The organism is Pseudaquabacterium rugosum (assembly GCF_038066575.1).
Taxonomy (GTDB): Bacteria; Pseudomonadota; Gammaproteobacteria; order Burkholderiales; family Burkholderiaceae_C; genus Pseudaquabacterium; species Pseudaquabacterium rugosum.
Window position 1 is genome coordinate 169,478 of sequence record NZ_JBBUTF010000002.1, and the last position, 112,122, is coordinate 281,599.

The following is a 112,122-nucleotide window of genomic DNA, read 5'->3' on the forward strand; positions in this document are numbered from 1 at the left end:
GAGGGCGGCGGCAACAGTCTGGCCGAGCAGATCGCCTCGGGCGCCCTGCGCAGCGACGACCTGGTCACGGTGTGGATCGGCACCCACGACGTGATCGAGGTCTACCGTCAGTTCAACAAGGGCCAGCTCAGCGAGGCCGGCGCGCTGGCCGAGATCGAGCGCCGTGGCGCGGCGGCGGCCGCACAGATCAACGGCGTGCTGGCCACCGGCGCACGGGCCCTGGTCTTCACCGTGCCCGATCTGGGTCTGAGCCCCTATGCGCGCGCGATGGTCAGCGCCGCCGATCCGGATGACGCCACGATCGGCGCCGACAGCGCGGCCATGAGCCGCCTGACCGCGTTGAGCAAGGGCTTCAACGCCTACCTGCGCACCGCCATCGACTCGACGCGCTACGACGGCCGCAATTTCGGCCTGATCTTCCCCGACGAGGTGGTGCAGGCGCTGACCAGCAAGCCCACCAGCTACCTGACCTATCTGGTGTCGCCCTACAACGTGAGCAGCGCGGTCTGCGCCGCGGCCCAGCCGGCCTGCGACAACGAGACGGCGGATCTGGTCAGTTCGGGCGTGTACAACGGCTATCTGTGGGCATCGCCGCTGTGGTTCAGCTACCCGGCCCACCATCTGCTGGCGGTGCAGGTCAACACCCGCCTGTCCGCCTTGCCGTTCTGAGGGCCCGCGGGGCCGGGCTCAGGCGTCGCGCGGCACGGCCGGCGCCGCCGCCGCCCGGCGTGCCCGCACCGTGCGGGCCAGAATGGTGGCCGCCAGCGCGAAGGTGATCAGGTTGGCGATGACGATCGGCCATTCACCGATCGCCAGGCCGTAGACCAGCCACAACGCGACACCGATGGTGAAGGCGCCGTACATGCCCACCGAGATGCCCTCCAGGTTGTCCGAGCGGAAGGTCTGCCAGGCCTGGGGCACGAAGGAGCCGGTGGTCAGCGAGGCGGCGACGTAGCCCAGCCATTCGGGAGGAAGGTTCATGGGGGTTCTCAGGGTGAACCCGGATATTGGACCACCCAATCCTGTGCCGCATCAAGAACAGCACGGAATCTCCCGGCCTGCTCGTGGCGTATCACCGCGACCAGCACCCGCCGCCGGCCGTCGAGGCCGTGCACGATGCCGGCCACGCCGGCGACATCGGCCAGTGAGCCGGTCTTCAGATGGGCGCGGCCGGTCGCGCCCTGGCTGCGTGCGGCGGTGCCGTCGATGCCGGCCAGTGGCAGGGCCGCGAGCCACTCGGGCATCAGTGGGCTCTGCCAGCCCTGCTGCAGCAGGCGGCCGAGCTGGGCGGCGCTGATGCGTGTCTGGCGCGACAGACCGGAGCCGTTGTCGACCACGATGCGTGCGGCTTCTGCGGTGCCCAGGCGCTCGGCCAGCCAGTCCTGCAGCACGCGGCGGGCCGTCGGCGCGTCGCCGCGGCCGCCCTGTTCCAGGCCGAGGGTCAGGAACAGCTGCTGGGCCAGCGTGTTGTTGCTCCATTTCTGGATGTCGCGCAGCACCTCGGCCAGCGGCGGCGATTCGAGCACGAAGGACGGCGCGCGGTCCGGTGCCGTGCCGTCGCGGACCCGGCCGTCCAGCTGGCCGCCGGCCTCGGCCCACAGCGCGCGCCACAGACGGGCGTCGAAGCTGGCGGCCTCGGGCCAGGCCAGGGGCCAGGCGCGTTCGCCGCAGGCCGACGGATAGCGGCCGTCGAAGCGCATCTGCCGCGTGTCCTGCGGGGTGGCGCGCAGCCCGCCGCGCCAGTCGCCGCAGGGGCCGTCGGTCAGCGGCACCGTGGGCTGCACCCCGTGGTCGGCCAGCCGCGGCTGGACGGTGACCCGGGCCAGCCCGGCGCCCACGTCCGGCGTGAACGTGTAGACCACGCTGCGCTGCGCCAGCAGCAGCGCGTCGGGTGCGACGTTGTAGGGCCGCAGCGGCTCGCCGTCGAAGGCGCCGGGATCGGTGGCCTCGACGGTGAACGCCTGGCGGTCGAGGACCAGATCGCCGGCGATCCTCTGCAGCCCGCTCTGGCGCAGGCGGCTGACCAGCAGCCACAGCCGTTCGGGCGTCCAGCGTGGATCTCCCCGGCCCTGGATCACCAGCGCGCCCTGCAGCACGCCCTCGCGCAGGGGGCCGTCCAGCCACACCGGGGTCCGCCAGCGGAACTGCGGCCCCAGGCGGTCGAGCGCCGCCCAGGCCGTCACCAGCTTGAACAGCGAGGCCGGATTCAGCGCCTGTTCGGCCTGCCAGGCGCGCAGGGTCCGGCCGCTGTCGGCGTCCTGCACCCACAGGTGCAGCGCCTGTGGCGGCAGGCCCTGGGCCTGCAGGGCTCGGCGCAGCGGCTCCGGCAGCCCGGCGGGGGCCGCCGGGGTGGACCCCGGGGCGTCGGCGGCCGCAGCCGTGCCGGGCCGCATCAGGGTGGCGATCAGGGCGGACGCCAGACCGAGCAGCCGTCGGCGGGCCGGCCGCAGGCCGTGCGCCATGGGCGTGCCCGGCCGGCGGGGGCAGGGGGTGGACATGGCCCTGATGATGGCACGGCTACACTGCCGGGCCGTCCGCGGCACGGGCGCGCGCGGTGCATCCCCGATGACCGCCGGGCGCACTGCCGCCGATTTCCCGCGATCCGTTTCCCCTGCTGCGACCATGGCCCGACTGCTTGCGATCGACACCGCCACCGAGGTGCTGGCGCTGGCCCTGTGCGGCCCGGACGGCGAGCACCTGGCCGTCGAGGCCGGCGGGCCGGCCGCCTCGGCGCGGCTGCTGCCGCGGGTGCAGGCGCTGTGGCAGCAGGCCGGTTGGACGGCGGCCGACCTGAGCGCCATCGCCTTTGGCCAGGGCCCGGGCGCCTTCACGGGCCTGCGCACCGCCTGTGCGGTCGCCCAGGGCCTGGCCTGGGCGCTGCAGCGCCCGGTGCTGCCGATCGACAGCCTGCTGCTGGTGGCTGACGATGCCCAGGCCCAGTGCGAGGCGCGGGGCGAGCCCGGCGCCGACCACTGGTGGGTGGCGATGGATGCCCGGATGGACGAGGTCTATGCCGCGGCCTACCGGCGCGAGGCCGGCGGCTGGGTCCGCGAGGTCATGCCCGCCCTCTGGACGCTGCCGGCCCTGCACGCGCACTGGTTGCAGGCGCCGCCGCGGGCGGTGGCGGGTACCGCGCTCGACGTCCATGCGCGCCATCTGCCGCTGGCGTCCGTCGCGCTGCAGGTGCCGCGCGAGGCGTCGCGCGCCGCCGCGCTGGCCCGCCTGGCCCGCGCGGCCTGGGCCGCCGGCGCGGCCCGTCCGGCCGAGCAGGCGCTGCCCCTCTACCTGCGCGACAAGGTCGCGCTGACCACGGCCGAGCGCGAGGCGGCGCGTGCGGCACCGGTGCTTCCGGCCGCCAGTCGCCCGGAGCCGCGGGCATGAATCCGGTGGCCGGGCCGGGCGCGGCCGAGACCGGTCACGGCCAGCCCCTCGCCGGGGGGCGGGCACAGCATCTGCCGATGCTGGTGGCCGATGTCGAGCGGGTGATGGCCGTCGAGGTCACCGCCTACAGCCATCCCTGGACACGGGGCAATTTCGTCGATTCGCTGGCCGCCGGCCATGAGGCCGAGCTGCGACTGGGGCCCGATGGCCGCCTGCAGGCCTACCAGGTCACGATGCCGGGCGTCGAGGAGTGCCATCTGCTGAACCTGACCGTGGCGCCGGCCTGGCAGCGCCGCGGCCTCGGCGGCCTGATGCTGGGGCGTCTGGCGGCCCGGGCCGTGGCCCGCGGGGACCATGCCGTCTGGCTGGAGGTGCGCGAGGGCAATGCGCCCGCGCGGGCGCTCTACCGCCGCTGCGGCTTCATCGAGCATGGCCTGCGCAAGCACTACTACCCGGCCGCGGGTGGCCGCGAACACGCGGTGGTGATGGGACTGGTGCTGGATGACGCGCCGGCCCGGACCCTGATCGCCCGCGCACGGGAGGATGACGATGGTCTGGTCTGAGCGCCAGCAGGCGATGCTGCAGGCCATGGGCCTGCGGCTGTGGGGGCCGACCGCGACCGCCGGCCCTGCCGCCGATGAACGGGCCGATGCACCGGCCGATGCCGGCCCTGCGGCCGTGGCCGTCCCGTCCGGCTCCGGCATGCCTGCATCCGGCCAGACGGAGGCGCCGCTGCGGGCCCCGCGCGCCGTGCCGGATGCCGGTGTGAGCCCGCCCGCGGCCCGGGCCGGCCGTGTGTCGGTCGTGTCGCCGGCCGTGCCGCCTGCGGCCCGCCCGTCGCTCGACGGCATCGCGCCCGACTGGGCCGGCCTCGAAGCCCAGGTCGCCGCCTGCACCGCCTGCGGGCTGTGCGAGGGCCGGCGCCAGACCGTCTTCGGCGTCGGCGATCGCCAGGCCCGCGTGATGGTCATCGGCGAGGCCCCGGGCGAGCACGAGGACCGCCAGGGCGAGCCCTTCGTCGGCGCCGCCGGGCAGTTGCTCGACCGCATGCTGGCCGCCGTCGGCCATCGCCGTGGCGAGGGAGATCTGCCGCGTGTCTACATCGCCAACACGCTCAAGTGCCGGCCGCCGGGCAACCGCAATCCGACGCCCGACGAGCTCGCGCGGTGCATGCCCTACCTGCTGCGCCAGATCGAGCTGGTGCGCCCGCGCTTGATCCTGGCGCTGGGCGCCTTCGCCGTGCGCGCGGTGCTGCGCCAGGAGGCGCCGATCGGGCGTCTGCGGGGCAGCGTGCACACCGCGCCCTGGCCGGGTGAGCCGGGGCCGGGTGTCCCCGCGGGGCTGCCGGTGGTCGTCAGCTACCACCCGTCCTATCTGCTGCGCCAGCCGACCGAGAAGGCCAAGGCCTGGGCGGACCTGTGTCTGGCGATGGACACGCTGCAGAAGCTGGCGCCGGCCGACCCGACCGGCCCCTGAGCGCCGGCGCGCGGGGGGGCCGCCCCCGGGCGGTGGCCGGCGCGGTTCAGCCCTTCGGCGCCTTGGCCGGACGCGTCCAGCCCGCCAGCGACACCTGCTTGGCGCGCGAGACCGTCAGCTGGCCTTCCGGCGTGTCCTTGCTGACGGTGCTGCCGCCGCCGATGGTGCCGCCAGCGCCGATCGTCACCGGCGCGATCAGCACGCAGTTGCTGCCCACGTGCACGTCGTCGCCGATCGTCGTGCGGTGCTTGTTGGCGCCGTCGTAGTTGGCGGTGATGCTGCCGGCGCCGTAGTTCACGCGCGCGCCGACCGTGGCGTCGCCCAGATAGGCCAGGTGGTTGGCCTTGGCGCCCTTGGCCATCGTCGAGTTCTTGACCTCGACGAAGTTGCCGATGTGGACCTCCTCGGCGAGTTCGGCGCCTGGGCGCAGCCGCGCATACGGGCCGATCAGCGAGCCGGCACCGACCGTGGCGCCGTCGATGTGGGTGTAGGGGTGGATGACCACGCCGTCACCGATCTCGGCGTCGCGGATCACGCAGTGGGCGCCGATGCTCACGCCTTCGCCCAGCACCACGCGGCCCTCGAACACGCAGCCGACGTCGACCTCGCAGTCCTGGCCGTGGGCCAGGCTGCCGCGCAGGTCGAAGCGGGCCGGATCGGCCAGGCGCAGGCCGGACTCCAGCAGCGCCTCGGCCTGGCGGCGCTGGAAGCGGCGCTCCAGGTCGGCCAGCTGCAGCGGGCTGTTGACGCCCAGCACCTCGGTCTCCTCGCGCGCCTGGTGGGCGACCACCGGCACGCCGTCGGCCACCGCCATCGCGACGATGTCGGTCAGGTAGTACTCCTGCTGGGCGTTGTCGTTCTTCAGCGCGGCCAGCCAGCGCTTGAGCGCCGCGGTGGGCGCGGCCATCATGCCGGTGTAGACCTCGCGGATCCCGCGCTGGGCCGGGCTGGCGTCCTTGTGCTCGACGATGCCCAGCACCGGCGCCGTCGCCGAGCCGTCACCGCCGCGCACGATGCGGCCGTAGCCGGTGGCGTCGTCCAGCGTGATCGTCAGCAGGGCCAGCTGCCGGCCACCACAGGCCTCGGCCAGCGCCTGGGCGGTGGCCGGTGCGATCAGCGGCACGTCGCCGTTGAGGATCAGCGTCGTGCCCTCGGCCGCCAGGTGCGGTGCTACCTGCTGCACCGCATGACCGGTGCCGAGCTGGGGTTGCTGGCGCACCGCGGTCGCGCCGGAGCCGGCGATGGCAGACTCGACCTCGTCCGCCCCATGACCGGTGATGACCCAGCAGCGGCGCGGGCCGTCGGCCGACGCCAGCGCATCCGCGGTCTGCAGCACGTGCGCCAGCAGCGAACGGCCGGCCAGACGGTGCAGCACCTTGGGGCGCCGGGATTTCATGCGGGTGCCCTTGCCCGCGGCCATGATGACGATGTCCAGTGCCATGAAGATCTGTCTGCATCGGCCCGCCCCGGGGGCCGGTCGCGCCACCGCGGCGGCCCGGTCGGTGATGCCTGCGGCATCGTCGGTGTGCCGGGGCGGGGCGGACCTCAGAGGCCCCGGCATACGGGCGCGGATTATCGGCGCGCTCGCTGTCCTGGCGATGACCCTGCTCGGGGGCTGCAGTGCGCTGCGCGTGAGCTACGACCGTGCCGACACCCTGGCCGGGTGGTGGCTGGACCGGCGCCTGGACTTCACGGACGCGCAGGAGGGGGCCGTGCGGCAGTCGCTGCGCGACTGGCTGGCCTGGCATCGGGCCACTCAGCTGACGGATTATGCGAAGGGCCTGGCGGCGCTGCGTCCGCGTCTGGCCGGGCCGTTGTCGTCCGACGAGATCTGCGCCGTCGCCGAGGCATGGCAGCAGCGCCTGCAGCGCGCGGCCGAGGCGGCGGTACCGGCCGCCGCCCGTCATGCCCGCAGCCTGGGCCCGGCCCAGCTCGACCGGCTCGAACGCCGCTTGCACGAGGACCTGGCGGACGACGAGCAGGAGCTCGCGCCCGCCGATGCCCGCCGGCGCCACGAGCAGGCCGTCACCCGCTGGGTCGAGCGTGCCGAGCGGCTCTATGGTCGGCTCGACGCCCGTCAGCGTGCGCTGCTGGCCGAGGTGATCGAACGCGGCCCCTGGGATGCCCGGCGCTGGATCGCCGAGCGCCGTGCCCGCCAGCAGGATCTGCTGCGCGATTGGCGGGCCTGGCAGCAGGCCGGCGCGGACGAGGCCGTCTGGCGCGAGGGCCTGCGGCAGCAGATGGCCGCGCTGTGGGTCTCGCCCCGCCCGGCCTACCGGGCCCATGCCGCCCAGCTGCGCCAGGCCGATTGCGCGCTGATGGCACGCCTGCACGACAGCACCAGCGCCGCCCAGCGTGACCGCGCCCGCGAGCGCCTGCAGGGCTGGGAGGACGATCTGCGCCAGCTGGCCGCCGGGCCGGCCGATGGCGAGCCGGCGCCCTTGTCCGGTGGGCGATGAGCGCGGGCGGGCCGGGGGCCTCGGCTGCCGGCCGGGGCGGAGGGCCGGGCTGCGGTGTCCTGCCGCGGCGCCGACCGGCGTGACGGGTCAGCGCGTGGCCGGGCCGGCGCCGCGCTGGCCCAGCGGGGCGCCGCCGTCCGCCGCGCCGTCGGCGACCTCCAGCACGAACTCGCGCCGCCCGGTGCGCTGGCGGCTGTCGCTGATCTCGACCTGCAGGCGGTGCAGCCCGGCCGGCAGGACCTGGGCCGGCGCGTTCAGCCCGCGCGGATCGACCCGGGTGCCGGCGGCCAGCAGGCGGCCGGTCAGGTCCAGCCGGCTGCGGCCGTAGAGCACGCGCAGCGAGGCCGGATCGAGCGCGCTGCCGTCCGGGCTGCTCCAGCGCAGGCGGATCTCGAACGGCGGGCGCAACAGCGCGCCGGACTCCGGGTCGAGCAGCTCGATGCGCGGTGCGCCCGGCTCAGGCATGGCCCGTGTCAGCGGCGCCTCGTCGGGCAGCGCCTGCTCGCGTGCGGCTTCCTCCGGGCTGACCAGCCAGGCCGTGGCCGCGGTCGCCGCCACCGCCGTCTCTGCCCGGGGGTGGGGCGAGCCCGTCGCCGCCAGCGGCCTCGTCCGGGCCTCGCGGTCCGCGGCACGGGCAGCCGTGACCGTCAGGCCGGCGACGGCCAGCACGGCCACCCACGCGGCCACCCGCACGGCCGACGCCGCAGCCGGGCCGCCCCGCCGGGCTCGTCGCGTCTGCCGAGCGGCGGTCATCCCTTCGCGCTTCGGGCCGGCGGCGGGCATCGGCATCAGCTGCCCGTCAGACGGTCGCGCGCCTTGTCCCAGAAGCCGGTGCCGAAGTTCACCTTCACGATGTCGCCGCGGCGGATCTGCGCGCCGGCCTTGGCATCGTCGACGGTGATCCAGGCATCGCTGTCGCTGATCTGCTCGGAGATCCGGCCCTTGACGATCAGCACCTCCTCGACCGACGGCTTCTTCGTGCGCAGATCGACCTCGCCCGCGCGCAGCGTGTAGATCTCGACCGGGTTGCCCGGCTTGACCCCGGCGCGCTTGCCCATCGTGATCTTGAAGATCGATTCCTTGCCATTGCTCCGGGCGGCCGTGATGTAGCCGCGTGGCGTGAACTCGTTGCGCAGCTCCTCGCTCTTGGCCTCGACCGCCTTCTGGGTCGCGGCCTGGGTCAGGCCCGGGGCGGCCTGCTGGCGCAGGTCGTAGGGCTGCTCGCTGAGCTGTGCATTGCCCTCCAGCTCGATGGACTCGACCAGGCGCAGGCTGGGGATCTCGTAGACGCGCACCGTCATCTTCGAGCGGCCCTGGTAGGTCCAGCCCGGGCGGCTGGTGATCATCGTGCGGCCGGTCTTCTTGTCGACGTAGCTGGAGCCCTGCGAGTAGGCCGCGCCCCAGCTGGCCACGCCCATGACCAGCTTGACGGCGAAGTCGGCCACGTCGGGGCCGAGATAGCCCTTGCTGGTGCTCATCTCGGCCAGCTTCAGCTCCTTGTCCAGCGCGTTGGCCAGCGAGCGGTCGACGATCTCGCAGGTGCGGCCGAGCTGCGATTCGAGCTCGCGCACCGCGATCTGCGGCAGGTTGTGGCCGCGCGCCGACGCGTTGTCGTCCGGCTGGAATACCACCACCCGCACGCGGCGGTCGCCCATTTCCAGCTGCTTGGTCGTCGGCATGATGGCCGCGTCGGGCAGCTGGACCGGGCTGTTGAAGGTGGCGACCTTGACCTTGTCGAGCGTGCCGCCGCAGGCCGTCAGCAGGGTGCCCAGGGGCAGCGACGCACAGCCGCCGAGCAGCGTGCGGCGGCGTGCATCGACAGGCGAGGGGAGCGGGCGGGGCAGGGTCATCAGCGGTCTCCGTCAGGGTGGGGTCTGCGGGGGCCGGTCGTCGCGCCACCGCCGGAGCGGCCGGTGCGCGCCGTACGCCGGCCTGAGGTGTCAGGGGGCCAGGCCCAGGGCCTCCAGCGAGCCGACCTCGGTCAGCTGTTCGGACCAGCGGGTGAGCGCGTTGCGGCGGGCGCCGGCCAGGTCGTAGCGCGAGCCACCGGCCACGTCCCACAGCCGGCGCGCGACGGTGCGGCCCTGGGCATCGAGCAGCGTCAGCTGGATGCCGAGCTTGAGCATCTGGTTGCCGTAGAGCGTGTCGCTGCGGCTGCTGGTCTGGATCTGCACCACCGGCTGGCCCGGCAGCCCGGGCCCCAGGCTGCTGCGCATGCCCAGGTCGCCGAGGAAGCGGCCGAGGGTGTCGGCGATGTCGCCGTCATCGGGGCGGGCGCGCAGCTCGAAGGCCAGTTCGCCGGCGATCTGGCGGCTGCGCTGGGCCAGCCGGCCCCAGCGCTGCACGCCGGCCAGCCCGTCCTGTTCGAGCCCGGCGCCGAGCAGCAGCTGCGACAGCAGCACGGCACGGTCGATCTGCGCCCGGTTGCGCTGCAGGGCCAGGTACTGTTCCAGCACCGGGCCGCCGGCCAGCGTGGCCTCGACCTGGGCCAGCGGGCCTTCGATCAGCGCCAGCCGGCCCTGGGTGTCGCGGATGAAGGCCGGCCGGTCGACCTTGACCAGGGCGAAGACCTCGCCGCCGGAGCGGTCACTGCGCGCCAGCTCGTAGCGGCTGAACTCGGTGTCGAGCACCGCTTCGGAGACGGTGCTGCTGGCCTTGGCGTCGACGCGGCCGTTCTGCTCGGTCAGCGTGCGGCTGAGGCTGCCGCTGATGGTCGATCGCAGGTGGGCGGCGACCTGCCGCAGCGCCGCGCGCCGGGCCTCGTCCAGGCCGGGGCCGGAGCCCACGCCCCACAGCCATTGGGCATCGTCGCGCGGGGGATCGACGGTCCAGCCCGGCGGCGCCGCGCAGCCCAGCAGTGGCAGCCCGGCCAAGGCGGCGCCCAGCAGGACGCGGCGGGAGGTCTCGGCGGACGGACGGACGAGGCGACGGGGCATGGCGGAACGCGGCAGCAGGGCGGACGATGTCGCCCGGGTCATGGGGCGGAGCCGGGCGGGAGGCCGTCCGGCCACGGGGCGCGGACAGCGATCTCACGGATTTGTAGCAGAGCCCGTCCTCGAACTTGCTGACGTCGCGCAGACCGGTTCGTCAAGCGTGGGGATGTGCGCGGGGGCCTTCCGCCCTCGGTGGCCGGTCGTGATGGCCGCTCAGGCGACCGGGGCCAGGCGCACGGTGTGGGGTTCGGGCCGCGACCGGGGCGCGTCGCTCAGTGCGGCGCTGAACAGCGTGCGCCAGAGCGATTCGGTCGCCGGGCTGGCATAGCCTTCGAGCCGGGCCCGCGCCTCGTACAGCGGTTGGGCGTCGGCGAGCTGGCGCAGCAGCACCGCCACCTCCCAGCTCTCGCGGGTGGGTTCGGGCGGCCAGGGCCAGCGGCCGGAGACGCCCCAGCCGGGTCGCGGGCCACCTCCCCGCTGCACGCCCACGCCCACACCCACGCGCCAGGCCGGCGCCGGCCAGAAGCGCGGATCCTCCCAGGCCGCCGGGCCGATCAGCGCGCGGTGCACGGCCAGTTGCACGCCGAGCGTCGGCGGGGCGCCGTCGTCAGCCCGCTCCAGGCCCACGCGCTGCAGGGCAGGCAGCGCGGCGGCTTCGACCTGGGCGCTGCGGGCCGCGTCATCCTGTTGCGAGGGCAGCCGGTCCCAGCGGAAACGCTGCAGCGCGGCATCGTCCGGCCAGCGGCCGTGGCTGGCCACCAGGATGCTGAGCTGGCCCAGCGTCGCGCAGCCGCCGAGGGCGGCCAGCAGCGGCGCGGCGCCCAGCGGCAGCAGGCTGCCGGCGCGCAGCAGACCTCGGCGTCCGGCGTCGGCCGGGGCGTGTGCTGGCGGTGCGGGAAGGCGGGTGGGGTCGAGGGCAGCGGTCATGGCCACATCAGCATACGCCGCCTGCGGCCCGGTGGGCTCAGCCGGCAGCCGCGTCGTCGGTGTCCGTGCCGGCGTCGGCGTCGGGCCAGGCCCGGGCCGTCGCCGCGGGGCTGCGGCGCAGCGTGTCGACCGACACCCGCACCTCGGCTGCCGGTACCGCGGCCGGTGCCGCCGGCGTCGCGCAGCTGTCATCGCCCTCGTCCTCGTCGAAGGCCTTGTCACCGGTCGGATCGGGCTTGCCGGTGGGCTTGATGGACGTGAACGGGTAGAGCGAGCGGTCCATCATGTGCGAGAGCGTGATGTTGCCCATCGCGGTGAACATGTTGTCGATGCGCCCCGGGTACTGCCTGTCCCAGTCGCGGATCATCTTCTTGGTCAGCACGCGCTGCAGGTTCTCCTGGCTGCCGCACAGGCTGCAGGGGATGATCGGGAACTGTCGGTGCTCGGCCCAGCGTTCGAGATCCGTCTCGGCCACGTAGGCCAGCGGGCGGATCACCGTGTGTTCGCCGTTGTCGCTGACCAGCTTCGGCGGCATGCCCTTCATGCGGCTGCCGAAGAACATGTTCATCAGCAGGGTGACGACCATGTCGTCGCGGTGGTGGCCGAGCGCGATCTTGGTCGCGCCCAGCTCGCGCGCCACCCGGTAGAGGATGCCCCGCCGCAGCCGCGAGCACAGGCTGCACATCGTCTGGCCTTCCGGGATGTGCTTCTTGACGATCGAGTAGGTGTCCTGGTTCTCGATGTGGAAGTCCACGCCGAGGCCTTCCAGGTAGCGCGGCAGCACGTCGGCCGGGAAGCCGGGCTGCTTCTGGTCGAGGTTGACGGCGACGATCGAGAACTTGATCGGCGCGCGCTTCTGCAGGTTCAACAGGATGTCGAGCAGGCTGTAGCTGTCCTTGCCGCCGGACAGGCAGACCATGACCTTGTCGCCGTCCTCGATCATGTTGAAGTCGCCGATGGCCTGGCCGACCTGGCGGTGCAGGCGCTTGCTCAGCTTGTTCATCTCGAAGGCGTGCTTCTTCGCCTTCGCGTCGGCGGCGGAGGAGGCCGTGGCGTCGGGCGTCGGCTCGGTCGCGGCGGCGGGGCGGTGTTCGGCGAGGTTCATGGCGGGCAGGCTGCGGGCAAGCCCGCGATTGTCCCCGATGACGGCCGACCGGCGCCCGTGCAGGGTTCGCGCCGGGGCCCGGGCCGTGCTCGCCGGTGGATCCGCCGCTCAGCGCAGCCAGACCGAGCGGCCGCCGTCCATGCGCAACACCTGGCCGGTGATGTAGCCGGCGTCCAGCGCGAGCCAGCCGACGGTGCGCGCCAGCTCGTCGAAGGCCCCGACGCGGCCCTGCGGGATGCTCTCCAGGATGGCCTGGCGCAGCGGCTCGTCCGACCAGTCGGCCGGCCACTCCAGCGCACCCGGAGCGACGATGTTGCAGCGCACGTCGGGCGCCCATTCGACGGCGAGCGCGCGCACCAGCGTCTCCAGGCCGGCCTTGGCCACCAGATACCAGACATGGTGGCGCTGCGGCTGCTGGACCTGGATGTCGCCGACGGCCACGACGGCGCCGCGCAGCCGGCGCAGCGAGGGCTCCAGGCTGGCCAGGATCGCGGCATGGCCGCTGACGTGGATGCGGAAATCGGACTCGGCGCGGTCCAGCTCGGCCAGTGCGCTGGTGTGCCAGCGGCTGGCGTTGCAGACGACGACCTGCACCGGCAGCTCGGGCCGCGGGAAGACCGGCAGGTCCTCCAGCGCCGCCTGCCAGCGCAGCGCGCTGCCCGGGCGCTCGGCGTTGAAGGCCTCGACCAGCTGCTGCGCCCGCGCCGCACTGCCGGCGTGTCCGTGGTGGACGACGATGCCCAGGCCCTGGGCGTGCAGATGGCGGCTGATCGCCAGCCCGCCGCGCACCGAGCCGCCGGTCACCAGCGCCCAGCGGCCGGCCAGATGCCGCTCGTCCAGCACCACGGGCAGGCCGTCGGTGCCGGCCGCGGGGCGGGGTGTGGCCATCGTTCCGGCCGGCGCGGCGGACTTTCTAGAATCCATGGATGAACGATGCGTTGAAGAGCGGAGCGGACGAGGCCGGCGTCGAGGGCGACAGCGGTGCGGTGGCCGGCGGTGGGCCGGGCGCGGGCCGCAGTGTAGCCAGCGCCCCGATGTCCCCCCCGGGCGCGGGTGGGTTCGACGGCAGCGCCGGGTCAGCGTCCGCGGCCGGCCGTGGCGACCCGGCCGCGCAGGCGCTGCGCGCCGAGATCGACCGTCAGATCGTGGCGGCCGGCGGCTGGCTGTCCTTCGACCGCTACATGGCCTGTGTGCTCTACACGCCGGGGCTGGGCTACTACGCCGGCGGCCGGCGCAAGTTCGGCCACATGCCGGCCTCGGGCAGCGATTTCGTCACCGCGCCCGAGCTCTCGCCGGCCTTCGGCCGCGCACTGGCGGTGCAGGTGGCCCAGGGCCTGGCGCTGACCGGCCACCGGGTGGTGACCGAGTTCGGCGCCGGTTCGGGGGCGCTGGCGCAGCAGGTGCTGTCGGCGCTCGACGCGGCGCAGCCGGCGGACGAGCCGGTGCGCTACCGCATCGTCGAGCTGTCGGCCGAGCTGCGCGAGCGCCAGCGCGAGCGCCTGGCCGCCTTCGGCGACCGCGTGCAGTGGCTGGACGCGCTGCCCGAGCGCATCGACGGCGTGGTGCTGGGCAACGAGGTGCTGGACGCGATGCCGGTGCAGCTGATCACCAGCCCCGACGGCCGGCAGTGGCTGGAGCGCGGCGTGGTGCGCACGCCCGAGGGCGCGCTGGCCTGGGACGACCGGCCGACCGCGCTGCGCCCGCCGGACGACGTCGCCGACCAGGCCTGGGTGCCGGGCACCGTGACCGAGCTGCACGGCCCGGCCGAGGCCTTCGTGCGCACGCTGGCCGGCGTGGCCGGGCGGCTGCTGGCGCTGTTCATCGACTACGGCTTTCCGGAGGCGGAGTTCTATCTGCCGCAGCGCCACGGTGGCACGCTGATGTGCCACCAGGCGCACCGGGCGGACCCGGATCCGCTGGACCAGCCCGGCGCCAAGGACATCACCGCCCACGTGAACTTCACCGGCATCGCGCTGGCGGCACAGGAGGCGGGGCTGCAGGTCGCGGGCTACACCAGCCAGGCGCGCTTCCTGTTGAACTGCGGGCTGCTCGACCTGTTGCAGGAGGCGGACATCCCGGCGCGCGCGGCGGCGCAGAAGCTGATCACCGAGCACGAGATGGGCGAGCTGTTCAAGGTCATCGCGCTGTGCCGGGCGCTGCCGGACGAGGTCGTGCCGTGCGGTTTCGTCGCGGGCGACCGCACGCACCGGCTGTGAAGCGACGGCGATGCGCTGGCTGATCCTGCTGCTGATCTTCGCCCTGGTCTTCAAGGGCCTGCGCAGCTGGCTGCGCGTGCTGGGCCTGGGCAATCTGCCGGGCGATTTCACGATCCGCCTGTTCGGCCGCGAGCTCTACCTGCCGCTGGCCAGCCTCGTGGTGCTGAGCTTCGTCATCATGCTGCTGGGTTCGCTGGTCTGAGTGCGGGTCGTTCGGACGGCGTGGGGTGGATTGCGCGTGCGGCGTGCCGGACCCTTGCCTGAGGACGCTGCCCTGGGTGGCCGGCCCGACGATTTCGGGACGCATGAGGCGGGCCGGCCACCCAGGGCAGCGGCCGAGCGCTCCGCGCTCTCCTCCCGCCGCCCCTCCCGCCAGGCGTCATCCCCCCGACAACGCCACCTCGATCGCCGCCTCCCGCGCACGACCGATCGCCGCCCCGACCGCCGGCCCACGGGCCCCCGAGGCCGCCGCCTCGGCCGCCACCGCCGCCGTGTCGACCGCCCGCGCCGCATCGAAGGCCGCCAGCAGCCGCGCCCGTTGCGGGTACGGCCGATCCTCGAAACCGGTGCGCCCACGCGCATCGCACTCGCAGGCCAGCAGCGCCTCGGCGAAGCGCTCCGGACGCCGCCAGGCGTCGCAACGGTCCAGCAGCCGCAGCACCGCCGCCGCGCCGAAGGACAGCGACTGGTGGATGTTGCCGTGCTCGCGCGCCACCAGCTCGGCCAGCGCCCGACAGTCGTTGGGCACCCGCCAGCGCTCGCTCACGATGCGCGTCAGCTTCTCGCTGCGCGCCTCGTGGCCGATGTGGCGCGGCAGCACGTCGGCCGGCGTCGTGCCCTTGCCCAGGTCATGGCACAGGCAGGCATAACGCACGGCCAGCGGGGCATCCAGACGGGCCGCCTGCTGCAGCACCAGCAGCAGGTGCAGGCCGGTGTCGACCTCGGGATGGAAGTCCGCGCGCTGCGGCACGCCCCACAGCCGATCCACCTCGGGCAGCAGGCGCGCCAGCGCACCGGTCTCGCGCAACACGCTCAGCATGCGCTCCGGCGCCGCGCCCATCAGCCCGCGCGAGAGCTCCTGCCAGACCCGCTCGGGCACCAGCGCATCGACCTCGCCGGCCGCCACCAGGTCCTGGCACAGCACCAGAGTGTCCGGATGGACCGTGAAGCCGGTGAAGCGCGCGGCAAAGCGCGCCAGCCGCAGCAGCCGCACCGGATCCTCGGCGAAGGCCGGCGAGACATGGCGCAGCACCCGCGCCTGCAGATCGGCGATGCCGCCCCAGGGGTCGATGCGCTCGCCCGTCAGCGGGTCCTCGGCGATCGCGTTGACCGTCAGGTCGCGGCGCATCAGGTCGTCTTCCAGGCGCACGTCCGGCGCGGCATGGAAGGTGAAGCCGTGGTAGCCGCGGCCCGACTTGCGCTCGGTGCGTGCCAGCGCGTATTCCTCGTGCGTCAGCGGGTGCAGGAAGACCGGGAAGTCCTGGCCGACCGGCGTGAAGCCGGCGGCGCGCATGGCCTCGGGCGTGGTGCCGGTGACGACCCAGTCGCGGTCGCCGGCCGGCAGGCCCAGCAGCGCGTCGCGCACCGCCCCGCCGACGATCCAGGCGCGACCGGGGACGGTCACGGTGCGGCTGTCGGCGTGTGCGTCATCCTGTGCCCGCCGCGGTGGCGTGGCGGGCGCCGAGGGCGCGGGTCCGGTCGGGTTCATCGTCGTCAGGAAGCAGGGCCGCGCAGGGGCGGCAGGTCCACCATCGCTCAGCTGCGCGGCGTCGCGCCATGGCCGCGCGGGGCGAAGTGCCCGGCCAGGCTGTCCAGTCCGGCGGCGGTGATGCCCAGGCTGTCCAGGCCCGGATGCCGCCCGCTGGCGACGTTGGGCACCCGCATCGACAGCAGGTTGTCGACCGACATCAGCGGCTCGCCCGGCAGCAGGCCGAGGGCGCTGGCCTGCAGGCGGCCGGCGGCCTCGGGCAGGCCGATCACCGGCCGGGCGCAGCCGGCCAGCGTGCCCACCCGCTGCACGATCTGGCGCAGCGTCAGCACCTCGGGGCCGGCGCATTCGACGACCGGATCGGCGGCCGGCGGCGCGGCCAGCGTGCGCACCACGGCCTCGGCCACGTCGCCGACGGCCACCGGCTGGAAGCGGGCGTCGGCGCCGGCCAGCGGCAGCACCGGTGCCAGCCGCTGCAGCCGCGCGAACAGGTTGGTGAAGCGGTCCTCGGTGCCGAAGATCACCGAGGGCCGCAGCAGCGCCAGCGCCGGCGGCTGCCCGCTGGCGGTGAGCGTCTCGCGCCAGATCCGCTCGCCGGCGGCCTTGCTGCGCAGGTAGAGCGAGGGGCCGTCGGGCGACACGCCCAGCGCGCTGACATGGACCACCCGGCGCAGCACGGGCCGCTGCGCGGCGGCCTGCGCCCAGTGGCGCACCAGCGTCACATGGGTGCGCTCGAAGGCCGTCGCATCGCCGTGCAGGATGGCCACCAGGTGCACCAGCGCGTCGGCGCCGTCCAGCAGCCGCAGGGCCTGGGCCGGGTCGTGCACGTCGGCGGCCACCAGCTCGACCCCGGGCAGCGCGGCCAGCGCACGGGCGGCGGCCGGCCGCCGCGTGGGCACGCGCAGCCGCACCCCCGGCCAGCGCGCGGCCAGGCGGGCGCAGACGGTGCGGCCGACGAAGCCGGTGCCGCCGGTCAGCACGATCAGACGCGGCGTGTGGGGAGGGCTCATGGGCACGTGGCGCTTCAGGGCAGCGCGGTGTTGGACGGGGCGGCCGTGGCGGCGCGCGGCGCGATCTGGCGGCCCAGGCGTGCGCGCAGGTCGGGCGCCGGGCGGCCTGGATCGGCCAGCGCGGCGTAGACGGCGGCGTTGCTCAGCACCTTCTTCACGTAGTCGCGCGTCTCGGCCAGCGGGATGGCCTCGGTCCAGGCCTCGGCGTCGACCGTGGCCGCCTCGCGCCAGCGGCGTGGCCGGCCGGGGCCGGCGTTGTAGGCGGCCGCCCCCATCGCGGCCGAGCCGTCGAGGTCGTCCATCACCAGGCGCAGATAGGTGGTGCCCAGGCGCAGGTTGAGCGCCGGGTCGCTCAGCTGCTCGGGGCTGTAGCCGGCGATGCCCAGCTTGCGCGCGGTCCAGCGCCCGGTCTCGGGCATCAGCTGCATCAGGCCGGTGGCGCCGACCGACGAGCGCAGGCTCATCATGAAACGCGTTTCCTGACGGATCAGGCCGGCCACCAGCGCCGGGTCCAGGCCGGCCTGGCGTGCGGCGCTGCGGATGTCGTCGCGCCAGGCCGCCGGATAGCGCAGCGCCAGATCGACCTGGCTGCGCGTGCGCTCGGCGGTGTTGATGCACAGCTGCCAGTCGGCCTGTTCGCAGGCCCAGCGGGCGGCGGCCAGCAGGCCGCGCTCGTCGAGGTCGCGCAGGCTGAAGTTCCACTCGCGCACGCCCTCGCTGCGCAGCCCGATCTGGGTCGCGAGCAGGCCGCGCTGCAGACCCGGATGCTGGCGCACGCGCTGTCGCTCGTCCGCGGTGAGCGGCGGCGGATCGGCGGGCAGCGTCGGGCGCAGGCCCAGGGCCTCGGCGGCCAGCAGCGGGTAGAAGGCGACGGCGGCCCCGGCGCCCGCACCGTCGACGATGCCTTGCCAGAGGCTGCGGGCACGGGCCTGCATCGGATCGCGCGCGCTGGCGTCCAGGCCACTGTCCGCGGCGCGCAGCTGCCAGGCCCGGGCGGCCCAGTAGGGCCAGGCGGCATCGGCCTGGCGGGCCTCCGGGCTCATGGCCTGGATCACGCGCAGCAGGCTGTCGGCGGCGAAGGTGTCCAGCGGGGCGCGCAGCAGGCCGCGCACGGTCCAGCCCAGGGTCTCGTCACCGAGATCCTCGGTGCTGGCGGCGATCTGGGGCTGGCCGGCGTCCGGTCGCACCGACGGCAGCAGCGCGGCGGCCCGCTGGGCCAGCCGCGGGGCGTCCGGATGGCTGCGGAAGACGGCCTGGCGTGCCGCGTAGGCCAGTGCCTGGGCCTGGGCGGCACGCGGCAGGGCCAGGCGGTCGGCCTGCAGGTGGTCGAGCGCGGCGGGCAGGTCCTGCGAGGCCAGGCGCATGAAGGCCAGCAGCCGCAGCTCGTGCGCGTTCTGGGTGAAGCCGATGCTGCGGGCCAGCACCTTGGCCGGGCGGTCCAGCACGTCGTCGGCCGCAGCGGCCATGCGCGGCCCCAGCAGCCGCAGGGCGGCGCGCACGCCGCCAGCGCTCTGGGCCTCCATCGCCAGCACGGCCTTGCGCCAGATGTCGTGGCTGTCCAGGCGCTCGGCGCCCACCAGGGCCTCGGCCAGGCTCTGGCAGCCTTCGTCGGGACTGCGCTGGCCCCACCAGGCGCGGCGTCCGGCATCGGTCACGTCCCGGCCGGCGCGGTGCTCGCCCAACAGCCACCAGCAGCGCACCTCGCGGTCGTCGTTCATGCGAAAGCGCGGGTACTCGCGGGCGATGCCGTCGAAGTCGCGCCGGCGGCCCAGCTCCAGCAGCCAGTCGTTGCGCAACCGGTCCTCGACATAGGTGCCGGGCCAGCGGGCGTAGAAGGCCGCGATCTCGTCCGCGCTGGCGTCGCGCAGGCGTGCGCTGAGGTCCCAGTAGTCGACCCAGGGGCGCAGGGCGTGCTGGTCGAGCAGCGCGCGCGTGGCGCTCAGCCGGCCGGCGTCGCGCTTGCGGGCGGCGTCGCGGGCCTCGATCAGCAGCGGCGCGGCGCTGTCCTGCACCGTGACGCTCGGCTGGGCCGAGGTGCGCAGCGGCAGCAGCAGGGCCAGCGCCAGCAGACGCCAGCCGTGGCCGTGCGCGGACCGGCGGCGACCCGGGGCCGGGCCTGGGGCTGAGGGCGCCGGTCGGGCGGCGGGGCCCGTGGCATCGGCGGACGGGACGGCGCGGCGGGGGGGCGAAAGGCGGATCACGTCCGCACTGTACCCCGCAGTCCGGCGGTCATGCCGATGCGGTGCACAGCCCCTGTCGCGCGTCGGGGCGAGCCGCGACGCGCGGGTGTCGGCCCCGGGGACACCCGCGAGCGACGTCGGCCCGGCCTCAGTCCCGCTGGCGGCGGTAGATCTCCTCGCCGGCCAGGAAGTCGTGCTCGGCCAGCGCCTCGGCGACCCAGTCCTGCACCGCCGGATGGGCCCAGACCCGCGCTGCATAGTCGGCTGCCGGCGCCGACAGCGGCAGGCCGTAGCTGCGCACGCGGCTGACGACCGGGGCGTAGAAGGCGTCGGCGATGCTCCAGTCACCGAACAGGAAGGGGCCGCCCGAGCGGGTCAGCGCATCGCACCACATGGCGTCGATGCGCTGCAGGTCGCGCGCCAGCGCCGGATGGGCGGCCAGCAGCTCCGGCCCCATCTCCGGCCGCACGAACTCGATGTTCATCGTGCAGTGCTGGCGCAGCGCGCCGAAGCCGGCGTGCATCTCGGCGCACAGGCTGCGGGCGCGCGCCCGGGCGTGGGCGTCCTGCGGCCACAGGCCGGGATGGCCGGGATGGCCGGGATGGCGCTCGGCCACGGTCTCGGCGATGGCCAGCGTGTCCCACACCGCCTGGCCCGCGTCGTCGACCAGCACCGGCACCCGTCCGGCCGGGCTGAGGCCGGCCATGCGGCGGGCGAAGGCGGAATCCGTTGCCGCGGCGCCCGGGTCCCCGGCGAACTGGTCCATGCGCAGGCGGATCTCCTCGAAGGCGATGCCGGCGGCACGCAGCAGGAGCCAGGCCCGCATGGACCAGGACGAGTAGTTCTTGTTGCCGATCACCAGTTGCATGGGGCCTTCCTCGCGTCGATGGGGGCCCGCGTGGCGGGGGGCGGGCCTGGGACGCCGATTCTGGCGGCGCGGGCCCGGGCGGCGCATGCGCAAAGTGCAGCGCAGCATGCGTGCCGCGCATGAATGACGGCCGCGTGACCGGGCGCGGGTCGCCGCGGCCGCTGGCCGGCCGGGCTCAGTCCGCGGTCTGGCCGAGGGCGCCGCGCGTCAGTGCGCCCTGGTCGCGCACCCAGTCGATGAAGGCCTGCAGCTCGGGCCGCAGGCGCACGCCCGGCAGCGGGATCAGCCAGTAGCTGCCACCGCCGGGCAGGCGGCCGGCCGGACCGAAGGGCTCGACCAGCTCACCGCGTGCCAGCAGGTCGTGCACCAGCGGCAGCCGGGCCAGCGCCACGCCCTGGCCGGCCAGCGCGCCCTGCACCTGCTGGTGCGTGTAGTTGAGGAAGATCCAGCGCCGCGGCTCGACCTGGGCCGCCCCGTGCTGCTGCAGCCAGTGGCGCCAGCTCAGCCAGGCGCTGCTCGGGCGGTGGTCGTCCTCCTCCAGCAGCGCGTGGGCCGCCAGGTCCTCGGCGCGGCGCAGCGGTGGCTGGCTGCCGCTCTGCGTCTGCCAGTGCAGGCCGGGGCTGATCACCGGGGCCAGCACTTCCTCGAACAGCCGCTCGGCATGGGCCGGCACCGACTGCGGGCGGTCATAGCGCAGCAGCAGGTCGACATCGGGGTCGTCCATGTCGGCCAGCTGGTCGTTGGCGCTGATGCGGATGTCGATGTCCGGATGGCGCTGCTGGAAGCCCTGCAGCCGCGGCAGCAGCCACAGCGAGGCGAAGCTGGCGAAGGTGCTGACGTTGACGTGGCGGCGGCCGCGCGCCACGCGGATCTGGCGCACCGAGCGGTCGATGCGGTCGAGGGCCGGCACCACGGCCTGGCGCAGCGCGTCGCCGGCGGCCGTCAGCTCGACGCGGCGCGTGCCGCGGTTGAACAGCGTGGCCCCGAGCTCGGTTTCCAGCGACTTGATCTGGCGGCTGATCGCCGATTGGGTGAGGAACAGCTCCTCGGCCGCGGCGCTGAACGACAGGCGGCGGGCGACGGCCTCGAAGGCCCGCAGACCATCGAGCGAGAGCGGGCGGCGTTGGGCGAGCGGGGCATTCATGCGTGCGGCGCATCAACGAGGGGATGCGTCGTCATTGGACCACAGCGGCCCGCGCCGCGACGATGCCGTCCATGCCGGTCCGGTACCGGCCCGCTCCCCCTGCAACCTCCGCTGGAGACCGCCATGCGTTCCTCGACCCTCCGCCCCTCGACCGCCGGTTCCGCCGCGGCTGCCTCGCGGTCGCTGTCGGTGCCGATCCCGACCGTGCCGTCCGTGCGTGAGCGGATCTGGCGTGATCTGCTGCAGCCGGTGCTGCGCGGCCTCGACCGCGGCGCGGAGCGCCTGGCCTGTGTCGGCGCGGCGGTGCTGGCGGCTGTCGGCGCCCAGGTCCGCGGGGCCACGGTCGATGACCGGCGCGCCTGGGCCGGGCTGCGGGCCGGGCCCGCCCGTGCCGCCGCGTCGGCCCACGGCGGCCTGCAGATGCTCGACGCCGTGCCGCGCGAGCTGTGGCTCGATGGCGCCGTCTCGCTGCAGCCGCGCTGCGATGGCTGGTTGGTGGTGCGCCAGGGCACGGTCTGGCTGACCCGCGGCGACGGGCCGGATGGCGATCTGGTGCTGGACGGCGAGGGCGCGGCCTGGCTGCCCCGCGGCGCCCGGGTGGTGGTCGAGCCCTGGCACCGCGGTGAGCCGGTGCGCCTGGGCTGGGGCCAGCGGGCCGAGGAACCGGGGCAGCCGTCGGCCTGAGGCCTCCGTCCGCTTCAGCGCGGCCAGGCCCGGCCCGGCCCGGAGCCGGCCCCGTCACCGCGCGCCCGCCACGAACCCGGACGCACCGGGCGACGGCCCGGTGCAACAGTCCAGCCCCGTGCTGGACTACCGCCCCCGCCGGGCCCGCGGCGCCGCACAATCGGCGCCATGAGCGACGCCTTCAAGTTCAAGCTCGACCCCCCCCGCGACAAGCCCAGCCTGCGCAAGCAGCTGCAGGCCGAACGCCAGGCGATGGTCGACCGCGCGGTCCGCAGTGACCAGCTCGCGCACGTGTTGCGGGTCTTCCTGGTCACGCGCAAGGAGAGTTGCATCGGCGCCTACTGGCCGATCAAGGGCGAGTTCGACGCCTTGCCCGCGCTCTACCGCTGGACCGAGGGCGAGGCCTTCCGCTCGATCGGCCTGCCGGTGATGAACCGCCAGACCCGGCACCTGAGCTTCCACGTCTGGTACCCGGGCTGTCCGATGGAGGAGGATGCCTACGGCATTCCCAAGCCCAAGGACACCGCCCAGTTCGAGCCCGAGATGCTGCTGGTGCCCTGCGTGGGCTTCGGCCCCGGCGGTGTGCGCCTGGGCTACGGCGGCGGCTTCTATGACCGCACGCTGGCCTCGCTGCAGCCACGGCCCTACACGGTGGGCGTCGGCTATGCGCACGGCTACATCCCCTGGCTGGACGCCGAACCGCACGACATCCCGCTGGACGCGATGCTGACCGAGGATGGCGTGGCCTGGTTGCGCCCCGAGACGGCCGGCTGATCCACCGTCCGGCCGATCCTCGGCCGGACGAAAAAAAGGGCGTCGCCCCGGTCCAGGACCGGGAGGGACGCCCATGCAAGCCGGCGGCTCTCGCCTGCCGCCGGTGTTCTCGTCGCCCGCGACGACGCGGACCGGGCCGCGCGCGGCCCTGTTCAGCTCCGTGGATCAGAAGCGCTTGCCGACGCCGATCGAGAACAGCACCGGGTCGACCTTGAACTTGCCCACGCTCACCTCGTTGGCCAGCACCTTGGTGCCGATCTGCACCTTCTTCACGTCGACGTTGAGCAGATAGCCGTCGAACAGCGGCACGTCCACGCCGGCCTGGATCGCGAAGCCGACGCTGTCACGCTTGAGGTTGACGTCGGCGCTCAGGGCCGTCGAGGCGGCATCCAGATGCACGTCGGAGATGTTGGTGTAGTTGATGCCGGCGCCCACGTACGGACGGAAGCCCGGCAGGCCGGTCACGTGGTACTGGCCCAGCAGGGTCGGCGGCAGGTGCTTGAAGGTGCCGGCGTCGGCGTTCAGGGCGCCCGAGTGCACGGTCTGCTTCTGCGGCACCGTCAGGATCAGCTCGGCGGCGAAGTTGGGCGTCACGAAATAGGTCAGGTCGACCTCGGGCAGCCACTTGTTGTTGATCGTCAGACCCAGGCCGGTGCCGTCCTTGTCGGCCGAGTTCAGGTGGGTGGCGCGCACACGCACGAGGAAGTTGCCGCTGTCCTGGGCGGCGGCGGGGGCGGCGGCCAGAACGGTGGTGGCGGCCAGGGCCAGGGCGGTGAGCAGGCGGGCGGTCATGTCGTTAACTCCGAAGATGAGGCGTGCGGCCGCAGGGGCCGTGGACGTGATTGCACGCCGCGCGGCCTCATCCGGACTTGGTCCCGATCAAGTCGGGCCGGCGATCGGCGCCCTCGTGCGTCCCGGCTTTGACCGGGCGCAAGCCGGCGCGACCGGCCGTGGCGGAGTCGCCACACCGGCGGTGACGTTGGCGCGCCCCTCACGCCCCTCACAATGGCCGGACCTCGGGCCCGCCGCTGTCTGCCGTGCCCGGGTCGTCCTTCCCGCGGGGCCGTGAGCCCTGCCTGCCACCCCGTGCCGATCCCGATGACCGACGTCCCGTCCTCTTCTTCCGCCGTGCCCGACCTCCCTGCCGCGGCCCGTCTGGATCCGCCGCGCCCGGCGGACGGCTTCGAACGCGTGCGCGCGGTGCTGCGTGCCGCCGCACATCCCCATCCGCCACTGTGGCTGGACACGCCGGCGCGCACCTGCGCCGAGGCGGCCGCCGCACTCGGCGTGCGCGAAGGCCAGATCGCCAAGAGCGTGGTGTTCCGCCACCTGGAGCAGCCGCGGGCGGTGCTGGTCATCGCCAGCGGGGATCGCCGGGTCGACGTGGCCAAGGTCGCCGCCCTGGTCGGTCCGGTCGGGCGGGCGGATGCCGCCTACGTGAAGGCGCACACCGGCTTCTCGATCGGCGGCGTCTCGCCGGTCGGCCATGCTGAGCCGCCGCTGCTGCTGCTCGATGCCGATCTGGCCCGCTTCGATGCGATCTGGGCCGCCGCCGGGCACCCGAATGGCGTCTTCCGCGCCAGCATCGACGAGTTGCAGGCGCTCACCGGCTGCCCGCTGTCGGACGTCTGCGAGGACGCGGGTGGCTGAGCCGGAGGGCCGTGGGACGGCGGTCATGTCCGGACCGGCCCCGGCCCTCGCGTCGCCCTGTGTGCGCCGCTGCGGCATCGACGCGCGAGACGGCCTGTGCACCGGGTGTGGCCGCAGCCTGGACGAGATCACCCGCTGGCGCACGATGAGCGATGCCGAGCGCGCGGCGGTCATGTCCGGCCTGGCGGCCCGCCGTCGCGCACGGCCGGTGGAAGGCTGACGCAGACACCCTGCGCCGCGCCCTGGGCCTGCGCTGGGACTTACCCGGCGTGCGGGCTGATTTTCCGCATGGCGGGAAGCGGGCTCCGGGTTGGCCCTGGATCTGTAAGCTTCTGTTGGCTTGGCGTCAGAAATCGGTCAGAGCCCCTGCGAATAGTCGCTTCTGCGTGATGTCCTCTTGCCGGACATCAACATCCCTCGTTGGAACAGGAGACAAAGGCATGGCCACACTTGCGCAGAACGGCGCCCGGGCGACCGCGGCCCCGATGACCAAGGAAGAGAAGAAGGTCATCTTCGCGTCCTCACTCGGCACCGTGTTCGAGTGGTACGACTTCTATCTGTACGGCTCGCTGGCCGTGTTCATCGGCAAGCAGTTCTTCGCCGCACTGGACCCGACGGCGCAGTTCATCGCCTCGCTGCTGGCGTTTGCCGCCGGCTTCATCGTGCGGCCGTTCGGGGCGCTGGTCTTCGGTCGCCTGGGCGACATGATCGGGCGCAAGTACACCTTCCTGGTCACGATCCTGATCATGGGTCTGGCCACCTTCATCGTCGGCATCCTGCCCGGCTATGCCACGATCGGCGTGGCCGCGCCGATCATCCTGGTCGGCCTGCGCATCCTGCAGGGCCTGGCCCTCGGCGGTGAGTACGGCGGTGCCGCGACCTATGTCGCCGCAGGGCCGCCGCGGCGCCTACACGGCCTGGATCCAGACCACGGCGACGCTCGGCCTGTTCCTGTCGCTGATGGTCATCCTCGGCACCCGCACGCTGCTCGGCGAGGAAGCCTTCGCCGCCTGGGGCTGGCGCGTGCCGTTCATCGTCTCGATCCTGCTGCTGGGCATCAGCGTCTGGATCCGCCTGTCGATGAACGAGTCGCCGGCCTTCAAGAAGATGAAGGAAGAGGGCAAGGTCTCCAAGGCGCCGCTGTCGGAATCCTTCGGCCAGTGGAAGAACCTGAAGATCGTGCTGCTGGCGCTGTTCGGCCTGGTCATGGGCCAGGGCGTGGTCTGGTACACGGGCCAGTTCTACGCGCTGTTCTTCCTCGCCAACGTGCTCAAGGTCGACAGCGCGACGGCCAACGTGCTGGTCGCGGTCTCGCTGATCATCGGCACGCCGTTCTTCGTCATCTTCGGCTCGCTGTCCGACCGCATCGGCCGCAAGCCCATCATCCTGGCGGGCATGCTGCTGGCGGTGCTGACCTACTTCCCGCTGTTCAACGCGCTGACCAAGGCCGCCAACCCCGAGCTGGCGGCGGCCCAGGCTGCCGCCCAGATCAGCGTGAAGGCCGATCCGTCGAGCTGCTCGTTCCAGGGCAGCCCGATCGCCCGGGAGGTCGACTTCACCTCGCCCTGCGACATCGCCAAGCGCGCGCTGACCCAGAACTCGGCCAGCTACTCGAACGAGGTCCTGCCGGCCGGTTCGCCGACCGTCATCAAGATCGGTGACAAGGAACTGATCCCGCCGACGGCCACGACCACCGCCGGTGGCCACAAGTTCGACGAAGCCTCGGACAAGGCGATCAAGGCCTTCAAGAAGGAACTGACCGAGACGCTGAAGGCCGCCGGCTATCCGCCCAAGGCCAAGCCGATCCCCTTCATGAGCGGCCAGTGGTGGACCATCGTCGCCATCCTCGCGGTGCTGGTGATCTACGTGACCATGGTCTACGGCCCGATCGCCGCGATGCTGGTCGAGCTGTTCCCGACCCGCATCCGCTACACCTCGATGAGCCTGCCGTACCACATCGGCAACGGCTGGTTCGGTGGCCTGCTGCCGTCGATCACCTTCGCGATGGTGGCCTCCAACGGCAACATGTTCCACGGCCTGTGGTACCCGATCGTGATCGCCAGCGTCTGCTTCGTGATCGGTCTGCTGTTCGTCAAGGAGACCAAGGACGTGGACATCTACGCCCACGACTGAGGCCTGCCGGCGTCACCGGACGGGTGCCACCCGCGCACGTCCGGCCGATGCCTCCCGATCGTGAGGGACGCCGGCGCTCAGGCCGGCGTTCCCGTTCGTGCGCCGCGATGGCGCGTGTTCCATCCCCTGCTGACCCTCGATCCGATCATGTGGAAAATCCTGCTCGCCTTCATCGTCTTCGCCGGTGCGGCCCTGTTCATCCTGAAGCAAGCCGGTGGCGACATCGACATGACGGGCGAGAAGCACGGCGTCGAGACCTCGTCGGAGCATGCCGCTCCGGCCTCTGATGCGGCTTCGCACTGAGACCCTGCACGCATCGGTGTGCGGCCACGGGCCGGACTTGCGCCCGGTCAAGTCCGGTCAGGCCGGCGTCAGCCACAGTGGGGTCCATCGGGGCGCGAGGCGCTCCGCAACCCCCACAGGAGGCTCACGCATGTTCCGTCATCTCTTCGTGCCGGTCGACGGCAGCGAACTCAGTGAACGCGCGATGCGCACGGCCATCGGTCTGGCCGCCAAGCTCGGAGCCCAGGTCACGGCCTTCATCGCCGAGCCTGACACGCCGCTGCCGCAGATCGGCATGGAACTGCGCCGCTACGAGCGTGACACCGAGGCCCACATCGAGCGCACCGACACCCACGCGCGCACGCTGCTGACGCGTTATGAGGTGATGGCCGGCGAATCCGGCGTGCCCTTCAGCGGCGTGCACGACCGCGACAACGGCATCGACCAGGCCATCGTCGAGCAGGCCGAGCGGGCCGGCGCCGACCTGATCGTCATGGGCACGCACACCCGTGGCCGCCTGGGTGAGCTGCTGCACGGCTCGCACACCAAGGCCGTGATCTCGGCCACCCGCATCCCGCTGCTGGCCGTGCACTGAGATCCGGCGCGGCCGCCGCCCGGGCGTCCAGGCGCCCGGTGGCGCGCCGGTCGGCCTCAGGCCGCGGCCAGCAGGGCCGGATCGATGCGGTGGTTCTGGCCCCCGCGCTGGGCGATCTTCAGCGCGCCGATGCGGTTGCCCAGCGCCACGCAGCGCACCAGATCCCAGCCCTGGGACAGCCCGTGCAGCAGCGCGCCGCGGAACGCGTCGCCACAACCGGTCGGATCGACCACCGCCTCGGCCGCCACGCCGGCCACCTTGTGGCACTGGCCGCCTTGCCAGACCTCGCAGCCGTCGGCGCCCAGCGTGACGATCACGCCGCGCAGGTTCGGCCGGCGCGAGAGGTCCTCGATCGTCGTGCCCATGCGCTCGACCAGCATCGCCGCCTCGTAGTCGTTGACGGCGACCCAGCTCGCCTGCTCGACGAAGCGCGTCAGCTCGGCGCCGTCGAACAGCGGCAGGCCCTGGCCCGGATCGAAGATGAAGGGGACGCCGGCGGCGGCCAGCGCCTGCGCGTTGGCGATCATCGCGTCACGGCCGTCCGGCGCCACGATGGCGAGCGTGAAGTCGCCGTGGCGGCTGTCCGGCAGCGGCTGCTCATGGGCCCGCGACATCGCGCCCGGATGGAAGGACGCGATCTGGTTGTTGTCGGCGTCGGTGATGATGTGGCACTGGGCCGTGTACTCGTCGGCCGTGCGCAGCAGCAGCGAGGTGTCGACGCCCCAGCCCTCGATGCGCGCGACGTAGTCGGCGCCGTCATTGCCGATGGCCGCCTTGATCGCGCCGCGGCTGCCCAGCTGGGCCAGCGTGTAGGCGATGTTGCCGGCACAGCCGCCGAACTCGCGGCGCATCGTCGGCACGAAGAAGGACACGTTCAGGATGTGCACCTTGTCGGCCATGATCTGCTGCGCGAAGCGGCCATGGAAGTTGGTGATGGTGTCGAACGCGAGCGAACCGCAGATCAGGACGGACATGGGCGGGAGGCCGCGCGCGGGCGCGGCTGGGGCGAGGGCAGGGGCCGCCCGCGGTGGCGAGGCGGCGGCGATCGGCGGCAGGGCCGGCGGACAGCGAGGGCGCGATTGTCGGGCCGCGTGCGGCCCGCCGCGCGGCCCGGCTCAGGGGTAGAACAGGTCGAGCGCGTAACCGTCGACGTTATGCCCACCGGTCGACAGCAGACCGCGCAGGCGCAGCTCGCCGCCGGCCGGCACGGCCGCGTCGGCTGCCTGTTCGAAGGCGTCGGGCGGCAGCACCTTGCGGGCGATCAGCCGACCCTGGGCGTCGGTGAGGTTCAGCTCGATGGCGGGCAGGCGGGCGGCCGTGTCGCCACGGTTGTGCACGGCCAGCTCCAGGCGGTGCAGGCTGCTGTACTCGATGCGGGTCAAGGCGGAATGCTCGATGCCCAGGGCGCTGATGTGGCGCAGCGGGTCGACCCGACAGCCGTCGAGCGCGCACAGCTGTTGCAGCGCCGGGCGCAGCACCGGCCATTGCGTGGCCAGCGGATCACGCCACAGCAGGGCGGCCTGGCCGACGGCCGCCGCACCCAGCACGCCGACGCCGACCGCACCCAAGGTCCGCCACAGCGGATGGCGGCGCGGCGGCGGCGGCCGCATCGCCTCGCGCAGGAAGGCCGGCGAGGGCTCATCCAGCGACAGGTCGAGCTCGACGGCGGGGCGCGGCAGGGGTTCCGGGGCCGATGCGGTGTCGTCGGGCCATGGCGCGGCCCGGTTCTCGCCATCCGGTGCGGCCGGCGGCTCGTCGCGCAGCCGCACGCTGGCCGCCGCCTGGCGCCAGGATGGCGTGTCGTCCTCGGGGGCCGCCGTGTCCGCCCAGTCGCGCGGCGGGGCACTGGTGGCGTCGTCCAGGACATCGGCGGCGGCCGTGGGGTCTGCCGTCGTGGCCAGGGCCGCCGCGGGGGCGGGCGGCGCCGTGGTGGCGTCATCGGCATCGGGCTCGGGCTCGGGCTCGATGCCCGTGGCCGGCAGCGGATCGTCCGTGCCGTCGGGCGCGTGATCCGGCGTGGTCCGGGCGCCGGCCTCGATCGCCCCGGTCGCGGGGGATGCGGCGGGGGGGGATGATGCGTCCGGGGCGTCCGGGGCGTCCGGGGCGTCCGCGAGGTATGGCGTGACCTGCGCCGGCACGGCGGATGCCCGCGCGGCGGCCGTCGCGTCCACCGGGTCATCGACGATCTGATCCGGCGCTCGGTCCGCGTCGGCGTCCGGCTCCGGCTCCGGCTCCGGCTCCGGTGCTGTTCTCGCGGCCTGCTCCGGCTCCGGCCCGCGTGCGTCGGCGAGCGGCTGGGCGAGCCCGTGCGCGATCGACCCGGCCGTGGTGACCGGCTCGGGCAAGGCGTCGGCCCCGGCGCCCGGCCGTGCGCTGGTGAAGCCTTCGGTGATGTCGGCGACCGCGCCAGGACCGTCGGCGCCCGGGACCAGCGCCGACGGGGGCGCCTGCAGCAGCTCGCTCCAGTCGGGCAGATCGGACAGCGACATCAGCTCGGGGGCGGGCGCCGCGGGCTCATCGGCCGCCGCCGGTGGGCCGACCGGAGGGGTGTCGGTGGGCGCGGCAGCGCCGGCATCGGTGGCGGGCGGGGGCCGATCGGCCGTGCCGCCCGGGGCTGGCGACCCGGCGATGGGCGTGGGGGCGTCGGCCGGTTCCGCGGGCGGGATGTCCGCGGTGGGGGCGAGCCACGATGGCAGGGCGGCCGGCAGATCCTGCGGCCCTGCGGCGTCCGGCGTGTCTGGCCTGGCGTCCGGCGTGTGGTCCGGCGTGTGGTCCGGCGTGTCCGATGGGGGCGTCGGATCGGTGGCCGCGGCGGGCGCTCCGGCCGGCTCGGGTTCCGGCGGCAGCGTCGGTGCGCCGTGCTCACGCAGCAGGCGCACGTCGGGGGCGTCCAGCGTCGGTTCCAGCACGGCGCGGGCGGCCGGTGAGGGCAGCGGTCGCTGGCGCCGCCAGGGCGCGATCAGGCGGCTGACGAGGCCGGTCGGGCGCGGCGTCGTCAGGGGCGTCGTGGGCTCCGGCAGTTCGTCGAGCGTGTCGCTGGCGGGGCGGGTGTCCTCGTCGACGGCCGCCGCCTGGCGCAGCAGGCGGGCGATCTCCGGATCGTGGGCGGTCGCCGCCGTGCCGTAGAACTCGGGCCCGGGCCGCTCCATCGTGCTGTCGACGCCGAAATCGGCGGCGGCGGCGCGGCGTTGGCGTTCGCGCAGATGGGCGTTCCAGTCGATGTCCGGCGCCGGTTCGGGCGAGGCCGGGGCGGCTGCCGCAGCGGTTCCGGCCACCGTGGGCGATGCCGCGGGACGCGCGACGTCCGGCGTCGGAGCGTCGGGCCGGGCGGACGCGCTGTCCGGCGTGGCGAGGTCCTGCTGGCCGGGGGCCGGCCCGGGCGTCTCGGGGGCTTCGGGCGGCGGCGCTGCCGCGACCGGCGGTGCAGATGGGGCAGGTGGTGCCGGTGGGCGCGGGTCGGTGCTGCGCCGGTACATCGGCGGGGCGGCGGACGGATCGGCCGGCGCCTGTCCGGCCGCCGGCGTGGCGCGGTCGTCCGTCTCCGGCGCGGGCAGACCCGACCGGGCCGGTGGGGCCGTGCGTGATGCGGGCGAGGCGATCGAGGCGGTCGAGGTGGTCGAGGTGGTCGAGGTGGTCGGGGCGGCCCCCGCGGCGGCAGCGGCCGTGTCACCGGCCAGGCGAGGATCGCCCGGCCCGACCGGCACGGCCTGTTCGAGCCAGGTCGGCGACAGCTCGTCGAGGACGACCGGGTGGCCGCGTTCGATGTCGAACAGCGTGGCCGTGGCATCGAAGACGGCGTCGCAGCGGCCACAGCGCACGAGGCCGTTGGACACGCGCAGCTGATCGGGGACGACGCGGAAGACGGTCGCGCAGTGGCTGCAGCGGGTGGCGAGCATCATGGCGCGACGATCCCTGCGGCCGGGTGGGCCGTCCGTGCGCCGGTGCCCGGGCGGGCGCCGATGGCGGAGGCGATGTTGGCGGATGCACGGCCGCGACGCGGCGACGGCAGAGGCGGCCGCGCCGCGGATGGGCGGCGTGCGGCACGACAGCAGAAGACCCTCGACATGGGCGTGATGATGGCATGAGCCGGCCCACGCACCATCGCGGTCGTCTCCTCAGGCTGCCGGTGTGGCGCTGCCGTGCGGGCGTTGCGCCGTCATCAGGATCCAGCCGTCCTCCTGGTCGCTCACGTCGAGCGTCAGCCAGGGGGCGTAGGCGGCCTTGAGCTCGTCGGCCTGGCGCTCCAGGATGCCCGCCAGCACGAGGTGTCCGCCGGCGGCCACATGGCCGGCCAGCAGCGGGGCCAGCAGCTTCAGCGGCGTGGCCAGGATGTTGGCCAGCACCAGCGGGTACTCGCCGTGGGCCAGTGCGCCCTGGGCATCGCGGGCATCGGGCAGGCCGGCGCGCAGCTGCACGCCATTGGCCTGGGCGTTGTCGTTCGTCGCGGTGACGGCGGACGGGTCGATGTCGACCGCCTCGATGCCGCGTGCGCCATGCAGGGCCGCACCGATGGCCAGGATGCCCGAGCCGCAGCCGTAGTCCAGCACGCGGTCCCAGCCGGCGGCCAGCGCCGGAGCCTGGCGGGCGGTCCAGCGCAGGCACATGCGGGTCGTCGGATGGGTGCCGGTGCCGAAGGCCAGGCCCGGATCCAGACGGATCACCTGACGCGCCTGTTCAGGGGCCTCGTGCCAGCTCGGCACGATCCAGAACTCGGGCGTGATCTCGACCGGGGCGAACTGGCTCTGCGTCAGCCGCACCCAGTCGGCATCGGCGACCTCGCGCAGCGCGAGGATCTCGAGCTGGTCGGCGAAGTCCTGTGCCATCAGCAGGGCCGCGGCCTCGGTGGCCTGGGCCTCCTGCTCGAACAGCGCCGTCAGCTCGCTGCGCTGCCAGCCGTCCTTGGGCGCCGGCATGCCGGGCTCACCGAACATCGCCTGCTCGTCGGTCGTGCCGGCGTCGGCATCGGCCACCGACACGCTGAGCGCATCGCACTCACCCGTCAGGGCCTCGCTCAGGGGCTCGACCAGCGCCTCGGGCAGGCGCAGCACCAGTTCATGCATCGTCGCGGTCTCCGGCCGTCACGTCAGCGCTTCTTGCGCTCTTCCATCCAGCCTTCGAGGTAGTGGATGCTGGTGCCGCCATCGATGAACTTGGCGTCGGCCATCAGTTCACGGTGCAGCGGGATGTTGGTCGAAATGCCCTCGACCACGGTTTCCGACAGGGCGGTGCGCATGCGGGCCAGGGCCTGCTCGCGGGTGTCGCCGTGCACGATGATCTTGCCGATCATCGAGTCGTAGTTCGGCGGCACCATGTAGTTGGTGTAGGCGTGGGAGTCCACGCGCACACCCGGGCCACCCGGCGGATGCCACATCGTGATGCGGCCCGGCGACGGGGTGAACTTCCACGGATCCTCGGCGTTGACCCGGCACTCGATGGCATGGCCACGCATCTGGATCTGGCGCTGCGTGAACGGCAGCTTCTCGCCGTGGGCGATGCGGATCTGCATCTGCACGATGTCGATGCCGGTGACCAGCTCGGTCACCGGGTGTTCGACCTGCACGCGCGTGTTCATCTCGATGAAGTAGAACTCGCCGTTCTCGTACAGGAACTCGAAGGTGCCGGCACCGCGGTAGCCGATCTTCTTGCACGCGGCCGCGCAGCGGTCACCGATCTTCTCGATCACGCGGCGCGGGATGCCCGGTGCCGGCGCCTCCTCGATCACCTTCTGGTGGCGGCGCTGCATCGAGCAGTCGCGCTCGCCCAGCCACACCGCGGTGCGGTGGGTGTCGGCCAGGATCTGGATCTCGACGTGGCGCGGGTTCTGGAGAAACTTCTCCATGTAGACGGCCGGATTGCCGAAGGCCGAGCCGGCCTCCGACTTGGTCATCGTCACCGCGTTGAGCAGGGCGGCCTCGGTGTGGACCACCCGCATGCCGCGGCCGCCACCGCCACCGGCGGCCTTGATGATGACCGGGTAGCCGATCTGGCGCGCGATCTGGACGATGGCCTTCGGGTCATCGGGCAGCTCGCCGTCGGAGCCCGGCACGCAGGGCACGCCCGACTTGATCATGGCCTGCTTGGCCGCGACCTTGTCGCCCATGATGCGGATCGACTCGGGCGTCGGGCCGATGAAGGTGAAGCCGCTCTTCTCGACGCGCTCGGCGAAGTCGGCGTTCTCGCTCAGGAAGCCGTAGCCGGGGTGGATGGCCTCGGCATCGGTGACCTCGGCCGTCGAGATGATCGCCGGCATGTTGAGGTAGCTCTGGCCGGACGGGGCCGGGCCGATGCACACCGCCTCGTCGGCGAGCTTGACGTACTTGGCCTCGCGGTCGGCTTCGGAGTAGACGACGACGGACTTGATGCCCATCTCGCGGCAGGCGCGCTGGATGCGCAGCGCGATCTCGCCGCGGTTGGCGATCAGGATCTTCTTGAACATGCTGTGCGTGGCAGGAAGCCGTGCGTCACTCGATGATGAACAGGGGCTGGCCGTACTCGACCGCCAGACCGTTCTCGACCAGCACCTTGGTGATCGTGCCGGACTTGTCGGCCTCGATCTCGTTCATGATCTTCATCGCCTCGATGATGCAGATCGCCTGGCCTTCCTTGACCTGCTGGCCGACCTCGCCCAGCGGCTTGGCGCCCGGGCTGGAGGCGCGGTAGAAGGTGCCGACCATCGGGCTCTTGACGGCGTGACCGGTCGGGGCGGCTTCGGCGGCAGGGGCGGCGGCCGGTGCGGCCACGGCGGCCGGCGCGGCGACCACGGTGGTGGCCTGCGGCGCGGCCATCATCACCGGCATCGCGGTCTGGGCGCCTGCCTTGACGATGCGCACCTTGCCCTCGGCTTCGGTGATCTCGAGTTCGGAAATGCTCGATTCGGACACCAGGTCGATCAGGGTCTTGAGCTTGCGCAGGTCCATGGGGCAGGTACTCCTCACGTGGGGCCGCGGTGGATCGTGGGGCGGCCGGCGCGGCCACCCCGTTCCGGATGCCGGTCCGGCGGCGTGCTCGCGGCACGCATCACCGGCCGTGCGGACCGCGGCATGTGTTGGTCAAGGTCGCTCCGGGACACCGGGCCCGTGACCGCATGCCCCGCGGCGCAGGGCCGTGAAGACGGTCCTGCAGGGGCATCGGCGACGGAGCGACGCGCGAAGGCCGGCCATTGTGTCACAGCCTGTCGCGCTTTCCGCGGCTGTGGAACCCGTGCGACATCAACGCAGCTTGGCTGCGGATCGGCTATAGATCGGCGGCAGATCGGCGCAGATCGCCCAAAGTGGGTGGAACGCCGCGTGCCACCCGCCTGCGCTCAGGCCGCGCCGACGGCGCGCGCCCAGGCCTGCAGGTCGGCCGCCGAGGTCTCACCCAGGCGCCGTTCGACGACGCGCCCGTCCCCGTCGAGCAGCACGCTGTAGGGCAGCGCACCCTGGGCGTTGCCGAGCGCGCGCATCAGCTCGCTGCCGTCCAGCCCGGCCAGGCCGACCGGCAGGCGCACCGGATGGCGGCCGATGAATTCGCGGACCGGCCCGGGGCCGTCGATGGCCAGCGCGATCACGCCGACGGCGCGTTCGGACCGCGCGGCGCGCGCCTGCTGCTGCAGGTGGAACTGGTCGAAGGCCGGCAGCTCGCGCACACAGGGCGGACACCAGGTCGCCCAGAAGTTCAGCAGCAGCGGCTGGCCGCGCCAGTCGGCCAGCGCCAGTTCGCGGCCGTCCGGGCGGGCCACGCGCAGGGCCCACAGGCTGTCGGGCGCGCGGTCGCCGCCGCTGTCACCGGCGGGCGGGGCCGCGGTGTGCCAGACCAGGCCGCCGGCCAGCGCGGCCACGCCCGCGGCACCGGCGTACAGAAGGTGACGGCGGCGGTGAGGGCGACCGTGGGGGGCGGTGGGCGGTGCGTGCGGAGCGTCGGACATGGCGGGGCGTCGTCGAGCGATGCGTGGCGGCGGAACAGGAGGGTCTGAGCGGCGCGGGGCGGGCGAGTTCACGGTGCGGGCGGGCCGGCAGGCGCCACCGGCCCGCCATCGGCTCCGGCCGTGGCCGGTGTCACGTCGGTGTCATGCCTGGGCCCCCGGGGCTTCAGGCGTCGGCGCTGTCCGGCGTGTCCTGCAGCAGGCGGTGGAGCGCGGCCAGATCGCCGCGCCAGGTCCGTCCCCGGACGTCGGGCTTGAGCGCGCCGCGCAGATCGTCGAGGTCGAGCACGCTCAGGTGCAGCGGGATGTGTTCGCCCAGCGTCGTGCAGCGCACCGCCATCGTCAGCACGTCCACCGGCTCCGGGCCGCCGCGCGGATGCGGTCGCTGGCCGACGTCGAAGTCCACGCCACGGTTGATCAGCGCGATCTCGGCCGACTTCGGGTCGTCGCAGTAGAGCTCGATGTGCAGCGCGCTCAGCCGCGTCGCGGTGCCGCGCCAGACAGCGCCGGCCAGGTGCGGGCGGAACTCCTGCAGCCGCTCCATCCAGCGCACGGCCAGCTCGCGCAGCGCCAGCAGTTCGGCCGGCTGGGTGTCGGCATGGAACAGCGCCAGCAGCTCGCGCACGGCCTCCTCGACCTGCTCGTTGGGCGGCAGCTCGCCGTGACGGGCGCCCTGGCGGCCGAGCTGGCGCTGGGCCTTGCGCTTGGCCGCCGCGTATTCCAGCCCCTCGTCGACGACGAGTTGCGCGGCGGCGGCGGCGAGTTCGGCGGTGTGGTGGTTCATCGGCCGATGATGGCGCAGGACGCGGCGGCGTGCCGGCTCAGGGCAGCTCGACCGCGCCCATGCGGGCGGTGATGGTCGCCGCGCGGCTGGCCAGATAGCCGGAGCCGAAGCGTTTCTGGAAGCGGCGCGGGGCCGGCAGCAGCACCGCCAGCCGGGCCGCCTGGCCGGGCCCCAGGCGGCCGACGTCGCTGCGGAAGTACAGCTGGGCGGCGGCCTGGGCGCCGAAGACGCCCTCGCCGAATTCCACGCTGTTGAGGTAGATCGTCAGGATGCGGCGCTTGTCCAGCAGCGCCTCCAGCGCGAAGGTCAGCAGGAACTCCTGGGCCTTGCGCAGGGCGGTGCGCTCGGGCGACAGGAACAGGTTCTTGGCCAGCTGTTGGGTGATGGTCGAGCCGCCGACGACCTTGGCCACCTTGACCGGCGCCGGAGCGGACGGGGCGCTCTGGCCGCGCCGGGCGGCGCGCTCGGCCCGCTGTTCGGCCAGGGCCTGGGCGCGCGCGTTGGCCCGTGCCGCGACCTCGGCCGCGCGCTGGTTGCGTTCCCAGGCCGATTCCAGCGCGTCCCATTCGACGCCGCTGTGGTCGGCGAAGCCGGCATCCTCGCTGGCGATGACCGCGCGCTGGATGGGCTTGCCCAGGGCGTCCGCGTCGACCCATTCCTGGCGCCAGGGCGGGCTGTCGGCGGTGCTCAGCAGGCGCCAGCCCTCGCTGCGCTGGAAGGTCGTCGACTGCGGATCGATCCAGGCCATCAGCGCGATGCGCAGCACGAACCACAGCTGCAGCGCGACCAGCGCCAGCAGCAGCAGCGCCAGCAGGCGCAGCAGCTGGCTGCGCCAGGACAGGGGCGGGGCGGTGGCCATCGGCGGCGGGGGCGTGGACGCGTGGGCGGTGGACGGCCCGGCTTCAGGCCTGGGCGGCGAGCCGCTCGCGCAGCGCCTGCAGCACCGGCAGTGGATCCGGGCGCACACCGCGCCACAGCGCGAAGGCCTCGGCAGCCTGGAACACCAGCATGCCCAGGCCGTCGCGGCCACGTGCGCCATGGGCCTGGGCCCAGTCCAGGAAGGGGCGGGCGGCGGCGCCGTACATCATGTCGATGGCCAGGGCCCCGGCGCCCAGCACCTGCGGGCCGACCGGCACGCCGGCGCCGCCCAGGCTGCTGGCGCTGCCGTTGATGACGATGTCGTAGCCCTCGCCGGCGGCGTCCAGCGCGGTCGCGCGCAGCGTGCAGCGGTGGGCCTCGGCCAGCGCCGCGTGGCGTGCGACCAGGGCGTCGGCCTTGTCCACCGTGCGGTTGGCCAGCGTCAGCTCGGCCGCGCCGGCCTCCAGCAGCGGGCCCAGCACGCCGGCGGCCGCACCACCGGCGCCGATCAGCAGCACGCGCCGGCCCGTCACCGGCGTGCCGGCGGCCTCGGTGATGTCGCGCAGCAGGCCGATGCCGTCGCTGTTGTCGGCCAGCCAGCCGTCGGCGTCGAAGCGCAGCACGTTGGCGGCCTGGGCCAGCGCGGCGCGTGGCGTGGCGCGCGCGGCCAGCGCCAGCACCTCGAACTTGAACGGCACGGTGATGTTGCAGCCGCGCGCCGGGCCGGCGCCGGCCGGTGCGCCGCGGCCGGCGGCGAAGTCGCGCACCGTGGCGGCGAAGGCGTCCAGCGGGCTGTCGAGCCGGTCATAGACCAGGCGCTGGCCGCAGGCGCGTGCGAACTCGGCGTGGATGAACGGCGACTGGCTGTGGGTGACCGGATGGCCGATCACCACGTAGCGGTCGGCGCCATCGGCAGGGTGGGCGGCGGAGGTCGGGGCGGACGATGCAGGGCTCACGGCGGAGAGGGCGCCCGGCGGCGGGCGGTGCGCGAAGGAGAGGACAAGGGGGGCGGCGGCCGTCAGGGGCGTGCCGCCGGCGTCGGTGCGTTCTGGCGGCCGGCCGCGGCGGTCGGGGCGGCGGCTTCGGCGCCGGTGCTCAGCGTGGTTTCCAGCCCGTCGTCGCGGGTGAAGCGGAAGCGCGAGGTGACGACGATCTGGTCGGCATCGCGCAGCATGGCGGCGGTGAACGGGCCGAAGGGCGCGGCCGCGCGCACGATGGCCAGCGCGCGCTGGTCGAGCAGGCGCTGGCCGGAGCTGCGCAGCACCTCGGCCTCCAGCACCTGGCCGAGGGCGTCGATGGTCAGGTTCATCGTCAGCTCGCCGTAGAGCTTGCGGCCCTGGTGGACGGGGAAGTCGCGGGTGCCGCGCTCCTCGATGCGGCGGCGCAGGCCGTCGTAGTAGACGGCGTAGGCGGCCTCGCGCGTGGCCGGGCCGACGTAGCGGCGCCGCGGCTGCTCGCTGTGCTCGTTGATGCGCTTCTCGATCTCGGCCAGGCGGTCGAGCAGCTGGCGCCGGTGCTCTTCCTGGTCGGCCTGGCGCGGGTCGCCGGCCAGGCGCTGCGGATCGGGCGGCGGCAGCAGCGCGATCTCGCGCCGGATCATCGCCAGCATCTGCTGCTGCTGGGCCTGCAGCGAGTCCACCCGGCGGTGGGCATCCTCGGGCGCGTCGCCGACCTGGGCGGTCGGCGAGGCCACCAGCGGGGAGGTCGCCCGGCCCTCGCGGGCCTCCCCGCCGCCGTCCAGATCGGCCTGGGCGATGGCCCGGGCCTGGGCCGGCGCCTGCGGGCTGCGGGCATTGACCAGGATGACGGCCAGCGCCGGGTCCTTGAACGCGCGCTCGAAGCCCTGCGGGTCGATCGTGTGCCAGCCGAGCAGGGCCGCGTGCACCACGGCCGAGGCCAGCAGCGCGCCCTGCAGCACGCTCGGCCGCCAGCGCCGCAGCGCGGCCCATCGGCCGCTGGATCCGCCGCCAGCCCCACCCGCGCCGCCAGCCCCGCCCGCGCCGCGGGCCCCGGGCGGGCCGCCGGCCGGAGCGGCCTGCAGCCAGGCGATGCGGGACGGGTCGATCGAGGGGCTCATCTCGGTGCGCGGGGCGGGGTACGGCGCGGGTGCCGTGGGGGGCTCGGAGGGTGTGCCGGCTGTGGCAGGGGGCGGCCTCAGGCCGCGGGTGCGGCCGGGGCGGCCGGCGCCGTCGGCGCATCGGCCGGTGGGGCCTCGGCATCGCCGAGGTCGATCGCCAGCGCCAGCGGGCTGGCCGCGGCGGCGTCGATCTCCTCGTCGTCACCAGCGTCGGCCGGTGCGTCGATCTCGTCGTCGAGCAGGGTCTGCAGGCTGGCGTGCAGGTCCAGCGTCAGCAGGTCGACGCCGGTCACGCGCACCCGCACCCGGGTGCCGCGCGCCAGCGGCTCACAGCCGAGCGCGCGGAAGACCAGCGGCAGCGTGTCGGCACGCACCAGACCGTCCTTGAGCACCGCGGCATCCAGCTCGGTGATCGCCTGCTGCTGCAGCCAGCGCAGCGTCCAGAAGCGTTCGATGTCGCGCTGGAAGTCGTTGTAGGCGCCGTAGGCCCCGTCGAACGACGAGATGATGGCGAACAGCGAGGCGTCCTTGGGCTTGAACGGCGCGGCCAGCGCGGCGGTCTTGCCATGGCGGGCCACGGCGATGATCTGCCACTGGTTGACCATGTCGACATAGCGCCGCAGCGGCGAGGTGGCCCAGGTGTACTGCGCGACGCCCATGCCGGCGTGCGGCGCGGCCTTGGTGCCCATGCGCACCTTGATGCCGGGCGCCAGGCTGGCCTGGCTGCGGTAGATGCCGGGCACGCCGTGCTCGGCCAGCCAGCCGCCCCAGTGGCTGTTGGCCAGGATCATCGCCTCGCTGACGATCAGGTCCAGCGGCGCGCCGCGGCGGCGTTCGCTGATCTGCACCTGTTCGGCGCCGGTGGGCTCGGTGCCGAGGGCGGCGGCGCCGTCGGCATCGACCAGACGGAAGGTGTAGTCCGGCCGGTTGAAGGTCTCGGGCTTGCCGCGCACCACCTCGCGCTGGGCCTTCAGATGCCGGGCCAGCCGGAAGCAGAAGGCCAGTTCGGGCGCGAAACGGTAGTCGGCCACCGCCTCGCCGGTCAGCGAGGCCTCGGTGACGTCGGCGTCGAGCTGGTCGTGGCGCAGGTTGGCGGCGATCGGCACGCGTTCGATCACGGTGCGCGCGCTCTTGAGCGCCAGCGTCGCCTCGTCGAAGGTGAAGTAGACGCTGACGGCCGGGCAGTCGCGGCCCTCGTCCAGCGTGTAGGCCTGCACCACCTCGTCGGGCAGCATGGTGATCTTCCAGCCCGGCATGTAGACGGTCGACAGCCGGTCGCGCGCGACCTTGTCGACCGGCGAATCCGGCGCGATGGCCAGGGCCGGTGCGGCGATGTGCACGCCGTAGACGACCTCACCCGAGCCGAGCCCGGTGACCGACAGCGCGTCGTCGATCTCGGTGGTCAGCGAGTCGTCGATCGAGAAGGCCTGCACCGCGGCCAGCGGCAGCTCGTCGGCGATGGCCGGCGCGGCCAGCGGCGGGAAGCCCGGGCCCTTGGGGAAGACCTCGAACAGGAAGCGCCGCCAGTGGAACTGGTAGGGGCTGTCGATCGCCCCGGCGCCCTGCAGCAGCGCCAGCGGCGCCTGCTGGGTGCGGCGTGCGGCCTCGACCACGGCCTTGTACTCGGCGCCGTTCTTGTCGGGCTTGAACAGGATGCGGTAGAGCTCCTGGCGCACCGGCGCCGGGCAGGTGCCGGTGGCCAGTTCGGCGGCCCAGGCCTCGATCTGGGCGGCGACCTGTGCCTTGCGCTCGATGGCGGCCAGCGCGGCCTTGACCGTCTCCTCGGGCGCCTTCTTGTAGAGGCCCTTGCCGGCGCGGCGGAAATAGTGCGGCGCCTCGTGCAGCTTCAGCAGCATGGCGGCCTGCTGCTCGGCGCCGGCGCTGGCCGAGAAGTAGTCGCGGGCCAGATCGGCCGGGCCGAACTCGCCCTCGGGCGCGAACTCCCAGGCCAGGTCGAGGTCGATCTCGGTGGCCAGCGTGGCCGCCGACGCCAGCAGCGCCGAGGGCTCGGGCTTGGCGAAGCGCAGCAGCACATGGGCGGCCTTGACCTTGACCCGTTTGCCGGATTCAAGCTCGACCTGCAGCGAGGCATCGGCTTCGGACATCACACGGCCGGCGAGGAATTTGCCGGCGTCGTCAAACAGAACGTACATGGTCGAGCGGATCGGAACGACCTGCGATTGTCACCGCAACGCGCGCCGTGGTGCGCCGCGACAATCGGGGTCATGCAGGTCACCTCCTATCTGAAGCTGTCGGTGGCGGTCGCGTGCGCGACGATCGCGCTCAAGGCCGGCGCCTGGTGGCTGACCGGTTCGGTCGGCCTGCTGTCCGACGCGCTGGAGTCGGTGGTCAACCTGGCCGGGGCGATGTTCGCGCTGGCCATGGTCACCGTCGCGCAGGCGCCACCCGACGACGACCACCCCTTCGGCCACGAGAAGGCCGAGTACTTCTCCAGTGGCTTCGAGGGCGTGCTGATCATCGTCGCGGCGCTCGGCATCGGCTGGGCGGCGGTCGACCGCTGGCGGCATCCGCAGCCGCTGGAGGCGCTGGGCTGGGGCGTGGCGCTGTCGGTCATCAGCTCGGCGCTGAACGGCGGCCTGGCCTGGGCCATGCTGCGCAAGGCCCGCCAGCACCAGTCCATCGCGCTGGAGGGCGATGCCCGCCACCTGATCACCGATGTCTGGACCTCGGCCGGCGTGCTGGCCGGTCTCGGCCTGGTCACGCTGACCGGCTGGGTCTGGCTCGATCCGCTGCTGGCGCTGGCGCTGGCGGCCAACATCGCGCGCGAGGGCCTGCACTTGGTGCGCATCAGCGCCGACGGCCTGATGGACCGCGCACTCGAACCGGCCGAACTGGCCGCGGTGCGGGCGGTGCTCGACGGCTTCGGCCACCAGGCGGTCACCTTCGACCACCTGGTGACCCGGCGCTCGGGCGCCCGGCGCGATCTCGACGTCCACATGCACGTGCCGCCGGACTGGACGATGGCCCATGCTGCGCGCATGCGCGCCGATGTCGAGCACGCGCTGATGGAGGCGGTGCCCCGCCTGCGCGCCAGCATCCAGCTGCTGCCGCAGGGCAGCGAGGCGCAGTTCGTGCTGCGCCAGGAGGCCGCCCGATGATCGGCCTGCTGCAACGCGTGCGCTCGGCCCGGGTCACGGTGGGCGACGAGACCGTGGGCGAGATCGGCCCGGGTCTGCTGTTGCTGGTGTGCGCCGAGCCGGCCGACACCGAGGCCAGCGGACGCCGCCTGCTCGACAAGCTGCTGAAGCTGCGCATCTTCAGCGACGCGCAGGGCCGGATGAACCGCAGCGTGGTCGATGTCGGCGGCGGGCTGCTGATCGTCAGCCAGTTCACGCTGGCGGCCGATGTCTCGGGCGGCAACCGGCCGAGCTTCAGCGGCGCGGCGCCGGCGGCCCTCGGCCAGCGGCTCTACGACGCGCTGGTGGCCGAGGCGCGGGCGCGCCATCCGCAGGTGGCCACCGGCCGCTTCGGTGCCGACATGCAGGTGGCCCTGGTCAACGACGGGCCGGTGACGATCCCGCTGCGCATCGTCTGAGCCGGCGGCCGCACAAGCGACGACGGGCACCCTCGCGGGTGCCCGTCGTGCGTCAGGCGCGGCCCTGGGCGGGCGCTGCGCGGGGCCGGGGCCTCATTCGGCCCCGTTCCAGAGGAGTCAGTCGGCGTACTGGCCGGCGGCCTTGATGACCGGACCCCACTTGGCGATCTCGGCCTCGACGAACTTCTTGTGCTCGGCCGGGCCGGTGCGGCTGTCCTCGATGATGTCGGCGCCCAGCGCTTCCTGGCGCTTGATGAAGTCGGCGTCCTTGATCGCGCTCTTCAGCGCCGCGTTCAGCTTGTCGAGCACCGGCTTGGGCGTGCCCTTGGGCGCGTACAGGCCGTGCCAGATCGTCACGTTGAAGCCCTTGAGGCCCGACTCGTCGAGCGTCGGCAGCTTGGACAGCGCCGGGGTGGTCAGGCGCTTGGGCGTGGTCACCGCGAAGGCCTTGACCTTGCCGCTCTCGATCTGCTGCGTGGTGTTGGTGGTCTGGTCGCACATGATGTCGACCTGGCCGCCGAGCAGGTCGGTCATCGCCGGCGCGGTGCCCTTGTACGGCACGGTGGTCATGTCCACGCCCATGCTCTGCTGGAACAGCAGGCCGCACAGGTGCGAGGCGGCGCCCAGGCCGGCGTTGGCCAGGTTGATCTTGCCCTTGTTGGCGTCGATCCACTTGCGCAGCTCGGCCCAGTTCGAGGCCGGCAGCGTCGAGCGGCCGACCAGCGTCATCGGCACCTCGTTGATCAGGCCCAGGTACTCGAAGTCGGCCTTGGTGTCGTAGGCCATCTTGCGGTAGAGCGCCGGCGAGGTGGCCATGCCGATGTGGTGCAGCAGCAGCGTGTAGCCGTCCGGTGCGCTCTTGGCGACCTTGGCCGCGCCCAGCGTGCCGCCGGCACCGCCGACGTTCTCGATCACCACGCTCTGGCCGCCCAGCTGCTTGCGCAGCACCTCGGCGAAGTCACGCGCGACCTTGTCGGTCGGGCCGCCGGCGGTGAACGGCACCACGATCGTCACCGGCTTGTCCGGATAGGCCCAGGCGGTGCCGGTCAGGGCGGTCAGGCTTGCGGCGGCGGCCAGGGTCCAGTGCTTCATCGTCATCGATCTTCTCCAGGGGCAGTTGGCTCCGCGTCCAGGTCATTGCGATCCCGCGGGCCGCCATGCGGACCGGCGCAGACCGACTCTGCAGACGCGCCGCGATTGTCCGTGCCTCCCCGGGCGGGCGGGCGTGGGAAATACGTAGCTTGTGCCGGGCAGTGCGCAGGATTCGCGGGTTGTGCCGTCGCGGGCGTCAGTCGTCGGCGTCGCGGGCGCCGGCCAGCAGGCGGCGCAACTCGTCGAGAAAGTGGCGCAGGTCGGCATCGTGGCGCAGCGTGTGCGACCGCCAGTCGGTGCTGCCACGCCGCAGCCGGGTGGCGCGCGCGACGTCCAGCGTCGTGGCCTGGGCCGTGGGCGGGCTCACCCGTGCCACGGCCAGGCCGCCGCGGGCTTCCCACACGCCGGCGCGCTCGCTCAGACCGGCTTCGCGCAGGCCGCGGCGCAGGCGGTCGAGGGCCGCCGTCGGGTTGAAGGCCGGCGGGGCGAAACCCCAGGCCGCGTCGGCGGGCGGATCGTCGCGCGGGTCGGTGTCGGTGGGGTGGTCGTCGTGCATGGGCGGATTGTGGGCCGTCGTGGCCCGCGCAGGCTGCGCGGTGGCGCCGCGGCGCTGCCGCGATGGGACCTCAAGTCCGGACGTGCGCGGCCGACAACAGGCGCACATCCGTCCAGGCGAGGATCCGGGCCCCACGTCGCGCCCCGGCCCTCGGCGAGGTGCCTGTTTTGTTCCGCGCGGCGACCCGGGTCGAACATCCGCATGCCTGTCCTGTCGCGTCCGTCGCGCGGTCATCGCCTGCTCCGGCACGCGCTCATCCTCTCCCTCGTCCTCCTGTGGTGGGGGCTGCTGGCGTCGGCGCACGCGCAGGTGCCGCCACCGGCCGCCCGGGCGGCCACGGTGCGGCTGCCGGTGGCCGTGCCGGCCCTCGCCCTGCCGGCCGACGAGGATGCGGACACCGCGCGGCTGTGGCCCCATGTGCGGCTGCTGGCCGAGCCGGCGGGCTCGCCGCCGCGGGACCTGTCCTGGGCCCTGGCCCGTGCGGGCCAGTTCCGGCCGGCCGGTGCCCCGGTCGGCAATCTGGGTGCGCAGCGCCAGGCCTGGTGGGTGATGGTGCCGCTGCGGCCGCAGGGGGCCGACGGCCCGCGCATCTTCCACCTCGACTACGCCCCGCTGCAGGCCATCGATCTGGTGCAGCTGCGCGACGGCGTGCCGGTCGCCCAGCATCGGCTGGGCGGTGCACAGGCGCATGCGGCTCGACCGCTGCCCAGCCGGGCCCACGCGGTGTCGCTGCACCTGCGGGCCGACCATGACGAGGTGCTGCTGCTGCGCGTGCAGACCGACAGCGCGATGCTGCTGCCGATGGCCCTGCTGCGGCCGGCCGCCTTCCTGGCCGAGGAGTCGGCGATGCAGGCGCTGCACGGGCTGCTGGCCGGCATTTCGGTGGCGCTGCTGCTGTACGCGCTGGCCTACTGGGTCAGCCTGGGCGAGGCCATGTTCGGCCTCTATGCCGGGCTGCTGGTCGGCGTCGGCGGCTTCTTCGCCGTCTACTTCGGCCTGGCGCAGCAGTATCTGTGGCCCGGCCTGACACCGGGGCCGCTGCTGCACAAGCTGGCGCCGCTGAGCGTGCTCTTCGCGCTGTGCGCCGGCGCGCAGTTCATCATCTGCGCGCTGCAGCTGCCGGCCACGCTGCGCCTGACCCGCTGGCTGCACGCCATCACCGGGCTGACGCTGCTGACCCTGGCGCTGTCGGTGGCCGGGGTGCTGGACTACCGGATGACGCAGCTGGCGGCCACGGTGATGGGGCCGCTGCCGATGCTGCTGGCGATGCCGCACGGCATCCGCATGGCCCGGACCGGCCATGCGATCGCCACCCAGCTGGTGGCCGGCTGGAGCGCCTACACCACCGGCGCGTTGATCATCGCCGGCCTGCTGTGGGGCGGGTTGCCGGCCGACTTCTGGCTGCAGCACGCCTTCCAGTTCGCCTCCATGCTGGAGATGCTGCTGTGGATGCGGGTGCTGGGCCTGCGCATCGAGGCCGTGCGCCGCGACGGCGATCGCGCGCGGCTGGAGCAGCAGAACCTGCTGACGCTGGCCCACACCGATGCGCTGACCGGCCTGCCCAACCGACGCGGCCTGCAGCAGGCGCTGGAGCAGGCGCTGGCGCCGGCCCTGTTGCACGGGGTGAGCGCGCGCGGCCCGGTCGTGGCCTTGGCGGTGTTCCTGCTGGACCTCGACGGCTTCAAGCCGGTCAACGACCGCCATGGCCATGATGCGGGCGATGCCCTGCTGGTGCAGGTCGGCCAGCGGCTGCGCGCGCAGCTGCGTGCCGGCGATCTGGTCGCGCGGCTGGGCGGCGACGAGTTCGTCATCATGGCCCGGGGCCTGGGCGGTGATGCGGACGCCCGTCGGCTGGGCGAGAAGCTGTTGCGCGCCTTCGACGAGCCTTTCGTGCTGGGCGCCGACCTGAGGTGCCGGGTGGGGCTGACGGTCGGCTATGCGCTGGCCCCTCAGGATGGGGATCAGGCCGGCGATCTGCTCAAGCGCGCCGATGCGGCGATGTACGCGGGCAAGCAGGCCGGGCGGCACTGCGTGCGGCGCGGTGCGGCCTCGCCGGGGCTGGCCGGCACGGCCGCGTCCGCCGCGCGCGAGGCCTCGTCGCTCACTGCATGAAGCCCATCGCCGTGCGCCGGCCGCCGGCGCCCGGCAGGTCGCGCGGTGCGACGTGGTCGCGGCCGTCGAGCTTGGCATTGCCGAAGGCGGTCATCCAGGCGCGGCGCATCTCGCGCGGGGCGATCTCGGCCAGGCGTTCGAGCACCTCGTCGGACGGCTCGGCCGCGAAGCGCTGGCCCCAGTCGTGGCTGCCGCGGATGCGCTGGTACAGGCGCAGCGCGATGGTGCGCGCTGCGTCGCGGTCCGGGGCCTGGACCTCGAACACGTTCATGCGGTTGAGGATGGGCTCGGGGATGGACCGTTCGTCGTTGGCGGTGGCGACCCAGATCACCTGGCTGGCATCGACCGGCACCTCGGCGAACTCGTCGATGAAGGCGCCGGCGGTGTCGTGTTCGAGCAGGCTGTAGAGGGCGCCGAGCGGGTCGTAGGCATGTTCGCCGCGGGCCTTGTCGATCTCGTCGACGACCATGACGGGGTTGGCGTACTGGCCGTCGACCAGGGTCTCGAACACCTTGCCGGGGCGTGCGCCCTTCCATTGGGCGTTGGCGCCGGAGAGCACCCAGCCGGCGGTCAGCGCGCTCATCGAGACGAAGCCCATGCCGGTGCCCAGCAGCTGGGCGACCTCGCGGGCGAAGTGGGTCTTGCCGACGCCGGGTGGGCCGAGCAGCAGCATCGGCGTGATCTCGAGGGCGTCGCGGCTGTCACTACACAGGGCGAGCTGGCGGCGGATGTCGTCGAGCACGTCCTGGAAGTTGGGCAGCTCGTCGTAGAGGTGCTCCATGGCGGGCAGGCCGGCGGGTTTGACCTGGAAGCGCTCGGGGCCTTTTTCGAGCATGCGCTCGTAGGTGGTGCGCAGGCTTTCGTGCTCCTTGGGCGGCAGTCGGGCGAGTTTCTGCTCGACTTCGCCGTAGTGGTAGAGCGGGCGCATGCGGGCGATCGGGATGCGGCCACGGGTGGGTGTGGCGGGCACGAGTTCGGTGGATGGGCTGGGCATGGGCACCTCCTGCGGACCGGTCGACAAGGCTCATCTCAGCATGGTCGTGCCGGGGGTGCCACGCGCAGTCGCGGGGCATCGGCGGTCCTTTTCGGGGCTTGGTCCGCCGCGTCCGCATCCTGCGCCGGCCCGCCGTCGCGGCCTGCCGGGTTCTGCGGAAGATTAGCAAGGGTCAGGCCATGCGGGGTGGGGGCGGGGTGATCGTCCTGGCGTCCTGACGGGGCTTGTCGGGGTGGGGCGGCGTCGTTGTTGTTGTTGTTGGCTGTGCTGGTGCGTTGCTTGTTGCTTGTTCCGGTTGCGGTTGCGGGGAGATCGGGCTTGCGGTGGGTTCGCGGTGGGGCGGGGACCGCGGGGTGGGCGGCCCTCCTCAACGGAAATTCGTCGGGCCGCCCACCCCGCGATCCCCGCCCCCAGCCACCACCCTGGCAGCGCGGAGGGCGCGCGCGCGGCTTGGCGGGTCAGGCCAGTGCCAGGCAGGGCAGGGCGGGCGAGGAGCGTAGCCGTGCCATGCCGTAACCCGTCCCAGGCCGCGGTGATTCGGTCCCGGGGTGGTCGGGCGGGCGGCCCGACGAATTTCCGTTGAGGAGGTCCGCCCGCCCGGCCGCCCCGGGACACGCTCCGCCCGCAACCCGCAACCCGCAACCCGCAACCCGCAACCCGCAACCCGCAACCCGCAGAAACGCCGCAAGGAGCCCCAAGCCGAAAGCCGAAAGCCCAGAGCTCCGCGCCCGCAGCCCCGATCGCAGAGCGATGAACCCCGGCCCCTCAGCCCCTCACTTCACCCAGCTGTTGAGCTGGATGATGGGCAGCATCACCGCCAGCACGATCAGCATCACGATCAGGCCCATGGCCACGATCAGCAGCGGCTCCAGCAGCGTGGCCAGCGCCATCGCCCGGCGCTGCACCTCACCTGACAGCTGGCGCGCCGCGCGCTCCAGCATCTGCGGCAGCTGGCCGGTCTGCTCACCCAGCCGCGCGAACATCGCCAGCAGACCCGGCAGCCGCTTCTTGGCCGCCAGCGCACTGCCCAGCGGCGCCCCCTCACGCACCTGCGCCAGCGCATCCAGCGCATCGACCCGCAAGGCCCGGTTGCCCAGCGTCTCCGCCGCCGCCTGCAGCGCCTTGAGGATCGGCACCCCCGCATTGGCCAGCAGCGCCAGCGTGCCCGCGAAACGCGCCGCGTTGTAGCCGCGCGCCAGCCGGCCGACCAGCGGCACCCGCAGCCAGCCCGCATCGAAACGCTGACGGAAATCCTCCTGCCGCAGCGCCAGCGCCAGCGTCACCCCGCCGCCGACGGCCGCCAGCGCCACCAGCCAGCCCCAATGCCGCACGAAGTCGCTGAGGGCCAGCATCATGACCGTCAGCCCCGGCAGCGCCCGCTTGCTGCTGGTGAACACGCCCGCCACCTGCGGCACCACATAGGTCACCAGGAAGATCACGATCACCAGCGCCACCAGCGAGACGATGGCCGGATACAGCGCCGCGCCCAGCAGCTTGGCCGCCAGCGCGCGCCGCTCCTCCAGATCGTCGGCCAGCCGCTCCAGCACCTGGCCGAGTGCGCCGCTCTGCTCGCCGGCGGCGATCACCGCGCGGTAGACCTCGTCGAACTCGCGCGGATAGGCCGCCAGCGCGCGGGCGAAGGGGTGGCCGGCGTTGACCTCGGAGCGCAGGTGGGCGATCAGCTGGCGGGCCCGCTCGTCCTCGGCCTCGTCGGACAGGGCGGTCAGTGCCCGCTCCAGCGGCAGACCGGCACCGACCAGGCCGGCGAGCTGGCGCGTCCACACCGCCAGACCGGTGCCGCCGAAGACCCGGCCCTGCCACAGCACCATCGAGCCACCGCGGCCGGCCGCGCCGTCCTGGCCGGGGGCCACGGCCGCGACGGCCAGCGGCACCAGGCCCTGCTGGCGCAGCTGGGCGCGGGCGGCCTTGCCGTTCTCGGCATCGAGCACGCCCTTGCGGGTCTTGCCCTTCTCGTCCAGGGCTTCGTAGGTGTAGGCAGGCATGGTCGGGGGCGCTTTCAGGCCGGCGGCGGGGCGGCGCGGGCGGCGCGCGCCCGCACAATGCCGGCATGTCGAATCATGATCCTCAGGTGCCGGGGCAGGCCGCGGCTGCGGGCCCCGGCGCGGTGGCCGCGCCCGGCTGGCGTCCGGCGCTGCTGGCGCGCTACGCGCACGCGCTGATGGGCGTGCAGCCGCCCGCGCCGCGTGCCGCACTGGCGCTGCACACGGTCGGGCCGGTCGGGGGCGCGCAGCAGGCGGTGTGGCCGGCCTTGCTCGCCTGGTGTGCGGACGGCGCGCGCACCGGCGCGGTGGTCCTGCCCTGGCAGCGTCCGTCCATCGCCCGGCCGCTGGCCGTGGCCCGGCTCGACGGCCCGCGCGGCAGCGGTCGCCACCCTCTGGCCCAGGCGCTGGGCGAGCATCTGAGCCGCGACGCGGCGCTGGCCGCGCTGCCCGGCCGGGGCGCGCAACTGGCCCTGCGCCTGCGCGTCAAGGCGGCCGAGCTGTGCTGGTGGCGTGCGGCGCCTGATGATGCGGTGTGGGATGCCGGCTGGCTGCGCACGGACCTGCCGGATCTGGCGGCACGCCTGGCCGCCTGGTCGCCGCGCCGGCCGACGCTGCTGCTGGCCGATGCGCCCGCGCCCCAGGTGCTGGCCGGCTGGATCGACGGCCTGCGTGCGTTGGCCGCACACACCCGGCAGCCGGTGCGCCTGCTGTTGCTGCCCCAGGGCGCACCCGGCCCGCTGGAGGCGCCGGACGCACCGATCACCCTGCAGCACCTGCCCGACGACCTGCGCGGCTGAGTCCGCACGCGCTGTGCCGCGCGCGGCCGGCGCCGTGGCGGCCCGCCGGCGCGCGCAGCCCCGTGCCACGACGGGCGCCCGCCGCTGCCGGTGCGCACCACCGGCGCGGTCCGCCGGCTCAGCAGGCCAGCGTCTCATGCCAGACGGTGCGCGCACCGGCGCGCAGCTGCAGGGCGGCCGCGTCCAGGCTCAGGGCCCGGCCATCGACCAGGGTCAGCTGCAGCGTCAGCGGGCCGGCGAGCGTGAACGGCGCGGGCAGGGTCAGCGGCCAGGGGCCGGTCGAGGCCGCCGCGCCCGGGCGCTGCACGGCCAGCCGGCGCAGCCGGCCCGGCGTCGGGTCGGGGCCGGCCGGCCAGGCCGCCTGATCCAGCACCAGCCGCACATGCCGCACCCAGCCGTCCTGCGGCCGCAGCGGATGGTCCGGGTCCGGTCGCCGCGCCGCGATCACCGACAGCTGCAGCACCAGACCGCCGCCGACGGCCTCGACCGAGGCCAGCTCGGCGTCGGCCGGCAGCAGCATCAGGTCGGACGGCGGGGGCGTGGCGGGGGAGGACATCGTGCGGCCGGTCTTCAGTCCCGCGTCACGCGGATGACTTCCTCGGGCGAGGTCAGGCCCTCGGCCACCAGGCGTTCGCCGTCCTCGCGCATCGGCACATAACCGTTGGCCCGGGCGGCCTCGGCCAGCTCGGCCTCGGCGGCGCGGTTGTGGATCAGCCCGCGCAGCGCGTCGTCGACGACCATCAGCTCGTAGACGCCGGTGCGGCCCTTGTAGCCGCTGTGGTTGCACACCGGGCAGCCCACCGCGTGCCAGTGGCCGAGCTCGTCCTGGCGCCGGCAGTGGGTGCACAGCTTGCGCACCAGGCGCTGGGCCTGCGCACCCAGCAGGCTGGACGACAGCAGGTAGGGCTCGACGCCCATGTCGATCAGCCGCGTCACCGCACTCGGCGCGTCATTGGTGTGCAGCGTGGCCAGCACCAGGTGGCCGGTCAGCGAGGCCTGGATCGCGATCTGCGCGGTCTCGAAGTCGCGGATCTCGCCGATCATGATGACGTCCGGGTCCTGGCGCAGGATGGCGCGCAGGGCCTTGGCGAAGGTCAGGTCGATCTTGGCGTTGACCTGGGTCTGGCCGATGCCGGGCAGCTCGTACTCGATCGGGTCCTCGACCGTCAGCACATTGGTGGTGGCGGTTTCCAGCCGGCCCAGCGACGCATAGAGCGTGGTCGTCTTGCCCGAGCCGGTCGGGCCGGTCACCAGCACGATGCCGTGTGGCTGGTGCACCAGGCGGTCGAAGTCGTGCAGCACGCGGCCGTTCATGCCGAGCGCCTCCAGCGTGAACTTGCTCTCGCTCTTGTCGAGCAGGCGCAGCACCGCGCGCTCGCCGTGGGCGCTCGGCAGCGTGGAGACCCGCACGTCGATCGCGCGGCCGCCGATGCGCAGCGAGATGCGGCCGTCCTGCGGCAGCCGCTTCTCGGCGATGTCGAGCTCGGCCATGATCTTCAGGCGCGAGATCAGCGCGGCATGCAGCGCCCGGTTGGGCGCCACCACCTCGCGCAGCGTGCCGTCGACGCGGAAGCGCACGGCCGAGGCGCGCTCGTAGGGCTCGATGTGGATGTCGGAGGCGCCATCCTTGGCGGCCTGCGTCAGCAGCGCGTTGAGCATGCGGATGATCGGCGCGTCGTCGGCCGTCTCCAGCAGGTCCTCGACGGCCGGCAGGTCCTGCAGCATGCGCGACAGGTCGACCGCGCTCTCGACCTCGCCGACCACGGCGGCCGCGCTCGACTCGCCGCCGGCATAGGCCGCGGCGATGCGCTGGGCCAGCGTGTCGGCGGCCTCCAGCTCGACGCGCTGCACCGCGTGCAGGCGCATCGCCTCGGCCAGTGCGGCGCTGCGGGCGCCGTCGGCGGCCCACAGCACGGCCTCGTGGCCGTCGTCCTCGATCAGCAGGTTCTGGGCCTTGGCCCAGGCGTAGGGCAGGGGGTGGCGGGCGGCCATCGTCGCTCCGGCAGCCGTCAGCGCGTGGCCGACGGGTCGACGACCGGCGGCTCGGTGACCACGCCGCCGGTGCGCGGCGTGCCGGTGGCCGAGGTGCGGGCGGCGGCGGCAGCGTCCGTGGCCGTGGCCGGCGTGGTACCGGCCGGCGGCGTGACCGGCCGGACCGGCGCGGTCGCCGGGGCGACGGCCGGTGCGCCCGTGCGGCGTGACGGGTCCTCGCGCTCGGGCAGCATCGGCGACTCGTTGATGCCCATCACGCGGCTGCGCTCGGGCTGGGCGGCCTGCTGCTGGGCGCGGATGGCCTCGTAGCGGTCGGTCGACAGCGCGGCCGCCGCCGCGGCGTCCCGCAGCACCGTCGGCCGCAGGAAGACCAGCATGATCTTCTTGGTGCGGGTGCGGGCGTCGCTGCGGAACAGGTTGCCCACCAGCGGCAGGTCCCCCAGCAGCGGCACCTTGCTGACGGCATCGTCGTACTGCTCGCGCAGCTGGCCGCCGAGCACCATGATCTGGCCGTCATCGGCCACCACCGTGGTCTCGACCGAGTTCTTGTTGGTCGTCGGGCCGTTGGTGTTGCTGCTGGTGGTGGCGACGACGCTGGAGTTCTCCTGGTAGACCGTCATCCTCACCACGCCGCCTTCGCCGATCTGCGGCTTGATCTTCAGCGTCAGGCCGACGTCCTTGCGTTCGACGGTCTGGAAGGGGTTGACCGTCGACGTCGACGAGCCGGTGCTGGTGAAGCTGCCGGTGACGAAGGGCACGTTCTGGCCGACGACGATCTTGGCCTCCTCGTTGTCGAGGGCGACCAGATTCGGGGTCGACAGGATGTTGGTGCCGGACACCGTTTCCAGCAGCCGCGCCAGCGCGCCCAGCGTGTAGACGCCGTTGACCCGCTGCAGCAGGCCGATGTTCAGGCCGTTGATGGCGGTGGACGCCGTCACCGAGCCACTCGTGGCCGCGGCGGTCACGTTGAGGATGTTGCTGGCGCTGGTGCCGTAGTTGGTGCCCAGCACGACGCCGTACTTGTCGCCCGACTGGCCCAGCAGACCCTGCCACTGGACGCCGAGCTCGGCCGCCTTGGCGGCGTCCATCTCGACGATCATCGATTCGACATACACCTGGGCGCGGCGGCCGTCGAGCTGGTCGATGACCTGGCGGATCTGGCGGAACAGCGGCTCGGGTGCGGTGATGACCAGCGAGTTGGTGGCCGGATCGGCCTGGATGAAGCCGCCGGTCGAGGGCTGGGCCGAGGCCGAGATCGGGCTGGTGGCGGCCGAGGTGCCGCCGCTGGCGCCCGTCGCCCCGCCGGCGCTGGTGGCCGAGCCCCCGGCCGCGCCGCTGCTGCCGGCCGTCGGCAGGGCCGAGGCCGAACCCGCCGAGCCTCCCGCCCCCGCGCCGCCGCCGCTGCCGCCCCCGAAGGCCGCGCGCAGCACCGAGGCCAGCTTGGTCGCATCCGCATTGCGCAGATAGACGACGCGGATCGTGCCTGCCGGGCCGGCGCCGGGCCGGTCGAGCTGGCGGATCAGCGTGCGCAGCTGGGCCAGGCGCACCGGGTTCGGGCCGCGGATGATCAGCGCGTTGGCGCGCGCGTCGGCCATCACCGTCACGCCGCTGCCCGAGGCGCCGGGCACCGCCGCGGCGGCCGCCGCCGCGCCGCCGCCTTCGGCCAGGCGCTGCACGGTGGTGGCCAGGTCGGCGGCCACCGCGTGCTCCAGCGGGATCACCTCGACATCGGTGGCCGCCGGCTGGTCGAGCGCGCTGATGATCTTGGCCAGCCGCGCCAGGTTGTCGGCGTAGTCGGTGATCACCAGCGAGCTGTTGGCCGGGTTGGCGTTGATCGTGTTGTTCGGGCTGATCAGCGGCCGCAGCACGGCCACGAGGTTGTTCGGGTTCTCGTGGTTGAGGCGGAAGATCTGGGTGATCACCTGCTCGCCGCGCTGCTGTACCGGGCCGACCTGCACGGTGGCGGCCTGCAGCTTGGCATCGGCCTCGGGCAGCACCTTGAGCAGGCCGCCGGACTCGACCACCGAGAAGCCCAGCCCGCGCAGCGCGGCCTGGTAGTTCTGGTAGGCCCGGGCGACCGGGATCGGCTGCTCGGCATAGAGCGTGATGTTGCCCTTGACGCGCGGGTCGACCAGGATCTGGCGGTCCATCATCGCGCCCATCGCGCGGCTGACGGCGTCGATGTCGGCATTGACGAAGTTCAGCGTCACCGGGGCGGCGGCGCGGCTGGCCGGCTTGCGCGTGGCCGTGCCGGCGGCCTGGGCCACCGGGGAGAGCAGCGGCAGCAGCAGCGCCGCGCAGCAGGCTCCGACGGTGGCGGACCGCAGCGCGGCGCGATGCGCCGGGCGGCGGGAGCGGGGCGGTCGGGGCGAGGTCATGGTCATCCGATCGAAATGAGCGCCGACGATCCCTGTCGGCGGCCGATGAGGCTGAGCAGGTTGGCGAGGGCCGATTCCTGGCCGGCGGCGGGGCTGGCCTGGCCGCGCAGGCGCAGGCGGCCGCCGCTCCACTGGCCGTCGGCCTCGACGCGCAGCGGCGCGTCGCCGAGGGTGCGCACCTGCAGCAAGGCGGTGTCGCCGCCGCCGGGCGCACCCTGCAGCGTGAACTGGTAGTTGCCGAGCGTCGGCAGCAGCGCGGCGCGGGCCCGCGTCTCGCGCAGCTCGGCCAGCAGCCGGCCCTCGATGCGCAGCCGGCCCTGCACCCACTGCAGGCGCACGTCCTGCGCCGAGAGGCCGAGCTGGCCGTCGAGGCCCAGCGTGTTGAAGGGCGCGCCCAGGCCGCCGAGTGCGGCCACCGGCCAGGTCCCCAGCGGGGTCGGGGCGGTGCCGCGGGTCTCGATGGTGAGGCTGGCGCCGCCCCAGCCGGGGCTCAGGCGCAGCGGCAGCTCGCCGGGCGTGCAGCAGTCCTGGCGCAGCGCCAGGCGCAGGCCCTGCCAGTCCGGGCGCAGCGTCCAGTGCAGGCGGCCGGGCAGGGCGGCGGCGTCGCGGCTGCCGCTGCCGCCGGTCAGCACCAGCACGGCGTCGCCGTTCCAGACCGTGCCGCGGGCCTCGGCCAGCAGCAGGCGGCCACCGCTGGCCTGGGCGAGCTGGCCGGCGATCCAGCTCGCCGGCAGGCCGGCCAGCACACCGCCGAGCCCGCCGACCAGCAGGCCGGCCAGCATCCAGCGCCGGCCGGTGCGGTGCTGGGCGACGGCCAGCTCCAGCGTCGACAGCACGCTGTGGACGTAGCGTGGCCGGCCCATCAGAGCGGGCTCCCGTATTGCACGACCAGCTGGCCGTCGTAGCGGCCCGGCGCCGATTGCGTCAGCGTCGCCTCGGTCACGTGGCCGCGTGCGCCGGCGCGCAGCTCGGCCAGCCAGGTCACCAGATCGGCGCCGCTGCACGCGCTGCAGGCCAGCACCGCGCGGTCCTGGCCCTGCAGCGTCAGCTTGCCGCGGGCGCCCAGCCGGCCGGTGGCCGCGTTCAGGGCCTGTTGCGCCTGGGCGGTCGGCACCGGCGGGACGGCGCGGTATTGCGCGACCTCGGTCGCCCGCTCGCGCATCTGCTGCAGTGCGCGCTCCTGCTGTGCGATCTCGGCCGGCACGCGCTGCAGCGTGCGCCAGGCCGGGGCCAGCGCCACGCTCCACAGCAGACCGCCGGCCAGCACCGTGCCGCCGATGGCCAGCAGCAGGCGTTCGCGCGGCGCCAGGGCCTGCCAGCGGCCCTGCAGCGCGCCGGCCGGGCCGCTGTCGAGCCGGCTGTCGTCCAGCCGGCTGAGCAGGCTGGAGCCGCCCGTGCCGGGGGATTCCAGGCGCGAGTCCATCGAGGGATCGACCCGCGTGTCCAGGCGCGAGTCCTGCAGGCTGTCCGGGGCGTCGGCGGCCGCGCGGTCGCGGCGCCAGGGCAGGCTCGGGCGGGGCAGGCGCCAGCTCATCGGGGCACTCCGTTCGGCGGCGTGGTCGGCGGCAGGGTGCCGGGGGATGGGCCGGCCGGGGGCATCGCCGCGGGCTGGACGGTGTCGGACGGGGCGGGCGCGAGGCCGGACGGGCCGGGTGCGGCGGTGGCTGCGGCCGCGGCCGCGTCGGTCGGTGCGGCGTCCGGGCCCTGGCGCTGCAGCGTCAGCTGCGTGCCTTCGGTGGCCAGCTTCCAGCCACGCGCCTGCAGGCGCTGGCGCAGCGTCTCGATCGCCTCGGGCGGCATGGCCGGGGTGTTCAGGGTCAGGCTCTGGCCGTCATAGCGCAGCTGGGCGGCCGGCGCCTGGCCTTCGGGCCAGGCCTGGCTGGCGGCGGCCAGCAGCGTCTCCAGATCCTGCTCGCCGGGCACGCCGGCCTGGTCGCGCAGCGTGGCGGTCTCGCGGTGCATCTGCAAGGCGGCGTCGCGCACCACGCGCACCTGCGGATGGGTGGCGCGCAGCAAGGCCTCCTGGCCGTCGCGCAGCTGCTGCAGCGTCTGCCGCTGGTGCCAGGCCCAGACGTTCAGGCCCAGCAGCTGCACCACCACCAGCACGCCCAGGCCCAGGCGCACCGGGCGCCAGACGGGGCTGCGCCAGCGCTTCCACAGCGCGGCCAGGCGGCGCAGGCCGCGGTGGCTGGGGGCGAGGTCGAACTGCAGCAGGTTCCAGTCGCCGGCGGCCGCGGCCAGGGCCAGCTCGGCCTCGGTCTCGACGGCCACCGGCTGGCCCAGCCAGCGTTCGGCGATCGTGGCGGCGGCTGGCGAGGCGCTGATGCGGCAGCCGTCCTGTTGCCAGTGCGTCAGCCGCGCGCGGGCCAGGCTGCCGGCCAGCGGCAGCAGGCTCACGCCCTCGGTCTCGCTGGCCACCAGCCAGGCCGCGCCGGGGGCATCGCCTTCGCGGGCATGCAGGTGGACGACCGTCGGCGCATCGGCCAGGCCGGCGCCGCGCGGGGCCCAGGCCGGCACCACGCGGTCGACGTGGATGCCGGACTGCGCCAGCACCGCCAGCTGGCGCTGCAGCCAGCGGCGGGCCGTCACCGCGACCCACACCGTCTGGCCGGCCTGGGCGCGGGGTGGCAGGGCCAGGTGCACGGCCTCGGCCTCGTCGAGCAGCTGCTCTTCCAGCAGGCCCAGCAGGGCCTCGCGCAGGCGGGCGGCCGGCGCCTTGGGCAGCGTCAGCGCGTGCCAGCTCAGGCGTTCGGGGGGCAGCACGGCGACCACCTGGTCGCAGCGCGGCAGATGGGCGGCCTCGAGCCGGCCGTGGTGCAGCGCCGTGCGGCCGTCCTCGCTGTGGACATGGGTCCACGCCGCCGGCGGCTCGTCGGCCTGCGCCGCATCGGCGAGCGGCGGCCGCGTGGGCAGCGTGATCACGAGCAGGGACATGGTGCGGCAGTGGGCGGTTCAGGCCGTTCGGACAGGGGGGCGGATGACATCGGGGCAGGCTCCCAGGGCCTGCCACGCGACGGCGTGCCGGACGATTGTCGGCCAGCGGTGTGCCGGCTTCATTGCGGATGAGCGGCACCCCGTCCGCCCATCTTCCGTCGTGGGCGGATGGACGCGCGGCGGCGGGGTGCGCAGGCGCAGGGCGGTGGACGTGGCGACGGCGGACATCGGTGCGGTCCCGGTGCTCAGCGCGCCGGGGTGTCGGCCACGCGCACCTGGCGCTGGCGCTGGATGGCCACCAGGCGGCTGCCGCCGGTGGCCTCCAGCAGGTAGCGTTCGACCAGCGTGTAGGGGCCCGAGCGGATCTGGCCGTCGGCGAAGAAGAAGGCGGTGCGCACGTCGACCCGTCCGGCGTCGGGCGCCTGCTGCAGGCCGAGCGCGGCGCGCAGGTCCTCCAGCGTGTCGAAGCCCTGCTGGCCGATGCGCGAGGGCTGCAGGCGCTGGCGGATCAGGCGGTCGGCGCCGCCCAGACCGAGTTCGGGCAGCACCGCGGCCAGCACCTCGCGCGAGGCGGTGTTGACATTGACCCGGGTGGCCACCGGCAGCAGCACCACGTAGGGCGCGAGCTGGCGCAGCGTGGCCTGGCCGAGGCCGGCCCATTGCAGGTCCTCGACCTGCTGCGGCGGCAGCGGTGCATCCTCGCTCTCGTTGAGCGGGGCGCGCAGCGCGCGGCGCAACTGTTCGGCGATCTGCGCGGCCAGGTCCGAGGACACGCCGGCCAGCGTGCACAGCCGCTGCAGGATCTGCAACTGGGCCGGCACCACCTGGTCGTCGACGATCAGGTTGCGCAGGTTGTAGCGGGCCTGGGCGTCCTCCAGCCGGCCGCTGATGAAGACGTCGATCTCGGCATCGGCCGACTGGTTGCGGTCGGCGGCCAGCAGCGAGGACAGGCGGGTCTCGGCCAGCGGCTGGGCCAGCAGCAGCGGCAGCTGGGTGTGGCCGTCGGAGCGGCGCAGCTTCTCGCGCAGGATCTCGCGCGCCCAGTCCATCGCGCCGGGTACCAGCACGGCCGACTGCGCGCGCATGCGCTCGGCGGTCTCGACCTCGACCGCCCGCCACTGCTGCCAGACCATGCCGGCCGCCAGCGTGGCGACCACGCCCATCAGCACCATCGCCACCAGCAGCGCGGCGCCGCGCCGTGGCGCGGGGGGGCGCCGGCGATGGCCGGTCCTGCGTGCGGTCGCGCCACGGGCCTGATGGCGGGCCGGGCGCAGGGCCGGACCGGCCGCCGGACGGGCGCCGACGGTCGCGGTGGCCTCGGGGCAGGGCGGGTGGCGGCTCATGAGCGGCGTTGGGGCGGCAGCATCACGTCGCGCGTGAGCCGGCCCTCGGGCAGGTCGAGCTGCAGACGCACGCCTTCGGGCAGCAGGCGGCGACTGCTGCGGGCGGTGGCCGTGGCCGTGGTGGTGCCGGACGTGCTGCCGGTGGACGATCCGGAGGTGGTGGTGGTCGTGCCGCCCTCGGTCGTGCCGGTGCCGGCTGCCGTGCCGCTGCCCGTGCCCGTCGTGCCGGACGCCGTCGCGGTGCTGAAGTCGTCGGCCGACTGCGCGTTGGTCCAGCCGCCCTGGCGCCAGTAGTACAGCTGCCAGCCCTGGACGCCATCGAGCAGGCGCATCTGCATCGCCTCCTGGCCCTGCAACTGGGCGGCCACCTGCAGATGCCGCAGCAGCTCGGTGGACCGGGTGACGGCCGGTCCGGCCCAGCGCTGCCAGTGCCCATCCTGCAGCGACCAGACGACGATCTGGACGCCCCCGTCGCCGCGGCGCAGCAGACGCAGCTGCCGGCCGTCGAAGGCCAGACCCGGCACGCCCGGGTGGTCGTAGACCGCCTGCAGATCCTGCTCCCACTGGCTGATCAGGGCCGACAGGCGCAGCGTGCGGTCACTGGCTTCCTGCGTCGCGTCGCGGGTCCGCACCATCGTGGCCACGCCCTGCCAGCCCATGGCCGCCATGACGGCCATGATCACCAGCGCCACCAGCACCTCGACCAGCGTGAAGCCGGCGCGTGCCCGGCCCGCGTGGCGGCGCGGGGCCGGGCGCAGGGCGGTGGGGCGGTGGCGGGGGGGATGGGTCATGCGGAACGGGGCGGTGGTGCGAGGCGGTGGTGTGCGGTCGTGCGGGCCGGGCTGCGGATGGCGGGTGGCAGGTCGCGGAGGGCGGCGGACCGTGCCTCAGTTGCGGCCGACGATGGTCGACAGCCGCAGCAGCTGGCGGCCGTCCTCGTCGAACACGGTGGCGTCGACGGTGCTGAAGTTGGCCTGCAGCGGATGGGTCTGTGCGCTGAGCTTGCCGCTGTAGCGCCGGCCCAGCTGCTCGCAGCTGAACTCGCTCTCGCTGGTGCCGGGAAACTGGCGTGACAGGCGCAGGCCCGTCAGCTGGTTGTCGGCACACCACTGGGCCAGCATGACCGCCTGCAGCCGGCTGGCGTTGTCGGTCAGCGCGCCGGCCGCGCGCAGGCCGGCGCCCAGGCACAGCGCGGTGATCGCCAGCGCCACCAGCACCTCGACCAGCGTGAAGCCGCGGCCCGGCCCGGGGGGGCGGGGCGCGGCCAGCGGGCGGCGGCGTGCAGGGTGCGCGGACGGGACGGGCATCGGTGGTGGAAGGGGGGATGTGTCGGCGGCGCCTCAGCGCTGCGGTGGCGGGCCGATCAGCCCCTGGCCGGCCGCCAGGGCCGCGGCCTCGGCCTCGTCATGGGCGGCGATGAAGGGGCCGAGGCCGTCGGTGATCAGGATCAGGTGGGCTTCGCCATGGCTGAGCTGGATGCGCTGGCGGCCGATCAGCGGCTCGGGCCCCAGCAGCAGGCTGCGGGCGCCCAGGATCTGGCCGCGCGTGCCGCTCTGCAGCCAGCGGCCCGGAGGCAGCGCACCATCGGGCAGGCCGACGAAGCGGAAGGCCAAGCTGTCGGCACCCGCGTCATCGCGGGCGGCCTCGCCGGTGAACTCGAAGTGCACGACCAGGCCGCTGGCCCGCGCCTGTGCCCGTGCGGCCTCGATCAACGCCGACAGCCGCTGGGCTTCGCGCTCCAGCCGCACGCCATCGTCGTCGCGCAGCGACAGGCCGATCAGGCCGGTGGTCATCGCCACCAGCAGCAGCACCATCAGCAGCTCGATCAGCGTGAAGCCGGCCGACGGCCGGGCCGGTGTCACTGCCAGGAGCCGATGTCGGCGTCCTTGCCCTCGCCACCCGAGCGACCGTCGGCGCCGAAGCTGAAGACGTCGATCGGGCCCTGCACGCCCGGGTTCATGTACTGGTAGGGCTGGCCCCAGGGGTCGGTGGGCAGCTTCTCCAGGTAGGGGCGCCAGTTGGCGGGCGCCGGGTTGACGGTGGGCTTCTTGACGAGCGCGTCCAGGCCCTGTTCGTTGCTCGGGTAGCGCTGGTTGTCCAGCTTGTAGAGCTTGAGCGCCTGCATCAGGTTGTTGACGTCGGTGCGCGCCCCGGTCGCCCGCGCGTCATCCGTGCGGTCCAGCACGTTGGGCACGATCAGCGCGGCCAGCACGCCGATGATGACCAGCACCACCATCAGCTCGATCAGCGTGAAGCCCGAGCGTCGGCGGCGCGGCGAGGGGGGCAACGAAAGGTTCATGAAGCTGCAAGAAAACGGAAAAAACGGGCGTGTATCAATGGCTTGCGTCCAGCGGACGCGGCCGGTCGAACACGGGCGCTCCATCATAATCGGCACATGACGGCCAGACTTTCATCCTTCGTGGTCTGGGCCCTGGTGGCCGCCAGTGTGGCGGTCTGGGGCCTGAGGCTCGCCGCGCGCGGGCAGGCGGTGCCTGCGCAGGCCGTGGTCACCGCGACCACGGGCCTGCCGGTGCTCGGTGATCTCTCCCGCCTGCTCGGTGCGGTGGCCGCGGAGGCGCTGCCCCAGGCCGATGCGGCCGCGCCTGCGCCGGCCTGGGCGGCGCGGCTGAAGCTGCTGGGCATCGTCGCCCCCCGTGGGGGTGGCGCGGCCGGCGGCCTGGCGCTGGTGTCGATCGACGGCAAGCCGCCGCAGGTGCTGCGCGTCGGGGCCGAGCTGGAGCCGGGTCTGCGGCTGCAGGCCCTCGAATGGCGTGTCGCCCGTTTCGGCGGTGAGGGGCAGGCCGGCTTCACGCTGGAGCTGCCGCCGCTGCCCGAGGCGGCCCGCGGCGTGCCCGGGCCCTCGACCGGGATGCCGGCCTTGGCCCAGACCGGCTTCCCGGGCGGTGTGACGGCCGGCGCCCTCGGTCCGGGTCCGGTCGGCGGTGGTGCGCCGGGCGCGGTGCCCGGTGCGAACGCGGCACGGCCGATCGGCGCTGCGGTGCCGCAGGCCATGACGCGCCAGGACGCGGTGGCCGACACGCCCGACGGCCCGCCACCGACCCTGCCGCCGACCGCCCGCTGACCGTCCGCCGACCGCCTCCGGCACCCGGCCCGGTGCTGGCCGGCGCTGCCCGCCGAGGTCCTCAGATCAGTTCGTCGAGGTCCGAATGGCCGCTGCTGCGGATGCGCGGACCCGGGCCCTGGGCATGGACGCTGAGGCCGGCGACCTGGTCGACGGTGACCGGCCGCGACAGGTCGAGCCCGCCACTGCGCGACGGAGTGCCGACCTCGCGCCGCGGCTCGTGGGCCGCCCGGATCGGCGGCGGTGTGGCGGCGGCGGGCTCCAGCGGCGGCAGCGCGCGTTCACCGACGTGGTCGTCACCCAGCAGCGCGCAGGCGGCACGCAGCATCGGCCAGGTCAGGCAGGCGCCGGCACCATCGTGTGTCGCCAGGCCGACGTCGAGCATGGCCGTGGCCTCGAACAGCGCCATCGCCTGGTCCAGGCCGTGGTGCGGCGTGCTGCGGCAGAACACGCAGTAGTCGGTGATCGCCGGCTCCATCATGCGGGCGATCAGCAGCGCCGCACAGGCGGACATGCCGTCGATCAGCAGCAGATGGCGCCGGTTGGCGGCCTCCAGCAGCAGGCCGGTGAGCAGGCCGATCTCGAAGCCGCCGAAGCAGGCCAGCACCTCGATCGGGTCCACGCAATCGCGGTGGCGGCCGTGCACCGATTGCCCGATCAGCAGCAGGGCCGACAGCTGGTCCGGGTGCATGTCGGGCCCGGCGTAGAGCAGATCGCGCAGCGGGACCTCGCCCAGGCGCGAGAGCACCAGCGCGGCCGCCTCGTGCGCCCCACTGCCGAGCGCGCCGCAGGCCACCACATTGCCGCTCAGGCCCTGCGCCGTCTCGATGCCGGCGCGCACCGAGGCCTGGGCCTGTTCGATCGTCATCGCCATGCCCATGCGCGCATTGCGCGTCCCGTGGGCCAGCTTGCGCGGCAGCAGGCGTTCGAGCGGCGGCATCTGGCGCGCGATGCCGCCGTCGACCACCGTCAGCGCCAGGCCCATCTGGTGGGCGAGCCGTGCCACCGGCACCCGCCCGCCCAGCACCTCGGCGACCTGCTCCTCGGTGGGCTGTGACTCGGTCAGCGGCAGGCCGTCGACCGCCAGCCCATGATCGGAGGCCACCAGCACCAGCTGCGGATCGTGCAGGCGTGGCCGCAGCGAGTTCTGCAGCAGGCCCAGCCGGATGGCCACCGGGGCCAGATGCCCGAGCTGGCCCACCGGCCGGCCGCCGGCCTGCAGACGGGCGAGCAGGGCCTGCTCCAGCAGCGGGTTCGAGGTCTCGGCGATCGGCGTCATGACCCGCAGTGTAGAAGCCCGGCTCAGCGCAGGAACAGGCGGTAGACCGGGTTGTCGGTCTCCTCGACGCAGGGATAGGCCAGCGCGTCGAGAAAGGCCTTGAAGGCCTTGCGGTCGGCCTTGGGCACCTGGATGCCGACCAGGATGCGGCCGTAGTCCGCGCCCTGGTTGCGGTAGTGGAACAGGCTGATGTTCCAGCCCGGGTGCATGCTGGAGAGGAACTTCATCAGCGCGCCCGGCCGCTCCGGGAAGATGAAGCGGAACAGGCGCTCATCGGCCGCCAGCGGGCTGCGGCCGCCGACCATGTGGCGCACGTGCTGCTTGGCCAGCTCGTCGCCGGTCAGGTTGACGGTCGGGAAGCCCTGGCGCGCGAACTGGCGCGCGATCCTGTCGGCCTCGTCGGGCTTCTGGATCGCCACGCCGACGAAGATGTGGGCCTGGGCGCTGTCCGAGATCCGGTAGTTGAACTCGGTGACCGCGCGCGGGCCGAGCTGCTCGCAGAAGCGCTTGAACGAGCCACGCTCCTCGGGAATGGTGACCGCGAACAGCGCCTCGCGCTGCTCGCCGAACTCGGCCCGCTCGGCGACGAAGCGCAGGCGGTCGAAGTTCATGTTGGCGCCGCAGGTGATGGCGATCAGCGCGGGCTGGGCCGCCTGCGCGGCCGCCGCCGCCTTGCCGCGCCCGCGCGGCGCCGGCTTGCCGCTGGCCGCGGCCTTGGCCGCCGCGTACTTCTTGGCCGCCGCCACGCCGAGCGCGCCGGCCGGCTCGACGATCGAGCGCGTGTCCTGGTAGATGTCCTTGATCGCCGCACAGACCTCGTCGGTGTCGACGATGATGAAGTCGTCGACCAGCTGGCGGGCGATGCGGAAGGTTTCCTCGCCGACCAGCTTGACCGCCGTGCCGTCGGAGAACAGACCGACATCGGCCAGCGTCACGCGCTTGCCGGCGGCCACCGAGCGGGCCATCGCGTCGGAGTCGCGGGTCTGCACGCCGATGACCTTGATCTCGGGCCGCACGGCCTTGATGTAGCTGGCCACGCCCGAGATCAGGCCGCCGCCGCCGATCGCGCAGAAGATGGCCTCGATCGGCCCCTGGTGCTGGCGCAGCAGCTCCATCGCGATCGTGCCCTGGCCGGCGATCACGTCCGGATCGTCGAAGGGGTGGACGAAGGTCAGGCCTTCGCTCTGCTGCAGCTGCAGCGCGTGGCCGTAGGCGTCGGTGTAGCTCTCGCCGTGCAGCACCACCTCGCCGCCGAGCGCGGCGACCGCGTCGATCTTGACCTGCGGCGTGGTCACCGGCATCACGATGACGGCGCGGCAGCCCAGGCGGCGGGCGCTCAGCGAGACGCCCTGCGCATGGTTGCCGGCCGAGGCGCAGATCACGCCGCGCTGCAGGGCCGCCGCATCCAGATGCGCCATCTTGTTGTACGCGCCGCGCAGCTTGAAGCTGAAGACCGGCTGCGTGTCCTCGCGCTTGAGCAGCACCGGCTGGCCCAGGCGGCGCGCCAGGCTGCGCGCCGGATCGAGTGCGGACTCGATCGCCACGTCGTAGACCCGCGCGTTGAGGATCTTCTGCAGGTAGTCGGGGTGCGGACGGGCGGGGGCGCGGGCCATCGGGCGGTCTCTTGCGGTGAGGCGGTGGAGCCGCGGGTCGCCGGCCTGGCGTGCCGTCCGAGCGGCCACCAGGCCCGCGGCAGCGGCGGGGAAACGGGGCCGGGGATCATAGCCCCGGTGTCGTCAGGGCAAAAAAAAGCCCGAGGCCAGAGCCTCGGGCTCAATCCACCAATGGAGGAGGTGGAGGAGACAACCGGTCGGAGATCAGCAAGTTGCTTGCCAGGGGCCGGGGAGCCGGGTGTCGCGCACGATCGGGAGGTCGCGTCCGCGTGGGGGCTCCGGGGCTGCCTGAGGGCTCACCCGATGAGGGCAAACCAGCTTGCATATCCGTTGGTCCAGACTGTAGCGGATCGTCTGCTGCGCCGCAACACGCCTGCAGCAAACTTTTCCGCAGCCTGGAGCGGGCACGGTGCGCAGGCGTCGGGCCGGCCAAAGCGTGGCAGCATCGGCGCCCCGCGCACCACCGGGCTGCGCCGCGCCCTCGGCGGGCTCCGCCGCAGTGCGTCGGCACGCCGGTGGTGCGTTCCGCGCTGCGGCGCCCTGAACACGGATGACGACGAACATGGAGTGCACGATTCATTGGCTGCCGGGCAGCGGCATGGGCATGGTGGCCGAGACCGGCAGCGGCCACCTGCTGACGATGGATGGCGCGCCCGACGGCGGCGGTCGCAACCTGGCCCCGCGGCCGATGGAGACGCTGCTGGCCGGCGCCGGCGGCTGCACCGCCTATGACGTGGTGCTGATCCTCAAGCGCGGCCGCCACGCGGTCAGCGGCTGCGAGCTCAAGATGAGCGCCGAGCGGGCCGAGACCGATCCCAAGGTGTTCACCAAGATCCACCTGCACTTCGTCGTCAAGGGCAAGGCGCTGCCCGAGACCGCCGTCGCGCGGGCCATCGCGCTGTCGCACGAGAAGTACTGCTCGGCCACCATCATGCTCGGCAAGACGGCCGAGGTGACGACCAGCCACGAGATCGTCGAGGGCTGAGCGTCGTCGCGGCTGCCCTGACGGCGGTCCGGGCACCGGTCGCGATCAGGCCCCGCCGCCGGGGCGAGGTCTCAGATCCAGTGCGCGGTCGAGGTCATCACGCGGGCCGCGCCGCGCATCGCCCAGCGCAACGGCGCGGGCAGGGCCTGCGCGCCTGCGGCCTGGGCCTCCTCGGCATGGCGGGCCTCGTCCTCCTTCATCTGCGCGACGATGGCCCGTGAGGCGGCATCGTCCTCGGGCAGGCGCTGCAGATGGCCGGCCAGGTGCCGTTCGACCTGACGCTCGGTCTCGACCACGAAGCCCAGGCTCCAGGCGTCGCCGGCGCGGCCGGCGGCCAGGCCGATGGCGAAGGCCCCGGCGTACCACAGCGGGTTGAGCAGGCTGGGCCGGTCGCCGAGCTCGCGCAGTCGCTGCTCGGTCCAGGCCAGGTGATCCGTTTCTTCCCGGCCGGCCTCGGCCATCTGCTGGCGCAGCCCGGGAGAGCGTGCGGTGAGCGCCTGGGCCGCATAGAGCGCCTGCGCGCAGACCTCGCCGACGTGGTTGACCCGCATCAGCGCGCCGGACAGGCGCCGCTGTGCGGCATCCAGCACGGGGGGCTCGGCCGGGGGCGGGGCGTCGGCGATGGCGGCAGACGGGGCCGGTGGCCGTGCGGCCGTCGGGGTGGGGCGGGCCGGGCGTGCGCCGCGGCCCAGGGTGCGCAGTGCCAGATCGGCGCTGGCCACCAGATCATCCAGGGAAGGCATGGGGCGAGCATATCCGGCCCCGCGTGACGGTCGACAGGGGCGTCGGCGGGGTGGATCGGGACAGGCGGGGGCGGCCGTGGCGGCGCCTCGTTCGCCGTTGTTGTCAGGCAACACGCGCCGGACATTTTGGCGGCCGCGCTTGGCAACTGGCGCGGCGCTCTGGTGCAATTGCTGCAACTTCCGCTGTGGAGGTTGGCCTGACCGGCCCTTCCCGACCCGTGTGCCGATCCGGCGCCGTGTGCGGGACCTCTTGTTCAACCAAGGAGATAGTTGCAATGAAGAAGACTCTGCTGGCGCTGGCCGTGCTGGGCTCGTTTGTCGGTGCCGCTTCCGCGCAGTCGTCGGTGACCCTGTCGGGCTCGGTGGATCTGGGCTTCAAGAAGGCCAACGGCGTCAAGGGCATCGATTCCCCGGGCAGCGGCCGCAACGCCTTCACGCTGTCGGGCGTGGAAGACCTGGGCAACGGCACCTCGGCCATCTTCCTGCTGAACCACCGCTTCAGCACCGACACCGGCGCGATCAACGTCGCTGGCAACACCACCGGCACCTCGCCCCAGTACTTCTGGCGCAACGCCTGGGTCGGCCTGCGCAACAGCGCTGCCGGCGAAGTCCGTCTGGGCCGCATCCTGATGCCGCTGCAGGACATGAACGGTGGCTACGAGTCGTTCAACGGTGGTGACACCGTCGGTAACGTCCACACCGGCGGCGGCAAGGCCACCGTCCGTGCCACCAACGCCGTGTACTACAAGTCGCCGTCGCTGGGCGGTCTGGTGGTGCATCTGGCCACGGCCGAGGCCGACGGCCAGATCACCCAGGAGTGCGGCACCTGCGCTCCGGGCGCTGAGCGCCCGGTCGGTGCGGCCGTCGCCTACGGCGCCGGCCCCCTGTCGGTCGGCTTGGCCTACGACAAGAACGGCGCCGAGCACAAGACCGTCGGTCTGTACGCCAAGTACAACTTCGGTGTCGCGCTGGTCAACGTCCAGTACGAAAAGGGTGACGTGAGCGCCACGGCCGAGCAGAAGCGCGCGTCGATCAGCGCGGGCATCCCGGTCGGTGCCGCCACCGTCAAGGTCGGCTACCGCAAGCAGGGCGCCGACGGCACGAACAAGTCCGACAACAAGCTGGGCCTGGGTGTCGACTACGCGCTGTCCAAGCGCACCACCGTCTACGCCGACATGGGCAAGAGCTCTGGCGACAGCCTGAGCGCCGCTGCCGAGAAGACCCAGTACGACCTGGGCATCTGGCACAAGTTCTGATGACCGTCGCCCGTGCGCGGCCCTGACGGGCTGACGCACGGTGCGTGGCGAGCCGTCCCTCGGGGCGGCTTTTTTTTTGGCGCGCAGGCCCCTCGTCACCGTCGTTCTCAGGGAAAGCCCCGGGCGGCTTGGCCCCTGATCCGGGTGTTAGGTCTTGACGCGATCGGGGATGATCGGGGCTGCGCTCCTGTCTCCACAACTTGAAGGACAACCCATGCTCAACTGCTCCATGATCCGTCTGGCGGCGGCCGCCCTGTGCGCCGGTCTGTCGGGTGTCGCGCTGGCCCAGGTGCAGGCGCCGACCGTCACGCTCTACGGCACGGCCGATGGCGGCTTCACCCGCACCACGGGCCTGGCCGGTGGCAAGAATGCGGTGGTCAGCGGGATCATGGACGGCTCGCGTTTCGGCCTGAAGGGCGACGAGTCGCTGGGTGGTGGCTACCGCGCGCTGTTCACGCTCGAGAACCGGATCGAGCTGGATACCGGTGCGATGGGCAACCGCGCGCAGTCCGGTACCCAGACGCCCGACCGGTTCAGCCAGGTCGCGCTCCTCAACCAGGCGGGCAGCTCGGCGTTGCCCACCAGCGGTGTCGCCGGTCAGTTCGTGCAGTCCGCCGTCACCTCGGTGGCTGCGGCCGTCGGCAGCACCATCGGCGTCAACCTCGACAACCGGTCCTTCGACCGTCAGGCCTGGGTCGGTCTGGTGACGCCGGTCGGTGGCTTCATGCTCGGTCGCCAGTACACGCCGGCCTACGAGACCGGTGCCACCTTCGACATCCTGGGGACGTCGTCGGCGCTGTCGGCCGCTCAGGTCGCGACCTTGCCGGCCGGCTTCGACATCCGGGTCGACAACGCGCTGCAGTACCGCGTGGTCCAGGGCGGCTTCACCGGTTCGCTGATGGTGGCGCCGGGCGAGGTCAGCACGAACGCCAAGGCCCGTGACTTCGCCGGCGCGATGCTGCGCTACCAGAACGAGTCCTTCGGCGTCGGTCTGGCCTACAACGAGCGCCACAACGACGTCGGCCAGAAGTCGCTGCGCAATGTGGTGCTGGGGGCGTCGAAGTCGATCGGCGCGACCACGCTCAACGCGATGATGGTGACGATCCGCGACGACAACCCGTCGGGTGTCTCGACCATCGCCACCCAGACGGCGGCTCTGTCGGCCGTCAATGCGGCCTTGCCGGCCGCCGTCCAGTCGGCCTTCACCAACGCGCTCAAGCAGGACGCCCGGCTCTACCACCTGGGCTACAAGCTGAGCAAGGGCGCGCACACGGTCTACACCGCCTACAACGTCTACGACGACCGCCGGCCGGCGAACGCCGATGTGCGCAGTTATGGCGCGGTCTATCTGTACGCGCTGTCCAAGCGCACGGACATCAGCGGCCAGGTGGTGCGCTTCGTCAACGGTGATCTGGCGCAGGCTGCGCCCGGCCAGATCGGCTACCTCGGTGGCGTGACGCGCAGCGCCGGCACCGATTCCACCGTGATCGCCGCCGGCATCCGTCACCGCTTCTGAGGCACGCGGTACCGCCGGGCCTTCGGTGGCCCGGCCCGCCGCAACCGACCGTCGCCGTGGGCGGCGATCAGTTCGCGGTGCGGCTGTCCTGCGTCGCGCCCGGTGCGGTGGACGCGGTGCCGGGTGTCGCCGGCTGCGACGCGGTCACCGGTGCCGAAGCCGCGTCGGCCGGTCGCAGCCGCAGCGGTCCCTTCTGGCCGCAGCCGCCCAGCAGGCCCAGCGCCAGTGCGCTGCCGATCAGGCAGGCGAGCGCGGCGCGGGGTGGTGTCGCCCGGGGTCTGCGGCGTGGGCAGGTGCTCGCTACACTCGAAAGCCGTGTCATGCCGCGGATTCTAGAGACCATGAGCGCAGCCCCTCCCGCCACCCCGCTGTCCGACAGCGACTTCCACCGCCTGTCGCACGCCGTGCTGCAGCACATCGAGACCACCGCCGACCGCTGGCTCGAGGACGATGTCATCGACATCGACGTCCACCGCACCGGCGGTCTGCTCGAACTGAGCTTTCCGGGGGGCAGCAAGATCGTGATCAACACCCAGCCGCCGTTGCACGAGCTGTGGCTGGCCTCGAAGGCCGCGGGGCAGCATTTCCGTCATGTCGAGGGGCGCTGGATCGACACCCGCGATGGCCATGAGTTCTTCGCCGTGCTCAGCACCCAGGCCAGTGCGCAGGGCGGCAAGGCGCTGCGCTTCGATCCGCCGGTCTGAGCGGCCACCGCCCGCCGCCACGTCCTGGTCCGACGGCCCGGGACGGTGCCCTCAGGTGGCCTTCCAGAAGCGTGGTCAGCGGAACAGGTCCAGGATGCCGCTGCGCTCGCTGGCGCTGACCGGCGGTGGCACGGCGGCCGCCGAGGCCGCGTCCTCCGGTGTCTCCAGCCGGTCGATCTCGCCGCCCTGGTCGCCGCCGAGCTGCTCGTAGACCCACTCGTTGCCGCGCTGCACGACCCCGGTGGGCGGCTGCAGTTCGACCACCGGCAGTCGCGGCAGCATGCGGCCCATGAAGTTCATCCAGACCGGCAGCGCCAGGCCGCCGCCGGTCTCCTTGTCGCCGAGCTTGCGCGGCGTGTCGTAGCCGATCCAGACCACCGCCACCAGCTGCGGGTGATAACCGGCGAACCAGGCGTCCATCGAGTCGTTGGTGGTGCCGGTCTTGCCGTAGAGGTCCGTGCGCTGGAACTGCTGCTGCACCTTGGCGGCGGTGCCGGCGCGCGTCACCTCGCCGAGCAGGCGCGTCATCACGAAGGCGTTGCGGGCATCGATCACGCGCCGGCTGTCATCGACGGCCGGCGGGGGTGCACGCATCAGCGACCGGCCGCGGCTGTCGTGGATCGCGGTGACGAGCAGCGGTGCCGTCGCCAGGCCGCCGTTGGCGAACACGCTGTAGGCGCTGGCCATCTGCATCGGGGTGACCGAGCCGGCGCCCAGCGCCATCGTCAGATAGGCCGGATGCTGTGCGGCCTCGAAGCCGAAGCGGGTGATCCAGTTCTGCGTGAAGCGCACGCCGCTGGCCCGCAGCACGCGGATCGACACCATGTTCTTGGACTTGGCCAGGGCGGTCTTCAGCGGCATCGGGCCGTCGAACTTGCCGTCGTAGTTCTTGGGTTCCCAGGGCTGGCCGCCCGTGGTGCCGGCATCGAAGAACAGCGGCGCGTCGTCGACCATCGTCAGCGGCGTGAAGCCCCGCTCCAGCGCTGCCGAGTAGATGAAGGGCTTGAAGCTTGATCCGGGCTGGCGCCAGGCCTGGGTCACGTGGTTGAACTTGGTGTTGCTGAAGTCGAAGCCGCCGACCAGGGCACGGATCGCGCCGCTGCGCGGATCCATCGCCACCAGTGCGCCTTCGACTTCGGGGACCTGGGTCAGTGTCCAGCTGCCGTCGGCCTCGTGCACCATCCGCACGACGGCGCCGCGCCGGATCTGCCGGCGGGCTTCGGCGGTATCGGCCAGGCCGCTGGCCGCCGGCTTCAGGCCGTTGCCGCGCACGGTCACCACCTCGCCCGATTCAAGTGCGGCGCGCACTTCACGCGGGCTGGCCTGCAGCACCACCGCGGCCTTCAGCTCATCGTTGTCCGGATGCTCGGCCAGTGTCTCGGCGATGCGGGTATCGGCTTCGGCGCCATCGGCCGGCAGGTCCACATGGCCCTCGGGCCCCCGGTAGGCCTGGCGCCGCTCGTAGTCGAGCAGACCGCGGCGCAGCGCCCGGTAGGCCGCCATCTGCGGTCCTGATTCGACCGTGACCTGGACGTTCAGGCCCCGCGTGGTGGCTTCTGCCCCGTACTGGGTCTGGACGATCTGGCGGACCGACTCGGCCACGTATTCGGCATGCACGGGTGGCGTGCTGGCCGGCCGCAGCCGCAGTGGCTCCTTGCGCGCCGCCGCGGCCTGCTCGGCGGTGATGAAGCCCTGCGACTCCATGCGGTCGATGATGTACTGCTGGCGACGCACGGCGCGCTGCGGGTTGCGCAGGGGGTTGTAGGCCGACGGAGCCTGCGGCAGTCCGGCCAGCAGGGCGGACTCGGCCACCGTCAGCGCGCTGAGCGGCTTGCCGAAATAGATGTCGGCTGCGGCCGCGAAACCGTAGGCCCGTTGGCCGAGGAAGATCTGGTTCATGTAGACCTCCAGGATCTGCGGCTTGCTCAGCAGGCTCTCGATCTTGTAGGCCAGCAGGATCTCGTAGATCTTGCGGGTGAAGGTCTTCTCGGTGCTCAGGTAGAAGTTGCGCGCGACCTGCATCGTGATCGTGCTCGCGCCCTGGCTCTTGGCCTTCTGGAACTGCGCCACCGCCGCGCGCAGCACGCCGATGGTGTCGACGCCGCCGTGCTGATAGAAGCGCGCATCCTCGATCGCCAGCACCGCATTGCGCATCACCGGCGGAATCTGGTCGATCGGCGTGTAGATGCGGCGTTCCTCGCCGAACTCGCCGAGCAGCACGCCGTCGGACGACCACACGCGCAGCGGCAGCTTGGGACGGTAGTCGGTCAGTCCGCCGATGTCGGGCAGGTTCGGGTAGGCGATGGCCAGGCCGATGCCGACCAGCAGTGCGCCGGCCAGCACCGCGCTGGCCAGCAGGCCGGCCAGCCAGGCCAGCGTCAGCCCGATCCAGCCGGCCGCAGTGCGGCGGCGGGCGTGGGCTCGGGGGGCGGGAGGGGCGCCGGTCTCGTCGTGATCGCTCATCTGGGGTGGGTCAGCCTGTGGGGCCCAGTGTATAAAAGCCGCGGCCCGTCGCCCGGCTGCCGGTCTGCGGTGGCTGGCGCGGGGATGTCCGCCTTGGGTCGCGGCGCGTCGCTGCCCTGTTGCGTACGGGTCAACAGCGGGGCATTAGGGGGCAGCTTTGCCATGGGCAGCAAGGGCTTTGCTGCTAGCATTGAAGTCGATTCTTAAGATGTGCCCTCTCTCCAACCCGATCGCCTTGCGCGTTGGGGGTCCCCACCTGTGAGCTTTCTCGACCTGCTGCTCGGCCGCAAGCACCCGGCGATGTTCGGTCTCGACATCAGCACGTCGAGCGCCAAGCTCGTCGAGCTGGGCATGACACCGTCCGGCGAATACACCCTCGAACGCATGGTCTCCGAGCCCTTCGGCAAGGGCTGGATCACCGATGGCCAGGTCGAGAACTTCGATGACGTGGCCGAGGCCGTGCGCCGTCTGGTGCAGAAGAGCGGCACCCGCACACGCCAGGTCGTGATGGCGATGCCGCAATCGGCCGTCATCACCAAGCGCATCGTGCTGCCGTCCGGTCTGCGCGAGGAGGAGATGGAGCTGCAGGTCGAAAGCGAGGCCAACCAGTACATCCCGTTCTCGCTGGATGAGGTCAGCCTGGATTTCTGCGTCGTGGGCCAGAGCCCGACCTCCGGCGGCGACGTCGAGGTGATGATCGCCGCCTCGCGCAAGGAGCGGGTGCAGGACCGCCAAGGCATCGCCGAGGCCGCAGGCCTCAAGCCGGTGGTGCTCGACATCGAGTCCCATGCGGCCCAGCTGGCGATGCGCCGGCTGGTGCGCGAGCTGCCGCAAGGCGGCGAGAACCTGCTGGTCGCGCTGTTCGAGATCGGCGCCGATTCCACCAGTCTCAAGGTGCTCAAGGATGGCGAGCTGCTCTATGAGCGCGACCAGGCCTTCGGCGGTGCGCAGCTGACCCACCTGATCAGCCGCCACTACGGCATGCAGTTCGAGGAAGCGGAGACGCGCAAGCTGGCCCTGGCGGGCGGCGGTGATCCGCTCGAGGGCTACGAGACCATGGTGCTCGGCCCCTTCATCGACAGCCTGGCCCAGGAGATCGGGCGTGCGCTGCAGTATTTCTTCACCAGCACGCCGCACCACAAGGTCGACTACGTGATGCTGTCGGGCGGCACCGCCACCTTGCCCAGCCTGAAGGAGCGCGTCACCGCGCTGACCGGCTTTGCCTCCAATGTGGTCAACCCGTTCTCGGGCATGCGCATGAGCGGTGGTCTGCGTGAGTCCCGCGTGCACCGTGAGGCCGCGTCCTACCTGACGGCCTGCGGACTGGCGATGCGGAGGTTCGTGCAGTGATCCTGATCAACCTGCTGCCGCACCGTGCCGAGAAGCGGCGCCAGCGCAAGCGTGCGTTCTATCTGGCCCTCGGCGCCTCGGCGCTGGCCGGTGCCGTGGTCGTCGGCCTGTGGTCGATGTGGCTGCAGCACCTGACGGGCGAGCAGATGGCCCGCAACGACTTCCTGCGCCAGGAAACGGCCAAGCTCGAGGCGCAGATCAAGGACATCGCCTCGCTGCGTGCCGAGATCGAGAACCTGAAGGCCCGCCAGGACGCCGTCGAGGACCTGCAGATCAACCGCAACGTGCCGGTCTATCTGCTCGACGAACTGGTGCGCCAGACCCCCGAGGGCATCTACCTCAAGAGCATCCGTCAAGCCGACCAGGTGGTCACGGTCAGTGGTGTCGCCCAGAGCAACGAGCGTGTGTCGGAGTTGCTGCGCAACGTGCAGAACGCGTCGCGGTGGCTGCAGCAGCCGGAGCTGATCGAGATCCGTGCGGTGGCCCCGCCGGTGCAGCGCGCGGGTGCGCGGGTCGACACGCGTCGGCTCTACGAGTTCTCGATGAAGGTGCAGGTGAAGCTGCCCGGGGCCGCGGCCTCGGCGCCCGTGGCGGCCGGCAGTGCCGCGGTCCGCAAGTCCACCTGAGCGCGCGATGGCCACCAGTTACAACACACAGTCGGGCCTGCTGAGCCTGCTCAACACCACGCGCCCGGGCAACCTCGACGTCGGCCTGATGTTCGAGCGGGCGCAACAGCAGTTCCGCAGCCTGGATCCCAACGAGCCCGGTCAGTGGCCGCTGCTGCCCAAGGCCTGTGCCTGGGGCGCGGCCGCGCTGGCGGTGCTGGCCGGCGGCTGGATGCTGGTCGTCTCGCCGGCCGTCGATGAGCTCGAAGTCGCCCGCAACCAGGAAGCGCCGCTGCGCGCCGAGTACCGCGCCAAGCTGGGCCAGGCGGTCAACCTGTCCGAGCTGCGCAAGCAGAAGCAGCAGGTCCAAGAGTACGTGAACCAGCTCGAACGGCAGCTGCCCGGCAAGGCCGAGATGGACGCGCTGCTGTCGGACATCAACCAGGCCGGCATCGGCCGGGGCCTGCAGTTCGAGCTGTTCCGCCCGGGGCAGGTCGAGCGCAAGGAATTCCACGCCGTGCTGCCGATCACCGTGCGCGTGACCGGCCGCTTCCACGACATCGGGGCCTTCACGGCCGACGTGGCCAACCTCTCGCGCATCGTCACGCTGCACAACCTGGTGATCGCCGCGCCGCAGGACGGCAGCGGCACGCTGACGATGGACACCATCGCGCGCACCTACCGCTACCTCGATCCTGAGGAGCTGGCCGAGGCCAGAAAGGTCAAGGCCGACGAGGAGAAGGCCCGGCGCAAGGGGGGCAAGCCATGAGGCGCGCGCGCAAGGCGTGGGTCGATGGCCGTCCGGCCGCCGGGCTGCTGGTCGTGCTGGCCTGCGCGGCCCTGGCCGGCTGCGGTGCGGACCAGGAGGAGTTGCAGGCCTGGATGGACCAGCAGCGCCGCGAGGTCAAGCCCAGCGTCGAGCCGCTGGAGCCGCCCAAGAAATTCAGCCCGGAGCCCTATGACGGGGCGCTGTCGGTCGACCCCTTCAATCCGCAGAAGATGGAAGTGGCGCTCAAGCAGGAGACGCGGCAGACCAGCGCGCTGCTGGCCGCCGAACAGCGTCGCCGGCGCGAGCCGCTCGAGGCCTTCCCGCTCGACGGCATGTCGATGGTCGGCAGCCTGCGCAGCCGGGGCGGTCCGGTGGCGCTGCTGCGGGTCGAGGGCCTGCTCTATCAGGTCAAGCCGGGCGACTACATCGGTCAGAACTTTGGCAAGGTGGTACGCGTGGGAGAGACCGAGCTCGAACTGCGGGAGGTCGTCCAGGACGCCGCCGGCGAATGGGTCGAACGCAGGAGCACCTTGCAACTGCAGGAACAGGGGCAGGAGAAGGTGCGATGAACAGCCCTCAGGAGAATTCGACGATGGCGCGATGCGCAGTGCGTCTGCTGGCACTGGTCGTGGTCTGTGCCGCGCCGGCGCTGGCCCAGGCGCAGAACATGATCCGCGCGATCACCAGCAGCCAGCAGGGCGGTGCCGATGTCGTGCGCATCGAGCTCGACCAGCCGCTGGCCGCGGTGCCGGCCGGCTTCGCCGTGCAGTCGCCACCCCGCGTGGCGCTCGACCTGCCGTCCACCGAGAGCGCGCTGGGTCGCAACGTCGTCGACATCAACCAGGGCAATCTGCGCTCGGTGGCCGTCGCCCAGGGCGGTGATCGCACCCGGCTGGTGATGAACCTGCGCCAGGCGGCCAGCTACCGGGCCGAGGTCCAGGGCAAGGCGCTGGTGATCGTGCTGGAGTCGGCCGCTGCGCCGGCGATGGCCGCCGCGCCGGCCGTGGCTCCCGCCGCCACGGCAGCCGCCGGCAAGGCCCCGGCCAAGGCCGACGGCACCGTGCACTTCGCCGATTCGCAGAACGCCCAGACGCTGCCGCTGCGCGACATCGAATTCCGCCGTGGCACCGATGGTGCCGGTCGGGTGATGGTCTCGCTGGCCAATCCCCAGGTCGGCGTCGACATCCGCCAGCAGGGCCAGTCGCTGGTCGTCGAGTTCCTGCGCTCCTCGCTGCCCGAGACGCTGCGCCGGCGCCTGGACGTGACCGACTTCGGCACGCCGGTGCAGTCGGTGGCCAGCTTCCAGAGCGGTGACCGCGTGCGGCTGGTCGTCGAGCCCAAGGGCAACTGGCAGCACAGCGCCTACCAGACCGACAACCAGTTCGTGCTCGAGGTGCGGCCGGTCGTCAGCGATCCCAACAAGCTGACCCAGGGTCCGGGCTACAGCGGCGAGAAGCTGTCGCTGAACTTCCAGAGCATCGAGGTGCGGGCGCTGCTGCAGGTCATCGCCGACTTCACCAACTTCAACGTCGTCACCAGCGACACCGTCACCGGCAACGTGACGCTGCGCCTGAAGGACGTGCCCTGGGACCAGGCGCTCGACATCATCATGCAGAGCAAGGGCCTGGGCGTGCGCAAGTCCGGCAACGTGCTGTGGATCGCGCCCAAGGAGGAGCTGACCGCCAAGGAGCAGCTCGACCTCGAAGCCAAGAAGAAGATCGCCGAACTGGAGCCGGTGCGCACCCAGGCCTTCCAGCTGAACTACACCAAGGCCGAGGAGGTCGCCCGCGGCCTGAGCGGCCAGGCCTTCAGCGGTGGCAGCAGTTCGGGCGCCAGCTCCGGCGGCAACACACAGGCCCAGCGCATCCTGTCGCCGCGCGGCAGCGTGATCTTCGAGAGCCGCACCAACCAGCTCTTCGTCACCGACATCCCGAGCAAGCTCGAGGAGATCCAGGTCCTGATCGGCAAGATCGACATCCCGGTGCGTCAGGTGCAGATCGAGGCCCGCATCGTCGAGGCCGACGACACCTTCGGCCGCACCTTGGGCGTCAAGCTGGGCGCGACCGACCTGCGCAGCATCCAGGGCGGCACATCGGGCTACAGCGTGGGCGGGGGCAACTACGTCAGCATCGGCGGCTCCACCACCGGCGTGGCCGCGCAGACGCTGCAGAGCGGTCTGACCGGCACGTCGGCCATCACGTCGGCCTACAACAACAGCAACTTCGTCAACCTGGGTGCCAACGTCAGTTCGTCGGTGTTCTCGGGGGTGTCGGCGGCACCGAGCGTCGCGCTGTCCTTGTTCAGTCCGTCGGCCAACCGCTTCCTGAACCTGGAACTGTCGGCGCTGGAAGCGGACGGCAAGGGCAAGATCGTCTCCAGCCCGCGCGTGATCACCGCCGACCAGACCAAGGCGCTGATCGAGCAGGGCACCGAGCTGCCCTACCAGCAGGCGACCTCCAGCGGCGCCACGTCCGTCGCGTTCAAGAAGGCCAACCTCAAGCTCGAGGTGACGCCGCAGATCACGCCCGAAGGCGCCGTGATCATGAGCCTGGACATCAACAAGGACAGCGTCGGCCAGAGCACCACGCAGGGCTTCGCCATCGACACCAAGCACGTGCAGACGCAGGTGCTGGTCGAGAACGGTGGCACGGTCGTCATCGGCGGCATCTTCACGCAGACCGAGGCGCAGAACACCAACAAGGTGCCGCTGCTGGGCGACATCCCGGTCGTCGGCGCGCTGTTCCGCAACACCACGCGGACCGTGGCCAAGACCGAACTGCTGATCTTCATCACGCCGAAGATCGTGTCGGAGCGGGCGGCGATGCGGTGATCGGTTCCGGGTCGTCGCGGAGGGGTCAAGGGGCCCTTCGCGTGATCCGTCACGCCAGATCGATGGGGATCGCCTCCGGTCCTGCCGCTTGCCGGCACGGATCTGCGGTGGCGCTTCAGCCTAGGGGGGAAATTGACATGAAGTTCTACGAACGTTGGTTGCGACGCGCCGCGGCAGCCTTGATGGCTGTCTCTCTGGCCGCTTGCGGTGGTGGTGGAAGCGGCGGTACGCCTCTGAGCGGTGGAGGCTCGGATGACTCGGGCACGACGACCACGGCGACATTGACCGTCTCCTTGTCGAGCACGACGGTGACGGCCGCCACGCCTGCCACCGTCACCGCCACGGTGCTGACCGCTGCCGGCGCACCCGTCGCCGGTCAGGTGGTTTCCTTCGCTGCGTCCGGGTCGGCAGGGACGTTCTCGCCATCCTCGGCCCTGACCGACAGCCAGGGGCGTGCGGTGACGTCACTGTCGCCGGCGTCGGCGACATCGTCGGGCGCGGATACCGTCGTCGCGACGGCGGTACTCGGTTCGACCACCCTGACCGCACGCACGGGCTTCCAGCTGACCGCCACGAACGTGGCCATTGCCAGCTTCACCTCGGATCTCACCACGTTGAGCGCCTATGGTCAGACCACGCTGACGGCCGTGTTGAGCGGCACGACATCGGGCACGCCGGTCACGCTCAATCTCACGTCGACCTGTGCGACCGAGGGCAAGGCCTCCATCACGCCGGCCTCGCAGGCCACCACGACGGGTACGGCGACCTTCACCTATCGTGATCTGGGCTGCGCCGGTTCGATCAGCAGCGTCGACCAGCTGACCCTGAGCGTGGCGGGCAGCGCGCTGACGGCTGCGCGGTCTCTGAGCCTGACCTCGCCGGAGGTTGCCAGCATCCGGTTCATTTCCGCGTCACCTGAAACCATCTATCTGGCCGGCACGGGCTTGACGGAGAACTCGACCGTGACCTTCCGCGTCGTCGATGCGGCGGGCCAGGGTCTGCGCGAGCAGAACGTGCAGCTCGAGCTCACCACGTTGACCGGAGGGGTCAAACTCGACGACGCCCAGGTGGTGGTGACGAAGAAGACCGATTCCAATGGCGACGTGACCGTACGGATCAATGCGGGCACCGTGCCTACGCCGGTGCGGGTCAAGGCCACGCTGGCCGGATCCTCGATCTCCACGGTCTCCAGCAATCTGGCTGTTGCCGTCGGCCTGCCGTCGCAGCTGAACTTCTCGCTGTCCCAGCAGACGATCAACATCGAGGCCGGCTCCATCGACGGTACGTCCAACAACTACACGATCATCGCGTCCGATCGCATGGGCAATCCGGTTCCGGCGGGTACGACGATCAACTTCGTCAGCACGTCCGGCCAGATCCGACAGTCGGCGCAGACGACGATCAATGGCTCAGGACTGGCTTCGGCCACGGTGGCCTTCCAGTCGGCGGAGCCGCGCATGGCCAACGGACGCTTCGTCGTCGCGGCCTACGCATTGGGCGAAGAATCGTTCCTTGATCTGAACGGGGACAACGCCTATTCCTCCGGCGAGCCTTTCCTGGATCTCGGTGACATCTACTTTGACCGCTATGCCAATGGCGTGTTCAATGTGTCGACCGATCAGTACATCTCGCTTGGCTTGAGCGGGACGTCCGTCTGTGCGACCCCGTCGTCCAGCCTGCTCCAGGTCAGTGCCTTCGCGGTGCCGTCGCGTCCGTCGACCTGTGATGCGGTCTGGGGCAAGAACTATGTCCGGCGCCAGGCCCTGACCATCGCCTCGATGTCGTCGGCTTTCCCGGTTTATGGCACGTCGCTTCCGGCCGGCGCCTTCGTCGTTGGTGCCAGCACTTCTGTCGCTTCGGATGTCTGCCCGTCGTCGATCCGCCGGGTCATTCCGGCTGACGGTGCGGCCTATGATGCGAACGAGCAGGCGGTGACCGCGGCCTACTTCCCGTTCGGAACGGTGCGGATCGCGGGGCTGGGCCAGCGCGGTACCATCGCGTTCGTGAATGCGGACGCGAACCCGGTCGCGCTGAATCCGATGGCGGCAGGCACGACCATTTCGGTCGCCGGGACCACCGGCCTGACGGTCTCGGTGGTAGGTGGATCGCCCGTGCCGAGCACCTCGGCACCCACCACCGGTGTGTTCAGCTATGCCTTCGCTGATGATGCGTCGGTCGGCACGGCGACGGTGACGCTGACGTCGCCATCCGGCCTGCGGACCAGTTTCCAGCAGATCCTCTACCGTAACGAGCTCAGTACGCTGACCGTGCCCGCCGGGCAGCAGATCTTCTCTTGTCCCTGACCCCCGCCATCACCGTCTCCCTCGTCGGCATGCCCGGCAGTGGCAAATCCACTGTCGGCAAGCAGCTGGCGCGTGCACTCGGCTGGCGGTTTCATGACAGTGACCACGAGATCGAGGCGCGCATCGGCACCTCGATCCGCGCCTTCTTCGAGCAGCAGGGGGAGCAGGCCTTCCGCGATCTGGAGCAGCAGGTGGTCGGCGAGCTGGCTGCGGCCGGGGGCTGCGTGCTCGCGACCGGTGGTGGCACGGTGCTGCGTGAGGCCAACCGCCAGGCGCTGCGGGCCTGCGGGCCGGTGATCTACCTGCGCTCTTCGCCCGAAGAGCTCTACCGCCGCCTGCGGCATGACACGGTGCGGCCGCTGCTGCAGGTGGCCGATCCGCTGCGCAAGCTGCGCGAGCTCTACGCGCAGCGCGATGCCCACTACCGCGATGCGGCCACCTACACCCTCGAGACCGGCCGGCCCTCGGTGCCGACGCTGGTCAACATGATCGTCATGCAGCTGGAGCTGGCCGGGCTGGTCGACGCCGATGCGGTGCGTGGCCGTCATGCCCGCAGCGAGCCGCCGGCTGAAGAGGGCTCGCCGGCCGGGGATGCGCCGCCGCTCTGAGCCGGCGTCCGGCGGCCCGCGCCGCGAGGCTCGCGGCATACTGCGGCCATGACTTCCGCCTCTCTGCGTCGCGTCACCACCGGCCTCGGTGATCGCAGCTACGACATCCTGATCGGCAGCGGCCTGCTGGACGCCGCGGCCACCTGGGACGGCCTTCCGGCCTCGGCCGATGCGCTGATCGTCAGCAACACCACCGTCGCGCCGCTGTATGCACAGCGCCTGCAGGCCGTGCTGGCCGCGCGCCACCGCCGCGTGCTGACGCTGTCGCTGCCCGATGGTGAGGCGCACAAGACGGCCGCCGTCCTCGAGCGCATCTACGACACGCTGCTGGAGCACGGCTGCGACCGCAAGACCGTGCTGTACGCGCTGGGCGGCGGCGTGGTCGGCGACATGACCGGCTTCGCGGCGGCCTGCTACATGCGTGGCGTGCCCTTCGTCCAGGTGCCGACCACGCTGCTGGCCCAGGTCGATTCCTCGGTCGGCGGCAAGACGGCGATCAACCATCCGCGCGGCAAGAACATGATCGGCGCGTTCTACCAGCCGCAGCGCGTGGTCTGCGATCTGGATCTGCTGCGCAGCCTGCCCGAGCGCGAGCTGTCGGCCGGTCTGGCCGAGGTGATCAAGTACGGTCCGATCGCCGATCCGGTCTTCCTCGACTGGATCGAGGCGAACATCGAGGCGCTGCGTGCGCGCGACGTCGAGGCGCTGGCCCATGCGGTGCAGCGTTCGTGCGAGATCAAGTCCGAGGTGGTCGGTGCCGACGAGCGCGAGAGCGGCCTGCGCGCGATCCTGAACTTCGGCCACACCTTCGGCCATGCGATCGAGGCGGGTCAGGGTTACGGCGTCTGGCTGCATGGCGAGGCCGTGGGTTGCGGCATGGTGCTGGCCGCCGAGCTGTCGGCCCGGCTCGGCCTGTGCGAGGCGGCGCTGGTGCCGCGTCTGGTGCGCCTGTGCGAGGCCGCCGGCCTGCCGGTGCGGGCGCCGGTCATGCCGACCGAGCGCTGGCTGCAGCTGATGCGCGTGGACAAGAAGGCCGAGGCCGGCGAGATCCGCTTCGTCCTGATCGACGGCCTGGGCCGCGCGGTGATGCGGTCGGCGCCGGATGCGCTGGTGGCCGAGGTCATCGCCGCGCACAGCGCGCCGGCGGTCGCCTGAGCCGGCGCCTGCGCGCGATGCCCGCAGACGCCGTGCCGGATCCGCTGGGCGCGGACGCTCCGCTCGCCCCGCAAGCCGCCCACCGGCCGGCTGCCGCGCCGGCCCGTCCTGCCGGGCAGGGCGGCCCTGGGTCTGGCGCCGTCTGGGCCCCCGCCGACCGCGTGCTCGCCCCCTGGGCCTGCGACGCGCGTCGCAGCCGCGGCCGCCGCCACCCGGAGCCGACGGCCTGGGATCGGGACGAGCACCAGCGCGACCGCGACCGCATCGTCCACTCCACCGCTTTCCGGCGCCTGGTCTACAAGACCCAGGTCTTCCTCAACCACGAGGGCGACCTGTTCCGCACCCGCTTGACGCATTCGCTGGAGGTGGCCCAGCTGGCGCGCACCATGGCCCGCAGCCTGGGCCTGAACGAGGACCTGACCGAGGCCATCGCCCTCGGCCACGACCTCGGCCATACCCCGTTCGGCCATGCCGGACAGGATGCGCTGCATGCCTGCATGGCCGACCACGGCGGCTTCGAGCACAACCTGCAGAGCCTGCGCGTGGTCGATCGGCTGGAGCAGCGCTATGCGTCCTTCGATGGCCTGAACCTGAGCTTCGAGGCCCGTGAAGGCCTGCTCAAGCACTGCAGCCGGCGCGATGCCGAATGGCTGGAGGCCGAGGAGCCGGGCGGGGTCGGCCGACGCTTCCTCGATGGCACGCGGCCGGCGCTGGAGGCCCAGCTCTGCGATCTGGCCGACACCATCGCCTACAACGCCCACGACATCGATGACGGCGTGCGTTCCGGCCTGCTGACGCTCGACGATCTGCAGGCCCTGGCGCCGATCGCGCGGCTGCAGGCCGAGGTGCTGGCGCGGCATCCGCAGCTCGGTGGTCGGCGCCTGTTGTCGGAGCTGCTGCGCCGCCTGTTGTCCGACCAGGTGCACGATCTGGTCGCCGCCACCGCGGCCCGCCTGGCCGAGCACCGGCCGGACAGCCCCGATGCGGTGCGCGCGCTGCCGCGCCTGGTCGGTTTCTCCGCGCCGATGGCCGAGGAGACGGCGACGATCAAGCGCTGGCTGTTCGCCTGGCTCTACCGCCATCCGCAGGTCACGCGCACGACCGACATCGCCCGCCGGGTGCTGCGCGAGCTGTTCGAGGCCTACCAGGCTGCGCCGCAGGAGATGCCGGCCGAGCATGCCCGGCGCGAGGATCGCGCCCGCGCGGTGGCCGATTACATCGCTGGCATGACCGACCGCTACGCCGGCCGCGAGCATGCCCGGCTGACCGGCCGGGACCTGTTCGCCGAGCTGGCGGCCTCCCAGCCGGCGCCCGGGCAGACGCTGCTCGATCTCTGAGCCCTGACGACTCTGCCGGCCGGCAGGGCCGATGGCCGGGGCCGGCGGCGGATCCCCCGGGCGTCGCCACCGGTGCGCCCTCGACCCGCGTGCGGCCCGCTTGGCCGACGACTGTCCTCCTCGCCTCCGTTCCATGGCCCGACTGCCCCGACTTGTCCTGCACGGACTGCCCCATCTGGTCAGCCTCCACGGTCACAGTGGACGGGTCATCGCGCCGGACGAGATCGACCGCCAGGCGCTGCTGACGGCCTTGCGTGAGGCGGTGCGCCTGCACGGCGTGGCCGTTCATGCCTGGACGCTGGCCGACGACCATCTGCATCTGCTGGTCACGCCCGCCACCGATGACGCGCTCGGCCGTGCGATGCAGGACTTCGGCCGGCGCTATGTCGCCGGCTACAACCGGCGCCACGGCAGCAGTGGCAGCCTGTGGGCCGGCCGCTTCCGTGCGGCCGTCCTGCAGCCGGGCGCGTGGTCGTTGCAGGCGCTGCTGTTCATCGACGGGCATGCCGGCCGGCGGGGTGGCCCGGTGCTGCCCGCGGCCGACGAGCCGCCGCGCAGCAGCGCGCACCACCATCTGGGCTGGCTGCGCGATCCGCTGCTCAGCCCGGTGCCGGGTTACTGGGCCTTGGGCAACACGCCGTTCGAGCGGGAGGCGGCCTACCGGGCCTGCTTGCTGGAAGGGCAGGGCGCGGCCCGCCTGCAGTCCCTGACCCGTGCGGCCCGCCATGGCTGGGCCTGCGGCGAGGACGACTGGGTGCAGGCCCTGGCTGCCCGTGCCGGAGACCGGCCCCTGGCGCCCCGTCCGCGCGGGCGCCCCGTGAAGGTGCGTCCGGACACGGCCTGAAGCTTGCTGTGTCCCCACCCCGCCCCTCGACGTTTTGATCTGTCCCCATTAACGTCCGAGGGACGCGGAGATCCTGAATGAAAAAGGGTCTGACCCCATTTAATGTCGCTTGTGGCCCGCGCTGCAGCGCAGTAAATTCCGCACCCCCACGTAGATTGCGCAGGAGCGTCCGATGAGCTCGTCCATCGCCCAGAACCCCCAAGCCCTGCCGGTCCCGGCCGGCGCCACCGCCGCGGAGATCCGGGCCCTGGCCGAACAAGGTCTGTACGACCCGGCTCGCGAGAAGGACGCCTGTGGCGTCGGCTTCGTCGCCCACATCAAGGGCCACAAGGCGCACAGCATCGTCGCAGGCGGCCTGAAGATCCTGGAGAACCTGGACCACCGGGGCGCCGTCGGTGCCGATGCGCTGATGGGCGACGGTGCCGGCATCCTGATCCAGATCCCGGACGAGTTCTTCCGCGCCGAGATGGCCGTCCAGGGCGTGACCCTGCCGCCCCCGGGCGAGTACGGCGTCGGCATGATCTTCCTGCCGAAGGAGCACGCCAGCCGTCTGGCCTGTGAGCACGAGCTCGAGCGCGCCGTCAAGGCCGAGGGCCAGGTGCTGCTGGGCTGGCGCGACGTGCCGGTCAACAAGGACATGCCGATGTCCCCGGCCGTGCGCGAGAAGGAGCCGGTGATCCGCCAGATCTTCATCGGCCGCGGCGCCGACGTGATCGTGCCGGACGCGCTCGAGCGCAAGCTGTACGTGATCCGCAAGACGGCCAGCGCCGCGATCCAGAAGCTGCAGCTGACGCACAGCCACGAGTACTACGTGCCCAGCATGAGCTGCCGCACGATCATCTACAAGGGCCTGCTGCTGGCCGATCAGGTCGGCACCTACTACCTGGACCTGCAGGACGCGCGCACCGTCTCGGCCCTGGCCCTGGTGCACCAGCGCTTCTCGACCAACACCTTCCCGGAGTGGCCGCTGGCCCACCCGTACCGGATGGTGGCCCACAACGGTGAGATCAACACCGTCAAGGGCAACTTCAACTGGATGCGCGCCCGCGAAGGCGTGATGAAGAGCCCGGTGCTCGGCGACGACCTGAAGAAGCTGTATCCGATCAGCTTCGAAGGCCAGTCCGACACGGCCACTTTCGACAACGCGCTCGAGCTGCTGACGATGTCGGGCTACCCGCTCGCGCACGCGGCCATGATGATGATCCCGGAAGCCTGGGAGAACCATGAGCTGATGGACGAGCGCCGCCGTGCCTTCTACGAGTACCACGCCGCGATGATCGAGCCGTGGGACGGCCCGGCCGCGATGGTCTTCACCGACGGCAAGCAGATCGGCGCCACGCTGGATCGCAACGGCCTGCGCCCGGCCCGCTACATCGTCACCGACGACGACCTGGTGGTCATGGCCTCGGAGTCGGGCACGCTGCCCTTCCCCGAGAACAAGATCGTCAAGAAGTGGCGTCTGCAGCCGGGCAAGATGTTCCTGATCGACTTCGAGCAGGGCCGCATCGTCGACGACGAGGAACTGAAGAACCAGTACGCGTCGGCCCGTCCGTACCGTCAGTGGATCGAGAACGTCCGCGTCAAGCTGGAAGACCTGACCCCTGGCGCGGCCGCGCCGGCCGTCGCCGAGTCGCTGCTCGACCGCCAGCAGGCCTTCGGCATGACCCAGGAGGACGTCAAGTTCCTGCTGGCGCCGATGGCCGCCGCCGGCGAGGAGGCGATCGGCTCGATGGGCAACGACAGCCCGCTGGCCGTGCTGTCGAGCAAGGACAAGCCGCTCTACAACTACTTCAAGCAGCTGTTCGCCCAGGTCACGAACCCGCCGATCGATCCGATCCGCGAGGCCATCGTGATGTCGCTCAACAGCTTCATCGGCCCGAAGCCGAACCTGCTGGACATCAACGCGGTCAACCCGCCGATGCGCCTCGAGGTGCACCAGCCGGTGCTGGACTTCGCCGGCATGGCGCGTCTGCGCAACATCGCCGCCAGCACCCACGGCAAGTTCAAGAGCTACGAGCTCGACATCACCTACCCGCTGGGCTGGGGCCGTGAGGGCGTCGAGGCCAAGCTGGCCAGCCTGTGCGCCGAGGCCGTGGACGCGCTCAAGAGCGGCCACAACATCCTGATCATCACCGACCGGGCGATGAGCCGCACCCAGGTGGCGATCCCGGCGCTGCTGGCGCTGTCGGCCGTGCACCACCATCTGGTGCGCGAGGGCCTGCGCACGACCGCCGGCCTGGTGGTCGAGACCGGCTCGGCGCGCGAGGTGCACCACTTCGCCGTGCTGGCCGGCTACGGCGCCGAGGCCGTGCATCCCTATCTGGCGATGGAGACCCTGGTCGACCTGCACCAGACGCTGCCGGGCGATCTGTCGGCCGACAAGGCGATCTACAACTACGTCAAGGCGATCGGCAAGGGCCTGTCGAAGATCATGTCCAAGATGGGCGTGTCGACGTACATGAGCTACTGCGGCGCCCAGCTGTTCGAGGCGATCGGCCTGGAGAAGACCTTCGTCCAGAAGTACTTCCGCGGCACCGCCACGCAGGTGGCCGGCATCGGCGTGTTCGAGGTGGCCGAGGAAGCCCTGCGCATGCACCGTGCCGCCTTCGGCGACGATCCGGTGCTGGCCAACGCCCTGGAGGCCGGCGGCGAGTACGCCTGGCGCGCCCGTGGCGAGGAGCACATGTGGACGCCGGACGCGATCGCCAAGCTGCAGCACAGCACGCGCTCGGGCAAGTTCGAGACCTACAAGGAATACGCGCAGCTCATCAACGACCAGAGCAAGCGTCACCTGACGCTGCGCGGCCTGTTCGAGTTCAAGATCGATCCGTCCAAGGCGATTCCGCTGGAAGAGGTCGAGCCGGCGGCCGAGATCGTCAAGCGCTTCGCCACCGGTGCGATGTCGCTGGGCTCGATCTCGACCGAGGCCCACTCGACGCTGGCGCTGGCGATGAACCGCATCGGCGGCAAGTCCAACACCGGTGAGGGCGGCGAGGATCCGGCGCGCTACCGCAACGAGCTCAAGGGCATCAAGATCACCGCTGGCACCAAGGTGTCGGACGTCGTCGGACAGTCGGTCATCGCGGCCGACTACGAGATGAAGGACGGTGACAGCCTGCGCTCGAAGATCAAGCAGGTGGCCTCGGGCCGGTTCGGCGTCACGACCGAATACCTGGTCTCGGCCGACCAGATCCAGATCAAGATGGCCCAGGGTGCCAAGCCGGGCGAGGGCGGCCAGCTGCCGGGCGGCAAGGTCTCCGAGTACATCGGTTTCCTGCGTTACTCGGTGCCGGGCGTCGGCCTGATCAGCCCGCCGCCGCACCACGACATCTACTCGATCGAGGATCTGGCCCAACTGATCCACGATCTGAAGAACGCCAACCCGCGCGCCAGCATCAGCACCAAGCTGGTGTCGGAAGTGGGCGTGGGCACCATCGCCGCGGGCGTGGCCAAGTGCAAGAGCGACCACATCGTGATCGCCGGCCATGACGGTGGCACCGGCGCCTCGCCGTGGAGCTCGATCAAGCACTGCGGCACGCCGTGGGAGCTGGGCCTGGCCGAGACGCAGCAGACCCTGGTGCTGAACCGCCTGCGGGCCCGTGTGCGGGTGCAGGCCGACGGCCAGATGAAGACCGGCCGCGACGTCGTCATCGGCGCGCTGCTGGGCGCCGACGAGTTCGGCTTCGCCACCGCGCCGCTGGTGGTCGAGGGCTGCATCATGATGCGCAAGTGCCACCTGAACACCTGCCCGGTGGGCGTGGCCACGCAGGATCCGACGCTGCGCGCCAAGTTCTCGGGCAAGCCCGAGCACGTGGTGAACTACTTCTTCTTCGTCGCCGAGGAAGCGCGCCAGATCATGGCCCAGCTGGGCATCCGCAGCTTCGACGAGCTGGTCGGCCGTGCGGACCTGCTGGACACCCGCAAGGCCATCACCCACTGGAAGGCCAAGGGCCTGGACTTCAGCAAGGTGTTCCATCTGCCGGCCGTGCCGGCCGACGTGCCGCGTCGCCAGGTCGCCGACCAGGACCATGGCCTGGACAAGGCGCTGGACGTGCAGCTGATCGAGAAGTGCCAACCCGCCATCCTGAGGGGCGAGAAGGTGCAGTTCATGCAGGACGTGCGCAACGTCAACCGCACGGTCGGCACCATGCTGTCCGGCGAGCTGATCAAGCACCGTCCGGAAGGTCTGCCGGACCAGTCCATCTTCATCCAGATGGAGGGCACGGGCGGCCAGAGCTTCGGTGCCTTCCTGGCCCCGGGCATCTCGCTGTACCTGATCGGCGAGGCCAACGACTACACCGGCAAGGGCCTGTCGGGTGGCCGCATCGTCGTGCGTCCGTCGATCGACTTCCGCGGTGACGCGAGCAAGAACATCATCGTCGGCAACACGGTGCTGTTCGGCGCCACCAGCGGCGAGGCCTTCTTCCGCGGCGTGGCCGGCGAGCGTTTCGCCGTCCGCCTGTCGGGCGCCACCACGGTGGTCGAGGGCACCGGCGACCACGGCTGCGAGTACATGACCGGCGGCACCGCCGTCGTGCTGGGCAAGACCGGCCGCAACTTCGCCGCCGGCATGAGCGGTGGCGTGGCCTATGTCTACGACGAGGACGGCCAGTTCGCCAAGCGCTGCAACACGGCCCAGGTCGCCCTCGACAAGGTGCTGTCGGCGGCCGAGCAGGAAGCATCGGTCGACCGCGCCATCTGGCACAAGGGCGAGACCGACGAGGCCCTGCTGAAGAAGCTGATCGAGCAGCACCACAGCTGGACCGGCTCGCTGCGTGCGCGCGAGATCCTCGACGACTGGGCGGCCGCACGCCAGAAGTTCGTCAAGGTCTTCCCGCACGAGTACAAGCGCGCGCTGGGTGAGATCAACGCCGCCAAGGCCACCGGCGAGACCATCGCCAAGGCCAAGGGTGAGCCCAAGGCCGCCGCCGCGGTCAAGGCTCCGGCCGCCAAGTAAGCCCGCACCCGAGCGACAGATCACAGGAAGAGCATCATGGGAAAAGTCACCGGCTTCATGGAGTTCGAGCGCCTGGAAGAGGGCTACGAACCGGCCGACAAGCGCGTCAGGAACTACAAGGAATTCGTCATCGGGCTGACCCCCGAGCAGGCGAAGGTCCAGGGTGCGCGCTGCATGGACTGCGGCACGCCGTTCTGCAACAACGGCTGCCCGGTCAACAACATCATCCCGGACTTCAACGACCTGGTGTATCGCGGTGACTGGGCCGAGGCCATCACCACGCTGCACAGCACGAACAACTTCCCCGAGTTCACCGGTCGCATCTGCCCGGCGCCGTGCGAGGCCGCCTGCGTGGCCAACATCAACGGCGACGCCATCGGCATCAAGTCGATCGAGCACGCGATCATCGACCGCGCCTGGGCCGAGGGCTGGGTCAAGCCGCAGGCGGCCGCCCGCAAGACCGGCAAGAAGGTCGCCGTCATCGGCTCCGGTCCGGCCGGCCTGGCCGCGGCCCAGCAGCTGGCGCGTGCCGGCCACGACGTGACGGTGTTCGAGAAGAACAGCCGTCTGGGCGGCCTGCTGCGCTACGGCATCCCCGACTTCAAGCTCGAGAAGAGCCACATCGACCGCCGCGTGGCGCAGATGGAAGCCGAGGGCGTGGTGTTCAAGACCTCCACCCTGATCGGTGCCATGCCGACCGAGGGCGCGGGTGCCAAGGTCACCAACGACGCCAAGACCGTCATCAGCGCCGAGGAGCTGAAGGCGCAGTTCGACGCCGTCGTGCTGGCCGGTGGCTCCGAGCAGAGCCGCGACCTGCCGGTGCCGGGCCGCGATCTGGACGGCATCCATTTCGCGATGGAGTTCCTGCCGCAGCAGAACAAGGTCAACGCGGGCGACAAGCTCAAGGGCCAGCTGCGCGCCGACGGCAAGCACGTGATCGTCATCGGCGGTGGTGACACCGGCAGCGACTGCGTGGGCACCAGCAACCGCCACGGTGCGGCCAGCGTCACCCAGTTCGAGGTCATGCCCGAGCCGCCGGTCAGCGAGAACAAGTCGCTGACCTGGCCGTACTGGCCGATCAAGCTGCGCACCTCGTCCAGCCATGACGAGGGCTGCGTGCGCGAGTTCGCGATCTCCACCAAGGAGTTCGTCGGCGATGGCAAGAAGGGTGGCAAGGTCACGGCCCTGAAGACCGTGGGCGTGAAGTTCGAGGGCGGCAAGCTCGTCGAGATCCCGGGCACCGAGAAGGAATACAAGGCCGATCTGGTGCTGCTGGCCATGGGTTTCACCAACCCGCTGGCGCCGGTGCTGGAAGCCTTCGGTGTCGACAAGGACGCCCGTGGCAATGCCAAGGCCGGTACCGACGACCTGGGCGGCTACAAGACCAACGCCGACAAGGTGTTCGTCGCCGGCGACATGCGCCGTGGCCAGTCGCTGGTGGTCTGGGCCATCCGCGAGGGCCGTCAGGCCGCGCGTGAGGTCGACCGTTTCCTGATGGGCGAGACCACGCTGCCGCGCTGATCCGCGCGCCACCGACGGACGGGCCCCAGGGCCCGGTCCCTTCATCGAGGCCGGTCCCTGGACCGGCCTTCGTCATTCTTGGCGAGCCCCTCACCCCGCGTTCACGCGCCCGTGCGGACCCCGTGCCACAATCCGTGGCAACCAGCATTCCAGGGGGTATGCGGACATCTGCGGTCTTCGTCCGCAGCGGTCGCCATGCGCCCCGCCGTCCCACCCTTGAGCTCCGACGCCTTCATCGAGATCGACCACGTCACGTTCGGCTATGACGAGCGGCGTCTGATCCTCAACGACCTGAGCCTGCGCTTCCAGCGAGGCCAGGTCACGTCGGTGCTGGGCAATTCCGGCTGTGGCAAGACCACGCTGCTGCGCCTGATCGGCGGCGTGCACGCACCCAACAGCGGACGTGTGGTGTTCGACGGCGAGCTGATCGACACGCGCGATCAGGCCCAGCTCTACCGCTTGCGCCGGCGGCTGGGCATGCTGTTCCAGTTCGGCGCCCTGTTCACCGACCTGTCGGTCTTCGACAACGTCGCCTTCCCGCTGCGCGAGATGAGCGACCTGAGCGAGTCGATGATCCGCGACGTCGTGCTGATGAAGCTCAATGCCGTCGGACTGCGCGGTGCCGCGGGCCTGAAGATCTCCGAGGTCTCCGGCGGCATGGCGCGGCGCATCGCGCTGGCCCGCGCCATCGCCCTCGACCCTGAGCTGATCATGTATGACGAGCCCTTCGCCGGTCTCGATCTGATCAGCATGGGCGTGGCGGCCAAGCTGATCCGCACGCTCAACGACGTCACCGGCGCCACCACGCTGCTGATCAGCCACGATGTGCCCGAGTGCATGGCCATCTCCGACTGGGTGGTGCTGCTGGCCACCGGTGGCCGCGTCGTCGCCCAGGGCACGCCGGCCGAGCTGATGGCGTCCACCGATCCGGAGGTGCGCCAGTTCGTGCGCGGCGAGCCCGACGGGCCGGTCAAGTTCCACTATCCGGCGCCCGAGATCGCGGTCGATTTCGGTCTGGCCCGTGCCGCTGACGGAGGCCGCGCATGATCGACCGCGTCGCGGCCATCGGGGCTGCCGTGCTGCGCCTGCTGGCCGGCTGGGGCCACGCGGCCCTGTTCTTCTTCTCGCTGCTGCGTGCGGTGCCGGCGGCGCTGCGGCGCTTCGGCCTCGTCGTCGCCCAGATCCACGCCATCGGCAACCGGTCGCTGGTGATCATCCTGGCGTCCGGGCTGGCGGTGGGCTTCGTGCTGGCGCTGCAGATGTACTACGCGCTGGTCACCTACGGCGCGACCGAGTCGCTGGGCCTGATCGTCAACCTCTCGCTGGTGCGCGAGCTCGGGCCGGTGGTCACCGCCTTGTTGTTCGCCGGCCGCGCCGGCACCTCGCTGACGGCCGAGATCGGCCTGATGAAGGCCGGTGAGCAGATCGCCGCGATGGAGCTGATGGCCATCGATCCGCGCGTGCGCGTGCTGGCCCCCCGCTTCCTCGGCGGCGTGATCGCGATGCCGCTGTTGGCCATCCTGTTCTCGGCCGTGGGCATCATCGGCGCCTGGCTGGTGGCGGTCGGTCTGATCGGCGTGGACGCCGGCAACTTCTGGTCGATCCAGCAAAATGGCGTCGACATCTGGCGCGATGTCGGCAACGGGGTCGTCAAGAGCGCGGTGTTCGGCGTGATCTGCACGGCCGTGGCGCTCTACCAGGGCCACGAGACCGAGGCGACGCCCGAAGGCGTCGCCTACGCCACCACCCGCACCGTCGTGACCTCGTCGCTGGCGGTGCTGAGCATGGACTTCCTGCTGACCGCGCTGATGTTCTCGTCGCCGCGCTGAGCCGCTGGCGCTGGCGGTCCTGCCGCCCTCGCGTCGGATCCTCCGACCCCGTGGTACCCGGGGTCTTTCCGCTTCCGATCCACTGGTACCACGAGATGGACGCGTCTCCCGGCAGCCGGCCTCCGTGCCGCCGTGGCGACGCGATGATGACGATGGCAAAACGAAACCTCGAGATCCTGGTCGGCCTGTTCGTGCTGCTCGGTGCGGCCGCCCTGGTCTTCATCGCGCTGAAGGCCGCCAACCTGGCCAGCTTCTCCGGCGGTGACACCTACACGCTGCAGGCCCGCTTCGACAACATCGGCGGCCTCAAGGCGCGGGCGCCGGTGCGTTCGGCGGGTGTGGTCGTCGGCCGCATCGACAGCGTCCGCCTGGATCCCAAGACCTTCCAGGGCGTGGTCACGCTGCATGTCCAGCGCACCTACCAGTTCCCGAAGGACACGGTGGCCAAGATCCTGACCGCCGGCCTGCTCGGCGACCAGTACATCGGCCTGGAGCCCGGTGGCGACGATGCCAGCCTGGCCGAAGGCGAGACCATCGCGCAGACCCAGTCGGCCGTCGTGCTGGAGAACCTGATCGGCCAGTTCATGACCGGCAAGGCGGCGGACGCTGGCAGCAGCGGCGCGGCCGCCGAGGGCGCCCAGTGATGCCGCGCCGCGGCTGCGGTGCGCCGGTGTCCCGCACGGTCGGCGGCGCCATGCAACGCCGCCTGCGCACGGCCGCGCTGGCATCGCTGATGGCGCTGGCGGCGGGTGTCGGCCCGGCCTGCGCGCAGGCGGGCGCCCAGACCACCGCTCCGTCGGAGCGATCGGCCACGGCCGGTGTGCGGTCGGCCGATCCCTGGGAGTCCTGGAACCGCAAGGTCTTCGCCTTCAACGATGTGCTGGACCGCCATCTGATGCAGCCGGTGGCCGAAGGCTACCGTGCCGCCGTGCCTCAACTGGTGCGCACCGGGATCGGCAACTTCTTCGGCAACCTCGGCGACCTGTGGTCGGCGGCCAACCACCTGATGCAGGGCAAGGGCGAGGACGGGGTGAAGATGGGGATGCGCTTCCTCACCAACACCGCCTTCGGCCTGGGCGGCGTGCTGGACTTCGCCACCGACCTCGGCCTGCCGCGCCGCAGCGAGGATTTCGGCCAGACGCTGGGCCGCTGGGGCGTCGGTGCGGGGCCGTATCTGGTGCTGCCGGTGCTGGGCCCGTCGACGCTGCGTGACACCGGTGGCCTGGTGCTGGACTACGCGAGCTACCCGACCCAGCGCATCGAGCGCGAGGCGCTGCGCTACGGCACCACCGGCCTGCGCCTGGTCGACACCCGCGCCGGCCTGCTCGACACCACCGGCCTGCTCGACCAGGTCGCCCTGGACCGCTACAGCTTCATGCGCGACGCCTGGCTGCAGCGCCGGCTCGACCAGGTGCTGGATGGCGCCGTGCCGGTCGCCCCGCTGGAGAGCTTCGACGATCCGGGCGACTCCGAGCCGGCCCCGGCCCCGGCGGCATCCGCCTCCGCACCGGCCGCTGCCGCCTCCGTTGCCCGCTGATCCGCTGATCCGCTCCGCCGTCGTGCACCGGATGCGCTGCCCGCGCGTTGTGGACGTCGGACCCTCTGTCCGTTCAGGATCCAAGACCATGTACAAGCCCCTCGTCGCCCGTCTGACCCTCGGCCTGCAACTCGCCCTCGGCGTGGCCACCGCCGGTGCGCTGGCCGTGCCGCTGGCCGCCCACGCCGCCGAGACCGCTCCCGATGCGCTGGTGCGCCAGATCTCCGGTGAGGTCATCGCCGCGGCCAAGGCCGACAAGGCCATCCAGGCGGGCGACATCCACAAGATCATCACGCTGGTCGATGCCAAGGTGATGCCGGCGCTGAACTTCGAGGTGATGACCCGCTCGGCCGTCGGTCCGCAGTGGCGCGGCGCCACCGCCGAGCAGCGCACGAAGCTGCAGGCCGAGTTCAAGACGTTGCTGGTGCGGGTCTACGCCGGTGCGCTCACGCAGATCAAGGACGCCAACGTCGAGATCCTGAAGACGCTGCCGGTGGCCGGCAGCAAGCAGGTCGTCGTGCAGTCGCAGGTCGTCGTCGGCAAGGGCGAGCCGGTCAAGCTCGACTACCGGATGGAGCCGGCCGGCGAGAGCTGGAAGGTCATCGACGTCAATGTCGGCGGCATCTGGCTGGTCGGCAGCTACCGCTCGCAGTTCGCGCAGGAGCTCAACGCCGGTGGCATCGACAACCTGATCGCCAAGCTGGTCGAGCGCAACGCCAAGGCCGCGGGCGGCAAGGGCTGAGCCGCGCCTGACCCCCGGAACACGGAGCCTGACGATGAGCCTTGCCCCGACCCTTGCCGCAGCCCTGCCCGAGCGTCTGACGATGGCCGAGGCCCGTGCGACGCTGGCGCGCCTGCAGCCGGTCTTCGACGGTGCCCAGGGCGATCTGGCGCTGGACGCGACGGCGCTGCGTGAGCTCGACAGTGCGGCGCTCGCCGTGTTGCTGCACGGCCAGCGCACGCTGCAGGCCCGCGGCCATCGCCTGCAGCTGGTCGGGGCGCCCGGCAAGCTGGGCGAGCTGGCGCGCATGTACGGCGTGGCCCCGCTCCTCGGCCTGGACTGAGGCGCGGCGCGCGGGCGCTCAGTCCGCGTCGTCCTCGCGGTCCTGGCCCGGCATCGCGTAGCGCTTGGCCCGCAGCTGGCGCTTGATCTCCTGCATCAGCGGCCGCAGCGTCGGGCCCAGCTTGAGCGCCACGCCGGTGGACAGGATGTCGACGATCATCAGGTGCAGCAGCCGCGAGACCATCGGGCTGTAGCGGTCGAAGTCCTCGGGGTGATCGGCCGCCAGCAGCACCTGGTTGTGGCTCTGCGCGAACTGCGCCAGCGGCGAGCCGCTGGCCGTCACCACGATCACCCGTGCGCCCTTGCGGCGCGCGATGTCGGCCGCGTCCAGCAGGTCACGGCTGCGGCCGGAGTTGCTGAAGATCACCGCGCAGTCGCCGGGCTTGAGCATGGTCGCGCTCATCACCTGCACATGGCCGTCGCTGCAGGCCGCGGTGTTGATGCCCAGGCGGAAGAGCTTGTGCTGCGCATCCTGCGCCACGATGCCGGAGTTGCCGACACCGTAGAACTCGATGCGCTGGCGCTTGCGGGCGCTGTCGGCCATCGCGTCGATCGCCTGCTCGAAGGCATGGCTGGTCGCGCTGTTGCGGTACTTCAGCATCGCCGCGACCGCGTTGTCGATCACCTTGACGATCAGGTCGCCTGCCTTGTCGTCCTCGTCGACCGCGCGGTGGACGAAGGGCACGCCCTCGTTGACGGTGCCGGCCAGCTTGAGCTTGAAATCGGCCAGGCCGTCATAGCCCACGCTGCGGCAGAAGCGCACCACGGTGGGCTTGCTGACATGGGACCGCTCGGCCAGTTCGGCCACCGGCAGCGAGGCGAAGCTGCGCGGATCGGACAGCAGCAGCTTGGCCACACGTTGCTCGGCCGGTGGCAGCGCAGGCATCGAGGCGCGCACGCGTTCGAGCATCGACATCGTTGTTCTCCTCAGATCGGGCGGCAGCAGCGCCGCCCAGGCGCGGGTCCGGCCGTGGCGGTGTGCCGCGGCCGGTCGGCGCTCATTGTTCCTCGTCCCAGGCGTAGCCGTCGCGCGCGACCATCGCGCTGGAGGCCGGCGGGCCCCAGCTGCCGGCGGTGTAGCCGCGCGGGCCGTTCGGGTCGTTCGCCCAGGCTTCGAGGATGGGCATCACCCAGCGCCAGGCCTGTTCCTGCTCGTCGCTGCGGACGAACAGGTTCAGCCGGCCGGCGATCGCGTCGAGCAGCAGGCGTTCGTAGGCGCCCACGCGATCGGTCGGGAAGGCCTTGTCGAAGTCCAGGTCGAGACTGACCGGCGCCAGCTGTTCGCCCTGGGCGCCGCCCTTGGCCGCCAGCAGGTGCAGCTCCAGGCCGTCCTCGGGCTGCAGCTTGATCACCAGCTTGTTGGCGCGCGCCGAGCCCGGGAAGATCGGGTGCGGCACCTCGCGGAAGTTGACGATGATCTGCGCCGCGCGGCCGGCCATGCGCTTGCCGGTGCGCAGGTAGAAGGGCACGCCGGCCCAGCGCCAGTTCTGCACCTCGGTGCGGATGGCGACGAAGGTCTCGCAGTGGCTGCCGGCCGGCACCTTGACCTCGTCGAGGTAGCCGTTGACCGACTGGCCGCCGATGCCGCCGGCCTTGTACTGGCCGCGCACCACGTCACGGGCCACGCATTCGGGCGTGAAGGGCTTGAGGCTGCGCAGCACCTTGAGCTTCTCGTCGCGGATGGCGTCGGCGTCGTTGGACGACGGCGGCTCCATCGCGATCATGGTCAGCAGCTGCAGCGCATGGTTCTGGATCATGTCGCGCAGCGCACCGGTCTTGTCGTAGTAGTCGCCACGGGTGCCCACGCCCAGGCTCTCGGCCAGCGTGATCTGGATGTTGGCGATGCTCTGACGGTTCCACAGCGGCTCGAACAGCGCGTTGCCGAAGCGCAGCGCCATCAGGTTCTGCACCGCCGGCTTGCCGAGGTAGTGGTCGATGCGGAAGGCCTGGCGCTCGTCGAAGACGGCACGCACGACGCGGTTGATCTCGAGCGCGCTGGCCAGATCGTGGCCCAGCGGCTTTTCCAGCACCACGCGCACCTTGGGGCCGTTCAGGCCGGCGGCGCCCAGCTGCTCGCAGATGACGGGGAACAGGTAGGGGCTGGTGGCCAGGTAGAGCACGGCCGTGTCGGCACCGCGCGCGTCGATCCAGTCCTTCAGGCCGGCGTAGTGCTCGGGCTTGGACAGGTCCATGCGGCGGTAGTGCAGCAGCTCGGCGAACTTCGCGAACTCCTCGTCGCTCGGGCGCTTGGCGCTGTCGACCTCGACGAAGCGGTCCTTGATGAAGGCGCGGTACTCGTCGTCGCTGCGTTCGTCGCGGGCCACGGCCAGGATGCGGCCGCCCTCGGGCAGCTTGCCGTGGCGGAAGGCCTGGAACAGCGCCGGCATCAGCTTGCGCCAGGTGAGGTCGCCGGTGCCGCCGAAGAAGACGAGATCGAAGGACATGATGAGGTCGTGGGCTGCGGGACAGCCTCGCGGGCTGTCGGAGCCGATGCGTGCCGCTGCATCGCATCGGTAACTTGGTTACGTCCTCGATCATGCATCGGTTTCTTCAGACGGTCAATCCGCGCTGCAGCACGGCGCGGCCGACCGCGGGCCGCCGGCCGGTGTGTCCGTCGGTCCGCTGGCCGGGTCCGAGGCGGCCGGCCCCGGGCCCGCGGTCAGGCCGTGGCCGGACCGGCCAGACTGGGCAGGGGCCAGCCGTGCGGCGCCTGACGCCGGTCGGCGCCCATGGGCGGGACGGGCTCGGCGAGGGCGGCGTCGGGGGCGGTCCGGCGACCGGTCCGCAGCGCGGTGTCGAAGGCCGGTACACGGCCGATCGCGTCGCCGGCCACGGCGCGCACCACGCAGACGCCATCGGCGCCCGCCGCGGCTGCGGCGCGGGCCTGGGCTTCGTCCAGGATGCCGCCGATGGCCACCACCGGGGCGCCGGCCATCCGCACCCACCAGGCCAGGTTGCGCAGGCCCTGGGCATGCCAGGGCATGGCCTTGGTCAGCGTCGGCCAGACCGGGCCGCAGGCGATGTAGCGCGGCGCCAGCGTGCGGGCGCGGCACAGCTCCCACAGCGCGTGACTGCTGATGCCCAGGCCCACCCCGCTGGCGCGCAGCGCGGCGCGGCCGGCCGTGCCGAGCGCCTGCAGGTCTTCCTGGCCCAGGTGCACGCCGTCGGCGCCCAGCTCGGCGGCCAGCGCCCCGTGGTCGTTGATGAACAGTTCGGCGCCGGCTGCGCGGCAGGCCTGGATGCCGTCGGCCAGGGTGGTGCGCAGGCGCTGCGGCCAGCCGGCATCGGGCGTGGCCGGCGTCTTGATGCGCAGCTGCAGCGTGCGCACGCCGGCGGCCAGCAGCGCGCGCAGGTGGGCGGCGTCGTCGGACAGCGCGTAGAGGTCGAGCCGGCGCGCGGATGGGGGTGGCACGGGCGCCGCCAGCAGCGCGCGCAGTGCGTCCAGATCCTCGTCCCAGCCCAGCCAGGGCAGCAGCGTGGGGTCGGCCACCGCTTCGGCGGTGGCGCGCACCGGGTGTGGCCCGGCGCCGTGGCTCAGGCCTGCGCGGCCGGCGCGCAGCGCGCCGGTGGTGACCATCTTGGCCAGCACCGCCGCGTCGGCGCTGACGAAGCCGTGGGCCAGCGCGCCGGCCAGCGCCGAGGCGTAGGTGCAGCCGGTACCGTGGGTGTGCGGGGTGTCGATGCGTGGCGCCACCATCCAGCCGGCGGCCTGCGGGCTGTCGAGCCAGTCGCAGGCCAGCGGAGGGATCGCGGGGGCCGGGTCTGCGTCGCCGGTGAGGCCGACAGGGGTCGTGGCCGCAGGGGCCCGTCGTGTTCCGGTCGGTGGTGCGTCGGCATCCGGGCGCCGGTCCGCGGTCTCCAGCGGCGCGTCACCGCCGGTGATGACGACGGTCTCGACGCCGAGCGCGCGCAGCCGGCGCGCCAGCGCGGGCAGGCGGGCGGGGGCGATCGCGTGGCCGGCCGCACCACCGGCCACACCACCGGCCGTCCCCCCGCTCGTACCATCGCCCGCCGTGCCGCCGGCCTCGGCCGCGTCGTCGCCCAGCAAGCGCTGGGCCTCGGCCCGGTTCGGCGTCAGCACGGTGGTCAGCGGCAGCAGCTCGTCGCGGTAGGCCTGCAGCGTGGCCGCGTCGGCGAAGCCGGCGCCGCTGCTGGCGCCCAGCACCGGATCGACCACCAGCGCGACCGGGCCCGGGCCCTGTGCGCGCAGCCGGCGCACCATCGCCGCCACCACCCGCACCTGCTGCGGCCCGCCCAGCAGGCCGGTCTTGATCACGCGCGGCGGCAGATCCTGGGCTAGCGCGTCGAGCTGGGCCTGCAGCAGCGCCGGATCGACCGGCGCGATGTGGGTGACGGCCGCCGTGTGCTGGGCCGTGACGGCCGCCACCACCGGGCACAGATGCACGCCGCAGGCCTCGGCCGCGCGCTGGTCGGCCGCCAGGCCGGCGCCGCCGCCGCTGTCGGTGCCGGCGATGCTCCAGACGATGGGCCGCGGGTGCTCGGCCGAGGGGGTCGCTCGGGTGTCGTTCATCGGTCCTCGCCCCTCGACCGTCAGCCCAGCAGCACCGGCGCGCCGCCCACCGGCGTGCTGGCGACGGCGAAGTCCTGGCGTGCCATCACACCGGCCCGGAAGGCGCCGCGGCCGGCCGCCACCGCATGGCCGAAGGCGCGCGCCATCGCCACCGGATCGCGGGCCTGCGACACCGCGCTGTTGAGCAGCACCGCGTCGAAGCCCAGCTCCAGCGCCTGCGCCGCGTGCGAGGGCGCGCCGATGCCGGCATCGACGATCAGCGTCACCTCGGGCAGGCGCTCGCGCAGCGTGCGCAGCGCCCACGGGTTGATCAGGCCCTGGCCGGAGCCGATCGGCGCGCCCCAGGGCATCAGCACCGCGCAGCCCACGTCCAGCAGGCGGCGGCAGGTGACCAGGTCATCGGTGCAGTAGGGCCAGACCACGCAGCCCTCGCGCACCAGCACGCGCGCGGCCTCGACCAGCTCCAGCGGATCGGGCTGCAGCGTGTGCTCGTCGCCGATCACCTCCAGCTTGACCCAGGGCGTGTCGTAGAGCTCGCGCGCCATCAGCGCCAGCTCGATGGCCTCGCGCGCGGAGCGGCAGCCGGCTGTGTTGGGCAGCAGGCGGGCGCCGCGCTCGGACAGCGCGCGCCGGATGGTGGCGATGAAGCCGTTGTCGCCGGCGGCCGACAGCGTGCGCTTCAGGCCCACCGTGACGATCTGGCTGCCGGAGGCGGTGATGGCCTCGCCCAGCACCTGCGGCGACGGATAGCCGGCGGTGCCGAGCAGGAAGCGGCTGCTCAGCGTGACGCCATCGACGCACCAGGGATCATGGGCATCGGACAGCGGGGCCAGGGCAGGGGGGACGGGGTGGGCGGTGGACATCGGGGGGTCTCCGGCAGGCGGTGGGCTCAGCCGCCGACGATGGGCTGGAACAGGCTGACGCGGTCGCCGTCGGCCAGCGCGGTGCCCGCGCGCGCGCTGCGGGCGACGAAGCGGCCGTTGACGGCGGTGGCCACCGCCGGCGGCGCATGGCCGAGGCGCTCGACCAGTTCGGCCAGCGTGCAGGGGCCGGGCAGTGCCTGGGCCTGCTCGTCGAGCAGGATGGTCAGCGGGGCGGCGGCGACGGGATCGGGGGTGCTCATGGGCGGGTGAGGGCTTCAGGCCAGTGGCGCGGCCAGATCGGCCGCCGCCAGCGCATCGTCGACGAGTGCCGGCGCCAGCAGCCAGCCGTGGCGGAACAGGCCGTTGATGCACAGCAGGCCGTGGTCGATCACGGTGCGCGGTTCGTGGTCGGGCAGGGCCGGGCGCAGGTTGCGGTCCAGCCGCAGGATGCGGGCTTCGGCCAGCGCCGGCAGCACGCTGTGGGCGGCCGTCATCAGCTCGACGGCGGTCTTCAGCGACACCTCGGAGCGGTCCTCGCTCTCGATCTCGCTGGCGCCGATGACGACGCGGTCGCCCGCGCGCGGCACGATGTAGACGCGGTGGCGCGGATGCAGCAGGCGCACCGGCCGCTGCAGGCCCAGGCCCGGCGCGTGCAGCCACACCGTCTCGCCGCGCACGCCGCGCAGATGCGGGCGGGGATCGGCCGACGCCAGGGGCCCCGCTTGCCGCGCGCCGACGCCCCGCACGTCGATCACCGTGTCGCAGCGCTGCGTGCGGCCGTCGGCCAGCACCAGTTGTCCGGCCGAGGCCTGCGTGACCGTCGCGCCCCAGTGCCAGCGCACGCCGGCCGCCGTCGCGGCCGCGGCCAGCGCCTGCAGCATCACCGGCGTGTCGATCTGCCCCTCGCCGGGCAGCAGCCAGGCGTGGGCGATGCCGTGCAGGGCCGGCTCCAGCGCGGTCAGCGCGGCGGCGTCCAGCGGCTGGGGCGCACCCAGGCCGATGGTCCGGCCCTCGGCGACGCGGGCCAGCACCCGCTGGGCGGCGCCCAGGTCGCTGCGGTGGGCCAGCATCAGGCTGCCCTGCACGCGCACCTGAGGGGCACCGTCGGGCAGGGCCTGCACCGCGGGCTCGGCCGCCAGCCGCTGCGCGATGCGCGGCCACAGCGCCAGCGAGCGCAGGCCCAGCGTCGCCACCGTCGGTCCGGCGTTGTCCAGCTCGGCCAGCGGGCTGAGCATGCCGGCCGCGGTGAAGCCGGCCGCTCCCTGACCGTCGAAGCGAGGGGCCGGTCCGTCGGCCGGGTCGAACACCTCGACCGCATGGCCGGCCACGGCCAGCCGCCAGGCGATCAGCCGGCCCAGCAGGCCGGCGCCGGCGATGCCGATGCGGGCCATGGCCTTCAGGCCTGGCCGTTGCCGGTGGCGGCCTCGGGCTGGATCGGGATGTAGAACTCGCCGCCCCGGGCCTTGAACTCGGCCGACTTCTCGGCCATGCCCTCGGCCAGCGCGGACGCCTCGTTCAGGCCCTTGGCATCGGCGTAGTCGCGCACGTCCTGCGTGATCTTCATCGAGCAGAACTTCGGCCCGCACATCGAGCAGAAGTGCGCCTCCTTCGACGAGTCCTTGGGCAGCGTCTCGTCGTGGTAGGCCTCGGCGGTCTGCGGGTCCAGGCCGAGCGCGAACTGGTCGCGCCAGCGGAACTCGAAGCGCGCCTTGCTCATGGCGTCGTCGCGGGCGCGCTGGCCCGGGTGGCCCTTGGCCACGTCGGCGGCGTGCGCGGCGATCTTGTAGGCGATGATGCCGGCCTTGACGTCGTCACGGTCGGGCAGGCCCAGGTGCTCCTTGGGCGTGACATAGCAGAGCATCGCCGTGCCCATCCAGCCGATCATCGCCGCGCCGATGGCGCTGGCGATGTGGTCGTAGCCCGGCGCGATGTCGATGGTCAGCGGGCCCAGCGTGTAGAACGGCGCTTCCTTGCAGTGCTTGAGCTGCTCGTCCATGTTGGCCTGGATCATGTGCATCGGCACATGGCCCGGGCCTTCGATCATGGTCTGCACGTCGTGCTTCCACGCGACCTGCGTCAGCTCGCCGAGGGTGCGCAGTTCGGCGAACTGGGCCTCGTCGTTGGCGTCGGCACCCGAGCCCGGGCGCAGGCCGTCGCCCAGCGAGAACGTCACGTCGTAGGCCTTCATGATCTCGCAGATCTCTTCGAAATGCGTGTACAGGAAGTTTTCCTTGTGGTGCGTGATCATCCACTTGGCCAGGATCGAGCCGCCGCGCGAGACGATGCCGGTGCGGCGCTTGGTCGTCATCGGCACGAAGGGCAGGCGCACGCCGGCGTGGATGGTGAAGTAGTCCACCCCCTGCTCGGCCTGCTCGATCAGCGTGTCGCGGAAGATCTCCCAGCTCAGGTCTTCGGCGATGCCGCCGACCTTCTCCAGCGCCTGGTAGATCGGCACCGTGCCGATGGGCACCGGCGAGTTGCGCAGGATCCAGTCGCGCGTGGTGTGGATGTTCTTGCCGGTCGACAGGTCCATCACCGTGTCGCCGCCCCAGCGGATCGACCAGACCAGCTTCTCGACCTCTTCCTCGATCGAGGAGGTCACGGCCGAGTTGCCGATGTTCGAGTTGATCTTCACCAGGAAATTGCGGCCGATGATCATCGGCTCGACTTCCGGGTGGTTGATGTTGGCGGGGATCACCGCGCGGCCGCGCGCCACTTCGTCGCGCACGAACTCCGGCGTGATGATGTCGGGAATGCGCGCGCCCATCGCGTTGCCCTTCAGGCGGGCCTCGCGCTCGGCGTCGCCCAGGTACTCGCGCATCCACTCGCGCTTGCCGTTCTCGCGAATGGCGATGTATTCCATCTCGGGCGTGACGATGCCTTGGCGGGCATAGTGCATCTGCGAGACGTTGGCACCGGCCTTGGCGCGGCGCGGCTGGCGCTGCAGGCCGGCGGCCTCGGCGCGCAGGGCCTCGATGCGGCCGCCGTCGCGCTCCTCATGCTTGCCGCCATCGTCCAGCGCCACGCGGGCGCGGCCGGTGTAGGTCTCGGTGTCGGCACGGTCGGCGATCCAGGACGAACGCACCGATGCCAGGCCCTGGCGCACGTCGATGGCCACCGACGGATCGGTGTAGGGGCCCGAGGTGTCGTAGACGGTGACCTGCTCGCCGTTGGTCAGTGCGATCTCGCGCATCGGCACCAGGATGTCGGGGCGGGAGCCGGTGACATGCACCTTGCGCGAGGCAGGGAAGGGCTCACGCGTGAGCGTCAGCAGGTCGGCGAGCTTGTCGGGGGCGTTCATCGGCGGTCTCCTCGGGCGGATGGGGGCAGCGGCTGCGTGCTCCGAGGAGGCCGTGGCACCGGGGGAGACCACCCCCGGCCCATCGCCCGTTCAGGGGCCGTGGTCGGTGGTGGACGGCTTGCGCCGATCCGGTGGCCAGGAGGCCAGGGCTCTTCTTCCGCCGGTACTAACCGGTTCAAGTTCGCGGGTTCGGACAGATCCATCTCAGCGGGCCTTGTCGGCCTGCACCCCGGAGCGGGGCGGAGTATGGCACGCACGTCCGCGGCCGGGCAAGGCGCCCGCCGGACCGCCGTCCGTGGTGCGGGGGCGACAGCCGGGCGTGCCATCCCCCACGCCCGCGGGGCTGCCGGCCATGGGGGGCCGTAACCGGCTCGGAACCCGCTGCCACGTGATCCGGTTCTAATGCGGGTGGACGCGCCGGCGACGGCCCCGAGGAGACGGGCCGGCCGCGCGCAGCGGCTCCGCGCCCGGCGTGGGGTCGATCGTGTTCATCCCCCTGAAGGCGCCCCGGGCGCCCCACGCCTGCCATGAACCAGCTCGATCAGCTCAAGCAATACACCACCGTCGTCGCCGACACCGGCAACTTCAAGCAGCTGGCGCAGTTCGCGCCGCAGGACGCGACGACCAATCCCTCGCTGATCCTGAAGGCCGTGCAGCAGGCCGAGTACCTGCCGCTGCTGACCGAGACGGTGGCCGCCCACCGCGGTGCACCGCTGGACGTCATCGTCGACCACGTGCTGGTGCGCTTCGGTCTGGAGATCCTGAAGGTCGTGCCGGGCCGCGTCTCGACCGAGGTCGACGCCCGCCTGAGCTTCGACACCGAGGCCACGCTGGCCCGTGCCCGCCGCATCATCGGCCTGTACGAGGCCGCCGGCATCCCGAAGGAGCGGGTGCTGATCAAGATCGCCTCGACCTGGGAAGGCATCCAGGCCGCCAAGGTGCTGGAGACCGAAGGCACGCGCTGCAACCTGACGCTGCTGTTCGCGTTCTGCCAGGCCGTGGCCTGCGGTGACGCCAAGGTGCAGCTGATCAGCCCCTTCGTCGGCCGCATCTACGACTGGTACAAGAAGCAGGCCGGCGCCGCCTGGGACGAGGCCGCCAAGGCCGGCCCGAACGACCCCGGCGTGCAGAGCGTCGAGCGCATCTACGCCTACTACAAGAAGCACGGCATCGCCACCGAGGTGATGGGCGCCAGCTTCCGCAACGTCGGCCAGATCACCGCGCTGGCCGGCTGCGACCTGCTGACCATCAGCCCCGATCTGCTGAGCGCACTGCAGGGCGCCGACGTGCCGCTGGTCCGTCGCCTGGACGCCGAGGCCGCCCGCGCCGCCGACATCCCGGCCGTGCAGCAGGACGAGAAGGCCTTCCGCTGGGCCCTCAACGAGGACGCCATGGCCACCGAGAAGCTGGCCGAGGGCATCCGCGCCTTCGCCGTCGATGCCGGCAAGCTCGACACGATGATCCTGGCCGCCTGACGTTCATTGCAAGGAGCACGACCGATGGACGCCAAGCGCTGTGACCAGACCGTCGCCTGGGGTGCGCTGCAAGGCCACTTCGAGGCCCATGGCCGCCAGCTGGACCTGCGCGCGCTGTTCGCGCAGGACCCGCAACGCTTCGACCAGTTCAGCCTGCAGGCGCCGGAGGTCTTCGCCGACCTGTCGAAGAACCGCTGGGACGTGGCCACCCGCACCCACCTGCTGGCCCTCGCCCGCGAGTGTGGGCTGGAGGCCCGCCGCGACGCGATGCTGCGCGGCGAGCCGGTCAACGCCACCGAGGGCCGGGCGGTGCTGCACACCGCGCTGCGCGCCCCGCGCGGCCAGGCCCCGTTCAGCGACGAGGTCCACGGCGTGCTCGACCGCATGCTGGCCTTTGCCGAGGAGGTGCGCGACACCGCCCGCAGCGGCATCCGCCACATCGTCAACATCGGCATCGGCGGCTCCGACCTGGGCCCGCAGATGGTGGTGCCGGCGCTCGACGCCTTCTGCCATCCGGGCCTGACGCTGCACTTCGTCAGCAATGTCGACGGCCACGACATCACGCCGGTGCTGCGTCGGCTCAAGCCGTCGGAGACGCTGTTCATCATCGCCAGCAAGACCTTCACCACGCAGGAGACGATGGCCAATGCCGCGGTGGCGCGGCAGTGGTTCCTCGATGCGGGCGGAGAGGCGTCGGCGATCGCGCGGCATTTCGTCGGCGCGACGACCAACCTGAAGGCGGCGGCCGATTTCGGCATCACCACCACCTTCGGCTTCTGGGACTGGGTCGGCGGGCGCTACAGCCTGTGGAGCGCGATCGGCCTGCCGATCGCCATCGCCATCGGCTCGGACCATTTCCGTGAGCTGCTGGCCGGCGCCCACGCGATGGACCGCCACTTCGCCACCGCGCCGCTGGAGCACAACCTGCCGGTGCTCATGGGCCTGCTGGACGTCTGGTACCGCAACTTCCACGGCTTCTCCAGCCGCTCGGTCGCGCCCTACCACCAGGGCCTCAAGCGCTTCGCCGCCTATCTGCAGCAGCTGGAGATGGAGAGCAACGGCAAGTGCGTCGACCTCGACGGCCAGCCGCTGCCCTACGGCACCAGCCCGGTGGTCTGGGGCGAGGCCGGCACCAACGGCCAGCACGCGTACTTCCAGATGCTGCACCAGGGCACGGACGTGATCCCGGTGGAGTTCATCGCCGTCCAGCATCCGACCCATCCGCATGCCGACCTGCACCGCAAGGCGCTGGCCAACTGCCTGGCGCAGAGCCAGGCGCTGATGCTGGGCAAGTCGACCGAGCAGGCGCTGGGCGAGCAGGCGCCGACCGCCTCCGACCAGCTGGGCAAGCTGACCGTGGCGCGCCACCGCACCTTCCCCGGCAACCGGCCGAGCACGACGCTGGTGCTGGAGCGCCTGACGCCGCGCGCGCTGGGCGCGCTGATCGCGCTCTACGAGCACCGGGTCTGGACCAGCGGCGCCCTGTGGGGCATCAACAGCTTCGACCAGTGGGGCGTCGAGCTGGGCAAGGCGCTGTGCAACGCGCTGCTGCCGCGCCTGGAAAGCGGCGCGACCGACGGGCTGGATGCCAGCACCGCCGGTCTGCTGGCCCGCCTGACGCGCTGAGCGTCCGGCCTGCCGTGGGGCGGCCGGGCCAGGGGCCCGGCGACCGCCCAGTCAGAAGGTTTCCCAGTCGGCCTCGGCGCTGGCTGGCGACGGTGCGGCGGCCGGTGCGGAACGCGGCGCCGGGCTGGCGGCCCGCGGGGCCGGCGCGGCCGCCGGGCGCGGCGCCGGGGTGCCCGACAGATGGGCGGTGCGCGGGCTGACCGGCGCTGCCGTCGCGCGGTGGCTGCCGCCATCCTGGCCGATGCGGAAGGTGCCGACCAGCTCGGCCAGACGGGCCGCCTGCTGCTTCAGGCTTTCAGCCGCGGCCGCGCTCTGCTCGACCAGCGCCGCGTTCTGCTGCGTCACCTGATCGAGCTGGTTGACCGCGTCGCCGACCTGGCTGATGCCGGCGTTCTGCTCCTGCGAGGCATTGGCGATCTCGGTGATCATGCCGCTGACCCGCTGCACCTGGGAGACGATGTCGCCCATCGCGCTGCCGGCCTGATCGACCAGGCGGCTGCCGGTCTCGACCTTCTCCACGCTGCTGCTGATCAGCGTCTTGATCTCGCGCGCGGCTTCGGCCGAGCGCTGGGCCAGCGTGCGCACCTCACCGGCCACCACCGCGAAGCCGCGGCCCTGTTCGCCGGCGCGGGCGGCTTCGACCGCGGCGTTCAGGGCCAGGATGTTGGTCTGGAAGGCGATGCCGTCGATGGTGCCGATGATCTCGGCGATCTTGCGCGAGGCGCCCGAGATCTCCTGCATCGTCGAGACGACCTCGCCGACCACCTCGCCCCCGCGCTCGGCGGCCTGGGCCGCGGTGCTGGCCAGACGGGTGGCCTCCTGCGCGGTGTCCGAGGTCGAACGCACGACGCCGGTCATCTCCTCCATCGAGGCCGCCGTCTCCTCCAGGTTCGAGGCCTGCTCCTCGGTGCGCTGGCTGAGGTCGGCATTGCCGGTGGCGATCTGCGAGGAGCCGGTGGCGATGCTGTCACTGGCGCTGCGCACGTCGCTGACCAGGCGGCGCAGGTTGTCGTTCATCACCGCCAGCGACTGCAGCAGGCGGCCGGGTTCGTCGTCGGCGGTGTCGTTGATGTGGCTGGTCAGGTCGCCGCGGGCCACGGTGTCGACCATCTCCGCGGCACGGGCCACCGGCTGGGTGATCGAGCGGGTGACGGCCCAGGCCAGGCCCGAGCCCGTGGCCAGCGCGACCAGCAGCAGGCCGGTGATGATCAGGTTGGCCTGGCGGTAGCCCGCGTCCGCCTTCGCGACCGAGCTCACCGAGCCTTCCTCGTTGACGGCGATCAGCTCTCCGACGATGGCCATGGCCTCGCCGAACATCCGCGCGGCATCGCCGGTGGCGAGCTGACGCGCGTCCGTGAACCTGGCGTCGCCCTCGGCCGCCAGGGCCATCAGGCGGTCGTCGGTTTGTCGGTAGCGGTCCCAGGACGCGGACAGGCGGTCATAGATCGCCTGTTCCGACGGCGAGGAGATCAGCGCCTTGTAGTGCTTGTGGGCCTCGGGCAGCTCCGTGTCGAACAGCTGGCGGCGGCGCTGCTCCGCGGCCTGCCGCTGGGCCGGCTCCGTGGCCAGCACCACGTTCAAGGTCGCATTGCGGGCACCGTTGCTCAGGCTGCGGATGTCGGCCAGTGCCTTGATGCTGGGCAGCCAGTTGGTGCCGAGGTCGACGACATCGGTCTGGATGCTGCGCAGCATCCACAGGCCGGTGCCGGCAATCAGCGACAGCAGCAGCAGCAGGCTGCCGAAGCCCAGGCCCAGGCGCGGGCCGATGCGCAGGGCGCGCAGATTCATGTTCAGGTCTCCGTCGATGGGGGGCACGTGCCAGGCGCGGCGCCGTGGGCGCGTTGCGGGAAGGTGCGCGTGCCGTGTCCTCCACGGTTTCGGCGGCTCGACGTCGAACTGAAGGGTAGGGGCGAGGGCCGTCTTGATCCTTCGCACTCTGCGGCCCGGGGGCCGGCGCGGGTGCGCGCGGGGGCCTGTCAGTGGCCGGCTGGCGCCAGGCCCAGCGTGGCGATCAGCCAGGGCAGGTGCGCGTCGAAGTCCGACAGCGCATGGTCGCTGCCGGGGATCACGCGCAGGCCGGCGGCCGCGGCATGGCGGGCGCGCATCTCGGCGGCGTCCAGCACCTCGTCGCCCTCGGCGATCAGGGCGGCGTAGCGCTGCGGCGCGTGGAGCGTGGCCGGCGCCATCGCGCGCAGCGCGGCCACGTGCTCAGGACCGAAGTCGAAGGACAGCGCCGGGTCGTGCCAGGCCGTCAGGCGGCCGATGTGGCGGGCCAGATCGCGCGCCGGATCGACCGCCGGGTTCAGCAGCAGCGCGCGGCAGCCCCGGGCCTCGGCCACCACGCAGGCGTAGAAGCCGCCGAGCGAGCTGCCGATGACGGCCATGCCCGCGGCCGGCCAGTCGCCGGTCAGCGCATCGATCAGGGCCAGCGCCGCGTCGGGGTCCGGTGGCAGCTGCGGACAGCACCAGACCAGATCGGGCCGCTGCGCCGCCACCCAGTCCGCCAGCCGCTGCGCCTTGAACGAGCGCGGCGACGAGCGGAACCCGTGCAGGTAGAGCAGATGGGTCAGTGGCGGGCCGGCGAGCGGCGCGTCGGCCGGCGGCGACGGTGCCTGCAGGGCCGGCGCAGCGCGCTCAGCCACGGCGCGCCAGCGCCTCGATCAGCTGGCCGTGGATGCCGCCGAAGCCGCCGTTGCTCATCACCAGCACATGGTCGCCCGGCCGTGCGGCCTTGACCACCTGGGTGACCAGCTTGTCGATGCTGTCGGCCACCTGGGCCTGTTCACCCAGCGGTGCCAGCACGTCGGTGGCGCGCCAGCCGTAGTCGCCCTGCAGGCAGAACGACAGGTCGGCCTCCTCCAGCGCCCAGGGCAGCTGCTGGGCCATGGTGCCCAGCTTCATCGTGTTGCTGCGCGGCTCGAAGACGGCCAGGATGCGCGCCAGCCCGACGCGCCGGCGCAGGCCGTTGACGGTGGTGCGCATGGCCGTCGGATGGTGGGCGAAGTCGTCGTAGACCTTGACGCCGCCGGCCTCGCCCTTGAGCTCCAGGCGCCGGCGCACGTTCTCGAAGCTGGCCAGTGCGGCCGCGGCCACCTCGGGCGCGACGCCGACGTGCTCGGCCGCGGCGATCGTCGCCAGCGCGTTGAGCTGGTTGTGCTCGCCCAGCAGGCCCCATTCGACGCGGGCGATCTTCAGGCTGCCGCGCAGCACGTCGAAGGCATGCGGCTCACCGCGGGCGCGCAGGCTGCCGGGCTCCTCCTTGCGGGCGCCGAAGCGCTGCACCTCGCTCCAGCAGCCGCGCTGCAGCACGCGGGCCAGCGCCTCCTCGCGGGTGTTGACGACCAGCCGGCCGGCGGCCGGCACGGTGCGCACCAGGTGGTGGAACTGGGTCTCGATCGCGGCCAGGTCCGGGAAGATGTCGGCGTGGTCGTATTCGAGGTTGTTGAGCACCGCGGTGCGCGGCCGGTAATGCACGAACTTGCTGCGCTTGTCGAAGAAGGCGGTGTCGTACTCGTCGGCCTCGATGACGAAGGGCGTGCGCGCGCCGTCCGCGCCGTCCCGCCGGCCCAGCCGCGCCGAAACGCCGAAATTGAGCGGTACGCCGCCGACCAGGAAACCCGGCTGCAGGCCGGCGTGCTCCAGCACCCAGGCCAGCATCGAGGTGGTGGTGGTCTTGCCGTGGGTGCCGGCCACGGCCAGCACATGGCGGCCCTGCAGCACGTGCTCCGACAGCCACTGCGGGCCGCTGGTGTAGGCCGCGCCCGCATCCAGGATGGCCTCCATCAGCGGGTTGCCGCGGCTGACGACGTTGCCGATCACGAACAGGTCGGGCTGGAGCGCCAGCTGGTCGGCGCCGAAGCCCTCGATCAGCTCGATGCCGAGGGCGCGCAGCTGGTCGCTCATCGGCGGGTAGACGTTGGCGTCGCAGCCGGTGACGCGATGGCCGGCCTCGCGCGCCAGCGCCGCCAGACCGCCCATGAAGGTGCCGCAGATGCCCAGGATGTGGATGTGCATGGCGGCGATTCTAGGAGGCGGTCGATGGCGTGACGGCCGCGTGGCGCTCGGCATCCCTGCACATCGGCGCGCGGGTCCGCGGGGCGCCGGAGCCGGGGGTGTCCGCGGCCCGGTCGCAGGTCTCAGGCGGGCGTGACCGCGCGCACCATCCCGCCGCGCAGCACCTCGGCCACCAGCCAGGACGGGCCTCCCTGGTGGGCCAGCCACTGCGCGCGGGCCGCCGCCGGATCGGGCCGGCCGACGCAGGCCCACAGCGGGTCCCAGAAGCCGGGTGCCGGCTCGACCGGATGGCGGCGCTGCCAGCGGCCGTCCAGCAGCTGGCCGATCGGCGTGCGGCCGGCCAGCAGCGCCTCGCGGTCGGCGGCGTCGAGCCCGGCCAGCGGCAGATAGCTCAGGCTGTCGAGCAGCACCGTGCCGTCGGCCGCGCACAGGCTGATCAGACGCTGCAGGCAGGGGCCGGGCGGCGGGGCGTCGCGCGGCGGCAGCGGCGCCTGTGCGGGCAGCGCCGGCAGCGGCACCTGCGCATGGACGATGACGTGGACCGGGCCACCGCTCAAGGCCTCGGCGGCGCGGGTCATCGAGCCATCGTGGGCGCGCAGCAGGCGCAGCACGGCGGCGGCGGCCGGGTCGCGCGCGGCCAGCGGGCCGAGCGCCGTGCGCGGCCGGTCGAGATCGGTGCCCAAGGCCGGCGTCAGACCGCCAGGCTCTGGCGGCCGGACCAGCTCTCGCCCGGGGCCACCGTGACCGGCTCGCCGATCAGCGCGGCCTCGACGCACAGGAAGCGTGGCCAGTCCTCGTCGGGCAGGTCGGGCAGGGCGGCGGCCTTGGCCGGGCCCGGGTTCCACACCACCACGTCGGGCAGGCCCTCGGCGGTGATGCCCATGCGCCCCATGTGGGTGGCCAGGATCAGCGGCTGCTTGTCGGCCCCGCCGGCGTTCCAGTAGATGCGGTCGATCTCGCCGACGAAGCTCATCGGGTCGAACTCCTGGCGGTGGGTCTCGTCGATCACCGTGTCCAGGTACTCGACGCCGAACAGGCCGCCCAGGCGCGAGCGGCGCA

At 72.5% G+C, this 112,122-nt stretch carries 99 protein-coding genes and 2 pseudogenes (2 of these 101 only partly in view); 43 read left to right on the top strand and 58 right to left on the bottom strand.

Features of this window, described 5'->3' with window-relative positions:
- On the top strand, positions 1 to 669 hold the 3' portion of the coding sequence (locus tag AACH11_RS01360) for an SGNH/GDSL hydrolase family protein (protein ID WP_341372395.1). 402 nt of this gene lie to the left of the window's left edge; 669 of the gene's 1,071 nt are visible here — the last part of the coding sequence; its start codon lies beyond the left edge, outside the window; its stop codon occupies positions 667 to 669.
- 18 nt (positions 670 to 687) lie between these two features.
- On the opposite strand, the gene AACH11_RS01365 is transcribed toward AACH11_RS01360, so the two are convergent.
- Positions 688 to 981, bottom strand: a complete 294-nt coding sequence (locus tag AACH11_RS01365) for a SemiSWEET transporter (RefSeq protein ID WP_341372396.1) — start codon at positions 979 to 981, stop codon at positions 688 to 690.
- 8 nt (positions 982 to 989) lie between these two features.
- On the bottom strand, positions 990 to 2,498 hold the full coding sequence (gene dacB, locus AACH11_RS01370) for a D-alanyl-D-alanine carboxypeptidase/D-alanyl-D-alanine endopeptidase (RefSeq protein ID WP_341372397.1): 1,509 nt from the start codon (positions 2,496 to 2,498) through the stop codon (positions 990 to 992).
- A gap of 124 nt (positions 2,499 to 2,622) precedes the next feature.
- On the opposite strand from dacB, the gene tsaB reads away from it, so the two are divergent.
- From tsaB to AACH11_RS01385, 3 genes are read left to right on the top strand one after another with little or no spacing between them, the layout of a single operon-like run.
- Positions 2,623 to 3,381 (top strand): tRNA (adenosine(37)-N6)-threonylcarbamoyltransferase complex dimerization subunit type 1 TsaB, encoded by a 759-nt coding sequence (gene tsaB / locus AACH11_RS01375; protein ID WP_341372398.1) that lies wholly within the window; start codon positions 2,623 to 2,625, stop codon positions 3,379 to 3,381.
- The gene (gene rimI / locus AACH11_RS01380; protein WP_341372399.1) at positions 3,378 to 3,944 is read left to right on the top strand and encodes a ribosomal protein S18-alanine N-acetyltransferase; all 567 of its coding nucleotides are present in this window, start codon (positions 3,378 to 3,380) and stop codon (positions 3,942 to 3,944) included. The genes tsaB and rimI overlap by 4 nt, the downstream gene beginning before the upstream one ends.
- Positions 3,931 to 4,857, top strand: a complete 927-nt coding sequence (locus tag AACH11_RS01385) for a uracil-DNA glycosylase (RefSeq protein WP_341372400.1) — start codon at positions 3,931 to 3,933, stop codon at positions 4,855 to 4,857. The genes rimI and AACH11_RS01385 overlap by 14 nt, the downstream gene beginning before the upstream one ends.
- Before the next feature lie 46 nt (positions 4,858 to 4,903).
- Here AACH11_RS01385 and glmU read toward each other — a convergent pair whose 3' ends face one another.
- The gene (glmU, locus tag AACH11_RS01390; protein ID WP_341372401.1) at positions 4,904 to 6,298 is read right to left on the bottom strand and encodes a bifunctional UDP-N-acetylglucosamine diphosphorylase/glucosamine-1-phosphate N-acetyltransferase GlmU; all 1,395 of its coding nucleotides are present in this window, start codon (positions 6,296 to 6,298) and stop codon (positions 4,904 to 4,906) included.
- A 157-nt stretch (positions 6,299 to 6,455) separates the two neighbouring features.
- Here glmU and AACH11_RS01395 point away from each other — a divergent pair, with 157 nt between their 5' ends.
- The gene (locus AACH11_RS01395) at positions 6,456 to 7,316 is read left to right on the top strand and encodes a DUF6279 family lipoprotein (RefSeq protein WP_341372402.1); all 861 of its coding nucleotides are present in this window, start codon (positions 6,456 to 6,458) and stop codon (positions 7,314 to 7,316) included.
- A gap of 87 nt (positions 7,317 to 7,403) precedes the next feature.
- On the opposite strand, the gene AACH11_RS01400 is transcribed toward AACH11_RS01395, so the two are convergent.
- The 6 genes and pseudogenes from AACH11_RS01400 to AACH11_RS01425 form a co-directional block, all read right to left on the bottom strand.
- Positions 7,404 to 7,874, bottom strand: a complete 471-nt coding sequence (locus AACH11_RS01400; protein WP_341372403.1) for a hypothetical protein — start codon at positions 7,872 to 7,874, stop codon at positions 7,404 to 7,406.
- Positions 7,875 to 8,104: 230 nt separating this feature from the next.
- Complete coding sequence (locus tag AACH11_RS01405) at positions 8,105 to 9,166, bottom strand: hypothetical protein (RefSeq protein WP_341372404.1); 1,062 nt, start codon at positions 9,164 to 9,166, stop codon at positions 8,105 to 8,107.
- Positions 9,167 to 9,256: 90 nt separating this feature from the next.
- Complete coding sequence (locus AACH11_RS01410; protein ID WP_341372405.1) at positions 9,257 to 10,252, bottom strand: LPP20 family lipoprotein; 996 nt, start codon at positions 10,250 to 10,252, stop codon at positions 9,257 to 9,259.
- Positions 10,253 to 10,462: 210 nt separating this feature from the next.
- Positions 10,463 to 11,176, bottom strand: a complete 714-nt coding sequence (locus tag AACH11_RS01415) for a hypothetical protein (protein ID WP_341372406.1) — start codon at positions 11,174 to 11,176, stop codon at positions 10,463 to 10,465.
- Between the two features lie 166 nt (positions 11,177 to 11,342).
- A pseudogene (ttcA, locus tag AACH11_RS01420) lies at positions 11,343 to 12,281 on the bottom strand (tRNA 2-thiocytidine(32) synthetase TtcA); the annotation flags it as partial.
- Positions 12,282 to 12,389: 108 nt separating this feature from the next.
- Positions 12,390 to 13,169 (bottom strand): SDR family oxidoreductase, encoded by a 780-nt coding sequence (locus AACH11_RS01425; protein WP_341372407.1) that lies wholly within the window; start codon positions 13,167 to 13,169, stop codon positions 12,390 to 12,392.
- Positions 13,170 to 13,207: 38 nt separating this feature from the next.
- On the opposite strand from AACH11_RS01425, the gene AACH11_RS01430 reads away from it, so the two are divergent.
- On the top strand, positions 13,208 to 14,497 hold the full coding sequence (locus tag AACH11_RS01430; RefSeq protein WP_341372408.1) for a class I SAM-dependent methyltransferase: 1,290 nt from the start codon (positions 13,208 to 13,210) through the stop codon (positions 14,495 to 14,497).
- Positions 14,498 to 14,507: 10 nt separating this feature from the next.
- Complete coding sequence (locus AACH11_RS01435; protein WP_341372409.1) at positions 14,508 to 14,699, top strand: DUF2905 family protein; 192 nt, start codon at positions 14,508 to 14,510, stop codon at positions 14,697 to 14,699.
- A 177-nt stretch (positions 14,700 to 14,876) separates the two neighbouring features.
- Here the strand turns inward: AACH11_RS01435 and AACH11_RS01440 are convergent, their stop codons facing one another.
- The 5 genes from AACH11_RS01440 to AACH11_RS01460 all read right to left on the bottom strand — a co-directional run bounded on the left by AACH11_RS01440 (position 14,877) and on the right by AACH11_RS01460 (position 21,407).
- The gene (locus AACH11_RS01440) at positions 14,877 to 16,121 is read right to left on the bottom strand and encodes a multifunctional CCA addition/repair protein (protein ID WP_341372410.1); all 1,245 of its coding nucleotides are present in this window, start codon (positions 16,119 to 16,121) and stop codon (positions 14,877 to 14,879) included.
- Positions 16,122 to 16,252: 131 nt separating this feature from the next.
- Entirely contained in the window at positions 16,253 to 17,215 is a 963-nt protein-coding gene (locus AACH11_RS01445; protein WP_341372411.1) for an NAD-dependent epimerase/dehydratase family protein, read from the bottom strand.
- Between the two features lie 14 nt (positions 17,216 to 17,229).
- Entirely contained in the window at positions 17,230 to 19,416 is a 2,187-nt protein-coding gene (locus AACH11_RS01450) for a lytic transglycosylase domain-containing protein (RefSeq protein ID WP_341372412.1), read from the bottom strand.
- Positions 19,417 to 19,543: 127 nt separating this feature from the next.
- Entirely contained in the window at positions 19,544 to 20,263 is a 720-nt protein-coding gene (locus AACH11_RS01455; RefSeq protein ID WP_341372413.1) for a glutathione S-transferase family protein, read from the bottom strand.
- Between the two features lie 175 nt (positions 20,264 to 20,438).
- Positions 20,439 to 21,407 carry a LysR substrate-binding domain-containing protein gene (locus tag AACH11_RS01460; RefSeq protein ID WP_341372414.1) on the bottom strand — a complete coding sequence of 323 codons (969 nt, stop codon included), beginning with the start codon at positions 21,405 to 21,407 and terminating at the stop codon, positions 20,439 to 20,441.
- A 123-nt stretch (positions 21,408 to 21,530) separates the two neighbouring features.
- Between AACH11_RS01460 and AACH11_RS01465 the strand changes: the two genes are divergently transcribed.
- Entirely contained in the window at positions 21,531 to 22,091 is a 561-nt protein-coding gene (locus AACH11_RS01465; protein ID WP_341372415.1) for a DUF2917 domain-containing protein, read from the top strand.
- A 168-nt stretch (positions 22,092 to 22,259) separates the two neighbouring features.
- Complete coding sequence (locus AACH11_RS01470) at positions 22,260 to 22,865, top strand: 5-formyltetrahydrofolate cyclo-ligase (RefSeq protein WP_341372416.1); 606 nt, start codon at positions 22,260 to 22,262, stop codon at positions 22,863 to 22,865.
- A gap of 165 nt (positions 22,866 to 23,030) precedes the next feature.
- On the opposite strand, the gene AACH11_RS01475 is transcribed toward AACH11_RS01470, so the two are convergent.
- Positions 23,031 to 23,657 (bottom strand): OmpW/AlkL family protein, encoded by a 627-nt coding sequence (locus AACH11_RS01475; protein ID WP_341372417.1) that lies wholly within the window; start codon positions 23,655 to 23,657, stop codon positions 23,031 to 23,033.
- Between the two features lie 306 nt (positions 23,658 to 23,963).
- Here AACH11_RS01475 and AACH11_RS01480 point away from each other — a divergent pair, with 306 nt between their 5' ends.
- Together AACH11_RS01480 and AACH11_RS01485 are read left to right on the top strand one after the other, a co-directional pair.
- A complete protein-coding gene (locus tag AACH11_RS01480; RefSeq protein ID WP_341372418.1) occupies positions 23,964 to 24,515 on the top strand; it encodes a YbaK/EbsC family protein in 552 nt (183 codons plus the stop codon).
- A 25-nt stretch (positions 24,516 to 24,540) separates the two neighbouring features.
- Positions 24,541 to 24,735: a DUF1289 domain-containing protein gene (locus AACH11_RS01485; RefSeq protein WP_341372419.1), complete on the top strand. Its 195-nt coding sequence runs from the start codon at positions 24,541 to 24,543 to the stop codon at positions 24,733 to 24,735.
- A 126-nt stretch (positions 24,736 to 24,861) separates the two neighbouring features.
- Here the strand turns inward: AACH11_RS01485 and AACH11_RS01490 are convergent, their stop codons facing one another.
- Positions 24,862 to 25,026, bottom strand: coding sequence for a hypothetical protein (locus AACH11_RS01490; protein ID WP_341372649.1), 165 nt, complete (start codon positions 25,024 to 25,026; stop codon positions 24,862 to 24,864).
- On the opposite strand from AACH11_RS01490, the pseudogene AACH11_RS01495 reads away from it, so the two are divergent.
- The 3 genes and pseudogenes from AACH11_RS01495 to AACH11_RS01505 all read left to right on the top strand — a co-directional run bounded on the left by AACH11_RS01495 (position 24,956) and on the right by AACH11_RS01505 (position 27,525).
- Positions 24,956 to 26,648, top strand: a pseudogene (locus tag AACH11_RS01495) (MFS transporter). The gene AACH11_RS01490 and the pseudogene AACH11_RS01495 overlap by 71 nt on opposite strands.
- A gap of 114 nt (positions 26,649 to 26,762) precedes the next feature.
- Positions 26,763 to 26,951 (top strand): hypothetical protein, encoded by a 189-nt coding sequence (locus tag AACH11_RS01500; protein ID WP_341372420.1) that lies wholly within the window; start codon positions 26,763 to 26,765, stop codon positions 26,949 to 26,951.
- A gap of 130 nt (positions 26,952 to 27,081) precedes the next feature.
- Positions 27,082 to 27,525, top strand: coding sequence for a universal stress protein (locus AACH11_RS01505; protein ID WP_341372421.1), 444 nt, complete (start codon positions 27,082 to 27,084; stop codon positions 27,523 to 27,525).
- Between the two features lie 56 nt (positions 27,526 to 27,581).
- Here AACH11_RS01505 and AACH11_RS01510 read toward each other — a convergent pair whose 3' ends face one another.
- The 11 genes from AACH11_RS01510 to AACH11_RS01560 form a co-directional block, all read right to left on the bottom strand.
- Complete coding sequence (locus AACH11_RS01510; protein ID WP_341372422.1) at positions 27,582 to 28,499, bottom strand: carbohydrate kinase family protein; 918 nt, start codon at positions 28,497 to 28,499, stop codon at positions 27,582 to 27,584.
- 141 nt (positions 28,500 to 28,640) lie between these two features.
- On the bottom strand, positions 28,641 to 31,424 hold the full coding sequence (locus tag AACH11_RS01515) for a DUF3426 domain-containing protein (RefSeq protein WP_341372423.1): 2,784 nt from the start codon (positions 31,422 to 31,424) through the stop codon (positions 28,641 to 28,643).
- A gap of 216 nt (positions 31,425 to 31,640) precedes the next feature.
- On the bottom strand, positions 31,641 to 32,585 hold the full coding sequence (prmA, locus tag AACH11_RS01520) for a 50S ribosomal protein L11 methyltransferase (RefSeq protein ID WP_341372424.1): 945 nt from the start codon (positions 32,583 to 32,585) through the stop codon (positions 31,641 to 31,643).
- 23 nt (positions 32,586 to 32,608) lie between these two features.
- The gene (accC, locus tag AACH11_RS01525) at positions 32,609 to 33,961 is read right to left on the bottom strand and encodes an acetyl-CoA carboxylase biotin carboxylase subunit (RefSeq protein WP_341372425.1); all 1,353 of its coding nucleotides are present in this window, start codon (positions 33,959 to 33,961) and stop codon (positions 32,609 to 32,611) included.
- A gap of 25 nt (positions 33,962 to 33,986) precedes the next feature.
- Complete coding sequence (accB, locus tag AACH11_RS01530) at positions 33,987 to 34,442, bottom strand: acetyl-CoA carboxylase biotin carboxyl carrier protein (protein WP_341372426.1); 456 nt, start codon at positions 34,440 to 34,442, stop codon at positions 33,987 to 33,989.
- 386 nt (positions 34,443 to 34,828) lie between these two features.
- The gene (locus AACH11_RS01535; protein ID WP_341372427.1) at positions 34,829 to 35,431 is read right to left on the bottom strand and encodes a TlpA family protein disulfide reductase; all 603 of its coding nucleotides are present in this window, start codon (positions 35,429 to 35,431) and stop codon (positions 34,829 to 34,831) included.
- Positions 35,432 to 35,594: 163 nt separating this feature from the next.
- Positions 35,595 to 36,212 carry a hypothetical protein gene (locus AACH11_RS01540; protein ID WP_341372428.1) on the bottom strand — a complete coding sequence of 206 codons (618 nt, stop codon included), beginning with the start codon at positions 36,210 to 36,212 and terminating at the stop codon, positions 35,595 to 35,597.
- 37 nt (positions 36,213 to 36,249) lie between these two features.
- On the bottom strand, positions 36,250 to 37,071 hold the full coding sequence (locus tag AACH11_RS01545) for a transglycosylase domain-containing protein (RefSeq protein ID WP_341372429.1): 822 nt from the start codon (positions 37,069 to 37,071) through the stop codon (positions 36,250 to 36,252).
- 43 nt (positions 37,072 to 37,114) lie between these two features.
- Positions 37,115 to 38,026 carry a shikimate dehydrogenase gene (gene aroE, locus AACH11_RS01550; protein WP_341372430.1) on the bottom strand — a complete coding sequence of 304 codons (912 nt, stop codon included), beginning with the start codon at positions 38,024 to 38,026 and terminating at the stop codon, positions 37,115 to 37,117.
- 62 nt (positions 38,027 to 38,088) lie between these two features.
- Entirely contained in the window at positions 38,089 to 39,147 is a 1,059-nt protein-coding gene (locus AACH11_RS01555) for an energy transducer TonB (RefSeq protein ID WP_341372431.1), read from the bottom strand.
- Positions 39,148 to 39,224: 77 nt separating this feature from the next.
- Entirely contained in the window at positions 39,225 to 41,300 is a 2,076-nt protein-coding gene (locus tag AACH11_RS01560; protein WP_341372432.1) for a ribonuclease catalytic domain-containing protein, read from the bottom strand.
- 72 nt (positions 41,301 to 41,372) lie between these two features.
- Between AACH11_RS01560 and AACH11_RS01565 the strand changes: the two genes are divergently transcribed.
- Positions 41,373 to 42,266 (top strand): cation diffusion facilitator family transporter, encoded by an 894-nt coding sequence (locus AACH11_RS01565; RefSeq protein ID WP_341372433.1) that lies wholly within the window; start codon positions 41,373 to 41,375, stop codon positions 42,264 to 42,266.
- The gene (gene dtd / locus AACH11_RS01570) at positions 42,263 to 42,703 is read left to right on the top strand and encodes a D-aminoacyl-tRNA deacylase (protein ID WP_341372434.1); all 441 of its coding nucleotides are present in this window, start codon (positions 42,263 to 42,265) and stop codon (positions 42,701 to 42,703) included. Before AACH11_RS01565 ends, dtd begins: the two co-directional genes overlap by 4 nt.
- Positions 42,704 to 42,820: 117 nt before the next feature.
- On the opposite strand, the gene AACH11_RS01575 is transcribed toward dtd, so the two are convergent.
- Positions 42,821 to 43,795: a tripartite tricarboxylate transporter substrate-binding protein gene (locus AACH11_RS01575; protein WP_341372635.1), complete on the bottom strand. Its 975-nt coding sequence runs from the start codon at positions 43,793 to 43,795 to the stop codon at positions 42,821 to 42,823.
- Positions 43,796 to 43,991: 196 nt separating this feature from the next.
- Complete coding sequence (locus AACH11_RS01580) at positions 43,992 to 44,351, bottom strand: hypothetical protein (RefSeq protein WP_341372435.1); 360 nt, start codon at positions 44,349 to 44,351, stop codon at positions 43,992 to 43,994.
- A 201-nt stretch (positions 44,352 to 44,552) separates the two neighbouring features.
- Between AACH11_RS01580 and AACH11_RS01585 the strand changes: the two genes are divergently transcribed.
- Positions 44,553 to 46,463: a diguanylate cyclase domain-containing protein gene (locus AACH11_RS01585; protein WP_341372436.1), complete on the top strand. Its 1,911-nt coding sequence runs from the start codon at positions 44,553 to 44,555 to the stop codon at positions 46,461 to 46,463.
- Here AACH11_RS01585 and AACH11_RS01590 read toward each other — a convergent pair.
- On the bottom strand, positions 46,453 to 47,457 hold the full coding sequence (locus tag AACH11_RS01590) for an AAA family ATPase (RefSeq protein WP_341372437.1): 1,005 nt from the start codon (positions 47,455 to 47,457) through the stop codon (positions 46,453 to 46,455). The two genes, AACH11_RS01585 and AACH11_RS01590, sit on opposite strands and share 11 nt — an antisense overlap.
- A gap of 773 nt (positions 47,458 to 48,230) precedes the next feature.
- Positions 48,231 to 49,460 carry a type II secretion system inner membrane protein GspF gene (gene gspF, locus AACH11_RS01595; protein ID WP_341372438.1) on the bottom strand — a complete coding sequence of 410 codons (1,230 nt, stop codon included), beginning with the start codon at positions 49,458 to 49,460 and terminating at the stop codon, positions 48,231 to 48,233.
- Positions 49,461 to 49,525: 65 nt separating this feature from the next.
- Between gspF and AACH11_RS01600 the strand changes: the two genes are divergently transcribed.
- On the top strand, positions 49,526 to 50,257 hold the full coding sequence (locus AACH11_RS01600; protein WP_341372439.1) for a hypothetical protein: 732 nt from the start codon (positions 49,526 to 49,528) through the stop codon (positions 50,255 to 50,257).
- A gap of 118 nt (positions 50,258 to 50,375) precedes the next feature.
- Here the strand turns inward: AACH11_RS01600 and AACH11_RS01605 are convergent, their stop codons facing one another.
- The 11 genes from AACH11_RS01605 to gspG form a co-directional block, all read right to left on the bottom strand.
- Positions 50,376 to 50,813 (bottom strand): hypothetical protein, encoded by a 438-nt coding sequence (locus AACH11_RS01605; RefSeq protein ID WP_341372440.1) that lies wholly within the window; start codon positions 50,811 to 50,813, stop codon positions 50,376 to 50,378.
- 14 nt (positions 50,814 to 50,827) lie between these two features.
- Positions 50,828 to 52,249: a type II secretion system ATPase GspE gene (gene gspE, locus AACH11_RS01610; protein ID WP_341372441.1), complete on the bottom strand. Its 1,422-nt coding sequence runs from the start codon at positions 52,247 to 52,249 to the stop codon at positions 50,828 to 50,830.
- Positions 52,250 to 52,266: 17 nt separating this feature from the next.
- Positions 52,267 to 54,627, bottom strand: a complete 2,361-nt coding sequence (gene gspD / locus AACH11_RS01615) for a type II secretion system secretin GspD (protein WP_341372442.1) — start codon at positions 54,625 to 54,627, stop codon at positions 52,267 to 52,269.
- Positions 54,628 to 54,629: 2 nt separating this feature from the next.
- On the bottom strand, positions 54,630 to 55,490 hold the full coding sequence (gene gspN / locus AACH11_RS01620) for a type II secretion system protein N (RefSeq protein ID WP_341372443.1): 861 nt from the start codon (positions 55,488 to 55,490) through the stop codon (positions 54,630 to 54,632).
- Positions 55,490 to 56,161 (bottom strand): type II secretion system protein GspM, encoded by a 672-nt coding sequence (gene gspM / locus AACH11_RS01625; protein ID WP_341372444.1) that lies wholly within the window; start codon positions 56,159 to 56,161, stop codon positions 55,490 to 55,492. Before gspM ends, gspN begins: the two co-directional genes overlap by 1 nt.
- Entirely contained in the window at positions 56,158 to 57,561 is a 1,404-nt protein-coding gene (gspL, locus tag AACH11_RS01630; protein ID WP_341372445.1) for a type II secretion system protein GspL, read from the bottom strand. Before gspL ends, gspM begins: the two co-directional genes overlap by 4 nt.
- A gap of 245 nt (positions 57,562 to 57,806) precedes the next feature.
- Entirely contained in the window at positions 57,807 to 58,904 is a 1,098-nt protein-coding gene (gene gspK, locus AACH11_RS01635; RefSeq protein WP_341372446.1) for a type II secretion system minor pseudopilin GspK, read from the bottom strand.
- Entirely contained in the window at positions 58,901 to 59,695 is a 795-nt protein-coding gene (locus tag AACH11_RS01640; protein WP_341372447.1) for a prepilin-type N-terminal cleavage/methylation domain-containing protein, read from the bottom strand. Before AACH11_RS01640 ends, gspK begins: the two co-directional genes overlap by 4 nt.
- A 96-nt stretch (positions 59,696 to 59,791) precedes the next feature.
- Positions 59,792 to 60,211, bottom strand: coding sequence for a type II secretion system minor pseudopilin GspI (gene gspI / locus AACH11_RS01645; protein ID WP_341372448.1), 420 nt, complete (start codon positions 60,209 to 60,211; stop codon positions 59,792 to 59,794).
- A 33-nt stretch (positions 60,212 to 60,244) separates the two neighbouring features.
- Positions 60,245 to 60,766, bottom strand: coding sequence for a prepilin-type N-terminal cleavage/methylation domain-containing protein (locus tag AACH11_RS01650; RefSeq protein WP_341372449.1), 522 nt, complete (start codon positions 60,764 to 60,766; stop codon positions 60,245 to 60,247).
- Positions 60,763 to 61,203, bottom strand: a complete 441-nt coding sequence (gene gspG / locus AACH11_RS01655; protein WP_341372450.1) for a type II secretion system major pseudopilin GspG — start codon at positions 61,201 to 61,203, stop codon at positions 60,763 to 60,765. Before gspG ends, AACH11_RS01650 begins: the two co-directional genes overlap by 4 nt.
- Before the next feature lie 96 nt (positions 61,204 to 61,299).
- Between gspG and AACH11_RS01660 the strand changes: the two genes are divergently transcribed.
- Positions 61,300 to 61,986 (top strand): type II secretion system protein N, encoded by a 687-nt coding sequence (locus AACH11_RS01660; RefSeq protein WP_341372451.1) that lies wholly within the window; start codon positions 61,300 to 61,302, stop codon positions 61,984 to 61,986.
- A gap of 61 nt (positions 61,987 to 62,047) precedes the next feature.
- On the opposite strand, the gene AACH11_RS01665 is transcribed toward AACH11_RS01660, so the two are convergent.
- Together AACH11_RS01665 and ilvA are read right to left on the bottom strand one after the other, a co-directional pair.
- A complete protein-coding gene (locus AACH11_RS01665; protein ID WP_341372452.1) occupies positions 62,048 to 63,265 on the bottom strand; it encodes a nicotinate-nucleotide--dimethylbenzimidazole phosphoribosyltransferase in 1,218 nt (405 codons plus the stop codon).
- 23 nt (positions 63,266 to 63,288) lie between these two features.
- A complete protein-coding gene (gene ilvA / locus AACH11_RS01670; RefSeq protein WP_341372453.1) occupies positions 63,289 to 64,878 on the bottom strand; it encodes a threonine ammonia-lyase, biosynthetic in 1,590 nt (529 codons plus the stop codon).
- A gap of 562 nt (positions 64,879 to 65,440) precedes the next feature.
- Between ilvA and AACH11_RS01675 the strand changes: the two genes are divergently transcribed.
- A complete protein-coding gene (locus tag AACH11_RS01675; protein WP_341372636.1) occupies positions 65,441 to 65,863 on the top strand; it encodes an OsmC family protein in 423 nt (140 codons plus the stop codon).
- A gap of 71 nt (positions 65,864 to 65,934) precedes the next feature.
- Here AACH11_RS01675 and coq7 read toward each other — a convergent pair whose 3' ends face one another.
- Positions 65,935 to 66,606 (bottom strand): 2-polyprenyl-3-methyl-6-methoxy-1,4-benzoquinone monooxygenase, encoded by a 672-nt coding sequence (gene coq7 / locus AACH11_RS01680; RefSeq protein ID WP_341372454.1) that lies wholly within the window; start codon positions 66,604 to 66,606, stop codon positions 65,935 to 65,937.
- A gap of 275 nt (positions 66,607 to 66,881) precedes the next feature.
- Between coq7 and AACH11_RS01685 the strand changes: the two genes are divergently transcribed.
- The 3 genes from AACH11_RS01685 to cyaY all read left to right on the top strand — a co-directional run bounded on the left by AACH11_RS01685 (position 66,882) and on the right by cyaY (position 70,082).
- Positions 66,882 to 67,862 (top strand): porin, encoded by a 981-nt coding sequence (locus AACH11_RS01685; protein WP_341372455.1) that lies wholly within the window; start codon positions 66,882 to 66,884, stop codon positions 67,860 to 67,862.
- Between the two features lie 214 nt (positions 67,863 to 68,076).
- Positions 68,077 to 69,378: a porin gene (locus tag AACH11_RS01690; protein WP_341372456.1), complete on the top strand. Its 1,302-nt coding sequence runs from the start codon at positions 68,077 to 68,079 to the stop codon at positions 69,376 to 69,378.
- A gap of 341 nt (positions 69,379 to 69,719) precedes the next feature.
- Entirely contained in the window at positions 69,720 to 70,082 is a 363-nt protein-coding gene (gene cyaY / locus AACH11_RS01695; protein WP_341372457.1) for an iron donor protein CyaY, read from the top strand.
- 75 nt (positions 70,083 to 70,157) lie between these two features.
- Here the strand turns inward: cyaY and AACH11_RS01700 are convergent, their stop codons facing one another.
- Positions 70,158 to 72,545: a penicillin-binding protein 1A gene (locus AACH11_RS01700; RefSeq protein WP_341372458.1), complete on the bottom strand. Its 2,388-nt coding sequence runs from the start codon at positions 72,543 to 72,545 to the stop codon at positions 70,158 to 70,160.
- Between the two features lie 258 nt (positions 72,546 to 72,803).
- On the opposite strand from AACH11_RS01700, the gene AACH11_RS01705 reads away from it, so the two are divergent.
- The 18 genes from AACH11_RS01705 (at position 72,804) to AACH11_RS01790 (ending at position 95,254) form a co-directional block, all read left to right on the top strand.
- Positions 72,804 to 73,895, top strand: coding sequence for a pilus assembly protein PilM (locus AACH11_RS01705; RefSeq protein ID WP_341372459.1), 1,092 nt, complete (start codon positions 72,804 to 72,806; stop codon positions 73,893 to 73,895).
- On the top strand, positions 73,892 to 74,521 hold the full coding sequence (locus tag AACH11_RS01710) for a PilN domain-containing protein (protein WP_341372460.1): 630 nt from the start codon (positions 73,892 to 73,894) through the stop codon (positions 74,519 to 74,521). The genes AACH11_RS01705 and AACH11_RS01710 overlap by 4 nt, the downstream gene beginning before the upstream one ends.
- A gap of 7 nt (positions 74,522 to 74,528) precedes the next feature.
- Positions 74,529 to 75,269: a type IV pilus inner membrane component PilO gene (locus AACH11_RS01715; protein ID WP_423228672.1), complete on the top strand. Its 741-nt coding sequence runs from the start codon at positions 74,529 to 74,531 to the stop codon at positions 75,267 to 75,269.
- On the top strand, positions 75,266 to 75,838 hold the full coding sequence (locus AACH11_RS01720; RefSeq protein WP_341372461.1) for a pilus assembly protein PilP: 573 nt from the start codon (positions 75,266 to 75,268) through the stop codon (positions 75,836 to 75,838). Before AACH11_RS01715 ends, AACH11_RS01720 begins: the two co-directional genes overlap by 4 nt.
- Before the next feature lie 23 nt (positions 75,839 to 75,861).
- The gene (locus AACH11_RS01725) at positions 75,862 to 78,099 is read left to right on the top strand and encodes a type IV pilus secretin PilQ (RefSeq protein ID WP_341372462.1); all 2,238 of its coding nucleotides are present in this window, start codon (positions 75,862 to 75,864) and stop codon (positions 78,097 to 78,099) included.
- A gap of 137 nt (positions 78,100 to 78,236) precedes the next feature.
- Positions 78,237 to 80,402: an Ig-like domain-containing protein gene (locus AACH11_RS01730; protein WP_341372463.1), complete on the top strand. Its 2,166-nt coding sequence runs from the start codon at positions 78,237 to 78,239 to the stop codon at positions 80,400 to 80,402.
- A 29-nt stretch (positions 80,403 to 80,431) separates the two neighbouring features.
- The gene (locus tag AACH11_RS01735) at positions 80,432 to 81,010 is read left to right on the top strand and encodes a shikimate kinase (protein ID WP_423228678.1); all 579 of its coding nucleotides are present in this window, start codon (positions 80,432 to 80,434) and stop codon (positions 81,008 to 81,010) included.
- 48 nt (positions 81,011 to 81,058) lie between these two features.
- On the top strand, positions 81,059 to 82,165 hold the full coding sequence (gene aroB, locus AACH11_RS01740; protein WP_341372464.1) for a 3-dehydroquinate synthase: 1,107 nt from the start codon (positions 81,059 to 81,061) through the stop codon (positions 82,163 to 82,165).
- A 161-nt stretch (positions 82,166 to 82,326) separates the two neighbouring features.
- Positions 82,327 to 83,502, top strand: coding sequence for a deoxyguanosinetriphosphate triphosphohydrolase (locus AACH11_RS01745; RefSeq protein WP_341372465.1), 1,176 nt, complete (start codon positions 82,327 to 82,329; stop codon positions 83,500 to 83,502).
- Between the two features lie 133 nt (positions 83,503 to 83,635).
- Positions 83,636 to 84,346, top strand: coding sequence for a transposase (locus AACH11_RS01750; protein ID WP_341372466.1), 711 nt, complete (start codon positions 83,636 to 83,638; stop codon positions 84,344 to 84,346).
- A 172-nt stretch (positions 84,347 to 84,518) separates the two neighbouring features.
- On the top strand, positions 84,519 to 89,303 hold the full coding sequence (locus AACH11_RS01755) for a glutamate synthase-related protein (protein WP_341372467.1): 4,785 nt from the start codon (positions 84,519 to 84,521) through the stop codon (positions 89,301 to 89,303).
- Between the two features lie 36 nt (positions 89,304 to 89,339).
- Positions 89,340 to 90,824, top strand: a complete 1,485-nt coding sequence (locus AACH11_RS01760) for a glutamate synthase subunit beta (RefSeq protein WP_341372468.1) — start codon at positions 89,340 to 89,342, stop codon at positions 90,822 to 90,824.
- Positions 90,825 to 91,019: 195 nt separating this feature from the next.
- Positions 91,020 to 91,871 (top strand): ABC transporter ATP-binding protein, encoded by an 852-nt coding sequence (locus AACH11_RS01765; RefSeq protein ID WP_341372469.1) that lies wholly within the window; start codon positions 91,020 to 91,022, stop codon positions 91,869 to 91,871.
- A complete protein-coding gene (mlaE, locus tag AACH11_RS01770) occupies positions 91,868 to 92,653 on the top strand; it encodes a lipid asymmetry maintenance ABC transporter permease subunit MlaE (protein ID WP_341372470.1) in 786 nt (261 codons plus the stop codon). The genes AACH11_RS01765 and mlaE overlap by 4 nt, the downstream gene beginning before the upstream one ends.
- Positions 92,654 to 92,805: 152 nt before the next feature.
- Positions 92,806 to 93,297 (top strand): outer membrane lipid asymmetry maintenance protein MlaD, encoded by a 492-nt coding sequence (gene mlaD, locus AACH11_RS01775; RefSeq protein ID WP_341372471.1) that lies wholly within the window; start codon positions 92,806 to 92,808, stop codon positions 93,295 to 93,297.
- A gap of 50 nt (positions 93,298 to 93,347) precedes the next feature.
- Positions 93,348 to 94,190: an MlaA family lipoprotein gene (locus AACH11_RS01780; protein WP_341372472.1), complete on the top strand. Its 843-nt coding sequence runs from the start codon at positions 93,348 to 93,350 to the stop codon at positions 94,188 to 94,190.
- An 88-nt stretch (positions 94,191 to 94,278) separates the two neighbouring features.
- A complete protein-coding gene (locus tag AACH11_RS01785; RefSeq protein ID WP_341372473.1) occupies positions 94,279 to 94,932 on the top strand; it encodes an MlaC/ttg2D family ABC transporter substrate-binding protein in 654 nt (217 codons plus the stop codon).
- 34 nt (positions 94,933 to 94,966) lie between these two features.
- Complete coding sequence (locus AACH11_RS01790) at positions 94,967 to 95,254, top strand: STAS domain-containing protein (protein WP_341372474.1); 288 nt, start codon at positions 94,967 to 94,969, stop codon at positions 95,252 to 95,254.
- A gap of 18 nt (positions 95,255 to 95,272) precedes the next feature.
- Here AACH11_RS01790 and AACH11_RS01795 read toward each other — a convergent pair whose 3' ends face one another.
- The 7 genes from AACH11_RS01795 to thiC all read right to left on the bottom strand — a co-directional run bounded on the left by AACH11_RS01795 (position 95,273) and on the right by thiC (position 103,948).
- On the bottom strand, positions 95,273 to 96,163 hold the full coding sequence (locus AACH11_RS01795; RefSeq protein WP_341372639.1) for a MurR/RpiR family transcriptional regulator: 891 nt from the start codon (positions 96,161 to 96,163) through the stop codon (positions 95,273 to 95,275).
- Between the two features lie 88 nt (positions 96,164 to 96,251).
- Positions 96,252 to 97,697, bottom strand: a complete 1,446-nt coding sequence (gene zwf, locus AACH11_RS01800) for a glucose-6-phosphate dehydrogenase (protein ID WP_341372475.1) — start codon at positions 97,695 to 97,697, stop codon at positions 96,252 to 96,254.
- A gap of 215 nt (positions 97,698 to 97,912) precedes the next feature.
- On the bottom strand, positions 97,913 to 99,784 hold the full coding sequence (locus AACH11_RS01805; protein WP_341372476.1) for a bifunctional hydroxymethylpyrimidine kinase/phosphomethylpyrimidine kinase: 1,872 nt from the start codon (positions 99,782 to 99,784) through the stop codon (positions 97,913 to 97,915).
- A gap of 20 nt (positions 99,785 to 99,804) precedes the next feature.
- Positions 99,805 to 100,647 (bottom strand): thiazole synthase, encoded by an 843-nt coding sequence (locus AACH11_RS01810; protein WP_341372477.1) that lies wholly within the window; start codon positions 100,645 to 100,647, stop codon positions 99,805 to 99,807.
- 26 nt (positions 100,648 to 100,673) lie between these two features.
- The gene (gene thiS / locus AACH11_RS01815) at positions 100,674 to 100,907 is read right to left on the bottom strand and encodes a sulfur carrier protein ThiS (RefSeq protein ID WP_341372478.1); all 234 of its coding nucleotides are present in this window, start codon (positions 100,905 to 100,907) and stop codon (positions 100,674 to 100,676) included.
- A 15-nt stretch (positions 100,908 to 100,922) separates the two neighbouring features.
- Positions 100,923 to 102,038 carry an FAD-dependent oxidoreductase gene (locus AACH11_RS01820; RefSeq protein WP_341372479.1) on the bottom strand — a complete coding sequence of 372 codons (1,116 nt, stop codon included), beginning with the start codon at positions 102,036 to 102,038 and terminating at the stop codon, positions 100,923 to 100,925.
- Between the two features lie 5 nt (positions 102,039 to 102,043).
- Entirely contained in the window at positions 102,044 to 103,948 is a 1,905-nt protein-coding gene (thiC, locus tag AACH11_RS01825; RefSeq protein ID WP_341372480.1) for a phosphomethylpyrimidine synthase ThiC, read from the bottom strand.
- A 527-nt stretch (positions 103,949 to 104,475) separates the two neighbouring features.
- Between thiC and tal the strand changes: the two genes are divergently transcribed.
- The gene (gene tal, locus AACH11_RS01830; protein ID WP_341372481.1) at positions 104,476 to 105,423 is read left to right on the top strand and encodes a transaldolase; all 948 of its coding nucleotides are present in this window, start codon (positions 104,476 to 104,478) and stop codon (positions 105,421 to 105,423) included.
- Between the two features lie 24 nt (positions 105,424 to 105,447).
- Positions 105,448 to 107,049 (top strand): glucose-6-phosphate isomerase, encoded by a 1,602-nt coding sequence (gene pgi, locus AACH11_RS01835; RefSeq protein ID WP_341372482.1) that lies wholly within the window; start codon positions 105,448 to 105,450, stop codon positions 107,047 to 107,049.
- A 51-nt stretch (positions 107,050 to 107,100) separates the two neighbouring features.
- On the opposite strand, the gene AACH11_RS01840 is transcribed toward pgi, so the two are convergent.
- The 5 genes from AACH11_RS01840 to AACH11_RS01860 form a co-directional block, all read right to left on the bottom strand.
- Positions 107,101 to 108,837 (bottom strand): methyl-accepting chemotaxis protein, encoded by a 1,737-nt coding sequence (locus AACH11_RS01840; RefSeq protein WP_341372483.1) that lies wholly within the window; start codon positions 108,835 to 108,837, stop codon positions 107,101 to 107,103.
- Positions 108,838 to 109,025: 188 nt separating this feature from the next.
- Positions 109,026 to 109,691, bottom strand: a complete 666-nt coding sequence (locus AACH11_RS01845; protein ID WP_341372484.1) for a YqiA/YcfP family alpha/beta fold hydrolase — start codon at positions 109,689 to 109,691, stop codon at positions 109,026 to 109,028.
- On the bottom strand, positions 109,684 to 111,063 hold the full coding sequence (mpl, locus tag AACH11_RS01850) for a UDP-N-acetylmuramate:L-alanyl-gamma-D-glutamyl-meso-diaminopimelate ligase (protein ID WP_341372485.1): 1,380 nt from the start codon (positions 111,061 to 111,063) through the stop codon (positions 109,684 to 109,686). The genes AACH11_RS01845 and mpl overlap by 8 nt, the downstream gene beginning before the upstream one ends.
- 122 nt (positions 111,064 to 111,185) lie before the next feature.
- A complete protein-coding gene (locus AACH11_RS01855) occupies positions 111,186 to 111,746 on the bottom strand; it encodes a chorismate--pyruvate lyase family protein (RefSeq protein ID WP_341372486.1) in 561 nt (186 codons plus the stop codon).
- Positions 111,747 to 111,754: 8 nt separating this feature from the next.
- Positions 111,755 to 112,122: the 3' end of a D-hexose-6-phosphate mutarotase gene (locus AACH11_RS01860; RefSeq protein WP_341372487.1), read on the bottom strand. 487 nt of this gene lie beyond the right edge of the window; only the last 368 of its 855 coding nucleotides appear in the window; the start codon falls outside the window, past its right edge; the stop codon is at positions 111,755 to 111,757.

Bases quoted from the DNA above. Each gene is read 5' to 3' on its own strand.
- AACH11_RS01365 (WP_341372396.1), bottom strand. From the start codon at position 981: ATGAACCTTCCTCCCGAATGGCTGGGCTACGTCGCCGCCTCGCTGACC.
- dacB (WP_341372397.1), bottom strand. From the start codon at position 2,498: ATGTCCACCCCCTGCCCCCGCCGGCCGGGCACGCCCATGGCGCACGGC.
- tsaB (WP_341372398.1), top strand. From the start codon at position 2,623: ATGGCCCGACTGCTTGCGATCGACACCGCCACCGAGGTGCTGGCGCTG.
- rimI (WP_341372399.1), top strand. From the start codon at position 3,378: ATGAATCCGGTGGCCGGGCCGGGCGCGGCCGAGACCGGTCACGGCCAG.
- AACH11_RS01385 (WP_341372400.1), top strand. From the start codon at position 3,931: ATGGTCTGGTCTGAGCGCCAGCAGGCGATGCTGCAGGCCATGGGCCTG.
- glmU (WP_341372401.1), bottom strand. From the start codon at position 6,298: ATGGCACTGGACATCGTCATCATGGCCGCGGGCAAGGGCACCCGCATG.
- AACH11_RS01395 (WP_341372402.1), top strand. From the start codon at position 6,456: ATGACCCTGCTCGGGGGCTGCAGTGCGCTGCGCGTGAGCTACGACCGT.
- AACH11_RS01405 (WP_341372404.1), bottom strand. From the start codon at position 9,166: ATGACCCTGCCCCGCCCGCTCCCCTCGCCTGTCGATGCACGCCGCCGC.
- AACH11_RS01410 (WP_341372405.1), bottom strand. From the start codon at position 10,252: ATGCCCCGTCGCCTCGTCCGTCCGTCCGCCGAGACCTCCCGCCGCGTC.
- AACH11_RS01415 (WP_341372406.1), bottom strand. From the start codon at position 11,176: ATGACCGCTGCCCTCGACCCCACCCGCCTTCCCGCACCGCCAGCACAC.
- AACH11_RS01425 (WP_341372407.1), bottom strand. From the start codon at position 13,169: ATGGCCACACCCCGCCCCGCGGCCGGCACCGACGGCCTGCCCGTGGTG.
- AACH11_RS01430 (WP_341372408.1), top strand. From the start codon at position 13,208: ATGAACGATGCGTTGAAGAGCGGAGCGGACGAGGCCGGCGTCGAGGGC.
- AACH11_RS01435 (WP_341372409.1), top strand. From the start codon at position 14,508: ATGCGCTGGCTGATCCTGCTGCTGATCTTCGCCCTGGTCTTCAAGGGC.
- AACH11_RS01445 (WP_341372411.1), bottom strand. From the start codon at position 17,215: ATGAGCCCTCCCCACACGCCGCGTCTGATCGTGCTGACCGGCGGCACC.
- AACH11_RS01455 (WP_341372413.1), bottom strand. From the start codon at position 20,263: ATGCAACTGGTGATCGGCAACAAGAACTACTCGTCCTGGTCCATGCGG.
- AACH11_RS01460 (WP_341372414.1), bottom strand. From the start codon at position 21,407: ATGAATGCCCCGCTCGCCCAACGCCGCCCGCTCTCGCTCGATGGTCTG.
- AACH11_RS01465 (WP_341372415.1), top strand. From the start codon at position 21,531: ATGCGTTCCTCGACCCTCCGCCCCTCGACCGCCGGTTCCGCCGCGGCT.
- AACH11_RS01470 (WP_341372416.1), top strand. From the start codon at position 22,260: ATGAGCGACGCCTTCAAGTTCAAGCTCGACCCCCCCCGCGACAAGCCC.
- AACH11_RS01475 (WP_341372417.1), bottom strand. From the start codon at position 23,657: ATGACCGCCCGCCTGCTCACCGCCCTGGCCCTGGCCGCCACCACCGTT.
- AACH11_RS01480 (WP_341372418.1), top strand. From the start codon at position 23,964: ATGACCGACGTCCCGTCCTCTTCTTCCGCCGTGCCCGACCTCCCTGCC.
- AACH11_RS01485 (WP_341372419.1), top strand. From the start codon at position 24,541: ATGTCCGGACCGGCCCCGGCCCTCGCGTCGCCCTGTGTGCGCCGCTGC.
- AACH11_RS01490 (WP_341372649.1), bottom strand. From the start codon at position 25,026: ATGACCTTCTTCTCTTCCTTGGTCATCGGGGCCGCGGTCGCCCGGGCG.
- AACH11_RS01505 (WP_341372421.1), top strand. From the start codon at position 27,082: ATGTTCCGTCATCTCTTCGTGCCGGTCGACGGCAGCGAACTCAGTGAA.
- AACH11_RS01510 (WP_341372422.1), bottom strand. From the start codon at position 28,499: ATGTCCGTCCTGATCTGCGGTTCGCTCGCGTTCGACACCATCACCAAC.
- AACH11_RS01515 (WP_341372423.1), bottom strand. From the start codon at position 31,424: ATGATGCTCGCCACCCGCTGCAGCCACTGCGCGACCGTCTTCCGCGTC.
- prmA (WP_341372424.1), bottom strand. From the start codon at position 32,585: ATGCATGAACTGGTGCTGCGCCTGCCCGAGGCGCTGGTCGAGCCCCTG.
- accC (WP_341372425.1), bottom strand. From the start codon at position 33,961: ATGTTCAAGAAGATCCTGATCGCCAACCGCGGCGAGATCGCGCTGCGC.
- accB (WP_341372426.1), bottom strand. From the start codon at position 34,442: ATGGACCTGCGCAAGCTCAAGACCCTGATCGACCTGGTGTCCGAATCG.
- AACH11_RS01535 (WP_341372427.1), bottom strand. From the start codon at position 35,431: ATGTCCGACGCTCCGCACGCACCGCCCACCGCCCCCCACGGTCGCCCT.
- AACH11_RS01540 (WP_341372428.1), bottom strand. From the start codon at position 36,212: ATGAACCACCACACCGCCGAACTCGCCGCCGCCGCCGCGCAACTCGTC.
- AACH11_RS01545 (WP_341372429.1), bottom strand. From the start codon at position 37,071: ATGGCCACCGCCCCGCCCCTGTCCTGGCGCAGCCAGCTGCTGCGCCTG.
- AACH11_RS01555 (WP_341372431.1), bottom strand. From the start codon at position 39,147: ATGAGCCCCTCGATCGACCCGTCCCGCATCGCCTGGCTGCAGGCCGCT.
- AACH11_RS01560 (WP_341372432.1), bottom strand. From the start codon at position 41,300: ATGTACGTTCTGTTTGACGACGCCGGCAAATTCCTCGCCGGCCGTGTG.
- AACH11_RS01565 (WP_341372433.1), top strand. From the start codon at position 41,373: ATGCAGGTCACCTCCTATCTGAAGCTGTCGGTGGCGGTCGCGTGCGCG.
- dtd (WP_341372434.1), top strand. From the start codon at position 42,263: ATGATCGGCCTGCTGCAACGCGTGCGCTCGGCCCGGGTCACGGTGGGC.
- AACH11_RS01575 (WP_341372635.1), bottom strand. From the start codon at position 43,795: ATGAAGCACTGGACCCTGGCCGCCGCCGCAAGCCTGACCGCCCTGACC.
- AACH11_RS01580 (WP_341372435.1), bottom strand. From the start codon at position 44,351: ATGCACGACGACCACCCCACCGACACCGACCCGCGCGACGATCCGCCC.
- AACH11_RS01585 (WP_341372436.1), top strand. From the start codon at position 44,553: ATGCCTGTCCTGTCGCGTCCGTCGCGCGGTCATCGCCTGCTCCGGCAC.
- AACH11_RS01590 (WP_341372437.1), bottom strand. From the start codon at position 47,457: ATGCCCAGCCCATCCACCGAACTCGTGCCCGCCACACCCACCCGTGGC.
- gspF (WP_341372438.1), bottom strand. From the start codon at position 49,460: ATGCCTGCCTACACCTACGAAGCCCTGGACGAGAAGGGCAAGACCCGC.
- AACH11_RS01600 (WP_341372439.1), top strand. From the start codon at position 49,526: ATGTCGAATCATGATCCTCAGGTGCCGGGGCAGGCCGCGGCTGCGGGC.
- AACH11_RS01605 (WP_341372440.1), bottom strand. From the start codon at position 50,813: ATGTCCTCCCCCGCCACGCCCCCGCCGTCCGACCTGATGCTGCTGCCG.
- gspE (WP_341372441.1), bottom strand. From the start codon at position 52,249: ATGGCCGCCCGCCACCCCCTGCCCTACGCCTGGGCCAAGGCCCAGAAC.
- gspD (WP_341372442.1), bottom strand. From the start codon at position 54,627: ATGACCTCGCCCCGACCGCCCCGCTCCCGCCGCCCGGCGCATCGCGCC.
- gspN (WP_341372443.1), bottom strand. From the start codon at position 55,490: ATGGGCCGGCCACGCTACGTCCACAGCGTGCTGTCGACGCTGGAGCTG.
- gspM (WP_341372444.1), bottom strand. From the start codon at position 56,161: ATGAGCTGGCGCCTGCCCCGCCCGAGCCTGCCCTGGCGCCGCGACCGC.
- gspL (WP_341372445.1), bottom strand. From the start codon at position 57,561: ATGTCCCTGCTCGTGATCACGCTGCCCACGCGGCCGCCGCTCGCCGAT.
- gspK (WP_341372446.1), bottom strand. From the start codon at position 58,904: ATGAGCCGCCACCCGCCCTGCCCCGAGGCCACCGCGACCGTCGGCGCC.
- AACH11_RS01640 (WP_341372447.1), bottom strand. From the start codon at position 59,695: ATGACCCATCCCCCCCGCCACCGCCCCACCGCCCTGCGCCCGGCCCCG.
- gspI (WP_341372448.1), bottom strand. From the start codon at position 60,211: ATGCCCGTCCCGTCCGCGCACCCTGCACGCCGCCGCCCGCTGGCCGCG.
- gspG (WP_341372450.1), bottom strand. From the start codon at position 61,203: ATGAACCTTTCGTTGCCCCCCTCGCCGCGCCGCCGACGCTCGGGCTTC.
- AACH11_RS01660 (WP_341372451.1), top strand. From the start codon at position 61,300: ATGACGGCCAGACTTTCATCCTTCGTGGTCTGGGCCCTGGTGGCCGCC.
- AACH11_RS01665 (WP_341372452.1), bottom strand. From the start codon at position 63,265: ATGACGCCGATCGCCGAGACCTCGAACCCGCTGCTGGAGCAGGCCCTG.
- ilvA (WP_341372453.1), bottom strand. From the start codon at position 64,878: ATGGCCCGCGCCCCCGCCCGTCCGCACCCCGACTACCTGCAGAAGATC.
- AACH11_RS01675 (WP_341372636.1), top strand. From the start codon at position 65,441: ATGGAGTGCACGATTCATTGGCTGCCGGGCAGCGGCATGGGCATGGTG.
- coq7 (WP_341372454.1), bottom strand. From the start codon at position 66,606: ATGCCTTCCCTGGATGATCTGGTGGCCAGCGCCGATCTGGCACTGCGC.
- AACH11_RS01685 (WP_341372455.1), top strand. From the start codon at position 66,882: ATGAAGAAGACTCTGCTGGCGCTGGCCGTGCTGGGCTCGTTTGTCGGT.
- AACH11_RS01690 (WP_341372456.1), top strand. From the start codon at position 68,077: ATGCTCAACTGCTCCATGATCCGTCTGGCGGCGGCCGCCCTGTGCGCC.
- cyaY (WP_341372457.1), top strand. From the start codon at position 69,720: ATGAGCGCAGCCCCTCCCGCCACCCCGCTGTCCGACAGCGACTTCCAC.
- AACH11_RS01700 (WP_341372458.1), bottom strand. From the start codon at position 72,545: ATGAGCGATCACGACGAGACCGGCGCCCCTCCCGCCCCCCGAGCCCAC.
- AACH11_RS01715 (WP_423228672.1), top strand. From the start codon at position 74,529: ATGGCCACCAGTTACAACACACAGTCGGGCCTGCTGAGCCTGCTCAAC.
- AACH11_RS01720 (WP_341372461.1), top strand. From the start codon at position 75,266: ATGAGGCGCGCGCGCAAGGCGTGGGTCGATGGCCGTCCGGCCGCCGGG.
- AACH11_RS01725 (WP_341372462.1), top strand. From the start codon at position 75,862: ATGGCGCGATGCGCAGTGCGTCTGCTGGCACTGGTCGTGGTCTGTGCC.
- AACH11_RS01730 (WP_341372463.1), top strand. From the start codon at position 78,237: ATGAAGTTCTACGAACGTTGGTTGCGACGCGCCGCGGCAGCCTTGATG.
- AACH11_RS01735 (WP_423228678.1), top strand. From the start codon at position 80,432: ATGCCCGGCAGTGGCAAATCCACTGTCGGCAAGCAGCTGGCGCGTGCA.
- aroB (WP_341372464.1), top strand. From the start codon at position 81,059: ATGACTTCCGCCTCTCTGCGTCGCGTCACCACCGGCCTCGGTGATCGC.
- AACH11_RS01750 (WP_341372466.1), top strand. From the start codon at position 83,636: ATGGCCCGACTGCCCCGACTTGTCCTGCACGGACTGCCCCATCTGGTC.
- AACH11_RS01755 (WP_341372467.1), top strand. From the start codon at position 84,519: ATGAGCTCGTCCATCGCCCAGAACCCCCAAGCCCTGCCGGTCCCGGCC.
- AACH11_RS01760 (WP_341372468.1), top strand. From the start codon at position 89,340: ATGGGAAAAGTCACCGGCTTCATGGAGTTCGAGCGCCTGGAAGAGGGC.
- AACH11_RS01765 (WP_341372469.1), top strand. From the start codon at position 91,020: ATGCGCCCCGCCGTCCCACCCTTGAGCTCCGACGCCTTCATCGAGATC.
- mlaE (WP_341372470.1), top strand. From the start codon at position 91,868: ATGATCGACCGCGTCGCGGCCATCGGGGCTGCCGTGCTGCGCCTGCTG.
- mlaD (WP_341372471.1), top strand. From the start codon at position 92,806: ATGGCAAAACGAAACCTCGAGATCCTGGTCGGCCTGTTCGTGCTGCTC.
- AACH11_RS01780 (WP_341372472.1), top strand. From the start codon at position 93,348: ATGCAACGCCGCCTGCGCACGGCCGCGCTGGCATCGCTGATGGCGCTG.
- AACH11_RS01785 (WP_341372473.1), top strand. From the start codon at position 94,279: ATGTACAAGCCCCTCGTCGCCCGTCTGACCCTCGGCCTGCAACTCGCC.
- AACH11_RS01790 (WP_341372474.1), top strand. From the start codon at position 94,967: ATGAGCCTTGCCCCGACCCTTGCCGCAGCCCTGCCCGAGCGTCTGACG.
- AACH11_RS01795 (WP_341372639.1), bottom strand. From the start codon at position 96,163: ATGCTCGAACGCGTGCGCGCCTCGATGCCTGCGCTGCCACCGGCCGAG.
- zwf (WP_341372475.1), bottom strand. From the start codon at position 97,697: ATGTCCTTCGATCTCGTCTTCTTCGGCGGCACCGGCGACCTCACCTGG.
- AACH11_RS01805 (WP_341372476.1), bottom strand. From the start codon at position 99,784: ATGAACGACACCCGAGCGACCCCCTCGGCCGAGCACCCGCGGCCCATC.
- AACH11_RS01810 (WP_341372477.1), bottom strand. From the start codon at position 100,647: ATGTCCACCGCCCACCCCGTCCCCCCTGCCCTGGCCCCGCTGTCCGAT.
- thiS (WP_341372478.1), bottom strand. From the start codon at position 100,907: ATGAGCACCCCCGATCCCGTCGCCGCCGCCCCGCTGACCATCCTGCTC.
- AACH11_RS01820 (WP_341372479.1), bottom strand. From the start codon at position 102,038: ATGGCCCGCATCGGCATCGCCGGCGCCGGCCTGCTGGGCCGGCTGATC.
- thiC (WP_341372480.1), bottom strand. From the start codon at position 103,948: ATGAACGCCCCCGACAAGCTCGCCGACCTGCTGACGCTCACGCGTGAG.
- tal (WP_341372481.1), top strand. From the start codon at position 104,476: ATGAACCAGCTCGATCAGCTCAAGCAATACACCACCGTCGTCGCCGAC.
- pgi (WP_341372482.1), top strand. From the start codon at position 105,448: ATGGACGCCAAGCGCTGTGACCAGACCGTCGCCTGGGGTGCGCTGCAA.
- AACH11_RS01840 (WP_341372483.1), bottom strand. From the start codon at position 108,837: ATGAATCTGCGCGCCCTGCGCATCGGCCCGCGCCTGGGCCTGGGCTTC.
- mpl (WP_341372485.1), bottom strand. From the start codon at position 111,063: ATGCACATCCACATCCTGGGCATCTGCGGCACCTTCATGGGCGGTCTG.